The sequence below is a fragment of the Flavobacterium gyeonganense genome (assembly GCF_029625295.1).
Taxonomy (GTDB): Bacteria; Bacteroidota; Bacteroidia; order Flavobacteriales; family Flavobacteriaceae; genus Flavobacterium; species Flavobacterium gyeonganense.
The window spans coordinates 3,402,612-3,517,954 of the sequence record NZ_CP121112.1 but is presented as its reverse complement, the minus strand read 5'-3'; the positions used below and the strand labels follow the sequence as shown (position 1 = coordinate 3,517,954).

The 115,343-nt window shown below is 33.8% G+C and carries 94 protein-coding genes and 3 pseudogenes (2 of these 97 cut by a window edge); 37 read left to right on the top strand and 60 right to left on the bottom strand.

The annotated features are described in order from the left end of the window. From P5P89_RS15185 to P5P89_RS15125, 13 genes and pseudogenes are all read right to left on the bottom strand, one after another. Positions 1-65, bottom strand: partial view of a hypothetical protein gene (locus tag P5P89_RS15185; protein WP_278009096.1) — the 5' portion only. The gene continues 292 nt to the left of window position 1, outside the view; 65 of the gene's 357 nt are visible here — the first part of the coding sequence; the start codon lies at positions 63-65; the stop codon falls past the left edge of the window. A gap of 158 nt (positions 66-223) precedes the next feature. Further along, positions 224-637: a hypothetical protein gene (locus P5P89_RS15180; RefSeq protein WP_278009095.1), complete on the bottom strand. Its 414-nt coding sequence runs from the start codon at positions 635-637 to the stop codon at positions 224-226. 75 nt (positions 638-712) lie between these two features. Continuing rightward, positions 713-895 (bottom strand): hypothetical protein, encoded by a 183-nt coding sequence (locus P5P89_RS15175; RefSeq protein WP_278009094.1) that lies wholly within the window; start codon positions 893-895, stop codon positions 713-715. A 193-nt stretch (positions 896-1,088) separates the two neighbouring features. Next, positions 1,089-1,730 carry a hypothetical protein gene (locus P5P89_RS15170; RefSeq protein WP_278009093.1) on the bottom strand — a complete coding sequence of 214 codons (642 nt, stop codon included), beginning with the start codon at positions 1,728-1,730 and terminating at the stop codon, positions 1,089-1,091. 8 nt (positions 1,731-1,738) lie between these two features. Then, positions 1,739-8,404: an RHS repeat-associated core domain-containing protein gene (locus P5P89_RS15165; RefSeq protein ID WP_278009092.1), complete on the bottom strand. Its 6,666-nt coding sequence runs from the start codon at positions 8,402-8,404 to the stop codon at positions 1,739-1,741. A gap of 58 nt (positions 8,405-8,462) precedes the next feature. Beyond that, entirely contained in the window at positions 8,463-8,864 is a 402-nt protein-coding gene (locus P5P89_RS15160) for a T9SS type A sorting domain-containing protein (RefSeq protein WP_278009091.1), read from the bottom strand. A 27-nt stretch (positions 8,865-8,891) separates the two neighbouring features. Beyond that, the gene (locus P5P89_RS15155; RefSeq protein WP_278009090.1) at positions 8,892-9,860 is read right to left on the bottom strand and encodes a hypothetical protein; all 969 of its coding nucleotides are present in this window, start codon (positions 9,858-9,860) and stop codon (positions 8,892-8,894) included. Positions 9,861-9,929: 69 nt separating this feature from the next. Further along, positions 9,930-10,913: a hypothetical protein gene (locus P5P89_RS15150; protein WP_278009089.1), complete on the bottom strand. Its 984-nt coding sequence runs from the start codon at positions 10,911-10,913 to the stop codon at positions 9,930-9,932. Positions 10,914-11,141: 228 nt separating this feature from the next. Beyond that, complete coding sequence (locus P5P89_RS15145) at positions 11,142-12,419, bottom strand: O-antigen translocase (protein WP_278009088.1); 1,278 nt, start codon at positions 12,417-12,419, stop codon at positions 11,142-11,144. Between the two features lie 2 nt (positions 12,420-12,421). Beyond that, a pseudogene (locus P5P89_RS15140) lies at positions 12,422-13,520 on the bottom strand (DegT/DnrJ/EryC1/StrS family aminotransferase). Continuing rightward, on the bottom strand, positions 13,517-14,467 hold the full coding sequence (locus P5P89_RS15135; RefSeq protein ID WP_278009087.1) for a FemAB family protein: 951 nt from the start codon (positions 14,465-14,467) through the stop codon (positions 13,517-13,519). Before P5P89_RS15135 ends, P5P89_RS15140 begins: the two are co-directional and overlap by 4 nt. A gap of 8 nt (positions 14,468-14,475) precedes the next feature. Next, positions 14,476-15,078 carry a trimeric intracellular cation channel family protein gene (locus P5P89_RS15130; protein ID WP_278012025.1) on the bottom strand — a complete coding sequence of 201 codons (603 nt, stop codon included), beginning with the start codon at positions 15,076-15,078 and terminating at the stop codon, positions 14,476-14,478. Between the two features lie 90 nt (positions 15,079-15,168). Beyond that, positions 15,169-15,915, bottom strand: coding sequence for an RDD family protein (locus P5P89_RS15125; RefSeq protein ID WP_278009086.1), 747 nt, complete (start codon positions 15,913-15,915; stop codon positions 15,169-15,171). A gap of 20 nt (positions 15,916-15,935) precedes the next feature. Between P5P89_RS15125 and P5P89_RS15120 the strand changes: the two are divergent. The 13 genes and pseudogenes from P5P89_RS15120 to P5P89_RS15060 all read left to right on the top strand — a co-directional run bounded on the left by P5P89_RS15120 (position 15,936) and on the right by P5P89_RS15060 (position 30,346). Further along, a pseudogene (locus P5P89_RS15120) lies at positions 15,936-16,915 on the top strand (stage II sporulation protein M). Between the two features lie 60 nt (positions 16,916-16,975). Further along, positions 16,976-17,701 (top strand): DUF4129 domain-containing protein, encoded by a 726-nt coding sequence (locus P5P89_RS15115; protein WP_278009085.1) that lies wholly within the window; start codon positions 16,976-16,978, stop codon positions 17,699-17,701. Further along, a complete protein-coding gene (locus tag P5P89_RS15110; RefSeq protein ID WP_278009084.1) occupies positions 17,694-18,902 on the top strand; it encodes a DUF4350 domain-containing protein in 1,209 nt (402 codons plus the stop codon). The genes P5P89_RS15115 and P5P89_RS15110 overlap by 8 nt, the downstream gene beginning before the upstream one ends. 39 nt (positions 18,903-18,941) lie before the next feature. After that, complete coding sequence (locus P5P89_RS15105; protein WP_278009083.1) at positions 18,942-19,955, top strand: AAA family ATPase; 1,014 nt, start codon at positions 18,942-18,944, stop codon at positions 19,953-19,955. A 109-nt stretch (positions 19,956-20,064) separates the two neighbouring features. Then, positions 20,065-21,396, top strand: coding sequence for a DUF58 domain-containing protein (locus P5P89_RS15100; RefSeq protein ID WP_278009082.1), 1,332 nt, complete (start codon positions 20,065-20,067; stop codon positions 21,394-21,396). A gap of 125 nt (positions 21,397-21,521) precedes the next feature. After that, the gene (locus tag P5P89_RS15095; RefSeq protein WP_278009081.1) at positions 21,522-22,607 is read left to right on the top strand and encodes a phosphoglyceromutase; all 1,086 of its coding nucleotides are present in this window, start codon (positions 21,522-21,524) and stop codon (positions 22,605-22,607) included. A gap of 166 nt (positions 22,608-22,773) precedes the next feature. After that, the gene (locus P5P89_RS15090) at positions 22,774-23,562 is read left to right on the top strand and encodes a TrmH family RNA methyltransferase (protein WP_278009080.1); all 789 of its coding nucleotides are present in this window, start codon (positions 22,774-22,776) and stop codon (positions 23,560-23,562) included. Positions 23,563-23,827: 265 nt separating this feature from the next. Then, positions 23,828-26,047, top strand: coding sequence for a RelA/SpoT family protein (locus P5P89_RS15085; protein ID WP_278009079.1), 2,220 nt, complete (start codon positions 23,828-23,830; stop codon positions 26,045-26,047). A gap of 88 nt (positions 26,048-26,135) precedes the next feature. Beyond that, positions 26,136-26,600, top strand: a complete 465-nt coding sequence (locus tag P5P89_RS15080; protein ID WP_113677966.1) for a Fur family transcriptional regulator — start codon at positions 26,136-26,138, stop codon at positions 26,598-26,600. 92 nt (positions 26,601-26,692) lie between these two features. Next, complete coding sequence (locus tag P5P89_RS15075) at positions 26,693-27,964, top strand: adenylosuccinate synthase (RefSeq protein WP_278009078.1); 1,272 nt, start codon at positions 26,693-26,695, stop codon at positions 27,962-27,964. Positions 27,965-28,014: 50 nt separating this feature from the next. After that, positions 28,015-28,599 carry an NUDIX domain-containing protein gene (locus tag P5P89_RS15070; protein ID WP_278009077.1) on the top strand — a complete coding sequence of 195 codons (585 nt, stop codon included), beginning with the start codon at positions 28,015-28,017 and terminating at the stop codon, positions 28,597-28,599. A gap of 273 nt (positions 28,600-28,872) precedes the next feature. Continuing rightward, positions 28,873-29,760, top strand: a complete 888-nt coding sequence (locus P5P89_RS15065; protein ID WP_278009076.1) for a L,D-transpeptidase — start codon at positions 28,873-28,875, stop codon at positions 29,758-29,760. Between the two features lie 88 nt (positions 29,761-29,848). Further along, a complete protein-coding gene (locus P5P89_RS15060) occupies positions 29,849-30,346 on the top strand; it encodes a hypothetical protein (RefSeq protein WP_278009075.1) in 498 nt (165 codons plus the stop codon). A 58-nt stretch (positions 30,347-30,404) separates the two neighbouring features. Here the strand turns inward: P5P89_RS15060 and guaB are convergent, their stop codons facing one another. Together guaB and P5P89_RS15050 are read right to left on the bottom strand one after the other, a co-directional pair. Then, the gene (gene guaB / locus P5P89_RS15055; protein WP_269235130.1) at positions 30,405-31,877 is read right to left on the bottom strand and encodes an IMP dehydrogenase; all 1,473 of its coding nucleotides are present in this window, start codon (positions 31,875-31,877) and stop codon (positions 30,405-30,407) included. 387 nt (positions 31,878-32,264) lie between these two features. Continuing rightward, positions 32,265-33,131: a beta/alpha barrel domain-containing protein gene (locus P5P89_RS15050; RefSeq protein WP_278009074.1), complete on the bottom strand. Its 867-nt coding sequence runs from the start codon at positions 33,129-33,131 to the stop codon at positions 32,265-32,267. A 306-nt stretch (positions 33,132-33,437) separates the two neighbouring features. Between P5P89_RS15050 and P5P89_RS15045 the strand changes: the two genes are divergently transcribed. Both P5P89_RS15045 and P5P89_RS15040 read left to right on the top strand, forming a co-directional pair. Continuing rightward, positions 33,438-34,052 carry a hypothetical protein gene (locus P5P89_RS15045; RefSeq protein WP_278009073.1) on the top strand — a complete coding sequence of 205 codons (615 nt, stop codon included), beginning with the start codon at positions 33,438-33,440 and terminating at the stop codon, positions 34,050-34,052. Beyond that, positions 34,049-34,765, top strand: a complete 717-nt coding sequence (locus P5P89_RS15040; RefSeq protein WP_278009072.1) for a DUF3307 domain-containing protein — start codon at positions 34,049-34,051, stop codon at positions 34,763-34,765. Before P5P89_RS15045 ends, P5P89_RS15040 begins: the two co-directional genes overlap by 4 nt. Here P5P89_RS15040 and P5P89_RS15035 read toward each other — a convergent pair. Beyond that, positions 34,745-35,785 (bottom strand): quinone-dependent dihydroorotate dehydrogenase, encoded by a 1,041-nt coding sequence (locus P5P89_RS15035; protein WP_278009071.1) that lies wholly within the window; start codon positions 35,783-35,785, stop codon positions 34,745-34,747. The genes P5P89_RS15040 and P5P89_RS15035 overlap by 21 nt on opposite strands. Positions 35,786-35,976: 191 nt before the next feature. On the opposite strand from P5P89_RS15035, the gene P5P89_RS15030 reads away from it, so the two are divergent. The 3 genes from P5P89_RS15030 to P5P89_RS15020 all read left to right on the top strand — a co-directional run bounded on the left by P5P89_RS15030 (position 35,977) and on the right by P5P89_RS15020 (position 39,079). Beyond that, positions 35,977-37,110 carry a formylglycine-generating enzyme family protein gene (locus P5P89_RS15030; RefSeq protein WP_278009070.1) on the top strand — a complete coding sequence of 378 codons (1,134 nt, stop codon included), beginning with the start codon at positions 35,977-35,979 and terminating at the stop codon, positions 37,108-37,110. Between the two features lie 103 nt (positions 37,111-37,213). Then, entirely contained in the window at positions 37,214-38,491 is a 1,278-nt protein-coding gene (gene pepT / locus P5P89_RS15025; protein WP_278009069.1) for a peptidase T, read from the top strand. Then, a complete protein-coding gene (locus P5P89_RS15020) occupies positions 38,492-39,079 on the top strand; it encodes a YdeI/OmpD-associated family protein (protein WP_278009068.1) in 588 nt (195 codons plus the stop codon). Positions 39,080-39,418: 339 nt separating this feature from the next. Here the strand turns inward: P5P89_RS15020 and yajC are convergent, their stop codons facing one another. From yajC to P5P89_RS15005, 3 genes are all read right to left on the bottom strand, one after another. Continuing rightward, positions 39,419-39,700, bottom strand: a complete 282-nt coding sequence (gene yajC / locus P5P89_RS15015) for a preprotein translocase subunit YajC (protein ID WP_269235125.1) — start codon at positions 39,698-39,700, stop codon at positions 39,419-39,421. Positions 39,701-39,776: 76 nt separating this feature from the next. After that, positions 39,777-40,688 carry a transcription antitermination factor NusB gene (nusB, locus tag P5P89_RS15010; protein ID WP_278012024.1) on the bottom strand — a complete coding sequence of 304 codons (912 nt, stop codon included), beginning with the start codon at positions 40,686-40,688 and terminating at the stop codon, positions 39,777-39,779. A 257-nt stretch (positions 40,689-40,945) separates the two neighbouring features. After that, positions 40,946-42,052 (bottom strand): Glu/Leu/Phe/Val family dehydrogenase, encoded by a 1,107-nt coding sequence (locus tag P5P89_RS15005; RefSeq protein WP_278009067.1) that lies wholly within the window; start codon positions 42,050-42,052, stop codon positions 40,946-40,948. A gap of 201 nt (positions 42,053-42,253) precedes the next feature. On the opposite strand from P5P89_RS15005, the gene P5P89_RS15000 reads away from it, so the two are divergent. From P5P89_RS15000 to P5P89_RS14980, 5 genes are all read left to right on the top strand, one after another. Then, positions 42,254-44,032, top strand: coding sequence for an ABC transporter ATP-binding protein (locus tag P5P89_RS15000; protein ID WP_278009066.1), 1,779 nt, complete (start codon positions 42,254-42,256; stop codon positions 44,030-44,032). Positions 44,033-44,099: 67 nt separating this feature from the next. After that, positions 44,100-44,468: a PUR family DNA/RNA-binding protein gene (locus P5P89_RS14995; protein WP_163400033.1), complete on the top strand. Its 369-nt coding sequence runs from the start codon at positions 44,100-44,102 to the stop codon at positions 44,466-44,468. An 88-nt stretch (positions 44,469-44,556) separates the two neighbouring features. Beyond that, on the top strand, positions 44,557-46,821 hold the full coding sequence (locus tag P5P89_RS14990) for a glycoside hydrolase family 3 N-terminal domain-containing protein (RefSeq protein ID WP_278009065.1): 2,265 nt from the start codon (positions 44,557-44,559) through the stop codon (positions 46,819-46,821). A gap of 11 nt (positions 46,822-46,832) precedes the next feature. Continuing rightward, positions 46,833-47,663 (top strand): alpha/beta hydrolase, encoded by an 831-nt coding sequence (locus tag P5P89_RS14985; protein ID WP_278009064.1) that lies wholly within the window; start codon positions 46,833-46,835, stop codon positions 47,661-47,663. 22 nt (positions 47,664-47,685) lie between these two features. After that, a complete protein-coding gene (locus P5P89_RS14980) occupies positions 47,686-48,231 on the top strand; it encodes an RBBP9/YdeN family alpha/beta hydrolase (protein WP_278009063.1) in 546 nt (181 codons plus the stop codon). A gap of 118 nt (positions 48,232-48,349) precedes the next feature. On the opposite strand, the gene P5P89_RS14975 is transcribed toward P5P89_RS14980, so the two are convergent. Next, positions 48,350-48,685 (bottom strand): tRNA-binding protein, encoded by a 336-nt coding sequence (locus tag P5P89_RS14975; RefSeq protein ID WP_278009062.1) that lies wholly within the window; start codon positions 48,683-48,685, stop codon positions 48,350-48,352. Between the two features lie 126 nt (positions 48,686-48,811). Between P5P89_RS14975 and P5P89_RS14970 the strand changes: the two genes are divergently transcribed. The 3 genes from P5P89_RS14970 to P5P89_RS14960 all read left to right on the top strand — a co-directional run bounded on the left by P5P89_RS14970 (position 48,812) and on the right by P5P89_RS14960 (position 51,116). Continuing rightward, positions 48,812-49,705, top strand: a complete 894-nt coding sequence (locus tag P5P89_RS14970; protein WP_278009061.1) for an alpha/beta fold hydrolase — start codon at positions 48,812-48,814, stop codon at positions 49,703-49,705. A 116-nt stretch (positions 49,706-49,821) separates the two neighbouring features. Beyond that, positions 49,822-50,376: a thioredoxin family protein gene (locus tag P5P89_RS14965; protein WP_278009060.1), complete on the top strand. Its 555-nt coding sequence runs from the start codon at positions 49,822-49,824 to the stop codon at positions 50,374-50,376. Positions 50,377-50,720: 344 nt separating this feature from the next. Further along, positions 50,721-51,116 (top strand): GreA/GreB family elongation factor, encoded by a 396-nt coding sequence (locus P5P89_RS14960; protein WP_278009059.1) that lies wholly within the window; start codon positions 50,721-50,723, stop codon positions 51,114-51,116. 150 nt (positions 51,117-51,266) lie between these two features. Here the strand turns inward: P5P89_RS14960 and P5P89_RS14955 are convergent, their stop codons facing one another. From P5P89_RS14955 to P5P89_RS14940, 4 genes are all read right to left on the bottom strand, one after another. After that, positions 51,267-52,199, bottom strand: coding sequence for a peptidylprolyl isomerase (locus P5P89_RS14955; protein WP_278009058.1), 933 nt, complete (start codon positions 52,197-52,199; stop codon positions 51,267-51,269). Between the two features lie 59 nt (positions 52,200-52,258). Next, the gene (locus tag P5P89_RS14950) at positions 52,259-53,395 is read right to left on the bottom strand and encodes an MFS transporter (RefSeq protein WP_278009057.1); all 1,137 of its coding nucleotides are present in this window, start codon (positions 53,393-53,395) and stop codon (positions 52,259-52,261) included. 134 nt (positions 53,396-53,529) lie between these two features. Beyond that, positions 53,530-53,877 (bottom strand): cupin domain-containing protein, encoded by a 348-nt coding sequence (locus P5P89_RS14945; RefSeq protein ID WP_278009056.1) that lies wholly within the window; start codon positions 53,875-53,877, stop codon positions 53,530-53,532. 141 nt (positions 53,878-54,018) lie between these two features. After that, the gene (locus P5P89_RS14940; RefSeq protein WP_278009055.1) at positions 54,019-54,888 is read right to left on the bottom strand and encodes an archaemetzincin; all 870 of its coding nucleotides are present in this window, start codon (positions 54,886-54,888) and stop codon (positions 54,019-54,021) included. 207 nt (positions 54,889-55,095) lie between these two features. Here P5P89_RS14940 and rlmF point away from each other — a divergent pair, with 207 nt between their 5' ends. The 5 genes from rlmF to P5P89_RS14910 all read left to right on the top strand — a co-directional run bounded on the left by rlmF (position 55,096) and on the right by P5P89_RS14910 (position 62,918). Beyond that, positions 55,096-56,046 carry a 23S rRNA (adenine(1618)-N(6))-methyltransferase RlmF gene (gene rlmF, locus P5P89_RS14935; protein WP_278009054.1) on the top strand — a complete coding sequence of 317 codons (951 nt, stop codon included), beginning with the start codon at positions 55,096-55,098 and terminating at the stop codon, positions 56,044-56,046. Positions 56,047-56,522: 476 nt separating this feature from the next. Then, positions 56,523-57,380 (top strand): alpha/beta fold hydrolase, encoded by an 858-nt coding sequence (locus tag P5P89_RS14925; protein WP_278009053.1) that lies wholly within the window; start codon positions 56,523-56,525, stop codon positions 57,378-57,380. 67 nt (positions 57,381-57,447) lie between these two features. After that, a complete protein-coding gene (uvrB, locus tag P5P89_RS14920) occupies positions 57,448-59,439 on the top strand; it encodes an excinuclease ABC subunit UvrB (protein ID WP_278009052.1) in 1,992 nt (663 codons plus the stop codon). 69 nt (positions 59,440-59,508) lie between these two features. After that, on the top strand, positions 59,509-60,819 hold the full coding sequence (tilS, locus tag P5P89_RS14915) for a tRNA lysidine(34) synthetase TilS (RefSeq protein ID WP_278009051.1): 1,311 nt from the start codon (positions 59,509-59,511) through the stop codon (positions 60,817-60,819). Next, positions 60,819-62,918 (top strand): protein-disulfide reductase DsbD family protein, encoded by a 2,100-nt coding sequence (locus tag P5P89_RS14910; RefSeq protein WP_278009050.1) that lies wholly within the window; start codon positions 60,819-60,821, stop codon positions 62,916-62,918. Before tilS ends, P5P89_RS14910 begins: the two co-directional genes overlap by 1 nt. Positions 62,919-63,177: 259 nt before the next feature. On the opposite strand, the gene P5P89_RS14905 is transcribed toward P5P89_RS14910, so the two are convergent. From P5P89_RS14905 to P5P89_RS14895, 3 genes are all read right to left on the bottom strand, one after another. After that, positions 63,178-64,503: an ammonium transporter gene (locus tag P5P89_RS14905; RefSeq protein ID WP_223681175.1), complete on the bottom strand. Its 1,326-nt coding sequence runs from the start codon at positions 64,501-64,503 to the stop codon at positions 63,178-63,180. A gap of 339 nt (positions 64,504-64,842) precedes the next feature. After that, entirely contained in the window at positions 64,843-66,150 is a 1,308-nt protein-coding gene (locus tag P5P89_RS14900; protein WP_278009049.1) for an amidohydrolase family protein, read from the bottom strand. Positions 66,151-66,183: 33 nt separating this feature from the next. Next, a complete protein-coding gene (locus P5P89_RS14895) occupies positions 66,184-69,180 on the bottom strand; it encodes an amidohydrolase family protein (RefSeq protein ID WP_278009048.1) in 2,997 nt (998 codons plus the stop codon). A gap of 137 nt (positions 69,181-69,317) precedes the next feature. On the opposite strand from P5P89_RS14895, the gene P5P89_RS14890 reads away from it, so the two are divergent. Together P5P89_RS14890 and P5P89_RS14885 are read left to right on the top strand one after the other, a co-directional pair. Continuing rightward, positions 69,318-70,283, top strand: a complete 966-nt coding sequence (locus P5P89_RS14890; RefSeq protein ID WP_278009047.1) for a Gfo/Idh/MocA family protein — start codon at positions 69,318-69,320, stop codon at positions 70,281-70,283. Between the two features lie 97 nt (positions 70,284-70,380). Next, the gene (locus tag P5P89_RS14885; protein ID WP_278009046.1) at positions 70,381-71,916 is read left to right on the top strand and encodes a YifB family Mg chelatase-like AAA ATPase; all 1,536 of its coding nucleotides are present in this window, start codon (positions 70,381-70,383) and stop codon (positions 71,914-71,916) included. Between the two features lie 47 nt (positions 71,917-71,963). On the opposite strand, the gene P5P89_RS14880 is transcribed toward P5P89_RS14885, so the two are convergent. The 20 genes and pseudogenes from P5P89_RS14880 to P5P89_RS14785 all read right to left on the bottom strand — a co-directional run bounded on the left by P5P89_RS14880 (position 71,964) and on the right by P5P89_RS14785 (position 92,744). Further along, positions 71,964-73,232 carry an MFS transporter gene (locus P5P89_RS14880; protein WP_278009045.1) on the bottom strand — a complete coding sequence of 423 codons (1,269 nt, stop codon included), beginning with the start codon at positions 73,230-73,232 and terminating at the stop codon, positions 71,964-71,966. 7 nt (positions 73,233-73,239) lie between these two features. Then, positions 73,240-73,467: a hypothetical protein gene (locus tag P5P89_RS14875; RefSeq protein WP_278009044.1), complete on the bottom strand. Its 228-nt coding sequence runs from the start codon at positions 73,465-73,467 to the stop codon at positions 73,240-73,242. A gap of 33 nt (positions 73,468-73,500) precedes the next feature. After that, entirely contained in the window at positions 73,501-74,067 is a 567-nt protein-coding gene (locus tag P5P89_RS14870; protein ID WP_278009043.1) for a TetR/AcrR family transcriptional regulator, read from the bottom strand. A gap of 111 nt (positions 74,068-74,178) precedes the next feature. Continuing rightward, positions 74,179-75,075, bottom strand: a complete 897-nt coding sequence (locus P5P89_RS14865) for a helix-turn-helix domain-containing protein (protein ID WP_278009042.1) — start codon at positions 75,073-75,075, stop codon at positions 74,179-74,181. A 16-nt stretch (positions 75,076-75,091) separates the two neighbouring features. Further along, positions 75,092-76,105, bottom strand: coding sequence for an aldo/keto reductase (locus P5P89_RS14860; RefSeq protein WP_278009041.1), 1,014 nt, complete (start codon positions 76,103-76,105; stop codon positions 75,092-75,094). Between the two features lie 288 nt (positions 76,106-76,393). Continuing rightward, on the bottom strand, positions 76,394-78,616 hold the full coding sequence (locus P5P89_RS14855) for an NADP-dependent isocitrate dehydrogenase (protein WP_278009040.1): 2,223 nt from the start codon (positions 78,614-78,616) through the stop codon (positions 76,394-76,396). A 275-nt stretch (positions 78,617-78,891) separates the two neighbouring features. Next, on the bottom strand, positions 78,892-79,242 hold the full coding sequence (gene rplS, locus P5P89_RS14850) for a 50S ribosomal protein L19 (RefSeq protein ID WP_163396006.1): 351 nt from the start codon (positions 79,240-79,242) through the stop codon (positions 78,892-78,894). A gap of 175 nt (positions 79,243-79,417) precedes the next feature. Continuing rightward, complete coding sequence (gene trmD / locus P5P89_RS14845) at positions 79,418-80,092, bottom strand: tRNA (guanosine(37)-N1)-methyltransferase TrmD (protein WP_278009039.1); 675 nt, start codon at positions 80,090-80,092, stop codon at positions 79,418-79,420. Between the two features lie 90 nt (positions 80,093-80,182). Continuing rightward, positions 80,183-80,845: a thiamine diphosphokinase gene (locus tag P5P89_RS14840; RefSeq protein ID WP_278009038.1), complete on the bottom strand. Its 663-nt coding sequence runs from the start codon at positions 80,843-80,845 to the stop codon at positions 80,183-80,185. Positions 80,846-80,995: 150 nt separating this feature from the next. Next, positions 80,996-83,527, bottom strand: coding sequence for a T9SS type A sorting domain-containing protein (locus tag P5P89_RS14835; protein ID WP_278009037.1), 2,532 nt, complete (start codon positions 83,525-83,527; stop codon positions 80,996-80,998). 80 nt (positions 83,528-83,607) lie between these two features. Further along, complete coding sequence (locus tag P5P89_RS14830; protein WP_278009036.1) at positions 83,608-84,051, bottom strand: DUF1572 family protein; 444 nt, start codon at positions 84,049-84,051, stop codon at positions 83,608-83,610. 4 nt (positions 84,052-84,055) lie between these two features. Beyond that, positions 84,056-84,448, bottom strand: a complete 393-nt coding sequence (locus P5P89_RS14825; protein WP_340696485.1) for a GyrI-like domain-containing protein — start codon at positions 84,446-84,448, stop codon at positions 84,056-84,058. A 97-nt stretch (positions 84,449-84,545) separates the two neighbouring features. Next, a complete protein-coding gene (locus P5P89_RS14820; protein ID WP_278009035.1) occupies positions 84,546-85,361 on the bottom strand; it encodes a DUF4249 domain-containing protein in 816 nt (271 codons plus the stop codon). A 38-nt stretch (positions 85,362-85,399) separates the two neighbouring features. Beyond that, a complete protein-coding gene (locus P5P89_RS14815) occupies positions 85,400-87,778 on the bottom strand; it encodes a TonB-dependent receptor (protein WP_278009034.1) in 2,379 nt (792 codons plus the stop codon). Between the two features lie 352 nt (positions 87,779-88,130). Further along, entirely contained in the window at positions 88,131-89,312 is a 1,182-nt protein-coding gene (locus tag P5P89_RS14810) for a hypothetical protein (RefSeq protein WP_278009033.1), read from the bottom strand. Between the two features lie 292 nt (positions 89,313-89,604). Beyond that, positions 89,605-90,470, bottom strand: a pseudogene (locus P5P89_RS14805) (alpha/beta hydrolase). Between the two features lie 58 nt (positions 90,471-90,528). Beyond that, on the bottom strand, positions 90,529-91,047 hold the full coding sequence (locus tag P5P89_RS14800) for a hypothetical protein (RefSeq protein WP_278009032.1): 519 nt from the start codon (positions 91,045-91,047) through the stop codon (positions 90,529-90,531). A 47-nt stretch (positions 91,048-91,094) separates the two neighbouring features. After that, positions 91,095-91,565 (bottom strand): DUF1572 family protein, encoded by a 471-nt coding sequence (locus tag P5P89_RS14795; protein ID WP_278009031.1) that lies wholly within the window; start codon positions 91,563-91,565, stop codon positions 91,095-91,097. Positions 91,566-91,876: 311 nt separating this feature from the next. Further along, positions 91,877-92,254 (bottom strand): hypothetical protein, encoded by a 378-nt coding sequence (locus P5P89_RS14790; protein WP_278009030.1) that lies wholly within the window; start codon positions 92,252-92,254, stop codon positions 91,877-91,879. Positions 92,255-92,294: 40 nt separating this feature from the next. Next, a complete protein-coding gene (locus P5P89_RS14785; protein WP_223681227.1) occupies positions 92,295-92,744 on the bottom strand; it encodes a hypothetical protein in 450 nt (149 codons plus the stop codon). A gap of 289 nt (positions 92,745-93,033) precedes the next feature. Between P5P89_RS14785 and P5P89_RS14780 the strand changes: the two genes are divergently transcribed. Beyond that, entirely contained in the window at positions 93,034-93,213 is a 180-nt protein-coding gene (locus P5P89_RS14780; RefSeq protein ID WP_278009029.1) for a hypothetical protein, read from the top strand. A 241-nt stretch (positions 93,214-93,454) separates the two neighbouring features. Here the strand turns inward: P5P89_RS14780 and P5P89_RS14775 are convergent, their stop codons facing one another. The 9 genes from P5P89_RS14775 to gltB form a co-directional block, all read right to left on the bottom strand. Further along, positions 93,455-94,228: a phosphatase PAP2 family protein gene (locus P5P89_RS14775; RefSeq protein WP_278009028.1), complete on the bottom strand. Its 774-nt coding sequence runs from the start codon at positions 94,226-94,228 to the stop codon at positions 93,455-93,457. 598 nt (positions 94,229-94,826) lie between these two features. Beyond that, the gene (locus P5P89_RS14770; RefSeq protein WP_278009027.1) at positions 94,827-95,147 is read right to left on the bottom strand and encodes a hypothetical protein; all 321 of its coding nucleotides are present in this window, start codon (positions 95,145-95,147) and stop codon (positions 94,827-94,829) included. 115 nt (positions 95,148-95,262) lie between these two features. Continuing rightward, entirely contained in the window at positions 95,263-95,895 is a 633-nt protein-coding gene (locus tag P5P89_RS14765) for a response regulator (protein WP_278009026.1), read from the bottom strand. Next, entirely contained in the window at positions 95,892-97,547 is a 1,656-nt protein-coding gene (locus P5P89_RS14760) for a sensor histidine kinase (RefSeq protein ID WP_278009025.1), read from the bottom strand. The genes P5P89_RS14765 and P5P89_RS14760 overlap by 4 nt, the downstream gene beginning before the upstream one ends. Before the next feature lie 304 nt (positions 97,548-97,851). Next, the gene (locus P5P89_RS14755; RefSeq protein WP_278009024.1) at positions 97,852-99,627 is read right to left on the bottom strand and encodes a DUF6119 family protein; all 1,776 of its coding nucleotides are present in this window, start codon (positions 99,625-99,627) and stop codon (positions 97,852-97,854) included. 111 nt (positions 99,628-99,738) lie between these two features. Continuing rightward, on the bottom strand, positions 99,739-100,284 hold the full coding sequence (locus P5P89_RS14750) for a hypothetical protein (protein WP_278009023.1): 546 nt from the start codon (positions 100,282-100,284) through the stop codon (positions 99,739-99,741). A 458-nt stretch (positions 100,285-100,742) separates the two neighbouring features. Beyond that, positions 100,743-101,960, bottom strand: a complete 1,218-nt coding sequence (lysA, locus tag P5P89_RS14745; protein ID WP_278009022.1) for a diaminopimelate decarboxylase — start codon at positions 101,958-101,960, stop codon at positions 100,743-100,745. Between the two features lie 214 nt (positions 101,961-102,174). Next, positions 102,175-103,629: a glutamate synthase subunit beta gene (locus P5P89_RS14740; protein WP_278009021.1), complete on the bottom strand. Its 1,455-nt coding sequence runs from the start codon at positions 103,627-103,629 to the stop codon at positions 102,175-102,177. Positions 103,630-103,633: 4 nt separating this feature from the next. Beyond that, positions 103,634-108,148: a glutamate synthase large subunit gene (gltB, locus tag P5P89_RS14735; protein ID WP_278009020.1), complete on the bottom strand. Its 4,515-nt coding sequence runs from the start codon at positions 108,146-108,148 to the stop codon at positions 103,634-103,636. Between the two features lie 413 nt (positions 108,149-108,561). On the opposite strand from gltB, the gene sucC reads away from it, so the two are divergent. Further along, positions 108,562-109,755, top strand: a complete 1,194-nt coding sequence (gene sucC / locus P5P89_RS14730) for an ADP-forming succinate--CoA ligase subunit beta (RefSeq protein ID WP_031453708.1) — start codon at positions 108,562-108,564, stop codon at positions 109,753-109,755. 73 nt (positions 109,756-109,828) lie between these two features. On the opposite strand, the gene P5P89_RS14725 is transcribed toward sucC, so the two are convergent. Then, entirely contained in the window at positions 109,829-110,632 is an 804-nt protein-coding gene (locus P5P89_RS14725; RefSeq protein ID WP_278009019.1) for a DUF5694 domain-containing protein, read from the bottom strand. A 220-nt stretch (positions 110,633-110,852) separates the two neighbouring features. On the opposite strand from P5P89_RS14725, the gene P5P89_RS14720 reads away from it, so the two are divergent. Both P5P89_RS14720 and P5P89_RS14715 read left to right on the top strand, forming a co-directional pair. Next, positions 110,853-111,893 (top strand): sensor histidine kinase, encoded by a 1,041-nt coding sequence (locus P5P89_RS14720; protein WP_278009018.1) that lies wholly within the window; start codon positions 110,853-110,855, stop codon positions 111,891-111,893. Between the two features lie 2 nt (positions 111,894-111,895). Then, entirely contained in the window at positions 111,896-112,603 is a 708-nt protein-coding gene (locus P5P89_RS14715) for a LytR/AlgR family response regulator transcription factor (RefSeq protein WP_278009017.1), read from the top strand. Between the two features lie 72 nt (positions 112,604-112,675). Here the strand turns inward: P5P89_RS14715 and P5P89_RS14710 are convergent, their stop codons facing one another. The 3 genes from P5P89_RS14710 to P5P89_RS14700 all read right to left on the bottom strand — a co-directional run. Then, complete coding sequence (locus tag P5P89_RS14710) at positions 112,676-113,140, bottom strand: DUF1456 family protein (RefSeq protein WP_278009016.1); 465 nt, start codon at positions 113,138-113,140, stop codon at positions 112,676-112,678. Between the two features lie 94 nt (positions 113,141-113,234). Then, a complete protein-coding gene (locus P5P89_RS14705) occupies positions 113,235-114,245 on the bottom strand; it encodes a dipeptide epimerase (RefSeq protein ID WP_278009015.1) in 1,011 nt (336 codons plus the stop codon). A gap of 24 nt (positions 114,246-114,269) precedes the next feature. Further along, positions 114,270-115,343, bottom strand: partial view of an anthranilate synthase component I family protein gene (locus P5P89_RS14700; protein ID WP_278009014.1) — the 3' portion only. Its footprint extends 228 nt past the window's final position; the window shows 1,074 of its 1,302 coding nt (coding positions 229-1,302); its start codon lies beyond the right edge, outside the window — the gene reads right to left on this strand; it ends in the stop codon at positions 114,270-114,272.

Sequence of the window (115,343 nt, the reverse complement as noted above, 5' to 3'; positions counted from 1 at the left end):
ATTGAGTCTAATAAGCCAATTTTAATTTGCTTTTTTTTAGCAGGTTTATATAATTTTAAAATCATCTAACGAAACTGAAGAACTTGATATTTTGCTATCAAAAGACTCTATTGAATCTAATAAAACATTTATATTTTGAACTATTAATTCTTTTCCATTTTCTACCATTCCGTTTTGCTTTTTACAACTACAGAATAACAAGAAACCTATTATCCATAATATTTTAAAATTTCCAATCATATATTACTGATATTTTTGATGAATCTTTAATACTTAAAACTTGCCCAAAAACTCTCCCTTCAAACTCTCTTCCAGCTTCCATTCTATTAACCAAACTAGGTAAACCATTCCAATGTCTCATATAATGAACTAATTCATGTAAAACGGTCATGCCTGCGAAAAAAGATGTTCCATTAACGTTTTCTACTATTTTTAATGCTCTTGATCTATACCCAGCTGTATCTATACCGGATACTATATCTTGATTAATATGCACATTTTTAGGATCGATTTTAGAAAAAAACTGACCATATTCCTCTGTACCACCAACTTTTACTACACTCAAAAGCTTTCTTAATGATAACAATTTTAATATTTTTTCATTAGAATAACCACTATACAATGCCAAAGATTCCAAAACAGATAGATGATCTATTACATAAGATTTTAATTTTCTTAATGTTTTATATAGTCCAGGCCATTTTTTTCTATTTCACTTTTTAGCTGTATTGCCTGGCTTAATTTTTTCACCTGCATGATTTAATAAACTAACTGTAAGTCCAATAGCCGCACCTTCCCAAAAGTTACCGCCTTGCAAACTGCTGGTTACTCCTCCCGCTACAATCCCAAACAAGGCTTGCCCCGATATACTCTTACCAAATGAACCTGTCGCCATACCAAACCCTCCAGAAGCAATACTGCTAATAGCTGCTGTTATGAATGACTGTCCTGCATACCTCCATTTACTTCTTGAATAATACCCTAGATCAATACCTGTGGTATCATGAGCATAAGGCTAATCTTAGTTTGTGTAGGGTTAATGCAACGACAGAAAGTCTGCTAACAACCAAACGTGCATCATAAACTTGCTAATTTTCCAGTACCAAAGGAACTTTATTAGAATTTATCTCTTTATCATAAAGCTTATATCCCATTTGTTTCAAACTATCAAGTGTTTTTGAATTTAAAAATTTAACAGCTGATTCTTTTTCTTTATTTGGGTAATTAATTCCAATACTTAACTTTTCAGTTTTATAACTTTTCAATTCCCAATTACAATATTTTGAAATTTCTATATGTAAATTCATTGGCAATTTAATTTTTATACTTTCTCCAGATTTTAATAAAATTAAATCTTTTACTCCTATACTTTCTTTCTTTTTATTCCAAAGCTCGTAACTTTCCTCTAATTCGACATCTCTTTCGGCAATACAATTTTCTGAAATCCAATGTCTTTTCTCATTATTAAAATTATATCCAACTTTATAAATGAAAAAAAATCTATTCTGATCACTGGAAAGTTCATATTTCCATTTTTCACTTTCAGGTGAATTGATTATCGGCAAGTAATAATTTAATGTAGTTTTATTACTTATTTTCAAATTGATAAAAGAATTGTCAACTATAGACTTATCTGTTATTATAAATTCAATGTCTCTACTCATTTCTTTTTTTGAAGCACAAGAATGTAAAAGTAAAAACAAAAAAGAAGTTAGTATTATAGTTTTCATAATTATCTTTATTTAATTAGATTTAAATAATTATTGTACTTCTGACTGTTAAAGTTAGGAGACCCCATACTTTGTTCCCAACCATAAGCCTTAACTTCCGAATAAGCCCGACCTTTGATTAAACCGTATGTATTAATCCAATTAGCGTAACTTCCATTTACATAATCGGTAACATGATTTAACTCGTGACCGACTACACTACCTAACTGTCTTATAGAATTTAGAACACTATTTTTAATTAATATTTTACCTAAGGATCTTACTGTGTATTTACCTTCAGCACCTGATCGTTCAAACAAAGCTTTACCATCTGAATTACCATCAAGTGCAAGTCGTTTTTCAAAACTTGGAGACCCTGCGGATTTATACAAATCTGGAAAAACTTTCGATGCAAATTCAGCTATTTCTTCATTACTCCAATTTAAATATGGATCATCATCCAATATTTTTCCATAACCACCGTCTCTAATTGCTTTTTCTAACAATGTTTGCTCTTGAATATTTTTACTAATTTTATGCATTGCATGATTCAGCAAACCTACTGTAAGTCCAATAGCTGCACCTTCCCAAAAGTTCCCTCCTTGCAAATGGTTAGTAACTCCCCCAGCAACTGTACCAAATAATACTTGCCCAACACCGCTGCCTCCAAATGAACCCGTTGCCATACCAAACCCTCCTGAAGCAACACTGCTAATGGCTGCCGTTATAAATGACTGTCCAGCATCACCACCGCTCACCCCTTGTATAATACCCTGCGCTATACCATGCATCAAAGCCTGGGGTATAGTCAGCATAAGATCTATTTGTAATTGGGTCAGAGTGGGTGCTGCGGTACAAATTGCTGTACTTGCACTACCTATAACACTACCAATCCCAGCACTTACCATACCGCTTATAGCCCCTACCAAAATACTTTTGGTCAAACCACCCCAGGTTATAGCGGTACCATTGTAAAGTGATATACCTACATAGCTTACTCCCGCAATTACAGCTCCAATAATAGCAGCTGTGACCAAAGTAGCAGTCGTAATTACCTCATTACCATCGTAATCAACATACATTAACGGATTGTTTAATGCATAAGCATAGCGATTGTAATTTTGCGGATTACCGGGGTCTGAAATAAGTGCATCAGCTGATAGGAACGTGTGTAATACAGGATCATACAAACGGGCATTCATGTGAATGATTCCTACAGAGAAAAAGTGCTCATGTCCTGTATACCCTCTGTCTGTTAATAATTCAAAATCAACATTATTAAAGGTGCTTGGGCTTACTTCAACCTCATTTTTATATTGCTTTTTGATGAGTCCCCAGGCATCAAACTGTCTTCTTTCTTTGATGACACCTCCATTGCCTGAAATAGCCAAAATAGTACCCTGATAGTCCCTATGCAAATATAAATATTCCTGGGTAGCCTGTGCATAATTGCCGCCTGTTTTCGTATAAGTCTTTTCAAGTGCCACTGAGGCATCATAGGGCGATCCTGCAATGTAAGTGACAAACTGCAGGCTTTGATTTTGTTTTTCTATAAGCTCTACCGCAGATATCCCGGAGTAATATTTCGTTTTGGCTACTGTACCTGCCTCCGTGGTTACAACTGATTTACTTCGTGAATTGTCAAGGTTGTATTCAAAATCTACTTTGCCACGGTTAGCTTCTGTAATGTTCATAGGGTTTTTAAACATATCATAACTTACCGTTTGTGGGGAACGGTTGGTATAAAAAGCAAGCCCGGCACTGTTAAGTGTCGCCGATTTTTTTCGGTAACGATTACCGGACTCATAATCGTAAGTTCCTACCTGAGCATTGTTTTTTATACGACCGTCTGTTTCATAAGAGGTGTTTACCGTGCCTGTAGGGTCTGTCCATGATACGAGCCTGTCACTATTATCGTAAATAAAACTTTCGTTCCAGCTTAGAACTCCTGTAATATTATTTTTTCGTGAGTTAAGGATTCCCCGGGTAGTATCAAACTCATATACCAAATTGAGTGCTGTTGTGTTTGTACCAATATGTTTGGCTGTTTCAAAATAGCCAAAATTATCGTACTTGTTTGTGATTTGCATACCATTTCCAAATGAAACTGTCAATGCCTGCATCTTCTCATTGGCCGTATTGAGTTTCCACAATACAGATTGCGTGCCGGCATCTTTATATTGCTCTATCATGCCATTGTAACTATTATACCCATATTCAATGGTATTGTTCCCATTGTTTATTGTATTGTCAGCAGTAAGATAAGAGTACGTATTTTCAGTCAACACTCTCCCGTACCCATCATAAGTAAACGTTTTTTTGTGTGTAAGATTATCAGGCGTTGTCTCTGTATTACTAAGAATCTGATAATATGGACTATAAGTAAAATCATAAGTGAAACCTTTGCTGTTAATCGTACCGGTTTCGCTAGTTACAAATCCTTTTGAATCATAACTGTAATTATTTTCCTGATTGGTATTCTGACCTACAGTCGTTTTCTTAATTAACTTTCCGGTTGGACAATATTCAAAAGTTATCGTTCCTGTTGGGGTGGTTTCGGTAAGTATTTCACCGAAATTGTTGTACGTTTTGGAATAAGCAATATTGCTTACTGAGGGATCGCGCATATATATCTGCCTGCCCCAACCATCATATTTCATAGTTATGGTATGGTTGCCGTAAATGGTTTCTTTCAGATTTCCACTAGCATAATAAGTATATTTTAATGTTTCACCATTATCCGTTTGCTCTATTTTGTTACCATTGGCGTCATTAGTGGTTGTAACTGTTTTTGTACCGTCTGAAGTTGTTGCTGAAAGCCCATCGTAAGAAATACTAATTTGCTTGTTGGTGTAGAGCAACTGTGTTGTTGGCCTGCTCAAATAATCATAGGTAATGGTATTGACTTTTGAAAAATTCGCGGTTGCCAAAGTTGGGGAACTGTCCAGATAAGGTTCGGACTCTTTTACCTTTCTGCCCAGAAAATCGTATTCGACTGATTTAGATACAAAAGTGTTTGCTGCAAATCCAAGTTTAGTTGTTTTAACTTCACGTCCATAAACATCATAAAAGATGCGACTAAAATCGCCTGGTGTATTACTTGTAGTAGTAACACTATAACCACCTGTAAAACGTACATATACAAAAGACTGTATTTTTGCAGTTGCTGAAGCCCCTGTGATAGTATTACGAGTTAGCTTACCCCAGTTATCAAATTCTGAAACAGTTTCTACGTTCAGATAATTTTTGCTTTTTATTTGTTGGCCCAGCTTATTATATTCAAAAGTAGTTTCATACCCTTCGTTATCTGTCTTCTTAACTACAAAACGCCCGTTAGCATCATATACATCTGTGACCTTACGGCTTGTAACTCCCGCAGCAGAAATGGTTTTCTGAGTGACATTTCCAAATCCATCATATACATAATCTGTATTGACATAATCTGTATTATGCCCTTTCTTTTGTGTTTGTTTTACCAAATTAGGGACTGCAGGGTCATAGTTGTATTTTTCTTCAGAGGTAAAAACATCACCGTAGGCACTTACTGATTCATTTTTTTGAATCAGTTTTCCTATGCAGTAATTAATTCCCGCAGCATTTGGATTATTGGAATAGGTATTTGTAACTGATGTGGTTGCAACGCCATTATTTTCGACGCTTTTCGTGATATTTTCAAACTCATCATACTCAAATGAAGTATCAGAAAAGGTTCCTGATATTAAATCTTTAGTAGAAGTTTTTGAAATGCGTAATGCAGATACCTTATTTGCTTTATCCACTTTTGTGTAATTGTAATCCTTTCGACTTAAATAGTCTTCAATTGTAGCATTGTCTGTTTGTGGGATGCTTTGTGTGAGTACTGTTTTAAAAACACCGTTAGTGCCAGTAGCTTTGAAACCCGGTTTAAGAGTAATTGAGTTAACCGCTATAGCAGTCATGGCATTGTTAAGAGCAGTATTTAAAGTTAGATCACCTGGGTTTGTATAATTTGTGCCCTCAATATTTTTGTTCGAAAGCGAGAAGGATTTTGATGTAAATTCTCTTATTACCGCACCATTTAACTGTGGAGATGTAACAGCTATTGACCAAATTTTATCCGTATTTTGGTCATTATACCAGCTACTACGTGCTACTTTTTTAAATCCAAGTACGCCTAACCCCTGTGAATGTGTAACTAAACCAAAATATTTAAACTGTTGTATTTTGCTTTGATTGTTGGCCGTTTCCGTTAATTTATCAACCACCCGCATAGTAGGCACTGTAATCAATTCTGCAAAAGGATAAATTTCGGAATTGGAAGAATAATAAGTATCATCTGCAGTGCCAAGACCTGTACCAGGTACTAATTTTTGATACGATATATCTTTAACTATAGCACCACCTGCTTCAGTAACCTTTATAAGTGTAGCTTCCTTTGATAAATCTTTATTAAAATTGCCTTTCCATACTTGTTTGCCCTGCATGAATACAAAATTGCTGTAAGCAGTATAGTTTCTATAATTCCCAATTAGTAAATCTATAGGAGTTTCATAACCATAATTTGAGTTAACAGATATTTCAATAGCTGTTTCAAATACAGGTTTTGCAGTTAGACTTCCTATGTTTTTTCTAACTATAAAACGACCTCTTCCATCTCTGTCACACCCACTAATTCCTATCCTCACACATAATGTTTCATATTCCTGAATGATAAAATCACTTTTGCCATCTTTATCTAAATCTGCTGCACGATAACTTCTATTTACTCTCTTATTGGCTGTTGGCGCACCCTCCCAATATGGATCATATAATTCAAAGTTAGAATAATACGTATTGATAAAAGAACTCCCTGTCGATTGTGACAAATTCCAGTCTGATGATCCATCCGAAATTGGCATCATAATATCGGTCTTACCATCACCATTGAAGTCTCCGAAAACAATCTGATAATCCTTATTATAATATGCAAATGTCCCTTCTGCTAGAATTTCTATTTGTGTCCAGGGAGCAACAGCGAGTTGTTTAAATCCAATAACTTTATACGTTTTATCCTCGTTTGTAATTAAAAGATCTGATTTACCGTCACCATTGAAATCAATTACATTTATTTTACTTTTATAGTGCGCTAAATAATTCCTTAATGGAATTTCCATATCCAAATTCACAAAACCTCTTGTTCCAGGTGCTGTAGGTGCTTTTTCATTTAAATCAAATAAAAAATAGTTGGTTGTACCTGGACAACTCATAGTCTCAGTACAACCAATACCATTAGCATTTGGAGTGAAATTAACAGAACAAGTTCTTCCTTGACTAAGGAGCACTTCTGAGACACCATCTCCATTAAAATCGCCTTCAGCAATAAATTTACCCGGAATAGGTGTGTAAGAACCTGGTAAAAAACAAGGATCTGTACCAAAGCCTCCGTTAGGAACGTTACCATTGAAATAAATAGGTGCTCTATAACTATTTTGAAAATTTTTAGTCTGTTTTAAAATAATTTTTTTAGTTAGAGGGTCATAATCATAAATATTAAAAGAAAAAGAATCAGAACCTCTTCCAGAATAATAAGTTACTATTGACTGAAATTGATTTAATTTATTATTGGACACGGTATTTGCTGTAAAATAATTTTTACCAAGACTAAAAGGAATACCAGTCCAGGTACTATTGTTATCAATAGGGTTCAAATATACTTTGCTATCGGTCACGAAATCCTGTTCGCCATTGCCGTCAAAATCTCCACTTAATTTTACATTTGCTAAATCATTATCTGTAACTCCTTCGTATTTTACTATTGGTGCAAAACCATCAGCTGTTGTCTCATAATTAAAAACTATAGGATTTGCATTTTCATTAGCCCCATTACTTTCAACAATGTTTTTTACACGTTGGTAATTTCCAGAAATTGTTTCGTGATTTAAAGTATATTTTCTAAATAATTGACCTCCGGTAGACACACTTACATCACTTAATATTTTGTTTACTTCTACTTTTAGGTCATCAAAATTCAGATAGGAGTATTCAGCTCTTAACCTTTCTTTATAAGTAAAAACTATTTTATTTTCATAACCTGACGCGACATTTATATTATTACCCCAGCTAATTGTTTTGATACGCTGCGTATTGTTTTCAATTTCATAAGTATAATCTATATAATTGCCCTGAGGATCAATCCAACGATTGATCATCCAATTCATTAATCCTCTCGAGTCTGTTGTACCTCCATAGTATGCTTTAGATCCATCAACAAATGTGATTGTAAAACTTTGAGGCGATACAAATAATAGGGAAAGCTGACCGCTTGATTCAATTTTTAAATTAGTATAGTTTTCTGTTTGATAAGAGGTTCCATCTGCACCATAGGCACCTGTTTTTTCTATTAATCGTTGTCCATCTAAAGCATACCGATCTAAATTATCGAAATCAACGGGGTCAATTAAGCCATCAAGATCTATTCTTGAGGCTACACGGCTTATAGATGATATTCCAACGATATTCCAACCCATCCCTGCCAGTCCTTGCACACTCGATCCATTATAAGTTAATGCCACTTGTGGTGCCACATCTTTTATACCCGGAGGTAACGCTATGGGTACTTTATATGTTGGTGTTCCCGAATTAGAAATTTGTAATTCGCCTTTAGTGTCGGGTGTAAAATTTTGTGAAAAAGAAAAATGTGTAGCTAAAAGAAAAATGAAAAAGTAAAATTGTTTCATATTACAGTTTATTGCTTGATAATTTTAAATGATTTTGGGGTACCTGATTTGTAGTTGACTAAAATAACATACACCCCTGACGGATATGACTGAAACAAAATATTCTGGGTATTTGATTTTTAGTTCCCTGGAACGTTTTTAAAACCTGCCCAGTAAGTGAGAAAAGCTGAATTGAAGTGACATAATTGTCATCTGTTAACTCCCATTTTAAATACAGTTCTTCTTTTACCGGATTGGGATAGTAGGAAATCATGTCCTCTCCTTCGATTTTTTCAAGGTCTTCTTCCACAATGGCTTCTATTTCCTTTACTTGTTTGCCTGTTTCTGGCGGGCAGTTGACACACAATATCCTGCTAATTTGATTGCCGGCGTTATCGTAACTAAATTTAATCTTCGTTTGGTTTTGGGCATTGGACAATAGGGAAAACGCCAACACCAATAGTGTAGTATAATATTTCATTAAACTGATTCTTTTAAAGTGATAAGCTTATTTTTTTGGGGCAGCTAGCAACAGCTTCATCTGAGATTTTAGCTCTTCTATTTCTTTATTCTGCTGAATTAAATAAAGTGTAAGTTCTTCGATTTTTTCCTGCTGAATTTTTGCCATTTCTCCAAGTTCCAAGCCTTTTTCAGTAATTTCTTTGGCAGATGGTACATTAGGCAAATGACCATTTTGAGCGATGTACTCCTCTACTTTTGTAAGTGGTTTCAAATCATAGTTTTTTGCAAAAACATAATCAGCCCAGGTGTTGTAAACTTTTACTTCTTCTGCCCTTACTTTTCCTTTTACTGAAAGTTTGTAGGTATCTGAACCGTCTATGAAGTTTGAAGTACCTATGCCTAAATTTGTGTCGACATATACAGCTCCTTCAAATTTTGAATTACCATTTTTTACCATAAGCTTATAGGGTACTGGCCATGCTTGTGTACCTCCAACAGTAAAATAGGATTCAGGTTTATTTAATGTTAAAAATGCCGATTCTTCATTTTCATACACTTCAAGAACTATTTTTTGTGCCCTATCACATAGTCGAAAATTACTATCTCCATTGGTTCTCGCATTATGCCTTAATCTGTTATTACCATTACGATCCACTATTGCTAGCAATGTTTGAGCCTTAGGAAAAATATTAGAAGGTGGTGCATCGAAAAAAGTTAATAATCTCTCACTACTCGTTGTTGTTGAATTTTCTCGCAGTGTTCCAATATTTAATAATATACTTTTTTCCCAAACATCATCGCTATTTAAAAAAGTATAAGTAGTATTAATGGCAGGAAATCCTGCAATTTCAAGTTTGGCCTTTGGGTTATTTACACCAATACCTACATTCGTATTTGTAGTTGAACTATTAGGCAATATACTTGCCGCTCCTCCTGCACCAGTACTAATTTGTGCATGTAAAGTTGTGTTGAAAAAAAGTATTCCAAAAAGTAGTATTGTAATTTTATTTTTCATTGCCTGATTTGATTATTTTAGGGATAAGTTTTCTAAGTTTAAAATCATTTTTTAGAAGCCAATAAAGCTTTAACCTGAGCTTTTAATTCTTCCATTTCTTTGTTCTGTTGTATTAAATACAGCTTTTTGTTCTTCAAGTTGCTTATTCTGCTGAATTAAATACAATGTAAGTTCTTCGATTTTTTCCTGCTGGATTTTTGCCATTTCTCCCAGTTCCAGCCCTTTTTCGGTAATTTCTTTTGCAGAGGGTACATTTGGTAAATGACCATTTTGAGTGATGTACTCCTCTACTTTTGCAAGTGGTTTCAAATCGTAGTTGTTTGCAAAAACATAATCAGCCCAGGTGTTGTAGACTTTTACTTCTTCTGCCCTTACTTTTCCTTTTACAGAAAGTCTATAAGTATCCGGGCCGTCTGTAAAGTTTGAAGTTCCGATGCCCAAATTTGTATCCACATATACGGTTCCTTCAAATTTTGAATTACCATTTTTTACCATCAATCTATACGGTATCGGCCAGGCTTGTGTGCCACCAATTGTCAAATATGAATCAGGCTTCGGCAAAGTTAAAATTCCTGCCTCATCATTTTCATACACTTCAAATACAAGTTTTTGAGCTCTATCGCTAAGTGTGAAATTGCTCCAACTATTTGCCCTTGCCGTATGTCTTAATCGATTAGCATCATTTCTATCTTCTATAGCTAACATAGTTTGAGCATTAGGATAAATATTAGACGGAGGGACATCATAAAAAGTTAATAATCGGGCTTTACCTACCGGACTAGAATTTTCCCTCAAGGTTCCTATATTCAATAAAAGGCTTTTAGAAAAAGAATCTCCTGCATTTAAAAAAGTATATGTAGTATTAACAGCTGGAAATCCGGCAATTTCTAATCTACCTGAAGGTTCAGTAGTTCCTATTCCTACATTCGTATTTGTAGTTGTACTATTAGGCAGTACACTTGTTGCCCCACCAGATCCGGTACTAATTTGTGCATGAAGAGTTGTATTTAAAAAAAGAATTCCAAAAAAAAGTAGTGTAAATTTATTTTTCATTTTGTCTGAATTTATTTATTTTAAAGCAGTGCAATATTAATAAATAAAGAAGGAATTATTCTTAATAAAAAAATCTAAAATTGAAAAATATTTTTTTGTTTAAAAAAGAATAAAAAATTATTATAAATATAATTTTAGAAGAAAAAAAATGACTATTGACTTACAAAATGATGCGATTGTTTAATATTCTATACACCCACATCTATCACAAATGATAATTCTAAGAACCTATCCAAACAAACTTTTCCTAAAATAAAAAGCTAAACCCAACAGGTAAATAAAATTATCTAAAGCCTGAGCCATAACGATTCCCTGTATACCGAATACTACAACAAAATAATGACTCAAAAAATACAAAACAGTAAGTGAAGCTATTTCTGAAAGAATAAAAGCTTTAGTCATTTTTTTTGCAAAAAACTGAAATCCTAAAACCCATGCTGCAGATTTTAGAATATCGCCCGTTAATTGCCAAAAAAACAAAGTCGTAACCGGCAAAAAATCAGGAGTAAAGAGGAATTTTACAATAAAAAACCGGGCAAAATAAATAACGGTTACTGCAAGTACAAATAGTGGTAAAATATTTTTATAAAAAGTCAGGAAAATACTTTGTGTCTCTTTGTTATTTTTGGCTATTGACAATTTCGGAAAAAAATACACACTTAAAATTGTCGTAATAAACATCATATAATAAGTTGAAATCCTGGTCATCGTTTCCCAAAAACCGGCTTGCTCCAATCCAACCACATCAATTACATTTTTTCGAATGACCAAATAAACCAATGGTCCTAACACAGAGGAGACCAAAGCCATAAGGGAATATGATGATAATTTTTTTATAGTATCAAAATCAAAATTGCGAAATTTAATTATTGATGAAAGACTAAGCTCTTTGCTGATGAAGTAAAACGTAACAAAAAACAATAATGAAGGTGAAATTACTATCGAAAGCAAAGCTCCCAGGGTTTTATAATTCCAAATCATATAAACTGAAACCAACAAACCTATTGCATTCCCTGTGATGTTTATCCAAATTACTTCCTTAAACTTTCCCAGGCCATTAATAACTGAAAGCAAAAAAACCGAAATTGCATACCAGGGTAACACTAAAGCTATCGCTTTAAAAATTATTTGATAATCAAAATTATTTCCAAAAATTTGTCTGTTCCAAAACCCTGCTAAGAAGAACAAAATAAAGCTTGAAACAACAGCAACAAATAATAAGCTGATAAATGCCGTCGCAATTATTTTTTGAAGTTGTGATTTATCATTTTTGTGTTCTGCTACATATTTTACAACCCCATTTTGAAAGCCAAGAGTCGTAATACTTTCTAACGATGATGAAAAATTTCGAAGATTGCCGACCAAAGCCATTCCGCTGGGACCAACAAAAACAGCCAGTAATTTTGAGGTAATCAATCCTATCCCAATTTTCAATAATACACTCAGACTGTTTAAAGAGGTAATTTTAAACAGATCTGTTTCTATTATTTTTTTTATAGGGTTCAATTTTAATATTGATTTAAAATTTCAACAACAAAACTTACCTCATCATTTGTCAAAGCAGGACTCATTGGTAAACTCAAAACCTCATTATGTATTTTTTCAGTAATGGGAAAAAATAAATCATTCCAGTGTAAAAATGCTTTTTGTTTGTGTGGCGGAATCGGGTAGTGAATCATGGTCTGAATTCCGTTTTCTAACAAATAATTTTGCAATTCATTCCTGTTTTCAGTTCGGATAACAAACAAATGGAAGACGTGATTGTGAGAGAAATCCCAAAATGGCAAAATTATTTTATTATTTTTAATTTCGGTTAAATAACGTCTGGCAACTTCACGTCGTTTTTGATTATCTTCATTTAAATTAGGCAATTTCAGATTTAAAAATGCTGCCTGTAATTCATCTAATCGTGAATTCACGCCTACAAACTCGTTATGGTATTTTTTTGACAACCATAATTTCGAAGAGAAAAAAGCACTTTTGCCAACTCAGGATCATTTGTAGTAATTGCGCCTCCATCTCCTAAAGCACCTAAATTTTTTCCCGGGTAAAAACTATACGCTACGCTAGACTGCTTGTTTTTGATTGCTGATTTTTGATTGCTGATTGCCCCGTGTGCCTGAGCCGCATCTTCAATAACGACTAAATTATTTTGAACGGCAATTGCATGAATTTGATTCATTTCTGCCAATTGCCCATAGAGATGAACCACTAAAATAGCTTTTGTTTTTGAAGTAATTTTTTCTAAAATTAAATCCGGGTTGATATTGTACGTTTCTAATTTAGGTTCAATTAAAACCGGAATCAACCCTGCTTCTAAAATGGCTAAAATACTGGCAACAAAAGTATTTGCCGGAACAATAACCTCATCTCCTTTTTGAAGTTTGCCTAATTGAATATAACCTTTAAAAATAAGAACCAAAGCATCGAATCCGTTACCAACACCTATACAATATTTTGAATTACAATATTCGGCGAAAGCATTTTCAAATGTTTCTGTTTCTTTTCCTAAAATATACCAGCTATTTTCCAAAACTGATTTCAGTTTTTCCTGAAAATCACTTTCGTAAGACTCATTTATTTTTTTAGGTCTAGAAATTTTATCATTTAATACTCATTTTATAAAAATCCTGGTTAAAGACTGAACACCCTAACTCTTCTTTCTGTTTTAAAAGTCCAGCATTATAGCCTTTTTCGTTATTATCTACTACAATTCCCATGTCAAAAAAACATTTTCCTTCACTTTTATATTTTTCAATTAAATTAATGAATAAAAAATCCAGCGCTCTTACTTCTTCTCCTTTTTTTGTTGTAGCCCCATATTGCGACTTCACAATCTTTTCTGTCTCAAAGACAGTAATTCCGGCAATAATTTCACTTTCATTATAAATTGAAAATTGTCTAATATTTTCAGGAAAACTTTTCTTCAATAACGTAATTTCTTCTTTTGTATGAACAGGCCTTGCATTATGTTTTTCTGCTAATCTTGGCTCTAAAACTTTCTCCCAAAAAGGATACAGATTTTGTTCTTCAATAATTTTCAAATGAAGATTTTCGATTCTTCTGAAATGTTTCAATTTACTTTTGGATATTTCTAATGGAATTGTCAAATTCACTGCCAGATTCATTTCCTTTTTCTCTAACAAAGCGCCTTTCTTAATTAAAAAGAAATCTATTTCCTCATTCCCTTTCGAAAAATAAAAACCTGGAACTGGTTTATAGTAAAAAGTATCAATTGCATTTTTTTTTATAAAAAATAAAATTTCATCTAAAATCAATTCTACTTTTTCTGCTTTGAATTTAGAAGAAAACACTAACCCACCATAAGTCAGTCCCTGATGTGAATACAGCATTTTTTCTGATATATTAGCCGGCAAAACAGCAACGAGTTTTTCTCCTTCAAAAACCATTAGGGAATAATCCTCAAAACGATCTTTGTGATATTCCATAAAATCCCGATGAAAAAGAAACGTGGCATTTTTGGCCTGAGCAATAAAGTCATTCCATATTTTATAATCGTTTTCGGTATATTTTTTTACGGTATATTTATTCAATTTCTTTTTTATTTATGATCGAATGCCGGTAAATACCATTTGAATTTTACAGCTAGTAACCGAACCGAAATTATAACAACTGAAGTCGTTAAATATAAAATATCATTATCTAAATCTAAACTTCGCAATGCAAAAAATACAATTCCACCAAAAATACAAATCGTGGCATAAATTTCCCTTCTGAAAATGGTTGGGATTTCAGTACATAAAATATCCCGAATTACTCCGCCAAAACAAGCGGTCATTGTTCCTAATGCAATACAAATGACCGGATGCAGGCCAATTGTAATGCCTTTTTCAAGTCCGATTAAGGTAAAAACTCCCAAGCCGATGGTGTCAAATAAAAATAGTGAGGTACGGAGTTTGTCAAATTTTTTCCTGAAAAGAATTGCCAAAATAAACCCTAAAATAATTACATACACATATTTTAAATCCAGCATCCAGGTCACAGGAGTTCTTCCTATTAAAACATCACGAAGCGTTCCGCCACCGACTGCCGTAACAAAGGCAATGATAAAAACACCAAACGGATCCAGTTTTTTATGCATGGCCGTTAAAGCTCCTGACATTGCAAACGCCATTGTACCAATAATGTCTAAAAGGTTGAACATCATTATAAAGTTCTAAGATTTTGATTAGTTAAGTTTTAAAGATTATTTTTTTTTTAATTTGACATTGTCTCTGTCATTGATATTGTAATTTTACATATTCTGAGTATAGAAATTATAATCTTTCAAAACAGTACGGATAAAACCTGTGGGATCTCCAATGGACTGATTTTTGATTCCGGTGACATTTTCAATTTTATGAACTAATTTATAAATAATCTCATAATCATTTTTGGCTTCAGCCCTTAAAAATGTTTCCTTTATGATACGCATATCATTGTCTGACAATTTAATAACGAGAGGATAGGTTGGCACATAGGTTTCTTCTATTTCTTCTAAAATGGTATGGCTGATATTAATTTTATTTTTCAGGGTAATTACTGAAGTCCCTGCAACCATATCGCCAAGCCTCTGCCCTTTTTTACTTGAAACTACAGTAATGAGAGCTATAATTCCGTTAAAAATCGAAATATCTATCAATCTAAAAAACCATCTCATCAAATAGTCCCCAAATCCTGCCTGATATCCGTCAATTTTAACCACTTTTATTTTGTTCAGTTTTTTTCCTATCGTTTGTCCTTCAAAAATGCTTTCAAGAGTAAGCGAATAAATCATAACCGGGAAATAAAATCCTAAAAGAATTGTCCCCACAGACCACTGATCTAAATTTTTAAATAAAAGATCCAGATTGAGCCAATTGAAAAAAATCAGGTAAACCACTATCCCATAGGCTATTTTGATCACCAAATCGATAAAATAAGAACCAATTCGCTCGCCTGCAGAAGCGGCGATAAAATTTATTTTGACATTTTGTGTTGTGTTTATAGATAATTCTGACATATTTTATATTTTAGCCCTCAATGAGAGAAGTTGCATTCATAAAACAAAATAAAGAAAAATGGCTGGAATTTGAACTGGCTATTTTTGGTAAAGCTAAAAAAAATCCTGATGAGTTAGCTAATTTGTACATTCAAATGATGAATGACCTGTCGTATGCACAAACGTATTATCCAAAAAGTAAAACAGTAATTTACTTAAATCATCTGGCATCACAGATTTATCAAAAGATTTACAAAACCAAACGAGCTGAAAAAAACAGATTTTTTGAATTTTTTAAAACCGAAGTCCCTCTTCTGGTTTACGATTACAGGAGGTATTTGCTCTATGCATTTGTCCTGTTTTTTGCAACCGTTGCCATTGGTGTGATTTCGGCCAGATATGACCATGATTTTGTCCGTTTAATTTTAGGTGATGGTTATGTAAACATGACTTTGGACAACATCAAAAAGGGAAATCCAATGGCGGTTTACGGCTCAGGAAGCAACTGGGGAAGTTTTGTTGGAATTACCATGAACAACCTTTATGTAGGAGCCAGATGCTATATTTGGGGACTTTTTGGCGGAATTGGCACTTTTTATATTTCCTCTCAAAACGGCATTATGCTGGGCGCATTTCAATACTTTTTTTCGAACAAAATGTATTCTGGAAAAGTGTCCGCGGAATCTGGATTCATGGTGCTATGGAAATTTTTGCCATTGTAATTGAAACTGCTGCCGGATTCATCTTAGGAGCTTCTATTTTATTTCCTAAAACTTTTTCGAGAACAAATTCATTTAAAATAGGCTTTAAAAACAGTTTCAAAATCTTTCTAAGTACATTTCCTTTTACCATAAGTGCCGGATTTCTGGAAGGTTTTATTACACGATATTCTATTGATATGCCCAATTGGCTTAGCAGTTTTATTATCCTTTTTACATTGGGTATCATCTCTTTTTATTATTTGGTTTATCCTTTTATTGTTCACAAAAAAACACGACAGCTATCAGCCAAATTGAATTAACGATTTCCAATAATGAATAGAATTTTACTTCTTTTATCTTTTCTCTTTTGCTTCAATAACATGAGTGCGCAGGATACTTTGGTTAAAACTGAGCCTCCAAAAGTCGCGTCAGTAAAATATGCTGAGTCTGATATTTATGTCGATTCAGATACTATAGAGGCTAAAACATTTCCGAAAAATTTCAAAAAAAAATATACCGACAGTGATTTTGTTTACGAACAAAAAACACCTGAAAAAAATTGGTGGGATCATTTTAAAGAATGGCTTGCAGACGTCCTTAATGAAATTTTTACTTTTAAAAACCCGCAGGCATCACTTAATTTTGTAGCAATTTTACTTAAAATACTGGCCGTACTAATTGTGGTTTTTGTAATTTATCTGATTGTAAAGGCTCTGATCGGAAAGGAAGGAAAATGGATTTTCAGTAAGGAAGCGAAACAAAAAGTAGTTCATTACTCCGATATTGAAAAAAATATCCACCTTCTGGATTTCGAAAAACTCATTAAGGAATCTATTGAAAAAGGAGAAAAAAGAATTGCCATTCGATACTATTACTTATGGTTGTTAAAAGTAATGGCCAAAAATCGTTACATCGAATGGGATATTGAAAAAACCAATTCCGATTATTTAAACGAAATCAAAAACCCTGCTCATAAAGACGAATTCACCTATTTGTCATACGTGTATAACTATATTTGGTATGGCGAATTTGAAATTAACGAAAGAATGTTCGAAAAAGCAGAAAACCGTTTTAAAAATGCAATAAAAACCTTTAACCATGGGTAAATCGATTAAAATTTATATCGCTATTCTGGTTTTGGTTTTTGCCTTAATTTTAATAGCAGGTGGCAATTCTCCTAAAAAAATTGACTGGACTCCGACTTATTCTGTGAATGATAAAACTCCACTTGGATTGTATGTTTTCGATAAAGAAATTGACGGTCTTTTAAAAAAACAAAAGATTGAAAGAGTTTCCGCTTTAACCCCTTATGAGTTCCTCGATTCAAAATATGTTCCGGATACCGTTGTGGGCACGTATAAAATAAAGGGCACTTTTTTTAACATTACAGAATTTGCTGCCATTGATGATCAGTCAATGACGGAGCTTTTTTATTTTGTGTCACATGGAAACAATGCTTTTCTGAGCATGAAAACGTTCCCACAGCCACTTTTAGACAGCTTAAAAATTGACTTCAGAACCGATTTTCAATATTCTGACAGCACCTCAATTTGGCTTGCTAATAAAAATTTAGGGAACAAAAAGTTTCATTTAACTGAAGGCATGGGTTCATACTATTTTTCAAAAATTGATACTTTACAAACCACTGTTTTAGGTTATCAGGCGAATAAGGAAAATCAAAAAAGAATCAATTTCATTAAAGTACCGTATGTAAATGGGTACTTCTATTTACACACTCAGCCAGCCGCTTTTTCTAATTTCCATTTATTAAAAGACGATCATTATCAATATGCTCAAAGTGTCCTTTCTTACGTACCGCAAGGCGATATTTTTTGGTATACAAAAGGGCAAAACAGCGAATCAATCTCAGGTTCTCCGCTTCGTTATATTTTAAGTCAGCCTGCTTTAAAATGGGCTTTATACTTATCTTTAATCGGAATATTGATATTTATCCTTTTTAATGCCAAACGAAAACAAAGGATAGTCCCGATACTAAAACCATTACCTAATTTAACAGTTGATTTTACCAAAACCATCGGAAATTTATATTATCAGGAAGGTGATCATGATAATATTATTGATAAAAAAATCATTTATTTTCTGGAAAGGATCCGTAATGAATATTTGATGGACACATCTAAATTAGATGATGATTTCGTCAAAAAACTGCATCATAAGTCCGGAAAAAATGAAAATGACATCAGAGAACTTGTATTTTTAATCAACGAACACCGAAAAAGTTACCACGGAAGCCTTGAAGAAGATTTAATCCGGATCAATAATGCTATAGAGAAAGTTTTACATTAATATTTTAACTGAAATTCATCAAAAGAAAACATACCAAACATGGACGATATCAATACAACAGAAACAGAAATCACAAACGAAAATGTGAATTTTGAAACAAGGCTTAACTTAGCACCACTTTTAGACCACGTTAACAGTATCAAAAAAGAAATTGAAACCGTAATTGTTGGCCAGCACAAAATGATCGATCAATTACTGGTTGCTATTTTATCGAACGGACACGTTTTACTGGAAGGCGTTCCGGGAGTTGCCAAAACTATTACAGCCAAATTATTATCGAAAACACTTAATATTGGCTTTAGCCGAATTCAGTTTACACCAGATTTAATGCCTTCTGATATTTTAGGAACTTCGATTTTTAATTTGAAAAGCTCAGAATTTGAATTCAAGCAAGGGCCTATTTTTTCTAATCTGATTTTAATTGACGAGATCAATCGTGCACCTGCCAAAACGCAGGCAGCTCTTTTTGAGGTTATGGAAGAACGCCAGATAACTATTGACGGTTCTGCTTACCAGCTTGAAGCTCCTTTTTTGGTTATTGCTACACAAAATCCAATTGAACAGGAAGGTACTTACCGTTTGCCTGAAGCACAATTGGACCGTTTTTTATTCAAAATTTCGGTTGATTACCCAAAATTAGACGAAGAGATCGTGATTATTCAGAGAGAACATCTTTTGCAGGATCACGGAAAATTAGAGGCTATTAAAACTATTCTTTCTGCGGAAGAGATAAAACGATATCAGGCCCTGATAAAACAAATAAGAGTGGAACAGAATTTACTGGAGTACATTGCCCGAATTGTGGTAAACACAAGGGAAAATGCCTTTTTATATTTAGGAGCTTCGCCTCGTGCATCAATCGCTATTTTAAATGCTTCGAAAGGCTTTGCTGCTATTCGTGGACGAGATTTTGTAACTCCTGAAGATATTAAGGAAGCAGCAGTTCCTGTATTACAGCACCGTGTAATTGTTAGTCCGGAGCGCGAAATGGAAGGAATTACAAGTGCTGAAATCATCAAACAGATCATTGAAACAGTTGAAATTCCAAGGTAATTTGATTCGTACAATGTATTCAAAACCTTTTGATATCGTGAAGACCAGCATTTAAAAGATTTTGCAAACTTCGCATAACATGAAATTTTAAACCTGAAACAATAAAAAAGTGAAATTTATAAAAAGCCTATACCTTAACAACTTCTTTTTCTATGTCCTTTTAGGTATCATAGGACTATTCGTGTGTGCTTTTATTTTTCCGATAACATACAACGGAGTCTGGTTTCTTGTTTTGGTTTTAATCACTTTTCTGATGCTTGATGTTTTGCTTTTGTATGTAGCCCGAACCGGAATTGAAGCTTCAAGGGAAATGCCTGAAAAGCTTTCGAATGGTGACTTGAATCCTGTAAATATTTCGGTCCAAAACCATTACACTTTCCCAATTTCAATTAAAATCATTGATGAAATTCCGTTTCAGTTTCAGGTACGCGATTTCAAAATTGAAAGAACTGTTAAAGCAACTGCTCAGGATAAAGTTTCATACGATTTGCGTCCAACAGAACGAGGTGAATATTATTTTGGAAATTTAAACATTTACGTTTCATCTCCTTTGAAACTCATTTCCAGAAGATTTACTTTCGACAAAGATAAAATGGTTCCCACATATCCATCGTATATTCAATTAAGAAAGTATGATTTATTGGCTTTTTCGAATAACCTTTTCCAATACGGAATCAAGAAAATCCGTCGCATTGGACATACAATGGAGTTTGAGCAAATCAAAGAATATGTTCAGGGCGATGATCTTAGAACTTTAAACTGGAAAGCTACTGCAAAGAAAAACGCATTGATGGTCAACCAGTTTCAGGACGAAAAATCACAGTCGGTTTATCTCGCGATTGATAAAGGCCGTGTAATGCAAATGCCTTTTAACGGATTGAGTTTACTGGATTATGCTATTAATTCGACTTTGGTATTAGCTAATGTGATTCTGAAAAAGCAGGATAAAGCAGGGATTTTTGCTTTCTCTAAAAAGGTAGAAAACAGGGTTTTTGCTGAAAAAAGGGGGTCGCAGATGCAAAAAATACTGGAAACCTTATACAACATCAAAACCGATTTTTTTGAAAGTGATTACAGCCGTTTATATGTAGATGTAAAGAAAAACATCAATCAGCGCAGTCTGATTATTTTATACACCAATTTTGAAACTATGGACGGACTAAACCGCCAATTACCATATTTAAAAGGAATTGCAAAAAATCATTTATTGGTCGTTGTTTTCTTCAGTAATACAGAACTGAACGAAATCATCAATAAAAAAACCGATACCATCCAGGAAGTGTATGACAAAGTAATTGCAGAAAAATTCATGTTTGAAAAACGTCTGATTGCTAATGAACTGAAAAAATACGGAATCCATTCGGTTCTGACACAGCCTGAGAATCTGACTTTGGATGCCATTAATAAATATTTGGAGATTAAGTCGAGAGGGATTTTGTAGAGTTTATGAAATGTGTTACGAAAATGTAAAATGAGCATTATCAATAAATCAAGTTCATGATTAAAATTTAATAATCCTCAAAAATCTTTGAACCTTTGCGATGAACTTTGTAATTCAAAAAAGACATGAAAAAACTAGTTTCAATCGTATTAGTTTTCAGCAGTATTTTTGCTAATGCCCAAAAAACAGAAAATATCATAATCATAACGACAGACGGTTTTAGATGGCAGGAAGTTTTTAAAGGAGTGGATTCAGAAATTGCCAATGACAAAAAATTCAACCAAGGAGATAGTACCTACATTTATAAAAAGTATGCTGATTCAGACTTCAAAGAATCCCGAAAAAAAATAATGCCTTTTTTCTGGTCAGAAATTATTTCAAAAGGACAAATTTACGGCAATCGTGATTTAAAAAACAAAGTTGATGTAGCTAATCCATATTGGTTTAGTTATCCTGGATACAGTGAAATTATGACTGGAAATGTGGATCTTGAGGTAAACTCAAACAGCTACAAACCAAATCCGAATGTCAATGTATTAGAATTCCTGAACAAACAATCCAAATTAAAAGGAAAAATAGTGGCTTATGGCGCATGGGATGCTTTTGATAGAATTCTTAATGAAGAAAGAAGTGGTTTTGAGGTAATTTCTGCTTTTGATAAAGTTGGAGGTAGTAAGCCAACATCTTCACAAAAATTGTTAAATCAAATTCGGGACAATTCGTTTAAGCCGTTTCATCAAGATGAATGTATGGATGTCTTTACGCATTATCAAGCCATGGATGAACTTAAAACCAAGAAACCAAAAGTACTTTACATTGCCTATGGAGAAACAGATGAATGGGCGCATCATGGCGACTATCGCTCGTACCTTGACGCTGCAAATCAAGTAGACAAATGGATTCAGGAAATATGGACTTTTGTACAAAATGATTCACAATACAAAAATAAAACGACCCTGTTCATAACGGTCGATCATGGTCGTGGTGATACAATAAAAAAGCAATGGACAGACCACGGTTCTGAAATTTCGGGTGCATCAGAAATTTGGTTTGCTGCGATGGGGCCAGAAATTGATGCAAAAGGCGAAATGAAAACCGATTCACAATTTTACCAAAAACAATTCGCACAAACCATTGCTAAAATTATGGGATATACTTTCACAGCTGATCATCCTGTTACGAATGAAATTAAAGAAGTTTTTGAAAAATAATTGATTTCAATGAACAATAAAAATCCCTTGGTTAGATTATAATTCATAAAAATTTTAGCAGAACTTATACCATACCCTTTAAATTCATTTTAAGCACCGCAAAACTTTGCATCTTTCAAAAAAAATCTCTGTACCTTTGAACCTCGCAACTTTGAGTCTTAAAATAATGAAACAAATCACATCAGTCCAGAATCCGTTTATAAAATCGCTTGTTTTATTGCAGGAAAAAGCAAAAGCCCGCAAACAAACCGGCACATTTTTGATTGAAGGATTGCGTGAGATTTCATTAGCTCAAAAAGGAGGTTACGAAATAGAAACTGTTTTATTTTTACATGAATTGGTTACTGAAAATGAAATCTCTAAATTGGTAAAAGCACCTGTTCAGTTAATCGAAATCAATAAAGAAGTGTATCAGAAACTAGCGTATCGCGATACGACAGAAGGAATTTTGGCTGTAGCCAAAACCAAATCACTCCAATTATCAGATTTAAAGTTATCCGAAAACCCATTGATCCTGGTAGCCGAAGCTCCTGAAAAACCCGGAAATATTGGTGCTCTTTTGCGTACTGCCGATGCCGCCAGGCTGGATGCTGTTTTGATTGCCAATCCAAAAAGTGATTTATACAATCCGAATATCGTTCGCTCCAGTGTTGGCTGCTTATTTACCAATCAGATTGCAACTGGAACGACTGCAGAAATTATTACTTTTTTGAAGGAGAAAAAAATTGATTTTTACTGCGCTACATTACAAAATTCAACCTCCTATCATACACAGAATTTCACTACTCCAACCGCCTTGGTTGTCGGTACAGAAGCAACAGGACTAACTCAGGAATGGCGTGACGCTGCAACACAAAACATAATTATCCCGATGCAGGGCGAAATTGACAGCATGAATGTTTCCGTAGCTGCCGCTATTTTGATTTTTGAAGCTAAAAGACAAAGAGGTTTTTAGGTTGTGCCTGAAATTTAAGATTACATTGTATTACCTTATAAAAACCAATTCCCTAGCCCCGATAGCAATAAAAATCCTTTTTTGGCGGGGTTCGCCAAAAAAGATTGTAATGAATAGCGGGAATAGCTCCTTATAATTTCAAAACAATTAGACTTTATCGCAAAAAGAGCGTTAAATTTCAACAATCTTAAATCCTAAATCAGCAATCCATTCCCTTGCGTATATTTAAACAAATTCATATTTTTAAGGATTGAACCATGCCGCTATGACAGAAATAGATATTGAAAAAGAAAACAAAGCAATTGCACAAGAGTACAAAGAATTACTTCGAATCAGTTACCAGACTTTAACACCTACCGATAAAAAACTCATTCGGAAAGCTTTTGATGTTGCCGTTGATGCCCATAAAGAACAAAGGCGTAAATCCGGAGAAGCGTATATCTTTCATCCTATTGCAGTTGCGAAAATTGTAGCTTCCGAAATTGGTCTGGGAGCCACCTCTATTGCTGCGGCTTTATTGCACGATGTTGTCGAAGACACTCCAATTACTGTTGAAGATATTGAACGTTTATTTAATCCAAAAGTAGCGCAATTAGTCGAAGGACTAACGAAGATTTCTATGGTTCAAAAGGATCTGAATGCATCAATGCAGGCAGAGAATTTCCGCAAAATGATTTTGACACTAAACGACGATGTACGCGTTATCCTGATCAAATTGGCGGATCGTTTGCACAACATGCAGACCATGGATTCAATGGTGGAGTACAAACAAACCAAAATTGCTTCTGAAACTTTATACATTTATGCCCCTCTAGCCCATCGTTTAGGACTTTATAATATAAAAACCAAACTTGAAGATTTAGGCTTAAAATATACAGAACCTGCTGTTTATGAAGACATCGTAAGCAAAATAAGGGAAACCAAAGAAGAACAGGATGCCTACATCAAAGACATTTCGGATGTTTTGAAAAAATCACTTGATGCGGAAAATGTTGACTATATTATAAAAGGACGTCCAAAATCTATTTATTCGATTCGTCGAAAAATGCGTGCCCAAAATGTAAGCTTTGATGAAGTTTACGACAAATTTGCGTTACGAATTGTGTATAAATGTGATTCTCATGAAGAAAAGTTTATTGCATGGAAAATCTATTCCATCGTAACAGATCATTACAGACCAAGTCCTAGTCGTTTAAGAGACTGGATTTCATCTCCTAAATCAACTGGTTACGAAGCATTACACATAACTGTTATGGGACCTAAAGGACGTTGGGTTGAAGTACAGGTGCGAAGCGAAAGAATGGATGAAATTGCCGAAAAAGGATATGCCGCACATTACAAATACAAAAACGGTGCATCTGAAGAAAGCGGCCTTGACACCTGGCTGAATTTACTTCGCGAAGCTTTAGAAAATCCTGAAACAAATGCAGTTGATTTTGTGGAAGATTTTAAAATGAATCTCTATTCACAGGAAATCTTCGTTTTTACGCCAAAAGGAGAAATCAAATCATTGCCAAAAGGCGCAACTTCGCTTGATTTTGCTTTTAGTATTCACTCTGAAATCGGAATTAAAACCAGAGGAACCCGTGTAAACGGACGTTTGGTTCCCTTAAATCACGAATTAAAAAGTGGGGATCAGGTTGAAGTCATTACTTCTGCCAATCAAAAACCAACGGTAAACTGGCTTGATTATGTAACGACTTCGCGCGCAAAAAACAAAATCAAAAATGTCCTTAACGAGAACACCAAAAAAATTGCAGAAGAAGGAAAAGAATTACTTACCAGAAAATTAAGACATTTAAAAGTTACGCTTAATGAACAGGTTACAAATGAATTAGTCAACTTTTTCAAATTAAAAACAAGTTTAGATTTATTTTATCGAGTTGGAATTGGTGCTATCGAAAACCAGCAGTTAAAAGATTACGCAGCCCAAAAGAGTAATACTTTTATCAATTTCTTCAAAAATAAAATCAAAAGAACTAAAGATACAGCTGCAGAGGATATTCACAAACCGGTCATCAGCAGTAATTACGACATGCTGGTTTTTGGAACTGAGCATGACAAGCTCGACTATAAATTATCACAATGCTGTAACCCAATTCCGGGTGATGATGTTTTTGGATTTGTTACTATAAACGAAGGAATCAAAGTGCATAAAAAAGATTGTCCAAATGCCATTGGAATGCAGTCCAACTACGCTTACCGCATTATGAGCGCCAAATGGATTGACTCTTCTCAGGAAGAATTTAAAGCCATTATCAATATTACAGGAATGGATGTTTTGGGACTTACCAATCAGCTTACAAAAGTAATTTCTAACAACATGAGCGTAAATATTCAAAGTATTTCGCTTAGCACAGACGCCGGAATTTTTCATGGACAGGTGGCTGTAATTGTGAAAAACAACACCATCCTGAAAAAAATGATTAGTGCTATTAAAAAAATTGATGGTGTTGACAAAGTAACCAGAGAATACAGAACCTAACTTTTTAACGAGTCTATAGGGGTTTTATAACTAAACTTTAAACCCGAAACTTTTATTGATTAAAAATAAAAAATTATCTTTGCCGGATATGACACTCATTTCAACTGACAACACTAGAAATCAAGAAATTGTAAAAAATGTTTTTACAATGTATCTTGAACAAAAAGGGCATCGCAAAACTCCTGAGCGTTATGCTATACTTCAGGAAATTTATGACAGCGAGGAACATTTTGATATAGAAAACCTATACATCAAAATGAAAAACAAAAACTATCGTGTGAGCAGAGCTACATTATACAACACGATTGAGTTATTGTTAGACTGCGCATTGGTGAGAAAACATCAATTTGGGCAAAATCAGGCTTACTACGAAAAATCATATTTTGATAAACAGCATGATCATATTATCATGACTGATTCAGGAGAAGTAATTGAGTTTTGTGATCCAAGAATCCAGACCATCAAAAAAACAATCGAAGAAATATTTGATATTGAGATAACTAATCACTCGCTTTATTTCTACGGAAACAAAAAGCAGAGCTCAAATTCATAGTCTATTTAAGACTTTTCAAAAAACTAAAAAAGAAAAATTAACTACATAATCAGTAGGACAGTTTAGATTGTCCCAACGCAAATTAAAACAGAATGACCGTAGATTTATTACTAGGATTACAATGGGGAGACGAAGGTAAAGGAAAAATTGTTGACGTACTTACCTCAAATTATGATATTATTGCACGTTTTCAGGGAGGACCAAACGCAGGACATACATTAGAATTTGACGGAATTAAACACGTACTTAGAACCATTCCTTCAGGAATTTTCCATAAAGATTCAGTAAATATAATCGGAAATGGAGTTGTAATTGACCCTGTAGTTTTTCAAAAAGAAATCGAAGGTTTAGAAAAATTCAACCTTGACATTAAAAAGAAATTAATAATTTCAAGAAAAGCACATTTAATTTTACCAACACACCGCTTGCTTGATGCAGCTTCTGAAGCATCAAAAGGGAAAGCAAAAATTGGTTCTACTCTTAAAGGAATTGGACCAACTTACATGGACAAAACAGGCAGAAACGGTTTACGTGTTGGTGATATCGAATTAGAAGATTTCAAAGAACGTTACAGAGCTTTAGCAGACAAACATGAAGCAATGATTGCTTTTTATGATGTTGCTATTCAATATAATTTAGCTGAATTGGAAAAAGAATTCTTTGAAGCTATCGAAGAACTTAAAAAATTAGATTTCATAGACAGTGAAGAATACATGCACCAGGCTCAAAAAGCAGGAAAATCTATTCTTTGTGAAGGTGCTCAGGGATCTCTATTAGATGTTGATTTCGGAACTTACCCTTTCGTAACTTCATCCAATACAACTGCTGCCGGAGCTTGTACGGGTTTAGGAATTGCTCCTAACAAAATCAAAGAGGTTTACGGGATTTTCAAAGCTTATGTTACACGTGTAGGAAGCGGACCTTTCCCTACTGAACTTTTTGACGAAGTGGGCGCTACAATGGCAAGAGTTGGTAACGAATTTGGCTCTGTAACAGGAAGACAAAGACGTTGTGGATGGTTAGACTTAGTAGCTTTAAAATATGCTGTACAGGTAAATGGTGTTACTCAGTTAATGATGATGAAAGGTGACGTTCTCTCAGGATTCGAAACTTTAAAAGTTTGTACTGAATATAACTACAAAGGACAGAACATCTCTCACTTTCCATACAACATTGAACCAGAAAATGTGACTCCCGTTTATAAAGAATTTAAAGGCTGGAAACAAGATTTAACAGGATTGACAACTTACGATCAATTACCTATTGAGCTTAAAGAATATATTGAATTTATTGAAAAAGAAATCGAAGTGCCAATAAAAATTGTATCGGTTGGACCAGACAGAAAGCAAACAATAACAAAATAATACTTTTAAACGCTCTGATAATCAGGGCGTTTTTTTTGATATAAAAATTTATGAGAAAAAATCCTGAAATAGAAATAACAGAAACTAAATTATTATCCGATAACTGGTATGTATTAAACAAAGTTACTTTTAAATATAAAAAAGAAAATCAGCCTGTAGAATCACACATTCGTGAAGTATACGACCGAGGTAATGGGGCTGGAATATTGTTGTACAATTCATCTAAAAAAACAGTTATCCTGACAAGACAATTTCGATTACCAACTTATCTAAACGGAAATAAAACCGGAATGATGATAGAAGTCTGTGCAGGGCTTTTAGACAAAGAAAATGCAGAAAACGCTATTATTCGTGAAACGGAAGAAGAAACCGGATATCGTTTAAGCAAAGTGCAGAAAGTTATTGAAACGTATATGTCCCCTGGTTCTGTAACGGAAATTTTATATCTTTTTGTCGGTGAATATGATGAAAACATGAAGGTAAGCGAAGGAGGCGGACTAGATGCTGAACAGGAAAACATAGAAGTCTTAGAATTTACTTTTGACGAAGCCTATGCGATGATTGAGTCCGGAGAGATTACCGATGCCAAAACTATTATGCTACTGCAGTATGCTAAAATAAAAGAGTTGATTTAAGATTTTTTTATTTAGTTTTTAATAATTTCATCAAACGTAAACTAAATAAAATCATTTAAAAACTGGAAAACCTATACAAAAGCAGTCCTATTCATTTTATAATGATGAATAAGATTGCTTTTTTTTGATGTTTATAAACATCCAATCATAGACAGTGACTGACTAATACGCATTCTGAGTTCATAATGAAAATCCAATAAATAATCATAAAAATTCTATAACGTGAGCTGATGTTAAAAATAGAACTTTACCATAATCAAAAATACCAATATTATGAAGAAGTTATATTACTTGGCAAATGCATTACTTTTATTGATTTTAGCTTTAATGGTTTCTTGCAAAAAAAGCGATACTATTACAATAACTGAAAATAAAAAACCTAAAAAAACTGTTGAATACAAAAAACCGGAATCTACTGTTTTGTATCAGTTTACTAAATCTAAAGAATGGTTGAAAGCCAATGAAGCCGATAGTATTAAAATGAATATTATCTATGCTTTGAACAGAGCTGATAAAACAAACCTTAAAAAACTGGATTCACTTATCGTTCCTTCAGATTTCAGTGGTGATTTGGTTTATTACCTTCCATTTCCTTTACATGTGAATGCATTAGAAGGTGTTTCAAAAATCATTATTTTCTCTTATCCAACGCAAACTTTTGCAGCTTATGAAAATGGTGAATTAGTTCGCACAGGTCCAACTAATATGGGAAGAAAGGCAGACCAAACTCCAACAGGATTATTTTTCACGAATTGGAAAGCGGAAAAAACGACCAGTACTTTTAATGACGAATGGGAACTTAAATGGAATTTCAACATTGAAAACAAACTGGGAGTTGGTTTTCATCAATATGAATTGCCTGGATATCCTGCTTCACATTCCTGTTTGCGTTTATTAGAAAAAGACGCTAAATATCTTTATAAATTCGCAGATGAATGGATATTAAAAGACAAAGAGAACGTAAAAGTGAAAGGAACCCCTGTAATTGTTTTTGGAAGTTATGATTTTGACGGATCTAAACCATGGTTTCAGTTAACAACTGATCCTAAAGCGTTAAATATTTCTGAAGCTGAAATTGAAAAGCAGATAAAACCTTTTATTCAGCAAATTTTAGAAAATCAAACTTTAAGTGAAACAGAGAAAAATACAGCTTCACTATAGCGTTTTTAAAATACGTCTTTATTAATTTCTTATTTTCGTTTAACAATTTTCTTCTTAAACAGAATTTTAAAATTAAAATAAATATATAATGTCGAAAAAATTAATTCTATTATTCTTTCTATCCTGTCTTTTTGCAATGGGACAGAGTAAAAATTCAAAATTAGATTCTTATATCAGCCGAAAAGGAATTTATGAAATAAAATACAATCCCGAAAAATGGATTCGAACAGAGTCATCAGATTGGGATGTACAGTTTCATGACAAATACAATTTGGTGAATGTTTATTTTATCGAGTATGATTATTTCATTACAGATAAAAAACTAAAAAGTACAATTGAGGACGAATACAAAGAGTTTGGTAAAATCAAAAATCTTAAAATCACTAAAAAGAAGATAAATGATTTAATGGTAAATTACTTTGAATGTGAATTAGATTACAATGATACATTATATAAATACCAGGGGTTTGTTTATAACGGGAAAGGCGGTTCTATACAAATGCAGTTTGGAGCTCAGGCTGAAGCGATAGAACAAAATCAGAATATAATAGATGAACTAAATAATGGAATTTCAATCATTAAGTAAAGAGAAAAAGGCGTAAGAATTTGAAATCTCACGCCTTTTTTTATATCAAAAAACTAAATTATCTGGAATAATTTGGAGCTTCTTTTGTAATGGTTACGTTGTGTGGATGACTTTCATTAATCCCACTTGATGTGATTCTTACGAAGCGTCCTGTTTCCTGTAACGTTGGAATATCTTTTGATCCGCAATATCCCATTCCGGCACGAAGACCTCCAATGAACTGCAGCATGCTTTCGTTTAATTCTCCTTTGTAAGGAACACGACCTACAATTCCTTCCGGAACTAATTTTTTAACATCATCTTCAACATCCTGAAAATATCGGTCTTTAGAACCTGTCTGCATGGCTTCAACAGAGCCCATTCCGCGGTATGATTTGAATTTTCTTCCTTCGAAGATGATCGTTTCACCCGGTGATTCTTTTGTTCCTGCTAATAATGAACCTAACATTACGCAATCAGCACCGGCTGCGATAGCTTTAGGAATATCTCCTGTATAACGGATTCCACCATCCGCAATAACCGGAACTCCGGTTCCTTTGATAGCGGCAGCTACTTCAAGAACTGCTGAAAACTGCGGGAAACCAACACCTGCAACAATACGGGTTGTACAAATAGAACCAGGTCCAATTCCTACTTTTACACCATCAGCACCGTTTTCAACTAAATATTTAGCTGCTTCGGGAGTTGCGATGTTTCCAACAATAACATCTATTTGCGGGAATTTTGATTTTACTTCTTTTAATGTATTTACAACACCTTCAGTATGTCCATGAGCTGTATCAATTATGATTGCGTCTACACCAGCCGCAACTAATGCAGCTGCTCTTTCTACAGCATCACCGGTTACCCCGATAGCAGCGGCAACTCTCAAACGACCAAATGTATCTTTATTAGCAATTGGTTTTTGCGTCAGTTTTGTTATATCCCTAAAGGTAATTAAACCAACTAATTCGTTTTTAGCATTTACAACCGGCAATTTTTCGATTTTATGTCCCTGCAAAACAACTTCAGCCTGCTCCAATGAAGTTCCTTCAGCAACAGTAACAAGATTCGTACTTGTCATAACCTCTTCGATAGGTCTTGAGCTGTTTTTTTCGAAACGCAGGTCACGGTTGGTAACGATTCCTTTGAGGATTCTGTTTTCGTCAACGATTGGGATACCTCCAATTCCGAATTCTTTCATGGCAGCTTTTGCATCTGCAATTGTTGAATTCATTGGCAATGTTACCGGGTCTAAGATCATTCCTGCCTCAGCACGCTTCACTTTTCTAACCTTAGCAGCTTGCTGCTCAATGGTCATATTTTTATGTAAAACTCCAATTCCGCCCTCCTGCGCCATAGCGATTGCCATTGCACTTTCAGTTACTGTATCCATAGCAGCAGATACGATTGGAACGTTTAATGTGATATTTCTTGAAAATTTTGATTTGATACTCACTTCGCGTGGAAGCACATTAGAGTAGTTTGGTACTAATAGTACATCATCGTAAGTTAAACCTTCGCCGATGATCTTAGAGTTGTGTGCTATCATGTTGCAATTTCTAGTTGAATTGCGTGCAAATATAGTGAAAAAATTAGAAACTTGTTCATTAACTTATTCAGATTTTTTTTTGACTCTAAAAGAAATCGCTGTCCCGATACCTCAGCCCGGATCAAAATGAAAAGCCACGAAAGGTAAAAACACCATTTTTTCCTGGCTTTAAAAAGCGACCGGCGGAAGCTCTTTTAAAACCTTGGAAAAAAGTGTTTTTACCCGAGTGCTTGTAATGGAGAGCCGGAATAGCTGCTTAATACATTTGAAAAATCAATTGCAGTATCAATGACAATATCAATGGCAAAATTTAGTATCAAGTCCAAATTTTAAATTCCACAATTAAAAATTTAATCTTCTTATGTATTCTTGGCAATAAAATCATATTTAATGGAATTTACCGAATAGTTTTGAGGCTTCATTATAGGCACTTTCAAAACTTAAGGAATTTAAGCCAGTTATTTTTTTATTGGCTGTAAAATATGAAATGAGTTTTTCTGTAGGCATATTTCCGGTAAGTTGATCCGTTGCCATAGGACATCCCCCAAATCCCTGAATGGCACCGTCAAAACGCGTACAGCCGGCCTTGTGTGCAGCATCTATTTTTTCGAACCAGCTATTTGGAGTTGTATGTAAGTGCGCTCCGAACTCGATTTGAGGGTATTTCGGAATTAAATTCGAAAAAAGATAGGTTATTACCTCAGGCGTTGATGTCCCGACAGTATCAGAAAGCGATAATATTTTCACTCCCATTTCAGACAATTTTTCTGTCCATTCGCTCACAATCTCAACATTCCATGGATCTCCGTATGGATTTCCGAACCCCATGGAAAGATAAGTTACGACTTCTTTGTTTTTTTTGTCAGCGATTTCAAAGATTTCCTGCAGTGTAATTAAGGATTGGGCAATTGTTTTATGCGTATTTCGCATCTGAAAATTCTCTGAAATCGAAAAAGGAAATCCCAAATACTGAATAGCTTCATGTTCTGCAGCAGTTTCCGCCCCTTGTGTATTCGCTATAATGGCCAAAAGTTTACTTGTTGTCTGAGATAAATCCAGCTGTGACAAAACCTCTGCCGTGTCCTGCATTTGCGGAATCGCTTTGGAAGATACAAAACTTCCAAAATCTATCGTATCAAAACCTACTCTTAGCAAGGCCTGCAAATAAGAAACCTTATTTTTAGTAGGAATAAAAGTTTTGATACCCTGCATGGCATCACGTGGACATTCGATGATTTTGATTTCCTTATTCAAAGCTTATTCTTTTGTAAAGGCTAAGTTAGTTTGTTTTTTAAAGAAATAAAAATTAACTATTTCCTGATTTTTTTGAACCATACAAATGATAGTATCATAATAGTGTATCCATTTGAAATTACGCAATATTGTAATAATCGTCATTATTATCGAATATCGTAATATGTACGAACATTACCTAAATCTGTAATAACACCAGACATTACCCATATCTGTAATAAATAAAAATATTACCTAAAAACGTAATAATAAAGAATATTACTTATATTTATAATAGAAAGTTTATAATTTTAATTATATTTGATTATGACTAGTATAATTACAGGCGATATAATTGATTCTAGACAACAAGAATCAGAACATTGGGTAGAAGATTTAAAAAAAATCTTAGCTCCCCTTGGCGAAACACCAGGTCAATGGGAGGTTTACAGGGGAGATGAATTTCAGATCGAAGTAAAAAATCCTGAAGAAGCTTTATTAACTGCTATTTTAATAAAGGCCCATTTAAGAGCGATAAAATCTGATGCACGGATGAGTATTGGTTTTGGTGATAAAAGCCACGATGCCGAAAAAATATCCGAAAGTAATGGCTCCGCTTTTATTAATTCAGGAGAGCTTTTTGAAACTTTGAAAAAACAAAAAGTCACTTTGGCTATGCGAACCGGCATTGATGAAATAGATGAAAAGCTAAATCTAATGATACAACTGGCACTGACTTTTATGGACAGCTGGCTCGTACAATCGGCTGAATTTGTAGCTATCGCAATAGAAAACCCTACTTTATCACAGGAAGAATTAGGTCAAAAATTAGGCATTAATCAGGCCGCAGTAAGCAGAAGACAAAAACGTGCACAATTTGATTTGGTTATGAATTTAGACCGCTATTTTAGAAAACAAATAAAACAACTTACTGCATTATGATTTTGTTTATTAAACTGCTTTTGGCGCATTTGTTAGGCGATTTTATCTGGCAGCCGAATTCATGGGTAATACATAAGGAAGCCAATAAGCATAAAAGTATTTATTTATACCTGCATATTTTACTTCACGGATTTTTGGCTGCAATAGTAGTTGGAGAAATCAGTTTTATACCTTACGCTGTTTTGATTGCCATTACACATGGTATAGTAGATCTAATTAAACTGAACTTTCAGAAAAACAAAACCAAACGTACCTGGTTTGTTGTCGATCAAATTGCTCATCTATTAATTCTGATTGGTGTCGTACTACTTTATCAAAACTACAACTTAACTTTTACTGGGTTTAATAATAGATTCTGGATTCTGATAACCGGGATTATATTAGTAACTAAACCAACTTCCATTTTCATAAAAACCATTATTTCGATCTGGAGCCCAGAAAGTCAAAACAGTCATCAAGACAATTCGCTTGCCAATGCAGGCAATTACATTGGTATTTTAGAACGTCTATTTGTAGTTTGCTTTATTTTAACCGGACACTTCGAAGCCATTGGTTTTTTACTTGCCGCTAAATCTATTTTCAGGTTTGGAGATTTAAAAGAAGCTAAAGACAGAAAACTTACCGAATATGTGATGATTGGTACATTAATCAGTTTTGGAATCGCAATACTAATCGGTTTAATTATACAATCACTACTTTTGCAACTGTTGTAAAACTTTTTTATTGATTGCTTTTATTAACGCCGGACCTTCGTAAATAAATCCGGTATACAATTGTACTAAACTAGCTCCCGCATTCAGCTTTTCGATAGCATCATCTGCAGAATGAATTCCTCCAACTCCAATAATCGGGAATGCTTTGTTGCTTTTTTCAGAAAGAAATTGAATCACTTCTGTCGAACGTTTTGTTAATGGTTTTCCGGATAAACCACCTATTTCAGTTTGATTGGCAGATTTCAAACCTTCTCTTGAAATTGTTGTATTTGTCGCAATTACACCCGCAATCTGAGTTGTTTTTACAATATCAATAATATCCAATAATTGTTCATCTGTTAAGTCCGGAGCAATTTTTAAAAGAATTGGTTTTACTTTTTGAGTACTTGTTTTTTGCTTTTCAATATTTCTGTTTTGCAATGTCTGAAGCAAGGCTGTTAAAGGTTCTTTATCTTGCAAAGCCCTTAAGTTTGGAGTGTTTGGTGAACTTACATTCACTACAAAATAATCTACATGATCAAATAATGCATCAAAACAGATGATATAATCCTTAACAGCATCTTCATTATCGGTCACTTTATTTTTTCCGATGTTCCCTCCAATCAAAACTCCAGAATTCTTTTTCAGGCGTTCAACAGCTTCAAGAACTCCACCATTATTGAAACCCATTCGGTTGATAATTGCCTGGTCTTCTTTCAATCTGAATAAGCGTTTCTTTGGATTTCCTTCCTGACCAACCGGAGTAACAGTTCCGATTTCAATAAAACCAAAACCAAAATCTCCAAGTTCTTTATAAAGCTTAGCATCTTTATCAAATCCTGCGGCAAGTCCAACCGGATTTTTGAATTTAATTCCGAAAACTTCTCTTTCTAATCGGGCATCTTTTACTTCGTAAATTGATCTGATAATTGATGAAACTCCCGGAATTTTTGAAATGAATTTTACAAATGAAAAAGTAAAGTAATGAACTTCTTCGGGATCAAAACAAAAAAGTATCGGGCGGATTATCAATTTATACATAAAAGTCTGGTGTTATTTTTTGCATGCAAATTTAAATATTAAACTTTAAAAATGTGTATTTTTCTGAACACATATAATTTGTATTGTTTGATATTTAAAAAACAAATAAACATTAACTCTATAGAATATATAGGATTTTTTATTTATTTTTGGCAGGTTTTACAGATTATTCCAAGTTAAAAACAATTACAATGAAAAATAAACCCTTTTGGTTATTCAGCATAACTACAATCTGCGTTATTTCAATAGCATTTGGTTATACTAAATTAGCCTCCATACCCAAAAAAGAAGCTGTACAGGAATGCCATGAAACCCCACATACATCTGAAAATAAATTTAAACCCACTATTGAAAACAAAAACAGACCAACAGGAAAAGCTCCGAAAGGTATGGTATGGATTCCGGGTGGCGAGTTTTCAATGGGATCAAATGTTGAGGATGAAAGTTTATGCAGCATAAAAGGCGTTACAAAAGACGCTGCTCCTATTCATCGTGTGTATGTTGACGGCTATTATATGGATGAAACTGAAGTGACAAACGAAGAATTTGAAAAATTTGTAAAAGCCACCGGATATTTAACGGTGGCCGAACAAAAACCAACGAAAGCCGAATTTCCAACTGCAAACGAAGAAGACTTAATAACAGGCTCTGTTGTCTTTACTCCTACCTCATCCGCTGTAAATCTAAATAATTTTCTTCAATGGTGGCGTTATGAACCAGGGGCAGACTGGAAACATCCGGAAGGACCGCAAAGTACTATCAAAGGAAAAGAAAAATATCCCGTCGTGCATGTGGTTTATGAAGATGCTCAAGCTTACGCAAAATGGGCAGGAAAAAGACTTCCAACAGAAGCAGAATGGGAATTTGCTGCCCGTGGCGGAAAAACCGGAAATCTTTATGCATGGGGAAATAATTTAAAACCTAACGGAAAATTTCAGGCCAATATTTATCAGGGGCATTTCCCTATAAAAAACGGTGACACTGGTGAAGATGGCTTTAAAGGAATTGCCCCAACAAAACAATATGCTCCAAATACTTACGGATTATACGATATGGCAGGAAATGTATGGGAATGGGTTCATGACTGGTATAGTGTAGATTATTATAAATCATTGGCAGAAAGCGGCAAAACAACAAAAAACCCTCAGGGACCTGATGCTTATTATGATCCGAATGATACAGCTGAAATAAAAAGAGTACACCGGGGCGGTTCATTTTTATGTACAGATCAATATTGCACACGATACATGGTAGGAACAAGAGGAAAAGGCGAAATCAGATCTGCGGCTAATCATGTAGGTTTTAGATGCGTAAAAAGTAAATAAAAAAAGAGAGCAAAACAGAATCTTTTTTTTGTATTATAACAGATAGAGAAAGCTAAATTATTCCGCATAAAAAATAGCTATATTTGCTAAAAATAAAAAAGAAATGCAGCATATCATCGATCGTTTTATCAGTTATGTAACAATTGATACAGAATCAGACCCAAATTCACAAACAACACCGAGCACAGCGAAACAATGGAATCTGGCCAATAAATTAGTTGAAGAACTAAAAGTAATTGGACTTGAAGATGTCACTATTGACGACAAAGCGTATATTATGGCAACGCTTCCGAGCAATGTTGAGCATGAAGTACCAACTATTGGTTTTGTTTCTCACTTTGATACTTCACCGGATTTTAGCGGAGCGAATGTGAAGCCGCAAATCGTTGAGAATTATGACGGAAAAGATATTGTTCTGAATACTGAGAAAAACATTGTTTTATCTCCAGATTACTTTAAAGATTTATTACAATATAAAGGACAGACCATCATCACAACTGACGGAACAACTCTGCTAGGAGCTGATGATAAAGCCGGAATTACTGAAATCGTTTCAGCTATGGAATATTTAATTCAGCATCCGGAAATTAAACACGGGAAAATCAGAATTGGTTTTACGCCGGATGAAGAAATCGGTCGTGGAGCGCATCATTTTGATGTAGATAAATTCGGAGCACAATGGGCTTATACAATGGATGGAAGTCAGATTGGTGAATTGGAATATGAAAATTTTAATGCCGCCGGAGCCAAAATTACCTTCAAAGGAAAAAGTGTTCATCCGGGTTACGCGAAAGGAAAAATGATCAATTCGATGCTCATTGCAAATGATTTCATCAATGAACTTCCAAAAGGAGAAACACCCCAGGAGACTAAAGGTTATGAAGGTTTTTTCCATGTTCATCACATAAAAGGAAACATTGAAGAAACAGTTTTAGAGTTGATTATTCGTGATCACAATAAAAAGAAATTTGAAAAACGTAAAGAGTTAATTCAAAAAATTGCTAAAAAATTCAACAAAAAATTTGCTAAGCAATATGGAGAAGACATTGTAATTGCTGAAGTTAAAGATCAGTATTACAATATGAAGGAAAAAGTGCTTCCGGTAAAACATATTGTGGATATTGCAGAGAAAGCAATGCGAGAACTGAATATCAAACCAATCATCAAACCAATTCGCGGCGGTACAGACGGATCTCAATTGTCCTTTATGGGATTACCCTGCCCGAATATTTTTGCAGGTGGTCATAACTTTCACGGAAAATATGAATATGTTCCTGCAGAAAGTATTCAAAAGGCAACTGATGTTATTGTAAAAATTGCTGAATTAACAGCTACTCCGGGGATTTTTGACATAAAAGAAACCGCTAAAAAAAGAAGTTAATTGAAACCTTCATCTGACAAAAAACACGTTTGGGACAAAGTCAACAATTGGGAAGAAGAATTACTTTTTCTTAAATCAATTATTGATAAAACCGAATTGACTGAAACCATAAAATGGGGTGGCCCTATTTATGTTTATAACAAGAAGAATGTTATTGGCATTGGAGGTTTTAAAAACTATTTTGCAATTTGGTTCTTAAATGGTGTGTTTTTAAAAGATGAGAAAAAGAGATTGATCAATGCTCAGGAAAATAAAACAAAATCTATGCGTCAATGGCGTTTTACCTCAAAAGAAGAAGTAAACGAAAAAGAAGTTTTGGAATATATTTATGAAGCTATTGAAAATGAAAAGCAGGGAAAAATCATTCAACCTTCTAAGAAAGAAACTATTATTTCTGAGCTTTTAGAGGAAGAAATGGTTCTAAATCCAGCTTTAAAACAAGCTTTTCAAAAATTTACACGTTACAAACAATATGAGTTTTTGGAATATATTGAAAGTGCCAAACAGGAAAAAACTAAAATTTCAAGAATCGAAAAAGTGATTCCGATGATTTTGAGTAATGTGGGATTGAATGATAAATACAGGTAAGCTAAATTTCAATTTTTTAAATTTCAAATTTCAATGATTTTCTGAGCGAATTATACGTTAAAGAATCATTGAGGTTTTTCGCAAAGAAACGCAAACATTTGCCGTAGATACGCACTGCAGTGCATTTAAACAATCCTTTTCAAATTTTTGCCATACTAAGGAGGAAACATCTTTACAAAAAACTAAAAAGATAGGCGAATTACTTTACGGAGCTACTTGCGAAGATTCTTCGTCCCTCAAAATGACAAGATTGGATTAAAAGAAAAACCAAAAAAAATCCCAAATTCCAAAATTAAAAATGGAATTTGGGATTTAATATTTTTTGAAATTTTAAAAAACTTAAGCCTTTTTAGCATTCAAAGCAGCGCTCATTTCCATTGAGATTGCAGAACGCTCTAATTTCAATTTCCCAGACATTGTTTCGATTACAACAGTAGTTTCTGCTAATTCAGCAATTTTACCGTGGAAACCGCTTTTAGTTACTATTTTGTCACCTACTTTCAGGCTGCTTTCAAATTCTTTTTCGTTTTTTGCTCTTTTTTGTTGTGGTCTGATCATGAAGAAATAGATTACCACAAACATTAAAAGAAATGGCGCAAATTGAGTTAATTGTCCTCCCATAATTAATTTGTTTTTGATTTATATTTAAAATATTCTTTTTGGAATTTGTTATTGATTCTTTGAAATTTATGTAAAATTACATTAAACCTCTTCCAACCTTAACCATCTTTTTATTGGCGGTAAGTTCTTTTACAAGGTTATCCAAAATTCCGTTGATAAAAATACTGCTTTTTGGTGTAGAATACTCTTTCGCAATTTCTAAATATTCGTTAAGAGTTACTTTTACAGGAATTGAAGGGAATTTTAAAAATTCGCAAATTGCCATTTTCAGGATAATAGTATCGATTTCCGCAATTCTTTCGCTATCCCAGTTTGGTGTTTTATCATCGTATTCTTTTGCCAGAACTGATTCATTTAAAACCGTACGCCTGAACAAATCTTTCGCAAAATCTTTATCTTCAACGTCTTTGTACAACTTCGGAACCCTGAAATCATCCGGATCTTCTGTTTTAATTGCTTTTAACTGCTTTACGATATGTGTATTTACCACCGGAATATCATCAACCCATGTCAATTTATCATCTTCCAGATATTCATACAGTTTTTCATTCGGAACAATAACATTTTCGAACAAATCAATTACAAATTGCCTGTCTTCTTCAAACGTATTCACATTGTTGCTCATGTATTTTGCATACAAATCGCTGGCTTTAATATCATTCAAAAGCAAAATGATATAATCGTCGTTTAAAGACCAGTTGTTGATTTTACGATTTTCTAAAGCAATGCTAAGAGAATTGCTTTCTGCTAAAAGCTGAAAAATTTTGTTTTTGATAAATTTTTCGTTTGGATTACGTTCTGCAGCAGTTGCAAGATGTTTTTTGCTTGAAAGATGCAAAAAAACAGATTCTTTTTTACAAATTTCAATCAATGAAGAAAGCATTATTAAATATAAATCCTGAATGTTATCTATACTATAAAAAAGAAATTTTTCTTCTTTTTCCAGATTATCAGAACCGCTTTGATGCATTGCATAAATGGATTGCATAACTTTAATGCGTAAGTGTCTTCTATTTACCACCTTGTAAGAACTTTTAAAAATTAGTTTGCAAAAATATAACTTTTGAAGCGTATTTTAAAATTATATATTAAAAAACGTTTATTTCGAGAAAAGTATTGAGTGCTCCGTTTTTTACTGTCCAGTTATCTAAAACAAAAAGTCTCAATTTCAGTTTTTCTGAAATTGAGACTTTTTTAATTATAAATCTTTAAATATCAACTCAAGTACTTAACACTAACCACTAATTACTTAGATGCGTTCTCGATTTTTCTTTGATCAATACGGTTCTGAGCAATTGTAAGAGCCGCTTTATGAGTTGTGATCCCGTTTTTGGCTGCAAAATCGATAATTTCTAAGGTTGTATTGTAGATGTTTTCGGTCTTGCTCATGATTTCAGCTTTTCCATAATGCGCCAATTCTGCATAAACATTGATGATTCCACCAGCGTTGATTAAGAAATCCGGAGCATATAAAATACCTCTTTCCTGTAATCTTGCTCCGTGAACATTTTCATCTGCCAACTGGTTGTTTGCAGCACCCGCAATTACTTTTGCCTTAATTTTTTCTATCGTACCGTCATTGATTGTTGCTCCCATTGCACATGGCGCATAGATATCAACATCCGCAGTATATAAATCTTCGCCCGTATAAATTGAAGCATTGTATTTTGATGCTACCTGATATAATTTTTCTTCATTAATATCAGTAATCGTTACCTGCGCTCCTTCTTTAGTCAAATATTCAACCAAAGTTTCACCAACATGTCCGATTCCCTGAACCAAAACTTTTTTACCATCTAAAACATCAGAACCAAACTGACTTTTAGCAGCTGCTTTCATTCCTAAATAAACTCCGTAAGCTGTAACTGGCGAAGGATTTCCTGAGCCCCCTCTTTCTTCAGAGATTCCGGTAACATAAGGTGTAACATCCCTAACAGTATCCATGTCTTTTGTTTCCATTCCAACATCTTCCGCAGTAATATATCTTCCGCTTAGAGAGTGTACGAACTCACCAAACTTACGCATCAGCTCAGGTGTTTTCTGGGTTTTAGCATCACCAATAATAACCGCTTTACCACCACCAATATTTAGGCCGGTAATTGCAGATTTATAAGTCATACCTCTTGAAAGACGCAAAACATCGTTTAGAGCTTCCCATTCAGTAGCATAATTCCACATTCTTGTACCTCCTAAAGCTGGTCCCATAACCGAATTATGAATACCAATAATTGCTTTTAAACCTGTATCTTTGTCATTGCAAAATACAATTTGTTCGTGATCGTTAAAAGATAACTGACCAAAAACAGGATCCATTTTTTGAAGTTCCTTTCCAGTTGCGAAAGTTGCATCCATAGCTAGTGTTATTTAGTTAAAATTATGAATTCGTCAAAAAGACAACTCAAACATACGTAAAAAATACACATGTGCTAATTTTTAAACTTTAAATTAATAATTTTACAATACAATTGTTTTGATTAAATTTCAATTTATTATACTTTTAATTCATAATAATTCAAAATTTTAAATCAATCCAACATTACATTTCTTAAAAAAATGAAAGAATTAAGCTATTTAAACAAATATTTCATTAAGTACAAATACAGTTTTTCTTTTGGAATTTTAATCACTATAATCGCACAAATATTTTTCTTATTTACTCCAAAACTGGTTAGCCAATCTTTTGATACAATTGAAAAATTCCTGAAATTATCTGAAACTGATCGGCAATCTTCGATAATTATTGGATATTACAAACAGGATTTAATCCATAATGTTCTGTTAATCATAGGAAGTGCAATTGTTGCCGGATTTTTAACCTTTTTAATGCGTCAGACTTTAATTGTAATGTCGCGTCATATCGAATTTGATTTAAAAAATGAGGTTTTTAACCAATATCAAAAACTTTCTCAGAATTTCTACAAGCAAAACCGAACGGGAGATTTAATGAACCGTATTAGCGAAGACGTTTCAAAAGTCCGTATGTATGTTGGACCTGCAGTTATGTACACAATCAATACATTTATACGTTTTGCCATTGTTATTATATATATGTATAATGTGTCTCCTTTATTGACTTTATACACTATTCTCCCTTTACCGATTCTTTCCTACTGCATTTTTAAACTTAGTTCAGAAATCAATAAACGTAGTACTACTTTCCAGCAATATCTTTCAAAAGTTTCCAGTTTTACACAGGAAATATTTTCAGGAATCAGAGTTATCAAGGCTTATTCGTTGGAAAATCAGCATCAGAGCAACATGATCGCCTTGTCTGACGAAAGCAAAATTAAAAGTTTAAGTCTGGCGAGAGTTCAGTCGCTGTTTGGCCCCTTGATGATTGCCCTTATCGGAATCAGTAATCTGGTAGTAATCTATTTTGGAGGCATAATGTATATCAATGGAAGTATTCCAAATATAGGAACCATTGCCGAATTTATTTTATACGTCAATATGCTGACCTGGCCTGTTGCTTCTTTAGGCTGGGTTTCATCAATGGTTCAGGAGGCAGAAGCCTCTCAAAAACGTTTAAATGAATTTTTAAAAATTGAACCTGAAATCAAAAACACCAATCCTGACTCATCAGAAATCCAAGGTTCAATTGCTTTTGAAAATGTTAGTTTCACTTATGAGGACACCAATATTGAAGCTTTAAAAAATGTAACATTCACCGTTAAAAAGGGAGAAACACTGGCTATTTTAGGAAAAACTGGTTCCGGAAAATCAACTATATTATCTTTAATTTCGCGTTTGTACGATGTTACCGAAGGAAAAATCACAATTGACGGTAATGAAATCAGTACTTTGAATTTGAATGACTTAAGAAACAATATCGGAATTGTACCTCAGGATGCCTTTCTATTTTCGGATACTATCAAAAATAATATCAAATTTGGCAACCAGAATGCAACAGATGAACAAGTAATTGAGGCTGCAAAAAATGCAGTGGTACACGATAACATTATTGCTTTCAATAAACAATACGATACTATTTTAGGAGAAAGAGGTATCACGCTTTCCGGTGGACAAAAACAGCGTGTTTCAATTGCCCGCGCAATTATTAAAGACCCTGCCATTTTGCTTTTTGACGACTGTCTTTCAGCAGTTGACACAGAAACCGAAGAAACAATTCTGAACAATTTATTTGAAATCTGCAAAAACAAAACAACCATAATTGTAAGTCATCGTGTTTCTTCTGCAAAAAACGCTGACAAAATTATTATTTTAGAAGATGGGCAAATCATACAACAAGGTTCTCATAATCAATTAATAAATCAGGAAGGCTATTATTCAGCGTTATATTTAAAACAACTTTCGGAAAAAGAATTACTTTAAATGTTGCGTAATAGATAATTTTTTATGATTTTTGAGTACTATTAATTCCAAAATGATAGAACGTATTATGAGAGAAAACGACATGTTAGAAAAAGAAGAGATTTTTTCTAAAGTATTACGAGCAGGAAGAAGAACTTATTTCTTTGATGTGAGAGCTACAAAAGCTGACGATTATTATATCACGATTACTGAAAGCAAAAAATTTACTGAAGAGGATGGTTCTTTTCATTTTAAAAAACACAAAATTTATCTGTACAAAGAAGATTTTAGCTCATTTGCTGAAATTTTAGATGAAATGACTTCTTATGTCCTGAACCACAAAGGAGAAGAAGTAATATCTGAAAGACATCAAAAAGATTTTAAAAAAGAATATAGTTCTGATAAAACGGAAGGGCAAAGATCAAGCTTTACAGATATCGACTTTGACGATATTTAATTCCACATAACTTTTCGAAAAGTACGAGTCCAATATGTTCAGCATTTTGGACTTTTTTTATATATTTAAGTTTTTAAAACTACTAGCTTTGAAAACATTAACCACAAGATTACTTTATTGTTTATTATTTACTCTATTAATAAGTTCAATATCTTACAGCCAAAAATCAGATTTAAATGTTGAAAAAAAGATAGATAAGGTCGTAAAAAGCATGACTTTGGAACAAAAAATCGGTCAGGCATGTCTAAAAGGAACTTCCAGCCGAAGCAAAGGATTGTCTGAGGAACTTAAAAAAGAAGTCCGAATGGGATTGGTTGGAGCCATTTTAAACCTTACAGATCCTGATCTCGTTCTTCAAATACAAAAAATTGCAATAGAAGAAAGTCCAACACACATTCCGCTATTGTTTGGCAGGGATGTCATTCACGGATACAAAACTATTTTCCCCATTCCTTTAGGATTAGCTGCATCGTGGGATATGGAATTGGTTGAAAAAACATCAAAAATTGCAGCTAATGAATCCTATTCAAGATGCATCAACTGGACATACGCCCCAATGGTTGATATTGCCAGGGATGCCCGTTGGGGAAGAATTGCAGAATCCCCAGGCGAGGACCCTTTATTGGCATCCAGATTAGGAACTGCTTACATCAAAGGATTTCAGGGAAATGATCCTTCTGTTCCCGGTCAAATTTTAGCCTGTGCCAAACATTTTGCAGCCTATGGTGCCGCAGAAGGAGGAAGAGACTACAACACGGTCAGCATGGCTGAATCTTTACTTCGAAATGTGTATCTAAAACCTTTTGAAGCAGCAGCAAAATCCGGCGCAGCAACTTTCATGACTTCATTTAATGATCTTAACGGAATTCCGGCTTCAGGAAACCGTTTTTTACTCCAGAAAATTTTACGCGAAGAATGGAAATACGATGGTTTTGTGGTCAGCGACTGGAATTCGGTTACTGAAATGATTCCACATGGTTACGCCGCTGATGAAAAAGACGCTGCTCTTAAATCTGCATCTGCCGGATTAGACATGGAAATGACCAGTTTATCGTATGCAAATCATTTAAAAACGCTGATTGCCGAAAAGAAAATTTCTGAAAAGCAATTAGACGAAATGGTACGCAATATCTTGAGAATAAAATTCAGAGCCGGAGTTTTTGATAATCCGTATTTTAAAGACCGTGAAAAATTCTCCTTATTAAATGCAGATGCTTTACAAACTGCCAGAACAGCTGCAAGTAAAAGCTGTGTTTTATTAAAAAACGAAAATCAGATTTTGCCTTTAAAGCCAAATCAAAAAATAGCCGTAATTGGCCCATTAGCAGATGCTCCAAGAGAACAATTAGGGACCTGGGTTTTTGACGGCAACAAAGGAGATTCTCAAACGCCTCTTAAAGCTTTACAAAATAGTTTTGGAGAAAATAATGTATTTTATGCTTCCGGACTTTCACATAGCCGTTCCTTATCTGAAGAAGGATTTGCATTGGCAGTTGAAGCAGGTAAGAAATCAGATGTTATTTTGTTTTTTGCCGGAGAAGAAGCCATTCTTTCTGGAGAAGCACATTCAAGAGCAAATATTAATCTGCCGGGTTTACAAGAAAAACTAATAGCCGAATTACAAAAAACAGGAAAACCAATAGTATTAATCATAATGGCAGGAAGACCAATAACTTTAGGAGCTGTTTTACCAAAAGCAAACGCATTGATTATGGCCTGGCATCCCGGAACTATGGCTGGCCCGGCAATTTCTGATATAGTATTGGGAGAGGTAAATCCATCTGGAAAACTTCCTGTAACCTGGCCAAAAGAGGTTGGTCAGATTCCGATTTATTACAATCATCCTAACACAGGAAGACCTGCAGATCCAAAAACTTTTGTGGTTATTCAGGATATTCCAGTCGAAGCCTGGCAAAGTTCTTTAGGAAACAATTCGCATTATCTTGATGCAGGTTATGAGCCTCAGTTTCCTTTTGGATTTGGATTGAGTTATACCACTTTCTCCTACGACAATTTAAAAATTGAGAAAGCTGTCCTTAAAAATAATAACAGTGGAAAATTAAACGTTTCTGCTGTTATTACAAATACAGGAAACCTTACAGGGACAGAAACTGTTCAATTATACGTTCGTGATATTACAGGAAGTATAGTCAGACCTGTCAGGGAGCTTAAAGATTTTATACAAATCGAATTAAAACCGCAGGAATCTAAAACGATAAACTTTTCAATTCCTGTTTCAGACTTTGCCTTTTATAATGATAAAATGGAACTAAAAACAGAGCCGGGTGATTTTAAAATCTGGATTGCTTCGAATGCTGAAAATGGTCTGGAAGGTGATTTTAAAATTGAATAAATAATTTATATATGAAAAAAATAGCGTTTTTACTTAGTTTCTTTATTGTTGGACTTTCGTCTTTTGCCCAAAAATTAGAATATGAGCTAAAAGAAAACATTCAGTATTATAATGCAGCCACCAATAAATCTGATTCTTATATTAATGAAAGATGTGTTTTAGACATCTATTATCCAAAAAACTCCAAGGGATTTGCTACGATAGTCTGGTTTCACGGAGGCGGATTAACCGGTGGCACCAAAGAAATCCCTGAAGCATTAAAAAACAAAGGCTTTGCTATTATTGGGGTTAATTACAGATTATCTCCAAAAGTAAAAGCAGCAAAATGTATTGAAGATGCAGCTGCAGCTATAGCCTGGGCTTTTAATAATATGGCAGCCTACGGAGGTGACACTTCCTCAATTTTTGTTTCAGGACATTCTGCCGGCGCTTACCTGGCATTGATGACTGGCCTGGATAAAAAATGGCTTCAAAAAGAAAATCTTGATGCCAATAAAATAGCTGGATTAATTCCGTTTAGCAGCCAATGCATTACACATTTTGAAATTAGACGAGAAAACGGAATCCCTGAAAAACAGCCCACAATTGATCCTTTTGCTCCTTTATATCATGTTCGTGCAGATGCACCTCCTGTTTTGTTAATTACCGGAGATCGCGAATTAGAAATGCTGGGACGCTATGAAGAAAACGCTTATATGGAACGTATGATGAAACTTGTTGGTCATAAACAAATAAAACTTTTTGAACTGGATGGATACGGTCATGGCATGACTGAACCTGGTTTCCCATTACTTGTAAACGAAGTAAACAGAATTTTAAAAGAAAGACAACCCAAAAAATAATCATTTAAATAAATCCACGGCAATGGAGACACAACTATTAATTTTACCGGGACTTGGAAATTCCGGTGAAAAACACTGGCAGACCTTTTGGCATAAAAAATTTAAAAATTCAATACGTCTGAACCAGGATAACTGGGATGAACCGGTTCTGGAAGAATGGACTTCACGATTAAACGAAGAAGTCTCAAAACTGGAAAGTCCAACCATTTTAGTTGCTCATAGTCTCGCTGTTTCTTTGGTTCTGCATTGGGCAAAAACTAATTCTAATAAAAATATAATCGGGGCTTTATTAGTAGCTCCTGCCGATGTTGATTCACCGGAGCATACACCCGATGTTATTCGAAATTTTTCACCAATGCCTCTTTATAAATTACCATTTCCATCTATTGTAATTGCCAGTGAAAATGATCCTTATGCTTCTTTTGAAAGAAAAAAATACTTTGCCGAAAAATGGGGAAGTGATTTTGTAAACGTTGGTCAGCAAGGACACATCAACTCTGATTCTGATTTAAAATACTGGGAAGAAGGACAATTAATTTTGCAGCAATTGATTGAAAAAATTAGATAAAAGTGGTCAGTAATCGGAATTTTAGTATTCAGCTTAAAAACCAACCTTATTTGTGGAAATTTTAAACTGAATACTAAAAAAACTGATTACTGTATACTACGATTTTGAATACTGACCTTTATCCTATTCGCAAACCATTTTCTATTTTAAAATCGGGAGCCAGTAAAATTACGTCTCCCTCCTCTCCTACAGCGCCTAGTACCAGGCATTCACTCATAAATTTTCCTATTTGCTTTTTAGGAAAGTTTACAACAGCGACAACTTGGCGATGGAGTAAATCTTCTTTTTGATACCGTTTTGTAATTTGTGCCGATGATTTCCTGACACCGATTTCAGTTCCAAAATCAATCGTAAGCTGATAGGCTGGTTTTCTCGCTTCAGGAAAATCATTTATCTCGATTATGGTTCCAACACGCATGTCGGTTCTTTCAAATTCGTTCCAGGTTAAATGCATTTTATTTCTTAGTTTATTTGCAAACCTATTAATTTTGTAATTAAATGATACTAATTCTATAACCCTTTTTTTAGCTATGGTTTTAATTTTACAAATCAAATTATTAGCCAATTAAAAAATACAGAAATGGAAAATAGTCTAACGCACGCCAATACATCTCTTAGAGATTCAGAATTTGATATTCAACTCCAAAACACAGATAAATACATTGAAACTGCCCAAAATGTTAAGCTATATGTGAAAGATTACGGAAAAGGAAAACCGGTAATTTTGATTCATGGGTGGCCACTTTCTAATGAAATGTGGGAATATCAAATTGAGTTTTTAGTTCAGAATAACTTTAGGGTAATCGCATACGATCGCCGTGGTTTTGGTAAATCATCACAGCCTTGGGATGGCTATGATTACGATACTCTCGCAGATGATTTAAGCGCAATTATTGATCAGCTTCAATTAGAAAATGTCACACTTGTAGGTTTTTCTATGGGAGGTGGTGAGGTAGTACGCTATTTTAGCCGACATGGTGGAAAAGACGTTAGAAAAGCAGCCTTAATTTCATCAATTATTCCTTTTTTAGCCAAAACTGAAGATAATCCGGAAGGACGACCAAAAGAAAAAGGGGAAGCAACCGCAGCCGCAATCAGAGAAGACAGAATAGGATTTCTGGAGAATTTTGGAAAAACTTTTTTTGGTGTTAATATTATCAATAAACCTTTGAGTACGCCTTTACTGGAATATTACAGAAATCTATGCTCTGTAGCTTCTCCAAGAGCAACGTTAAAATGTGCGGAATCTTTATCAAATACAGACTTCAGAGATGAACTGCATACCATAAAAGTTCCTACCCTGATTATTCATGGAGATGATGATAAAAATGTTCCAATTGAAGTTAGCTCACAAAAAACTGCTGAAGCAATAACTAACAGCACTTTTATAGTTTATGAAGGAGCACCACACGGATTATTTTACACTGAAAAAGACCGGCTAAACGAAGACTTGCTCAACTTCTTAAATGCATAATTTTTAAACTGATATCCAAAGAACTTTATTAAAAAATTCTTTGGATATTTTTTTACAGTTATAGAGTTTCTTTTAAAGAATTTAAAGTTATTTTTGAAGAACTAATTCTTTAGAAAATGGCACGAACTCCTTCAAATATGATTCCTCTTGGAACTATTGCTCCTAACTTCAATCTCAAAGATACCAATTCAAATAATGAATATTCTTTTGAAGATTTAAAAGGATCAAAAGGTACACTTGTTATTTTTATTTGCAATCATTGTCCTTTTGTTCTTCACGTAATTAATGAAGTTGTCATGATTGCTAATGATTATCGTGTTCAGGGGATTGGCATCATTGCTATTTCAAGTAATGATATTGAGAAATACCCAGAGGATTCACCTGAAATTATGACTCAGTTTGCTTTTGAAAACAAAATAGACTTTCCCTATTTATTTGATGAAACCCAAGAAGTGGCAAAAGCTTATGATGCTGCCTGTACGCCCGATTTTTATTTATTTGACAATCAAGACCGTTTGTTTTACAGAGGTCAGTTAGACGACTCAAGACCCGGAAACGGAATTCCGCTAAGCGGAAGCGATTTAAGGAGTGCGATTGATGCTTTGATTTACAATAGAAGCTTAAACGAAACCCAAAAACCAAGTATCGGCTGTAACATCAAATGGAAATAGCTGTTTTCTAATTCATTTTCCTTATCTTTACTACTCTATTAAATTTTGTGATTGTGAGTATTATAGTATTTATAGCATCTGTCTTATTGTTTTCTTTTGAGAGAAAACCAATTGCTGCTATACTTATTTCACACAGCAAGGCCTTTATTATTTAGGCCTCCGTCTATTTCATTTTCTTCTTTCAGACGGAGGATTTTTACCAATTTATTTTTCTATTGAGAGATTTTCATCTTACAAATAAAGAGAAATTCAATAAAACAATATATTAAGTTTCAGTTAGCACATTATTGCAAACTGTGATTTAACATAGTCAATTATTTTATCAATACTTAACATTAAATACTATGAAACCAACACCCATTTTCTGTAAAAAAGAGTATCAGTTCTTACGAGAGTTGATATTAAAAAGTAAAAATGATTCAAATGCAAAAGAAGCCGGACTGCTTTCACAAGAATTAGACCGTGCTATTATCAGTGAAGAAAGCATTCTTGACAATTCGATTATCCGAATCAATTCGCATGTAACGATTGAAGATGTTAAATCAAATAAACAAATGAAAATTCAAATTGTTTTACCTTCTTTAGCAAATGTACAAGAAAGAAAAATATCAATTTTAGCCCCTTTAAGCGTTGCTATAATTGGTTTTAAACAAAACGATAAGGTAGATTGGGAATTACCTTCCGGAATAAAAACATTAAAAATAATTGAAGTAAACAATACCATTGTGTCCCATTCTTAATTTGCAAACACCTCATTTATGAAGGTGTTTTTTTATAACTATCTCCTCACTAATTACTATGGTTTTGAATGATATAATTCCTTATAAAAGAAATAAAAAATCCCATCCGGAAAACCGAATGGGACATTATTAAGATAATAGAATGTGTCCTTATTTTACATCCATTAATTCTACGTCAAAAATAAGAGTCGCATGCGGAGGAATAACACCGCCTGCACCGCCTGGACCATAAGCCAAATCAGATGGAATTACAAAACGCGCTTTGTCTCCAACCTGTAATAAAGCAATACCTTCGTCCCATCCTTCGATAACCTGCCCAACTCCTAGTTTGAATTCGATTGGTTTTTTTCTTGGGTATGAAGAATCAAAAACTTTTCCGTTTTCCAAAGATCCTTCGTAGTGTACAGAAACTGTTTTCCCTGCCTCTGCTTTTTTACCTTCACCTTTTTGAATCATTTTATAACGTAAACCACTTTCTGTTTTATCAAAACCTGCAGCTAATTGCTCCATTTTTGCTTCAGATTCTGCTTTTAAAGCTGCCTCACGCTTTAGACGAGCTCCTTTTAAACCAACAAAAGCTTCAATAGCATTCCATTTTTGAGCTTCTTCACCAACTCTGATAATTTCTAATGTTTCAAGAGCATCGCCCTGATTAACAGCATCTACGACATCCTGACCTTCGATAACGTGTCCAAAAACAGTATGTTTGTTGTCTAACCATGAAGTTGGAACGTGCGTAATGTAAAACTGAGAACCATTACTTGCAGGTCCTGAATTTGCCATTGCCAAAACGCCTGGACGATCGTGTTTTAAACTTGGGTGAAATTCATCATCAAATTTATATCCCGGATCACCAGTTCCTGTACCTTTTGGACAACCGCCCTGAATCATAAAATCAGGAATAACTCTGTGAAAAGTTAAACCGTCATAGAATTTTTGTCCCTGAGGTTTCACTTTATTTTCCATATTTCCTTCTGCAAGAGCGACAAAATTCCCTACAGTTCCCGGTGTTAAATCGTGTGTCAGTTTTACTAAAATCGAACCTTTACTAGTGTTGAATTTAGCGTATATTCCGTTTTCCATTGTTGTTATTTTTTAATTGAACGCAAATTTACAAATTAATTTTATATCAATTTGTCTTTCTATTTTTTAGATTTTGATTTATAAGTGAGTCCGTAAACGGTTAATGCCAATATTGACAAGCCAATACATCCGATAGTTACAACGTGCCATCCGCCTAGTTTCCATAATAACAATCCATAAGCTGATCCCGCAGCTGTTCCTAAAAAGCTAAAGGACATAAAAACCGTATTTAATCTGTTTCTGGCTTCAGGGAGCAACGAATAAACCCGGGTTTGATTTGAAATATGAACACCCTGGATTCCAATGTCAATAAACACGATTCCAATTGCAATTCCGATAACGCTTTCTATAGAAAAATAAAAAACCAAAAAACTGATTAGTATCAGCAAACATCCATAACCGACTGCTACTCTTGAACCTCCTTTGTCACCCATTTTTCCAACTAATGGCGCAGCCAAAGCTCCGGAAGCCCCAACAATTCCGAATAAACCAATTGTTGCACTATTAAAATGAAACGGTTCTCCCGAAAGCAATAAAACCATGGTAGTCCAAAAAGCACCAAACTGCGCAAAACTGAAAACGTTGATTAACGTCGCTTCACGCAATACAGGCTGAGTTTTTATAAGTGTAAAAAGAGACTGAATTAATTGACCGTAAGATCCCTGAAACTGGGGTTTATTGACAGGAAACTTATTCTGAATCACAAAAAAGATCAAAAGGCAAATTCCGGCAGCAATAAAAAACATCGATCTCCATCCTAAAACCTGACCGATGAACCCGCTTAATGTTCGCGAAAGCAAAATTCCGACTAAAAGTCCGCTCATAATAGTTCCGACGACTTTTCCTCTTTCTTCAGGCGCGCTTAAAGAAGCTGCCAAAGGCAAAATAAGCTGGGGTACTATTGAAGTGATCCCGATAAGCAGTGAAGCAATTTGTAATATCAGAAAACTTTTTGCCGTGGCTGCAATTAACAATGCAATTACAGAAGCAAAAGTGGTTATTAAGATTTGTTTTTTCCGTTCTATTTTATCTCCCAACGGAACCATAAAAAACAAGCCTATAGCATATCCTGCCTGCGTTAGGTAGGTTATTGTCCCTGCATTTGCTTCAGGAATTTTAAATTCATTGGCTATTAAAACAATTAAAGGCTGGCAGTAATACAGATTTGCAACTATGAGTCCAGTGCAGGCTGCCATAAACAAGACGTTCGTTTTGGATAAATTCATTTTGCAAAAATACCAATCTAATTTTTATCCAAACTTTAAAAAATGTATAATTTTTCGAATGTTCAGACTAATCAGATTGGTGTTTTAAAAATCGTATTGATTTATTATTTCATGAAGTCTTCACGCATTGGACTAAAAACATCAGTCAGCATTCCTTCTTCTAAACACAAAACACCATGAATTGCATGAGGCGGAATGTAAAAGCTATCTCCTTCTTTCAGCGTTTTTGTAATCCCGTTAATGGTAACATCAAATTTACCTTTTGCCACATAAGTAACCTGTGTATGGTAATGTTCATGCAAAGCACCAATAGCGCCTTTTTCGAAATGTACATTTACCAGCATAACGCGATTATCAAAAGCTAAAATTTTACGTTTTACACCTTCTCCAACCACTTCCCATTGAATTTCCTCTCCAAAAAGAAACTCTTTACTTGCAACAGAATTTTCCATATTATTTATTCATTTTATGGTGCAAAAATAAAACATTTCAATCATTCAGGTTAAATCGATTCTTTTGAATGATCGTAAAAGCTTTAACTGAAATAAAAATTTGAAATAAAATCGTTTATTATTTGTTAGTGCAAAAGTATTTTACTCAATAACGGCAATATCTTTCTTTATGAATTGAAGCTCCTTTACCAAATTATTTTTTTCAAAATATTTTTTTAGTTCTGTGAGTCTTTTTTTGTTGTCGTATTTTATACCTGAATTTAATTTTCTCTGACAAACAGAACATAATCTTGCAGAATTTTTGTCTGTTTCGCTCATACTATTGGTTCCATTCATTACACAATCTGCAAAAATGCAATGATGCAAACCAAACATATGACCAATTTCATGAGAACTTATTTTAAGAAGTCTGGACAAACACAAATTAAAATTTTCCTGGGTAAGTTTTCCGTCCTGTAATCTGTAAATAGAGCTTACCCCTACTTTATCACGATAAGAGGCCAGTCCAAAAACGAAATTCCATTCCGGTTTAGGATACAAATCAACTTCGGTCAATCCCATAAGCGCAATTCTTTTTAAAGGCTTGTCTTTTTTCAAAACATTATCCAAAATGTACCCTGCCAAAAACTGCTGGTTATTTTCGTATCCAATTCTCTGTGCAGATTCAGGAATTACATCATTTGAAACTGTTTCCAAAATTTTTGTTTTTAACTGAAAATAAATTTCCAGATATTCCCTTAACAGTTCTATTTGTTTGTTTTGCAAAGAATTAAAATTTCCAATAGGCCTTATATAAATAATATTGGATGCACTGGTTGGAACAATATGTTTTGAATTCATGAATTGCTCAAAAGTCTGTCCTTTTTCTTTATGAGAATAAAGCCAATCGCCTTCAACCGGTTTTGTTAATTCAACATCATTTTTTTTGATCTGATGGAAATATTCATTCCCATCCTGTTTAATACATGTAGTACAGAAAATTATGATTATAAAAAGTGCTGTTTTTTTCATTTAGATTTGGATTGGTGAACCAAAAGTAAATAATCGAACTCTGAAAACCGTAATTATTTATAGAATTTTTCTTGTTTAATAGATAGTTATTCTGATTTTTTGTATTCTTTATTGCACAATACCCAAACTTCAGTCACAATATATCTAATGATTCCATCAAACATTCTTTAAAAAAGGAATGACTATCTTTGCACTCAAAATCGCAAAATGAAAGCAGCAGACAATTCTGAGAAAAATAATTTACATCTTCGAAATCTACATCGTTCACGATATGATTTTGAGCTTCTTATTTCAAATTGTCCTGAACTAAAACCTTTTGTCTCTATCAACAAATATGCAATTGAAACAATTGATTTCAGCAACCCCATTGCGGTAAAAACGCTTAATAGAGCTTTGCTGCAAACCTATTATGAGATTCAAAATTGGGATATTCCTAAAAATTATCTTTGTCCGCCCATTCCGGGAAGAGCTGATTATATTCATTATTTAGCTGATTTACTTAGTGAATCCAATAATGGAAATATTCCTGTAGGATCTTCAGTTTCAGGTCTGGATATTGGAACAGGAGCCAATTGTATTTATCCCATTTTAGGAAGCGCAATTTACGACTGGAGTTTTGTTGCGACCGATATTGATAAAAAAGCAATCGAAAACTGCAGTAAAATTATAGAAGCGAATCCGAAATTGATTGAAGCAATCAGTTTACAACAGCAAACAGAATCACGTTTTATTTTTAAAAACATTATTACACCCGAAGACCGTTTTACTTTTACGATGTGTAATCCGCCTTTTCATGCTTCTGCAGAAGAAGCTAATAAAAGTACTTTAAGAAAAATATCAAGTCTAAATCTGAAAGATAAAAAAAATGCTAAGCCTGTTCTAAACTTTGGAGGTCAGCATGCTGAGTTATGGTGCAACGGAGGCGAAATTAGTTTTATAACTCAAATGATTTACGAAAGTGTAAAATATATTTCGCAATGTTTATGGTTTACAACCCTGGTTTCTAAAAAAGAGAATCTTTCAGCTATTTACAAAACCTTAAAAAAAGTAAATGCTTTAGAAATCAGAACTATTGATATGGCTCAGGGACAAAAAAACAGCCGAATTGTGGCCTGGAGTTTTCTGAAACCTACAGATCAGGAAAAGTGGTTTATTTAAAACACTGATTTTCAAATCCAATCCTTGATTTTACAATTTGCTTTTGCTAAATTTAACCTAACTATTTAGTATCAAATCTATGGCTGAATATATAGGTTATCTTGCATCAGTTTTTATAGTCGGCTTTTCTTTTGCTTAAAAATCTCAGAACAATCAGGTTGATTAATCTTTTTGGCTGTATCTGCTTTGTGATTTACGGCATTTTTTTTAAAGATTTCAGAGATTTTAATCAATGGTTTTTACCGGTAATTATTCCAAACGCCATTTTAGCTTTTGTTCAGATATAACCTTATAGTCAAAAAATCATAAAGCTTATAATTATGATATTTTGAAACAAAATTCTGGAATACATTCAATATTGATTATTGTACTTTTATATTAAATTCAATATATTATGACAAGAGTACTACTTAAATTTATTCTTTTGGTTATGCTTTTTGGCTGTGCTTCATCTAAAAAAGCAAAATTTGAAGACTATGTCTTCCACACCAAAAAAAGAAAAACAAAGCTATCTAAACTCCTACGACAAAGCTTTAAAACTTTGGAATATTCCCTATACTGAAGAAAATATTAAAACCAGATTTGGAAATGCACATGTAATAATTGCAGGCCCTAAAAACGGAAAAGATTTGGTATTGTTACACGGAATGGACGCCAGCTCAACAATGTGGTATCCAAACATTAAGGCTTTGGCAAAAAACCATCGAATATATGCCATCGATTTTCTGATGGAACCCGGAAAATCTAATCTGACTGCCAATCCTCTTTCTAAAGAAGAAATCGTTGTGTGGTATAATGAAATTTTTGCACATTATAAGTTAAAGAAATTTGATATTGTAGGAGCTTCACGTGGTGGCTGGATTGCAACATTACTGGCTGTTCAAAAAGAAAATGCTATTGATAAAATAGTTTTGTTAAGTCCGGCTCAAACTTTTAAATTCATTGATAAAATGGGCAAAACATCCTCGGCATTAATGCTAAAACTTTTTCCAAGCGAAAAAAAATTCGGAAAAACACTAGAGACTTTTTCAACCCATCCAGAAAAAATTGGTCCTGCTTACAAAAGACAATTTTATTTAGCCAATAAATACGCCAAATCAAATTCAAGCATGCTAAAGATGACTCCTTTTTCTAATGATGAACTAAAATCCATTAAAAATCCCGTTTTGGTACTGATTGGCGACAAAGATGTAATCAATTCAGCAGAAAGTCTGGAAAAAGCAAAGGATTTTTTGCCAAACGGCAAGACAAAAATAATCAAAGATGCAGGACATTTTTTGAGCATTGATCAGACTAAAATTGTTAATGATGCCATGATTGAATTTTTAGAATAAGAAGAACTTAACATTTAATAGCGTTCAAACTTGTATCTTTACAAAACTAATTTTTTCATAGTTCGAAATGAATTTTCAGGTATCCTCAGAATATAGTCCAAAAGGAGATCAGCCTCAGGCAATCCAAAAACTTTCACAAGGCATTGTTGATGGCGAAAAATATCAAACTTTATTAGGTGTAACGGGGTCAGGTAAAACATTTACAATGGCCAATGTCATTCAGGAAGTACAAAAACCTACCCTGGTTTTGGCGCATAACAAAACTTTGGCAGCACAGTTATATTCAGAGTTTAAACAGTTTTTTCCAAACAACGCCGTAGAATATTTCGTTTCCTACTACGATTATTATCAACCGGAAGCCTTTATGCCCGTAACCGGAGTATTTATTGAAAAAGATTTGTCTATCAATGAAGAACTGGAGAAAATGCGTTTAAGCACAACTTCTTCCTTGCTTTCCGGACGCAGGGATATTTTAGTAGTTGCTTCTGTTTCCTGTCTTTATGGTATTGGAAACCCTGTAGAATTTAAGAAAAATGTAATTGAAGTTTCAAGAGATCAGGTTATTTCGAGAACTAAATTACTGCACAGTCTTGTACAAAGTTTATATGCCCGAACAGAAGCCGATTTTAATCCCGGAACTTTCCGGATTAAGGGAGATATTGTAGAAGTATATCCAAGTTATGCTGATGATGCGTATCGAATTCACTTTTTTGGAGATGAAATTGAAGAAATTGAATCGTTTGATGTAAAAACATCACAGGTTATCGAAAAATTTAAAAGACTGACTATTTATCCGGCCAATATGTTTGTGACTTCCCCGGACGTTCTTCAGGGAGCAATCTGGCAGATACAGCAGGATTTGGTAAAACAAGTTGATTATTTTAAAGAGATAGGCAAACATCTGGAAGCGAAACGCCTGGAAGAAAGAACCAATTTCGATCTTGAAATGATTCGCGAATTAGGTTATTGCTCCGGAATTGAGAATTATTCCCGCTATCTTGACGGAAGAGAAGCCGGCACAAGGCCTTTCTGTCTGCTGGATTATTTTCCGAGTGATTATTTAATGGTAATTGACGAAAGTCACGTAACGGTTTCACAGGTTCACGCCATGTACGGAGGCGACAGGAGCCGAAAAGAAAATCTTGTTGAATATGGTTTTCGTTTGCCTGCCGCAATGGACAACCGCCCTTTAAAATTTGAAGAATTCGAGGCCTTACAAAATCAGGTGGTGTATGTTTCTGCAACTCCAGCCGATTACGAATTGCAAAAATCTGACGGTATTTATGTAGAACAGATTATCCGGCCTACCGGATTACTGGATCCGATCATTGAAGTGCGGCCAAGTCTGAATCAGATTGATGATTTAATTGAAGAAATTCAGGTGCGCTGCGAATTGGACGAAAGGGTTCTCGTAACTACCTTAACCAAAAGAATGGCCGAAGAATTAGCCAAATATCTGACTAAAGTAAATGTACGCTGCCGCTATATTCACTCCGAAGTTGATACCCTTGAACGAATCGAGATAATGCAGGATCTCCGAAAAGGAATTTTTGATGTATTGATTGGAGTAAACCTGCTTCGTGAAGGGCTCGATTTACCGGAAGTTTCATTAGTAGCTATTTTAGATGCCGATAAAGAAGGTTTTTTAAGAAACCACAGATCTTTGACCCAGACTATTGGACGTGCGGCCAGAAATATAAATGGAAAAGCGATTATGTATGCTGATAAAATAACAGCCAGTATGCAAAAAACGATTGATGAAACCAATTACCGCAGAACCAAACAAATTAATTTCAATACAGAAAACGGTATAACTCCACAAGCCTTAAACAAAAAAATAGATTCAGCCTTTACTAAAAATCCTTTAGTCGAATATGAACTTGGGCATAACCTGCAAGCAGCAGCAGAACCCGAAGCAGCTTATTTATCAAAACCTGAATTAGAGAAAATGATTAGAGAAAAGCGCAAATCCATGGAAAAAGCGGCAAAAGATCTGGATTTTTTACAGGCTGCAAAACTACGTGACGATATTAAAAAGTTACAGGAGCAACTTTCTTAGAATGCTTCTTATTTTTTTCAAAAGCCTTAATTTTGCAGTTCTTAAAATATTCATCTTTTAATTTTTCTGATGCCTACAAATTTTGAAAATCATATTTCGGCAAGATTTCCGTTTCTGGAAAATAAAAAACTGTTTCTTGCTGTCAGTGGAGGACTTGACAGTATGGTTTTACTGCATTTGTTTCAGCAATTAAGTTATGAAATTGCGGTATTGCATTGTAATTTCCAGCTCCGCGGACTGGAAAGTTTAGGCGATCAGGATTTCATTCGAAATTACTGTAAAGAAAACAATATTTCCATTTTTACAACCCAGTTTGATACCGAAGCTTTTGCAAAAGATTACAAACTTTCTACCCAAATAGCAGCCAGAGAGTTGCGATATAATTGGTTTTACGAACTTTTGGAAACCCATAGTTTCGATTATATTCTGACAGCACATCATGCAGATGACAATCTGGAAACCTTTATTATCAACCTCAGCCGCGGCACAGGATTGAACGGTTTGGTAGGTATTCCGGAACAAAATGATAAAATCATTCGTCCGCTTTTGCCTTTTTCAAGAGAAGAAATCCTAAAATATGCGAAAGAAAATAATATCCAATGGCGGGAAGACAGCAGCAATGCATCTGATAAATACCTTCGTAATAAAATTCGTCATGATTTAATTCCTGTTTTAAAGCAAATCAATCCTAATTTTCTGAAAGCTTTCCAGAAAACACAATCCTATTTGCAGGAATCTAATGAAATGGCCGAAGATGCTTCGATTATGATTTATCAGCAGGTAGCAAAAGAGGCAGGAGAAGAAATTCATTTCGATTTAAATCAGCTTAAAAAATTACCTAATTACAGATCGTATTTGTATGAATGGCTTAATGAATTTGGATTTCTGGCATGGAATGATATTTATGATTTAGTAGACGGACAATCCGGAAAACAGGTGTTTTCGGCTGAATTTAGATTGCTAAAAAACAGGGAAACTTTGATTTTGAGTCCGATTGCAGAAGTATCAGAAAAACAAGAGTTTGAAATTAATGAGAACGATCACGAAGTTAATTTTCCCTTAAATTTAAAGCTTTGTAACGTTAGTCACATAACTATAGAATCAAATAAGATTATATTTGTGGATGCTGAAAAAATCCAGTTCCCATTAATTTTGCGTAAATGGAAAGAAGGTGATTCTTTTCAGCCTTTTGGAATGAACGGAAAATCAAAAAAAATCAGTAAACTTTTTAAGGATGAAAAGTTATCGCTGATTGAAAAAGAGAACTCCTGGCTTTTATGTTCAAAAGACCAGATAGTATGGGTCGTCGGAATCAGGCAGGATGAAAGATTTAAAATAGAAAAAACCACAAAAAAAATACTTAAAATAGAACTGCAATAATGAACTTTAATCAATCCCGTCAGACTGTAACATCACGAAATTTCCTGAGTACATCCATTTTATTCTTACTATTTTTCTTTTTCGCTTTTGCAAACAGTAATGCCCAAATCATAGAACCGGTAAAATGGACTTCTAAAATCGAAAAGAAATCAGAAACTAATTTTGTTTTAATTTTTGACGGAATTATAGAGAAAGACTGGCACATGTATTCGCAGTTTACACCAGAAGGAGGCCCATTGGCTTTAGAAATTTCCTTTAAAAATCAAAAAGGAAATTACAATTTAGTTGGCAAAGCTAAAGAAGGAAAAACAAAGACATCCTTTAACGATGTTTTTGAAGTAAACGAAACTTATTTTGAAGGAAAGGCACATATTGAGCAGGAAATTCAGATTACAAATCCTAATTTAAAAACTGTAGAAGTTGAATTTGATTTTCAGGTTTGTAAAGAAGTATGCATCAATTCGAATAAAAAATTCTCAATTGCTATTCCGGCAACCTTTAAAACGGAAACAATTCCTGCTGTAACTGAAGCTCAAAAAGATGAAACCAAAAGAGAAGGTTTAGCGGTTGATACAGTAGAAAAAGTAGCAGATTCTAAAGTAATTAAGTTAGAAAAAATAGATAATGCAACAGCAAAAGTTGTAGATGATTTACAAAAGCCTGCTCCGGCAAGAAGTTTATGGTCTATCTTTTTTATTGCTTTTATATCAGGATTCGCAGCCTTACTGACTCCTTGTGTATTTCCAATGATACCAATGACGGTAAGTTTTTTTACAAAACAAAGCAAAAGCAGGGCAAAAGGAATTCGTAATGCTATTATTTACGGACTTTCCATCATTGCTATTTATGTGATTTTAGGCTTAATTGTAACAAAGATATTTGGAGCAGATGCTTTGAATGCTTTATCAACAGATGTTTGGTTTAACCTGATTTTCTTCGTGATATTGGTGATTTTTGCGACTTCTTTTTTAGGAGCTTTCGAAATTATGCTTCCTAATTCATGGGCAAACAAAGCAGATCAGCAGGCAGATAAGGGCGGTATAATTGGTATATTATTTATGGCCTTAGCTTTGGCTATTGTTTCATTTTCATGTACAGGACCAATTGTCGGAACCTTACTAGTCGAAGCAGCTTCAAATGGAGGAATCGCTCCGGTTGTTGGAATGCTGGGATTCTCATCTGCATTAGCACTTCCGTTTATGCTATTTGCGATGTTTCCGGGATGGCTAAATTCATTACCAAAATCAGGAGGCTGGTTAAATACAGTAAAAGTTGTTCTTGGATTTTTAGAATTAGCTTTAGCTTTTAAATTTTTATCAAATGCCGATTTGGTTTTACAATTGCATTTTCTGGAAAGAGAAGTTTTTATAGCTATTTGGGTTGCCATTTTTGGAGCACTGACATTATACTTATTCGGAAAAATCACATTGCCTCATGATAGCCCTTTGCATCATATTTCTGTTGGAAGATTATACTTAGGATTGATTACGCTAATGTTTACACTTTATTTAATTCCGGGACTTTGGGGAGCTCCTTTGAAATTAATCAGCGCTTTTCCTCCACCTCCAACCTATAGTGAAAGTCCGTTTGGCGTAGGTGGTTCAGGAAACGGTAATAGTACAGTTTCATCTGAAAAAAATCTGCCAAAAGGGGCAGAATCAGGACCACACGGAATTATGGTTTTTCATGATTATGAAGATGGCCTTGCGTATGCAAAATCAATCAATAAACCAATTATGCTTGATTTTACAGGATATGCCTGTGTAAATTGCAGAAAGATGGAAAACAATGTCTGGTCTGATGAAAGAATTTTACCCATCTTGAAAAATGAGGTGGTTTTAATTTCTTTATATGTGGATGATAAAAGAGAATTACCGGGAGACAAACAATTTGTAACCGCTTCTGGTGACAAAATTGAAACGGTTGGAGATAAATGGACCGAGTTTATGATTTCAAAATACAAAACTAATACTCAGCCTTTATATGTTATAACTGATCTTAAAGGAAATAATCTGAACAGCTCAAAACCTACAATTAGCTATGTTGATGTTGAAGAATATTTGGTTTGGTTAAAAGAAGGGATTTCAAACTTTAAATAATTAGGTTATCATTACTCTTGTTTGTTTAGAGATGTCCTAAAAAACTGAGTGTCATAATCTAGCCCCGATAAAGGCGATATCCTTGTGGAGTTTACGGAACAAGATAAAGCCGAAAGCGGGAATATTGTCCTAAAATAACGAATTGTAGTGCTTCTTATATTACTTATATAAAAACAATGTTGGATTAATTCAAAAATAAAATGCCCTCTAAAACTTTAAAGCTTAGAGGGCATTTTTTATATAAATACTGAATAATTTCTTATAGGTACTCTCCGTGTTGAGAGATATCTAATCCTAATTCTTCTTTTTCTTCAGTAACTCTTAGAGGAGTAATTTTGTTAACGATGAAGAATAATGCATATGAAGCTGCAAAAGCAAATATAGAAACCAATACTAATGCTTTTAACTGAGTTAGAAATAAAGTAGCATCACCAAAAATCAGACCTTGATGATCTCCTACTACTGAATTAACTGTATTTGATGCAAATACTCCTGTTAACAGCATTCCTACCATTCCACCAACACCGTGGCAAGCGAAAACGTCAAGAGCATCATCAATTTTTCCTTTAGGGAATTTACTAACAACGATATTACTAATTACAGCAGCGATGATACCAATTGCTAAAGCATGAGGGATAGAGACAAAACCTGCAGCAGGCGTAATAGCTACCAACCCTACAACAGCACCGATACAAGCACCCATAGCAGATAATTTGTGACCTAATATTTTATCAAGGAATACCCATGCCATTGCCGCAGAAGCAGCCGCAACTGTTGTAGTTCCTAAAGCCTGAGCAGCAAGACTACCAGCTCCAACAGCAGAACCTGCATTGAAACCAAACCATCCAAACCATAATAAACCTGTACCTAATAATACATAAGTAATTCTTGCAGGGTTTACTTTTTGAACTTTACGTTTTCCTAAGAACATAGCTCCTGCTAATGCAGCCCATCCAGCACTCATGTGTACCACTGTTCCTCCAGCAAAATCTAAAACTCCCCACCCGAAGAATAGTCCATCAGGATGCCATGTCATGTGACATAATGGAGCGTAAATTAATAATATGAATAAAACCATGAATAATAAGTAAGCCCAGAAGCGTACACGCTCAGCAAAAGCTCCTGTTATTAACGCAGGTGTAATAATAGCAAATTTAGCCTGAAATAATGCGAAAAGAATAAAAGGGATTGTTGGAGCCAACTCCCAGGCAGTATTAGCACTGACCCCCTGAAAGAATATATTTGAAGTAGGATCTCCTATGAATCCGCCTATTGATGGACCAAAACATAATCCAAAAGCAATAACTACCCATAAAATAGTAACAATTACCATTGCCATAAAACTTTGCAGCATGGTACTAATTACGTTTTTCTTACCAACCATACCTCCGTAGAAGAAACCTAAACCTGGCGTCATTAATAATACAAAAGCAGTTGCAACAACCATCCATGCGGTATCCCCTGTGTCCATTTTCAATTCAACAACGTGAGCACCCAATGTCTTTGATTCGGTAACAAATGAAATAGAAAAAATGGACAGTAACAAAATTGTGATAAGAATCACACTTAAAATAATTTTTCGCATCGTTATTTAGTTTTAAAATTTTTGATAAAAGTATAAAATCATTTAATACCCCCATAAAAAATACCCCATTATGCTTAATTTTTGTTAATTTTTCAATTTACCCCCCTTTAGTTTTGTTCATTTTGGTTAAAAATGACTTAAAATTTACAAATCATCAATCCAGAATATGATAAAAATGCATTTTAAATGTATTTTATAAGAAAAAACACGAGAATAATTTTTGTTTTAAGTTAATTACGACATTATTTATTGCTTTTTCTAAAAAACATTAAATAATTAATGAAAAAAGGCATCAACTGCTGGATTCAGATGATGCCTTTTCTTGGTAATAGTATTTGGTTATTTCTGGCCGTACTTTTCTTTGTACTTTTTATTAAGCTGAGTCTGGTGTGTTTCAAGGCTTATTGCTCTTCCCTGAATAAAAGCATGAGTAAGTTGGTTGGTTCTCATATCAAGAGCATCACCTTCTGAAATAAACAATGTAGCATCTTTTCCTGTTTCTAAAGAGCCACAGAAGGCATCGATACCTAATAACTGAGCTGTATTAAAGGTTATTAATTGTAAAGCTTTTTCTTTATCAAGCCCATAAGCAGCACAGGTCCCTGCTAAAAAAGGCAAGTTACGGGTATTCATTCGTTCATTATCACCACTGTTCTCAAGTCCAACCAAAATTCCTTTATCTGTTAGAATCTTAGCCATTTTAAAAGGAGCCCTGACATCCTGATCATCACTTGCAGGCATATCATGTACACGTCTTAAAAGTATCCCGATATTATTTTTTTGCAATAGATCAGCAGCTTTGTAAGCCTCAAAACCACCCACTATAACGATTCTTTTTATTCCGTTGCTCTTAGCTAACTGAATCGCGTCCGTAATTTGTTTTTCTTCATCAGCATGAATGAATAAGGTTTGTGTTCCATCAAAAAGTCCTTTTGTTGATTCAAAAATCACATTTCTTTGTTTTGAAGTTTCTCCTAAATAAGCTTTTGAATTAATTAGAAAGCTATTTACTTCGTTAATCTGTGTTGCATAATCCTTATTAGGCTCAATTATACCAGGTTCAAACCAGCTTCCTGTTCTTCTAAATCCTGAAGGGAAGTTTAAATGTATTCCGTCATTTTCTTTTACAAGGGCATCTTTCCACGTCCAGGCATCCAGCTGAACAATTGAAGATGTTCCGGAAATTCTTCCTCCACGAGGCACTATCTGAGCAATTAAAATTCCGTTTGGACGAACAGTTTCGGTTACTTTTGAAGTTGAATTATAAGCTACAATACTCCTTACGTTTGGATTGATGTTCCCAATTTCCTCCTGGTCATCGGATGATTTTACCGCATCAATTTCAACAAGTCCTAAAGTAGAGTTAGGCGCAATAAAGCCAGGATAGACATGCTTTCCTGCAGCATCAATAGTGCTGTCATAAGCATTATCAGCAAGTCTTATAGTTGTGGCATCAGCTACTAATACGAGCTTACCATCTTTAAAACCTATAGCACTTTTTTCAATTATTTTTCCGTTTCCAAGATGTGCCGTCGCATTTAGGATCAGAATTGATTTCGTCTGCTTTGGCGCCGGAATCTGCTGAGATTTGGTTTGTATTGTCATCCCAAAAACCAACAACAATATATATATGTTTTTAGTTATCATAATTGTCATATTTATGTAAAAATCTTTAGCCCCTTAGTATTGTTCTAAGGTGTCGCAGTGATATTCTTTTTTCTCTTTTTTTGTTGGTTCCTGCGTGCTCATTCCCTTGTTTTTTTCCTGAAGCATCTGACCGATTAACAGATTTCTTTCCTTTGTAATGGCTTCCTGTTTTTCAAGTTCTTTTTCTATGTCAAAATAAACAACACCATCTATAATCGTTTTTTCCGCTTTGGCATAAACAGATAAAGGATTGTCGCTCCAAAGCACTACATCTGCATCTTTACCAATTTTAATACTTCCAACTTTGTCATCAATATGTAATAATTTGGCTGGATTCAAGGTTACAAATTTCCATGCTTCTTCTTCTGAAATGTTGCCGTATTTCACAGCTTTTGCTGCTTCCTGATTTAATCTTCGGGACATTTCTGCATCATCTGAATTGTAAGCTACAACCAAACCTTCGTTATGCATAATAGGCCCGTTGAAAGGGATAGCATCATTTACTTCAAATTTATAAGCCCACCAGTCTGAAAAGGTTGAGGCTCCAACGCCATGCTCTTTCATCTTGTCAGCAACTTTATATCCTTCCAGAATGTGTGTAAAAGTGTTTACATTAAAATTGAATTTATCTGCAACATTCATCAGCATCAATATCTCCGATTCTACATAAGAATGACAGGTAATGAAGCGTTTTTTGTTCAGAATTTCGGCCAGTGTCTGTAGTTCAAGGTCTACTCTTGGTACTTTTTCTTTTTTAGGATTAGCATTGAATTTTTTCCAGCTTTCGTCATATTCTTTGGCACGTTGAAAATAGTCTGTAAAAACCTGTTCAACTCCCATTCTGGTCTGAGGATAACGGGTTGGATTAACGATTCCCCAATTGGACTGTTTTACATTTTCACCTAAAGCAAATTTGATGAATTTAGGCTGATTTTTATACAGCATTTCATCTGGTGATAATCCCCATTTCCATTTTACAATAGCAGAGCGCCCTCCGATTGGATTGGCAGAACCATGTAATAATTGCGAAATAGTAACACCTCCCGCTAAATCCCTGTAAATATTAATGTCCTCAGAATTTACGACGTCCTCTATAGTAACTTCCGCAGTCGAATTATGACCACTTTCGTTAACTCCTTTTGAAATGGCGATATGTGAATGTTCATCAATAATCCCGCTGGTAAGGTGTTTGCCTTTTGCATCAATAATTGTTGCTGAAGCATCTGAAAGATTTTTACCTATGGAAACAATTTTTCCGTTTTTTATCAACACATCGGTTTGGGTTAAAATTCCGTCTTTTTCATTTGTCCAGACTGTTGCATTTTTAAAAAGTAAAGTTTGTGGGATTAACTTTTGGGAATTCCCAAAAGCAATATTCGGAAAAGTCGTTGGCATAATTGGGTTTGGCTTTTCAGGTTTCACAGTATCTTTTACTGCTACAAACGGAGAAGTTTTTACAGCTGTCCAGTTTACCTGAGTACCATTGTACAATTCACCTTTTCCTGAAAGAGTATTAGTATTTTCTACTAATCCTGTTAAACGGGTAAAATTAGATTTTATAGTATCATTGGATTTAATCAAAAGTGAAATCCAGTTTTTTGAAACAGAAAAAGTGTTCTTTAGTTTTTTATTATCCGCTGTCGTTATTTCAGATTTTGGCGCTTCGACGGTTCCGTCAATTTTCCACTTTAAAGTTTCATTTCCAATAGTAAGGTTATAATTGCCACGAATATCTTTTGCATTGATATCATTTATAACATATTTGTTTCCCTGAACCCAATTCTCGTATAAAATTGTTTTTTCATCAAATATTTCGCCAGAAGTAATTACAAAATTGGCAAAACTTCCTGTTTTCAAACTTCCAATTTCGTTACTCTTTCCTAAAATTGCTGCCGGAATTGTAGTTAGTGCTTCCAGCGCTTTTGTTCTATCAAAACCATATTTGATTGATTTTAGAAGGTTAATTCTAAAATCTTCCATTTTTTTCAATTTATCTGTTGTAAGAGCGAAAATGATTCCGTTATCTGAAAGTACTTTCGGATTGGCAGGTGCCTGATTCCAGAAACGCATATCGGCAAGTTCTATCTGATTGGATAAATATGGATTTGAAACATCATAAGCTTCAGGAAAATAAATTGGAATAATGAATCTTGAATTGGTGTTTTTAATCTCTTCAATTCTTTCAAATTCATTCCCGCTTCCCTTTAAAATATAGTTTAAACTAAATTCCTTTGCAATTTTAGAAGCTCTTAAACTATTTAATTTGTCCTCTGAATTAAAAATCTGTATCAGTTTTTCATTTGCAGCCAGAGCTTCCAATGATAAATCTTTCGTATCTGAATTTCCTTTTTTGTACCAATCCAAATCAAAATACATCTGGCGAAGAAGCGCCATCGATCCCATTAAAGAACTAGGATAAGCCTGATTTGTTAAAGCACTTCTGCTAAACGAAAAATGATTGGTTATTTTGTTCGAAATAATTTGACTCTTACCATCAGTATTATTCAAAGCAACTAAAAGCCCTGTTCCCTGTGCAACCCCGTCATGAATATGCGTCCCTACAACACCAAATCCTGCTTTTAAAAATTCCTCGGCTTTTGGCTGATCATATTTGAATGTCTCATATCCATTTAGATGAGACAATATACTTTCATTCCAGTAGTACCCTGTTTTTTTGGTATCATAAATATTATCTTCTCTGCCAGGAGTTAAATTTCGCTTTGGTTTTTCAATTCCAAAACTGGTATAAATATCAATAAACGAAGGGTAAATTATTTTGCCTTCAAGACTAATCACAATCGCATTTTTTGGAATCTTTATATTATTTCCAACATTGACTACTTTGCCATTTTGAACAATTAAGGTTCCATTTTCGATTTTCTGGTTAGGTGTGATATATATCACGGCATTCGTAAAAACTGTATAATTGTTGTTTTTGTTTTGAATACTTTCATTAACAGGAAAGTATTCCTGAGCCCATGTTTTTGTTACAAAAAAAACCAGAAAGAGCAGTAAGAATATTTTTTTCATTTACAAGTATATATTTGTTATAAAAATATAAAATATATATAATCCTACAACTTTTATTTTTCCTACTTAATATAAATCTTATCTTTAATCCAATAACTCTTAGGTTCTAGTAATATGGCCTGTTTAGATAGATAAAAATGAATAAAATAAAATGGGGAATAATTGGACTAGGAAACATTGCAGGCCAATTTGCTGCTGATTTACAATTAATAAATGAAGCTGAACTAGTTGCCGTAGCTTCAAGAGACATCGGTAAGGCCGGCGAATTTGCCAAAAAGCATGATTGCGATACATTTTATGGATCATATAATGACCTGTTTTTAGACGACAACGTTGATATTGTTTATATAGCAACACCTCACGATTCACATGCCGAATTATCAATCCGCGCAATGGAAAACGGCAAACATGTATTATGCGAAAAGCCTTTGTCTTTATCCTACCAAGATGCGGTACAAATGACTGATGCCTCAAAAAAGTACAATAAATTTTTCATGGAAGCTTTTTGGACGCGATTTATTCCATCCATTCAGGAACTTTTGTCAAAAGTAAAAAATGGCGAAATAGGATCAGTTAAATACCTTAAAGCTGATTTTGCTTATTATAATAAAGAATTAGGAACTAGGCTGACAGACAAAAAATTAGGTGGCGGTGCACTTTATGACATCGGCGTGTATCCCCTATTTCTGTCTTATATCATACTCGGAATTCCGGAAGAAATTATAGCAAAATCAATTTTTCATACAACAGGAGTCGATTTGCAGACTACTATGATTTTACAATATGAGTCGGCTCAGTCTGTTTTACACGCAGGTTTGGTTTCTGCTTCTGACATGAAAGCCACAATAAGCGGCACTCAGGGAAGAATTGACATTAATTCACCATGGTTCATGACAGAAGGGTATTCTATTATTAAAGACGAGCAGGAAGAAAAATTTAGTGTACTTAATATCGGAAAAGGTTTTGCGCATGAAGCTATAGAATGCCATACCTGTATTAAGAATAATCAAATTGAAAGTAAGCTCTGGTCGCATCAAAATTGTTTGGATCTAAGCAAAATTGTCGAAGAAGTAAAAAATCAGATTGGTTTAGAATTTTATTAAATTTAAAGAAAAAAACACATATTGTAATACTTTGTTTATTAAAATATTTACTTATTTTGCTTAAAAATAAAAAAATATTTACAAAAAATAAACAAGTATGCTCATTAAAGTTTTTGGAAGCGCAGTTTTTGGAGTTGAAGCTACTACTATAACGGTAGAAGTCAATATGGACAAAGGAATTGGTTATCATTTGGTAGGCTTGCCTGACAATGCAATAAAAGAAAGCAGTTATCGCATAGCTGCAGCTCTTAAAAATAATGGCTATACTATGCCAGGCAAAAAGATTACCATAAATATGGCACCTGCCGATTTGCGCAAAGAAGGTTCTGCTTATGATTTAACTTTAGCTATTGGAATTTTAGTAGCTTCAGACCAGATAAAGGCTGCAGAAATTGATCGCTATATCATCATGGGCGAGCTTTCACTGGATGGAAGTTTACAATCTATAAATGGCGCATTGTCTATAGCCATTAAAGCAAAAGAAGAAGGTTATAAAGGTTTTTTTCTTCCAAAGCAAAATGTAAAAGAAGCTGCTATTGTCGCAGGGCTTGATGTTTACGGAGTAGAAAATGTTCAGGAAGTTATTGATTTCTTTGAAGGAAAAGGAACTTTAGAACCTACAATTATTGATACCCGCGCAGAATTCTACAAAACCTTAGATTTTCCTGAGTTTGATTTTTCAGATGTTAGAGGCCAGGAAAGTATTAAACGCTGTATGGAAATTGCAGCTGCCGGAGGACATAATATCATTCTGATTGGACCTCCGGGAGCAGGAAAAACGATGTTGGCGAAACGTCTGCCAAGTATTTTACCTCCAATGACTTTGAGGGAAGCGTTAGAAACGACAAAAATTCATAGCGTTGCTGGTAAATTAAAAGAAGTTGGATTAATGAACCAAAGACCATTTCGCAGTCCGCATCATACTATTTCGAATGTAGCACTGGTTGGCGGGGGAAGTTATCCTCAGCCGGGAGAAATCTCAATGGCGCATAACGGAGTCTTATTTCTGGATGAATTGCCGGAATTTAAAAGAGATGTATTGGAGGTAATGCGTCAGCCTTTAGAAGACAGGGAAGTTACGATTTCAAGAGCAAAATTTACAGTAACCTATCCCTCTTCTTTTATGCTCGTGGCAAGTATGAATCCAAGTCCAAGTGGTTTTTTTAACGATCCATCAATACCCAATACTTCTTCCCCACATGAAATGCAGCGTTACATGAGTAAAATTTCCGGACCTTTATTAGACCGGATCGATATTCATATAGAAGTAACACCAGTACCTTTCGAGAAATTATCAGATGATAATAAAGCAGAGAGCAGTGCTTCCATTAGACAAAGAGTGACTTCTGCACGTGAAGTACAGTCTGTCCGCTTTGAAGAATTGGCAAATATTCATTATAATGCACAAATGAGCAGTAAATTAATTAGGGAGTATTGCGTCCTTGACGAGCAATCAAAAGAATTATTGAAAACCGCCATGGAGCGGCTGAATCTTTCAGCAAGGGCTTACGACCGCATTTTGAAAGTTGCAAGAACCATTGCCGATTTAGATGCTGCTCCTCAAATAGCTTCATCGCATATTGCTGAAGCAATTCAGTATCGAAGTCTCGATCGTGATGGGTGGTTGGGATAAAAAAAGACAGCTTTAAAAAGCTGTCTTGCATATAATCATTTTTGAATCTACATTTCCTGAATTACCGGAATATTTTGTATACTTTCTTTAGCATTCTTTTTTACAAGCTTACTAACACGGTACAAAAGAAATATCGTGACAAATGAGATTGCAATAATTATGTATCCTAAAGTATCATAATGTTCAAGCAGACTAAACTTATCCCTTTGCACTACAATAGTTCCGGCAAAAGCGGCAGCTATTCCCCCCGCAATTTGCTGCAAAGAGGAGTTGATACTCATAAAAGCACCTCTGTCCTGCATGCCTGGAATAGAAGTAACTAAAGCTGTCGATGGGACCATACGGCTCATTACGCCCATCATCATAAGTACATTAAAAATTATAACCAGCCAAAGTGGGGTTTCACCAAGATTGGTATATAACCCAACAATTACGATTGTCCAAACAGAAGCGTAAACAAATATCCTGAATTTATCTATTTTATCACTCAATTTTCCTATTATCGGCATTATAACCAAAGTAGACAAACCTGCAACCATAAATACAATAGGCAATTCGTCCTGAGTGATTTTTAAATTGTTTATGGCAAAAGCACTTCCAAAAGGCATCATCATAAACCCACCTATCGAAAGCAGGGCTGTAGCTGCAAATCCAATTCTATATTCTTTACTACGGATTGTGTGTATTAAATGCATAAAAGCAGATTTATCCTGCTTAAGATTAAGATGCTCATCAATTGGTTTTAACTTAACAGCAATCAATACTGCTATTATTACTGCCATTCCGGCTACCCATAAAAAAGGAGCGTGCCAGCCCCATGCATTGGCAAGATACAATCCTATAGGTATGCCCAGAATCTGACTTGCTCCAAATCCCATTTGAAGAAATCCCATGACACGACCACGCTGCTGTAAAGCAAATAAATCTGCTACGATAGCCATAGAAATTGAGCCTATTACACCTCCAAACAAACCTGTAACAATTCTGGCTGCTACTAATAAAGGATAAGAATTAACTAAACCGCATAAAATTGTCCCGCCAATAAAGCCAAGATAAAAGAATAATAATAATTTTTTTCGATCGAATTTATCTGCAAAACCTGCCGTTAAAAGCCCCGAAATTCCTGCACTGAAAGCGTATGCTGAAACCACTAAACCGAAACGTGTCGTTTTTAAATCAAGAGATTTCATAAGTATATCTCCTAATGGCGACATTACCATGAAATCCAGAATTACTGTAAACTGAGTAATTGCCAGTATAAAAACTGCAAATTTCTGATAAGCCGTAAAAGGTATTACCTGATTTTCTTCCTTCATTTCTAATTTATTCTAATGGTATGCAATTGAAATTGTGGTTGTTTAGAATATTGACAATTTGCCGCTCTGATAATGTTTCGCTCACAACACGCAAAACACAATCAATATCTTCCAGATCAATATTCCACTCCTGAATCTCTGAATTTTCATCTAACGCAAAACTTATTTTTTGCCTGTCGTTTTCTGTTTTTATATTGGTTGCGAATACCAATATGTTGTTTAGAATATCTTCCATAGTATTTAATTTATGGTGTCAGTGCTTTTAATACTAATTCAAATGCCTCATCCATTTTTTCCTGAGTGAGTTTAAAAGGCGTATCTCCAAAACTTTTACCTTCATTTTCAAATCGAAGTAAGGCATATAAAGGTCCGTAAGCAACACTCCAGAACACCTCAATGGAAATCGGCAAAAGTTCTTTTTTTCTAAAGCATTTTCAATAAAACTCCACATCGTTTTTTTAAAATTTGCAAGGCTTTCTTCTAAAATATCATCCCTATAACTGGAATGGCTTAAGGCTTCCCAACAAGCAACTTTCAACGGATTTTTTAATGCAAATCTTGCCCTGTTTTCCCACTGCTTTCTTAAACCTTCCCTAAAAGACATAGTAGGGGAAAAATCTTTTACCATTTCACAGAAAAAAGTCTGCCCAATTTCCGACCCTATTTTTTTGATCAAATCTTCTTTGTCAGAATAGTAAATATAAAGTGTTGCTACAGAAACACCGCTTTCTTTTGCCAGTCTATTCATTCCAAAACCTTCAACACCATATTTGACAAGCATCTCAATAGCCTTCTGTTTGACTATTTCTTCCTTATTAACATCTCTTGTCCGCATTATTATAATTTTATTTAAAACAAATATATTAAATATAAATGAATGTTCGCTTATTTATAAAAAATAATCCATTTAAAATGGATTATTTTAAAAATGAAAAGAGATAAATGTTTAATTAAACGACTGTCTAAATTCTAACGGAGACAATTTTGTTTTCTTCTTGAATAAAGTACTGAATGATTGCGAATGTTCAAATCCAAGTTGATAAGCAATTTCGCTTATCGAAAGTTCAGTTATCGAAAGTTTCTCTTTCGCTTTGCTGATGAGCTTTTCATGTATATGTTGCTGTGTGTTTTGTCCGGTTTGGATTCTCAAAAGGTCACTCAGATAATTAGGAGAGATATTCATCGCTTCAGCAATTTGGTGAACGGTTAAAAGTCCTTTTACAGATGATGAATTTTCAAAATAATCATTCAGATACGTTTCAAATTTGGTCAGAAGCTGATGACTTCCACTTTTTCGGGTAATGAATTGTCTTTCGTAAAAACGTTTGGAATAGTTTAACAACAATTCAATCTGAGACAAAATAATTTCCTGAGTATGCTGGTCGATATGCTGACATTCTTTATCTATTTTTTGAAGTATTTCAAGGAGATTATTTTCTTCATCTTCGGATAAATGCAAAGCTTCATTCACGGCATATGAGAAAAATCCGTATGAAGAAATAGTATTTACCAAAGAGTGTTTCAGTAAAAATTCTTCATGAAAAATCAATAAATAGCCAGCGGAATCACATTGCATATTTTGCAGGTCAAGATACTGAACCTGATTTGGTGCTGTAAAACTCAAAACACCTTTATCGTAGTCATAATGCTTTTGTCCGTACCTTATTTTTACTTTTGCGTTTCTTTTCAGTGCTACACAGTAAAACCTGTTTACAAAGCCTTTCCAAATCTCATCTTCAAGAAAAATACTTTCAGACAAATTAATAACACTCACCAAAGGATGTTTCGGCTCAGGAAGCGACAGTAATCGATGAAATTGTGAAATGGAGGCAATTGTATTCATCACTGTAAATTTAAAATTAATAATCTAAAAGTCCCATACTGAATTCATCATAAGGCGCACCGGTATCAGTTCCTAAAGGTACGATGTTTTCCAGTTTTTGTAATCCAGATTCGCTCAATACGATTTTACTTGCTTCTATATTTTGTTCAACATATTTTCTGCGTTTCGTTCCTGGAATTGGCACTATTCCTTTGCTGATAATCCACGCCAAAGCTAATTGAGAAGAGGTGATGTTTTTTTCTCTAGCTAATTTTTCTACCGCTTCTACGAGTTCAATGTTTTTATAGAAGTACTTTTCCTGGAAACGCGGAATTCCTCTTCGAAAATCATTTTCGGGCAAATCATCGATTGTGCGGATTTGCCCGGACAAAAACCCTCTTCCTAAAGGTGAATAAGCGACAAAACCAATTCCCAGCTCATTCAAAGTTTTGATAACACCTTTTTCCTCAACCGTTCTTTCAAACAAAGAATATTCACTCTGAACAGCTGTTATAGGATGAACAGCGTGAGCTCTTTTTACTGTTTCCGACGAGACTTCGGATAATCCGATGTAACGAATTTTCCCCTCTTTTACCAGGTCGGACATCGCTTCAACAGTTTCTTCAATAGGTGTGTTTTTATCGAGACGATGCATAAAATAAAGATCAATGTAATCCGTTTTTAGATTTTTAAGGGAACGTTCTACTGATTTTTTTACATAATCTTTCTTTCCATTTATTTTCCACGTTACCTGCTCCTTATCATCAATTTCCCAACCGAATTTTGTAGCGATAGTATATTGGTCACGATTTCCTTCGATGGCTTTTGCAATGAGTTGCTCATTTTTAAAAGGACCATACAAATCGGCCGTATCGAGGAAATTTCCACCCAATTCCAAAGAGCGATGAATAGTTGCGATGGCTTCTTTCTCATCGGTTTTACCATACATATCTGCATCTCCAAAACCTGTCATTCCCATGCAACCTAAACCTACATTCGGGATGATTAAACCCTGACTTCCTAATTTTACCTGATTCAAATTCTTATTCATAATATTGATTTTAATAGTACAAAGTTGAAGAGAAATCAGGAATCTCATGTATGTAAAATAATGAATATTGTATGCAAATTACGGATAGGTAATCTGTAATTTAATTAAACGATTGCCTAAATTCGATAGGAGATATTTCAGTTTTGCTTTTGAATAATTTACTAAATGAAAAGAACCTTAACTAGAAATCATTAGCTGTAGCTAATTCATTTTTGTTTTTAATTAAGACAAAAAAAAGACAACCATTTCTGATTGTCTTTTTCTAATATATAAATAAGATTGCTTTAATTATGCAATTTTAGCAATAATAGCATTGAAAGTTTCGCTAGGGCGCATCGCTTTACTAACTAATTCAGGTGTTGGCTGATAATACCCCCCAATATTCTGAGCCTTGCCTTGAGCACCAATTAATTCAGCATCAATTTTAGTTTCATTAGCTTCAAATTCAGCCGCAATTGGAGTAAAGATTGCTTTTAATTCAGCATCTTTATCTTGAGCCGCTAATGCCTGAGCCCAGTAGAAAGCAAGGTAAAAGTGAGAACCACGGTTGTCAATCTGACCTACTTTACGAGCAGGAGACTTATCATTTGCCAGGAATTTATCATTAGCCTGATCTAAAGTTTCAGATAAAACGATAGCTTTAGAATTGTTTAAAGTTTGTCCTAAATGCTCTAATGAAGCACCAAGCGCTAAAAATTCCCCTAATGAATCCCAACGTAAGTATCCTTCTTCTGTAAATTGCTCAACGTGTTTTGGAGCAGAACCTCCGGCACCAGTTTCGAACAATCCACCGCCGTTCATTAAAGGAACAATAGATAACATTTTTGCAGAAGTTCCTAATTCTAAAATTGGGAATAAATCTGTTAAGTAATCACGAAGAACATTTCCTGTTACAGAAATTGTATCTAAACCTTTGATGATTCTTTCTAAAGTAAATTCAGTAGCAGCAACAGGGTTTAAAATACGGATATCTAAATTTGTAGTATCGTAATCTTTAAGGTATTTTTGAACTTTTATGATCAATTCTCTGTCGTGTGCTCTGTTTTCGTCTAACCAGAAAACAGCAGGAGTATCAGATAAACGAGCTCTGTTTACCGCTAGTTTAACCCAGTCCTGAATCGGCGCATCTTTCGCCTGACACATTCTAAAAATATCGTTTGTTTCAACGTTTTGTTCCATTAAAACATTTCCATTTTTATCAACAACACGAACAACTCCATCTGCAGCAATTTGAAAAGTTTTGTCGTGAGAACCATATTCTTCCGCTTTTTGAGCCATTAAACCTACGTTAGGAACACTTCCCATTGTTTTTGGATCAAAAGCCCCGTGTTTTTTACAGAAATCAATTGTAGCTGTATAAACTCCTGCATAACAACGATCCGGAATAACAGCGATTGTATCTTGTGATTTTCCTTCTTTATTCCACATTTGTCCAGAAGTACGGATCATTGCTGGCATAGAAGCATCAACAATTACGTCTGACGGAACGTGTAAGTTTGTAATTCCTTTATCAGAATTAACCATTGCCAAAGCTGGTCCGTTTTCAATTGCCTGATTAATTGCAGCCTCAACCTCAGCCTGTTCAGGTCTTCCTGCAATTTTAGCGTAGATGTCACCTAAACCGTTTCTTGTGTCAACGTTTAATTCAGCAAATAAAGAAGCGTATTTTTTAAAAAGATCAGCAAAATAAACTTCAACGATAGCGCCAAAGATAATTGGATCTGAAACTTTCATCATTGTAGCTTTTAAGTGTACAGAAAGCAAAACACCTTCTTTTTTAGCTTCAGCAATAGCTTCAGCAGCAAAAGCTTTTAATTTACTTACACTTAAAACAGAACTGTCGATAATTTCGCCCGCTTTTAGTGGAGTACTTGCTTTAAGGACAGTAGCGGTACCGTCTTTAGCTACGAATTCAATTTTTACATCATTAGCTTCAGTAACAGTAACAGATTTTTCACTTCCGTAGAAATCACCGCCTGACATAGAAGCAACCTTAGTTTTTGAGTCAGCAGACCAGGCACCCATAGAGTGTGGGTTTGCTTTTGCAAAGTTTTTAACCGCTCTTGGCGCTCTACGGTCAGAGTTTCCTTCACGTAAAACCGGGTTAACAGCAGAACCTAATACTTTTGCATATTTAGCTTTAATTTCTTTTTCAGTATCATTTTGAGGATCTTCAGGATAATTTGGTACGTTGTATCCGTGAGATTGTAATTCAGCAATAGCAGCTTTTAATTGTGGTACAGATGCTGAAATGTTTGGCAATTTGATAATGTTAGCTTCTGGTTGAGTTGCTAACTGACCCAATTCTGCCAATGCATCTCCTGTTTTTTGAGCATCGGTCAATGATTCAGGAAAATTAGATAAAATTCTTCCTGCCAAAGAAATGTCCCTGGTTTCAATTGCTATACCGGCTGTAGAAGTAAAAGCCTGAACAATAGGCAATAAAGAATAAGTCGCTAATAATGGCGCCTCATCAGTTAAGGTGTAAAAAATTTTTGAATTCTGTGTCATTTTTTTTTTTATGATTGGTATTGCCGAAATCAGCAATTTCAAAGTATAGTTGGCTCAAAATGAGCGGAGCAAATATAGTAAAAACACTGCGAAAACGGTGTAGTTTTGAGCAGAAATCCTGAAATTAACAGATTACTATTTCGCAGACTTTAAATTATTAAATCAATGATTTTTACAATAAAAAATTATGTTTTTGGTATTTCAAAAAATAGCCCTAAAAAAAAACTCGTTTCAGATTGCCTGAAACGAGTTTTTTATAACAAAGAGATAAATGATTATCTTCTTTTATCTTTAATCTTAGCTTTTTTACCAGTAAGATCTCTGAAGTAGAAAATTCTTGCTCTACGTACAGCACCTTTCTTGTTGATTTCAATTTTTTGTAAAGCTGGCAGGTTTACAGGGAAGATACGCTCAACACCAACTGATCCAGACATTTTACGAATAGTAAAAGTTTCTGTGTTACCAGAACCTCTTCTTTGAATAACAACTCCTTTAAAAAACTGAGTTCTTGTTTTTTCACCCTCTTTAATTTCGTAGAAAACTGTGATAGTATCTCCAGCTCCGAAGTCAGGGAAATCTTTTTTAGCAACGAATTCGTTTTGAACGAATTTTAATAAATCTGCCATGATAATTTAAATTATGGTTTTTATAATAAAGCAACATACACGGATTTCGCCAGAGGTTGGTCTAATTCGGGTGCAAATGTAGATAAAAAAAATAAAATTCCAAACAAAACAAACTCCAAATTCCATTTTTCAACTAACTGATTAATTGGGATTTGGAATTTTAAAAATTCCGAATTTATTCCAGCAAATCCGGACGTCTGTTTTTTGTATGTTCATATGCCATGTCTTCGCGCCATTTATCAATTTTGGCAGCATGACCGCTGGTTAAAACTTCCGGCACTTTCCAGCCTTTATAATCTGCAGGCCTTGTGTATATAGGACCAGAAAGCAGATTATCCTGAAAACTATCAGTCAATGCCGAAGTTTCGTCACTTAAAACCCCAGGTATCAATCTGATTAATGCATCTGATAACACTAAAGCACCTAATTCACCCCCAGATAAAACATAATCACCAATTGAAATCTCTTTGGTAATAAAATGATCGCGAACACGCTGGTCTACACCTTTATAATGTCCGCATAAAATAATAATATTCTCATACATCGACATGGTATTAGCCATTTTCTGATTCAGTGTTTCTCCATCCGGAGACATATAAATGATTTCGTCGTATTCGCGCTGGCTTTTCAAGTGTGTAATGCAGTCATCAATAGGCTGAACGGTCATTACCATTCCTGCTCCTCCTCCAAAAGGATAATCATCAACACTTTTTTGTTTATTGGTAGTATAATCGCGTAAATTATGAAAATGAACTTCGACCAGACCTTTATCAATGGCACGTTTCATAATCGAAGCCTCAAAAGGGCTTTTTAATAATTCCGGCAAAATCGTAATAATATCAATTCGCATTTTATTTATTCAATAGTTCTGAGCGACAAAGATACAAAGTAAATAGGTTTGTCAAATTCAAACGACAATGTCAATTTCAAAATTCAATACCTAATCCATACATTCCATCAGTAATAAATCACCGTTTTTGTGGGTAATCGTAACAATCCCGTCTTTTGCAACTGAATTGCTGCTGCCTGTTCTGTAACCCATTGTGAGTGTATCCTCCTGTAATTCATATTTTAGATTGTTCGAAAAAATACCATTTACAACTCCAATCGGGATAAGGGAAATTGGTGTTTGTTCAGTGTACCATTTTTCGAATTTATTGGGCAGTAGAAATATTTTGGAATGATCGTCGAGAATAACAATTTTAAGTAAATCGCGGTAGCGGACGATATTGGTAAGATTTGTAATGGTGTGGTCTGCACGTTTTCCGGTGGCCCAGACCACATTTACTGCTGGGATTTTTCTATCGATCAGGTAATCAAAAGCTTTCTCTAAATCGGTCTTGTTTTGGTCAGGTGTATGAACAATTTCTATTGGAAATTGTGAAGTTTTATAGATTTCAGGATCAAAACCACGATCGAAATCTCCCAAAAGCACATCTACTTTTATACCTAAATCTACAACACGTTCAATGGCAGAATCGAGTACAATAACAAGTGGCGACCATTCAAGCAGCTGCCCTAATAACTCAGAGCTGCAAGAGGCTCCGTTTGCAATAATTAATGCCGGCTCCTGATCGTCGCGTACTATATGATGTGATGACATGAGATTTTTATATGTGCAAATGTACGAAAGATATTTTGCAGAGTATATGTTGTGATTTAAAGAATCTGTTTTTGAACATAAGACTATCACAAAAAAAGCCCTCAAATAGTGTCTAACTTTTTGAAGGCTTTTTAAAAAGATATTGTTTATTTAATTTTTTAAAAATTTGTGTGTTGTCGTTCCTTTCGTTGAGTTTATGCGAACAAAGTAAACACCATTATCTAAACTTGAAACATCAATCGTTGAAAATGTTTTTTTGTTTTTTAAATCTAATAATGATTGCCCAAGAAAGTTGTAAACCTGTATCGATGTTATAGATTCATTTTCATTTGATGTAATGTTTAAAACATCTTTAACCGGATTAGGGTGTAAGATAAAATTATCATTATTAGTGCCATATGAAAAATCCGGTGTGTTTAATGTGCCTTTATAAGCTAGTAAGCGAACAGAACCATTAGACCAGGTGCTTTTATATTTAGTGAAATTTCCTGTAACTAAAAGGCTTCCGTCTTTTTGGAATTTAATAGCATTGATATTTGCATTAAAAGCCTCTCCCGAATCAAATGTATTATCTATTTTCCCATTGCTTTCTAGCCTTTGAAAGTCATTTTTGGCATATTCATTAACCCCTCTGTTTAGAGTAGTAAACAATATAATTTTATTATCTGGCTGAATCACTAATCCTTTAGTGTACATAGGTAAACTAGAAGCAAAATAGTTAATAAATGAATTATCAATTGAACCATCAGTATTTAAACGTTTTAATACAGATTGTTTGCCTTCCTGATTTAATTCAAAACTACCTCCAACTATAATTTTCCCATCAGATTGCACACCCAAAGAATATACAAAGCCTCCTAGCAAAGCCTCATCAGCATGAAATGTAGTATCAAATGTTCCGTCAACGTTGAATCTGGCAAGACGATTTGTTTTTGTTTGATTATAGAAACTAAAATTTCCTCCTAAAATTATTTTACCATCAGGCTGAAGTGCTCCGGTGTAACAAACATTATCAATTCCTGATGTATCAGCAAAGGTATTGTCTTTGGAACCGTCAGGATTTAATCTTATAATTTTTTGCTGTGAATTAGAAATAACTAAAATTTTTCCATCAGGCTGTAGTAATAATGTCCTTACATCTCCAACAACTGTTTTAACAAAAGAATTATCAATCGTGAAGTCATCATTATACCTTATTAAACCTGAGTCATTACCTGTACCGATTTTAAAAACAATAATTTTACCATCAGGCTGAACAATTCCTTTTTTAAAATAATTTTGTTCATTTTGTGTAGTTGAAAATAAGTTGCTTTTCAGGTTATTGTTAAAAATTAAATTTCCTTTTTTATTTAACAATTTTATTCCGTCATGATATTTTGTATTGAATGTATTATTACTATATCCCAAAACAACAATATCACCGTTTGGCTTTTCTAAAATATCATTTCCGGCATAGAAAGTATTTAGTTGTTGTGTATTAACTTCAGAAGTAGTTAAATCTATTTTAATAAATTTATTAAAAGTTGAAAGTCCGCCCGGAAAGTTTATGGTATTTAGTGAAGAAACAAGTAATTCATTATTAGGGTAGAGGAAAATTTTATTTGATACCGAATTAACATCTAGTTTTATTGAAGCTGTATTATCAATTGTACCATCTGAATTGATAAGCGTTAAGTTATGTGTTAATATTTTATTATTAGGAAGAAGAATAAAATCTTTGACAGTTGCCATTGGAAATCCTGGTACAACATATTCAAATGAAGTATCTTTTGTTCCATCGCTATTAAATCTCATAAAACCTCTTGTATCTAAAGACTTAAACGAAGTAAAACAAGCTCCAAATAATATTTTCCCGTCAGACTGTAATACTAATTTACAATTATTCATACCAGTATAACCAACAGTATTAGAAGAACATATCCTTCCAAAACCTTCTATAGCAGTAAAGCTTTGATCTGCTGTCCCATCAGAATTTAAGCGATCAATTTTATAACTGTTTTCATTATTATAAGTATTTTTATATACTCTTAAGATCTTTCCATCAGGTTGTAATTCAATTTTAAATATTTCGTAAGGATAACTAGACTGAAATGTTTTGTCAACAGAACCATCCGAATTTAAACGCAATGCGTTTCGTCCATAAAAATTTCCATGAACGCTTCCCTCAAATTTACCTGCAATTAATATCTTGCCATTTGGCTGTAGTCTTACCAAGTCTATTTGTGTAATGGTAAAAACATTAAGTCCTCTATCGGTAAAGTTAAATGTATTGTCAATTGTCCCATCCTGATTCAATCGAACTATCTTATTTACGTTAGTACCATTGTAAGATTTAAAAAGGCCAACTACGATTATTTTCCCATCAGGTTGGATTACAATATTATTCACAGTAGAATCAAATCCAGAACCAGTTTTAAAAGAATCATCAATACTTAAATCTTTGTTCAATCTTATAATGTTTTTGCCAATGGTTTCCTGTTTATTATTATATAACTTGTATGTATATTTATCTCCAACTATTACAACCTTTCCATCACTTTGCAAGCCAAACTCGCTATTTAATAAATTGAAAACGGGAATATAGTCCTTGCATTCGAAATCGGGGTCAATATCTGAGGATATCTGGGCATTACTAAGTACTGAAATAAAAGAAAATAATAGAAATAAGTAGTGTTTTTTCATAAAGTTATTTTTGTGTCAAAATATTTGTTAATATTAATATTATTTTTTTTTATTTGCTAATTATTATTCATCAATTAATTTTAGCTAAACAACCGTCGATGGTAATTGATTTGTCCTAAATGATATGCCAAATGCGTAGAAAGATGCACAAGAAAAAAGCCCGATTTCATTTCTTTTTCGAAAACAATTTGCGGATATATAGCTTCTAAATCTGTCTCCTTTAAAATATCCAGAGTGTGGTTTACCATCAAAATTGTTTCTTCAATTCTAGTTATTAATTCATCTTTTCGAACATCTTTTGACGAAAATTCTAAAGGGCGATTACGAACATAACCTGTGTTTCCGAGGACAGCACCTATGTAAGTATTAAGATTTCCAATTAAATGCAGACAAAGATTTCCTGCAGAATTAGTAATGTTTTTATCAATAACCCAAAGCTGGCTCTCGGTTTGATATGCTTCAATTTCGTCTTTTAATTTGTTGAGATCGCGGTTAAAAAGCGATCGTAAAATTTCTATCAGCATGATATTAAACTTTATTTTTTACAGGAATCCAGATTTCTTCTTCTGAATCCACATCATCTTTTTTGTAATTTTCAGTCATTACAGCAAAATGTGGGCGGTCGTCAACAAAGTATTTCGAATCCGGAAGCCATTCTGTAAAAATAAAACGATAGGATTTCTCTGCTTCTGTCGATGGCCCTTTGTGAATAAAAACCGCATACAATCCATCAGGAACCAACAAGCTTTCCATACCTGCCGGAATTTCATTTAAATCAGACACTTCAACAGCTGCCCATTTTTCAAAAGTATTTTTAGGATTGAAATTATTAAAATATCCTTCAGGAAAAACTTCAAGTGAATATAAATTAGAGTCTATAGGATTCCTGATTTTTTTCTCTCCGGCATGAAACTGCCCCATAACTGGAATGTTTTATTTTCGACGAAAGACATTGTAATGTGTTTGCCTATTAGTTTTTTCCCGGTTAGGGTTTCGATTCTCGAATTCATATCATTAATTATTTTACAGTATATTTTCTTGAAACAGTTTCACTTAGCGAAAAATAACCCAGCGGATAATTACTTTTATCGGTTGTGTTAATAATATTGCCTTTTACTGTTGCCGGAGGAGTCTGGAAAGGACCACCTACATTATTGCCTGCAAGACTTACTAATATATTCATATAATTATAGTATTGCTTTGAAATTCCATAATGCGTTATTTCGACTTCGTCTCCTGTTTTTAAATCTTCGTCATCAGAAACGCTAAAAAATTCGTTGCCCTGATAAAACTCGTCTTTATCAGCATAATACGTAGAGGTAATTTTATTTGAATAGGTATATTTATATAAATAATAATTGTCTACATCTGCCGGATCATTATAAAAAGCCCTTACAACAATACCGGCGAGTGGGCCTGCGTCATATTGCGTGATATTGTTTATTGGAGTTATCGATTTTAGCGTTTCACTCGCCGTATAGGTATTTCCATTAGTAATTATAGTCAGTGAATAATTTTCGCCAATTACCGGTTTAAAATTATTGCACACATACCTGCCTGTATTTGGCACTTCTGTAAAATTAAATTGCTGGCTAGTACTATTTTTAACATAAACCACTGCACCTGTAACTATTGGAATCTCATCTTCAAAATAACCTGTTGTAGTTGTTAGTTTTATTGTTTGCTGTGCACCGGATGTTCCTTTTCTCCAATTAATGGCCGCTTCTACTACTAATTTGGGTTTGGCAGTTTCTAAATCAACATGAACGACTTCTTCACATCCTGTAAACAATAATAATATAAAAAATACCACTGATAAAATTACTTTTTTCATGTTTTCTGTTTTATTTCTTTTTAGGGAAATTGATTTTTTTAGAACTTAAAATTATAACTTATTGCCGGTACAATACCAAAAATAGAGGTTCTTACTGCTTCGTTATAACCGGTGTCAGTATTTTGACGGAAATTTATAGAGGCTGCATTTTGTCTATTGTACAAATTGTATATACTAAAAACCCATTCACCTTTCCATCTTCTGTTTTCATTTTTTTCAAGAGATAATGTTGCTGAAATATCTAAATGATGATATGCAGGAAGACGATTTTCATTTCGCAATCCATAACCAGGAACAGTTATACCTAAATATTCATACTGACTATTTGGATAGGAAACCGGCTGACCAGACTGTAAAATAAAATTAGCTCCAAATGACCATCTGCCATTTAAAGTATAAGCTGAAGTAATAGCCAAATTGTGTAGTTTATCATAAGCTGAATTATACCATTCCCCGTTATTAATTCCTGTTTCTTCAGGTGTCCTGCCGGGAGTTTGCTGCTCTGATTTTGAAAGTGTATAAGAAATCCAACCATTAAATTTGCCTTCATTTTTTTTAAACATGATTTCTAATCCATAGGCACGCATCTGTCCATTCAAAATTACCTGCTCAATCGCGTCGTTTGCAATCAGATCAGCACCATCAATATAATCGAGCCTGTTTTTAACTTTTTTATAATAAATCTCCGTTTCTAATGAGTAAGTCCCGTTATTAAAATTCCTAAAATATCCCAAAGCAACCTGGTCTGCAATTTGAGGTTTGATATAATTATCGCTGGGTGTCCACACATCAAGAGGTGTGGGAGACGACGTATTAGAAATTAACTGAAGATATTGTGCCATTCTGTTGTAACTGGCTTTTATCGACTGATTATCTTTTAATTGATACGAAATTGAAAATCTTGGCTCAAAATTATTATAACTTTGAATGATTTCATTTTTACTGTAATGTTTAGTGCCTATTGGTGTTCCTTTTTCGTAAATCTCCATATCCGGATTGAACACAACCGCATTATTATTTTCATACAAATTAATTGTAGAAGTCCCCAAACGATAAAACTGACTGAATCTCAATCCGTAATAAACTGTCATTTTTTTTGAAAGTTTATTTTCTGCATCAATATAAGGTGCAAGTGAAAGCGCATATTTTCTATCTAATTGTTTAGGATTAATAGTGAATTCATTACTTAATGGACTTATTTTCCCTGGATTAAAATCATAATAAATTCCATTTATACCATAACTTAATTTGAACTTATCTGATATGTAATGTTCAAAATCATATTTAACAGTATAATTTTTAATTCCGGAATCCCATTTGAATCCTATAAAATTTAAATCAAGTCCGTAGTAATAATCACTATAGATTAAAGATAAATTTGCAAATAATTGATCTGAATACAAATGACTCCAACGTAAATTCAAAGTAGAATTTCCATAAGTATTCATGAAAATTTTGTTTAGCTTAAAAACGTCCCGGCCAAAATAACCCGATAAAAACAAACTGTTATTCTCATTTAGTTTATAACTTAACTTGGTATTAAGATCATAAAAATAAGCTGCATTGTCTTTTTGTTCTTCTGATAATTTTAGAAATAAGTGGGCATACGAAGTTCTTCCTGCTACTAAAAATGAACCTTTATTTTTTACTATTGGACCTTCAGCAAAAATTCTACTGGAAACCAGACCTATCCCGCCGCTTAGATGAAATTCTTTGCTGTTTCCGTCTTTCTGATAGATATCTAAAACCGAAGATACCCTTCCTCCGTAACGTGCTGGAATCCCTCCTTTATACAATTTCAAATTCTTAACGGCATCCGGATTAAAAACGGAGAAAAAACCAAAAACATGTGAAGAATTAAATATGGTTGCTTCATCTAATAAAATTAAATTCTGATCAGCGCCTCCTCCCCTTACATTAAAACCTGAAGCCCCTTCACCAGCATTTGTAACTCCTGGCAAAAGTAAAATAGACTTTAAGACATCGACTTCACCAAAAACCACAGGCATTTTCTTGATAGAAAAAATGGATAGTTTATTAACACTCATTTCAGGTGATTTAATATTACTCTTATATCTAACTTCCTTGATTACAACTTCCTTAAGTTCTTCGTTATTTTCTTTTAAGAATAAATTATCTTTTACATCTTCTTTTAAAATCATTGCCTTTTCTACTTCCTGATATCCTAAATGTTTTATTTTTAATTGATATTCTCCAGGAGGAAGTGTAAGGGAATAAAACCCATACTTGTTTGTGTAGGTTTCAATATTCAATTCCGGAATATGGATATGTACACCTATCAGAGATTCATTATTCCCAAAATCTGTGACAGTTCCGCTTAACGTAAATTTTTCTTGGGAAAATGAAATAAAAGTGATAAGAAAAACAACTAATGTGTAGATTTTTTTTGTAATCATATCTGATCAAATATACCTTAGCTAACGTTTTGGCAACCGTAATTGTTGCGTAAACGTTTTTAAGAATGAGTTAAGACAAATCTTTTTCAATTGTAGTTAAAGATAAATTTAAGAATTTATTTTGTTTGCCTCAAAAAATTTAAATTTGTATTCATTTGCTTTTTTAACATTATTCTTCTTTTGTATTGTGTGACAACATTTATTATTTTTCAGTCTATAAAAAAATCTCTACAGCTAAATTAACTCCAGAGATTTTAAGATAAATTACTACAACATTAAGATTAAGATGTTTACTTTTTGAAATAAAAATTATATCTGGACCTCTATTTTAATAGTAAAAAGTTTTTTGTTTTTATCTGAATTTGTTTCGGACAATAATATTCTTGAATTTAGCTTTTAGGTCTTCGCCTGTATCAAAAACCATTTGTTCATTGTCTGGAAATGGGACTGCACGTTTATTAAAATATCCTAGGTATTTTTCATCACACGCACTTTTATCTCCGTTATATGTTGAATAAACATTTTCAAAAACATATTCACTCGCCACTGGAAATGATTGCAATAAACTATTGCTTTTTAAATCTACATAATCCACTTTTGCTGTTACCTGACATGCTTTGTACTGTCTGAATTCGAAAATTTTGATTTTTACCTTTTTAAAATTATCAACTTTTATGATACGGCCTAAACTATCCTTAACCGCATTACCCCTACTGTCCAGAAGTGTTTTAACGCCATCCTTAATTTCTTTTTCATTAACAAATTCCTTTTCTTTTATTTGTTCGGGCGAAATGTGGATTTCCCTAAAATTTAAAATCAGGCTATAATCATAATGCGTATTTTTTTGTTTAACGCTATGGTACACAGTCCATTTATCGTTTAATCCGTAAGTATTAAAATCCAGTAAGTCGTCTTGTAACTGCTTCGGAATAATCATATTGGTTTCGTTCACAGCATAAACATTTACAAAATCAGTTCCTTTAAACTGGGCCTCATTAATCAGTTTTTTGGCATTTTTATAATTTGGATTAATGCTTTCTATATAACTTAAATCATCATACGCTTTTCTTGCGTCTAGTTTATTAGGAGACTTTAAAAGAACTTGCGCGTTTTCGTATAAAAATTTAGATAAGGCATTTTTACTGTTTACAATATGATCAGAATAATTATCAAAAACAAATTGAGCATTTTTTCCCTGTTTCAATAACTGAAGCGGTAATATTGGCCTGATTTTTTCCTGACGATTATTTAGCTGCAAATAAGTGTTGTAGATAAGCTCCAGATTAGCAGGATTTTTTTCTTTTTCCATCATTTCCAGATTTCTCAAATCCCGCTCTTTAGCTTTAGCAAATGCTTCTTCCAGCAAATACACATAATCCTGTTTTCCTTTCGAATCTTTGTTCGTTTTTAATGCCTCAACAGCACGGTTTATAGCAGCGTCATAATTACCGTCACTAATAAGAGATTGGGTTGTTTTTACACCACAGGAAAAAGCCAGGAATAATATAGAAACGAATAAAGTAATTTTTTGCATAAAGGTATCGTTTTGAAGATGTAAATATATCTTTTTTAGCTTTTCAACAACCATGCCTTTTCATATTTATTTTGAGAAGCATATGTATTTACCTTAATCACAAACAGTCCCGCTCTACCCTAAATCTTTTCCAGCGAACCCCGCTGTAAAAGGATACCGGATCGATCGGGGCTAAATTAGAAATCTTGTTTTTCAAAAGATTAAAAAACTCATCTTTTTTTAAACAACAATCATTTATAAAAAATCCCGCTTCAATAAAGCAGAATTTCATAGATTTAAGCATCCTGAAAATTTATTTTTTATCAACAGGAAAAAAGAATTTGAAAGAATTTGAAACAGCAGGATGTAAAATGGTTCCATGGTTTTCCTGAGGCAAATAATCAAAAAACACTTTGACATTTTTACTTTTTGATGCTTTTATTTTTTCAGCTAATATATTCGCGTCAACTTCCATAACTCTCGGAATTTTAGTTGGCGTAAGACCTTCTTTTCCAACGGCGATATAAACTTCTGTTTGTTGTTTAAAACTCTCCTTCAGCATTTCAGAATCTAAATTGAGTAAAGAACCATCATTCCACCATAAACTTGGACTTACGATCACATATTTATTAAAAAGTGATGGCTTTTTCAATAAAATTTCTGTTTCTAAAAGTCCGCCTAAAGACTGGCCAATAATTGTTTTAGAATCGTTGGTTTTATATTTTTTTCAATAAATGGCTGTAATTCTTTTTCAATAAAAGCAATAAATTTATCTGAATGGCCTGAAGTCGGAAAACGTTTTTTATCTGTTTCAATACTTGTTGAAAATGTAAAATCCCTTCTTCTGTCAACTGTAGCAATACCTACCACAATGGACTTTGGAACCTGATTAATCCACTCAAAGCTATTAAACTGTACCAGACCTGCAATATGAATAAAATCTTCATCGGCAGAGCCGTCGAGCAAATAGATGACAGGATATTTTGTTGCGTCTTCCTGCTTGTATCCTTCCGGCAGATAAATATTTAAAACTCTTTTTTCGTTTAATTCTTCTGACTGGATTTCATCAATAACACCTAAAATAAAAGGCTTGACAGCTTCACTTGGTTGTGACTTGCCTTTTTGGCTGAAACTTATTGTAGTAAATGCTAATAGGATAAGGATAAAAAATTTATTCATTTTGATTTTGAAATTTTATTTACATTTTTTTATTTGCCTCTTATTTTTCAAAATTTCATTATCGAATAAGTTTAGCCTGTAAAATTTCTTCCATATCTTTTACACTTTTTCTGCTTTCTCCTTTAAAACCAAAAACAATCATTATTGTTCCAAAAAACAACATGAAATAAGGTATAAACATAAAAAAACCTGCTTCAGAAGTAAAACCTTTATCAAAAATTAAGGTATAAGTAACACCGAGACAAGCTAAAAAAACACCGCCCAGCCAAATAATCATAAAAACTTTTACAATATCTGTAAGATTCATTTTTACATGGATTTTAGAACCACTTAAATGATCTTGAACAGATCCTTTTATAACCGGCAAAAAAGAATTTCGATAATTGATTGCCCTTTTTATTTCAAAACTATTATTGTAAACTTTACCAATATAAGGTTTACTGTAAGAATAATTATTGGCTCCAAAACCAAAAGATTTTTCTGCTTCAATTTCATTCTGAACCCTTTTTATGAGTTCTTCTTTTGTCAGATTTGAATGGTAAACTAATTCTTCAAGAGGTAGATATTTTCTAAACATATAAGATATTTTTTAAACGAAAATATGAATTAAAATCATTCTTTTTTCTAATCATTGATCAACAGCTTTTTCAGCAATACAATCTGCCCCAAATGGTAATAGCTATGCTCAATCATACATTCAATATTTCTTTTGTAAGTACCATATTTTTCATCAACAAATACCTGATCCAGTGTGTCATTCGATATTTGTTCAGCCAAAAAAATAAACTCATCAGTATCAGCCCAAAATTTATTTAGAAATGTTTCCCATTCTTGCTGGGAATGAATTGGAGCGAAATCAAAACTGAATTTGTCTTTTATATCCAGTGTTCCGCCTTTAAAAACATTATTTATTCCTTTGATATAATAGTGGATATGCTGCGCAAGAACTGCGATTGTATTTAAGTTTTGAACTGATGCAACGGCAACTTTCCAATCCAGGTTTTCCAGTTGATCTTTGTAATTGGTATTCGCCACCCAGGTGCCGTTTAAAATAACTTCCTTAAATCGATTTGCTATTTCTGATGTGTCTTTCATAATTCAAAATAGTTTAATTTTAAGCAGCTTTACTCCTGTTTAATCCATTTGTATTTACAGTCATTTAGATAAATAATACTTCCTCCACAACCCTATTCAGAATATATAAAAATTCTATCATTTGGCAGCTTTACTTTGTCCTCATCTTTATTTCTACATCGACCAGGATTTCTCCTTATCACTTGCATTATTGTGGTAAACTTCATTTTTTGATGCTTTTTTCAATATTCCGTACAGTCAATTTCATCAAAATCCCTGATTCAAAACATTATTTCCCATTTCAGATAATCAATCTTCCTGCTTTTTGAGTTTTAGTTTTTTTGGGCGAAGCGTTTCCTAATTTTAACCTGATACAAAATCTCCCAAAAAACAATAGAAACAACAGCATTAGTCATTATTGCTGTTTTAATACCATAAGGATCATTCACAGAAAACAAATTTAAATCTGAAGTTTTTAAAGCCAGAAATAAGGCCAGAAAGGCTATAGCAACAGAAAATAGTATATTTAATAAAGGTTTCCACTTTATAACCAGAAAAGCATAAATAGTATTAAAAAGAGTAAAACCACAGCCTAAGGTCATATAAAGATCTGTTTTTAATTTCGATTGAATCGAAAGAAAAAATCCCATTACAATAAGATATAAAACAAATAGAACTGAATAAATTAGGATTCTGATATGTACTTTCATTTCATTTTTTATAAAGTTTTTTTTAATGTAAAAATACAACTTACTGTAAAATAGTTTCAATTTTAGCTTCTGATTTTTCTCTGACAGGACTGTCCGGATGAAAACTCCAAACTATGAGAAACTTTCCTTTAACAATATACTCTTCAGGATGTTCATCTGTAGGTTGCCCGCCTTTTCCCCACAGCAATCCCTGCAAAAAACGCTCACCTTTAAATACGTGCTCAAATTCGAAATACATAATTGATCCGCTATCTGGTCTGCTTTTAAAACTTTGCATCGCTTTACTCTTTACTTTTCCAACAATATTGCTATAGGTCTCAATATCGTTATAAAAAGTACAGGCCTGAACAGAAACACAATTGTTACCATCACTCAGGGTGTAGCCTTTCGGAATTTCTTTTGGTTTCAGTTTTAATTCAGCAATAGTCTGGCTGAATAAACTGAAAGAAAGTAAGAAGAATGCAACCGACATAGAAATAGTGATTTTCATAAGATTTTTTTTAGGTTTAGATTTGGGATTTATACCATACAATATTTCCGAAAACCATTTTAACGGAGATTAATTATATCAGGCTAAAATAATTTTTTTATTTAAGTTAATTGAATTAAATTGGCAAACAGAATAAAAAAAATTACGGGATAAGATGGCTTTGGTCTTATGTACCTGTAAAACTTATTTCTTCAAAAAAAAACCACAACAACCTAAATACAATATATCCTTAAAACCAAACAACATTTTTTTACGTAACTAGCTATATACTAACTTAATACTTAAAACCATGGCTAATAAATCTAACCTAAAAAGAAGAAGTGAATTTGAATTATTTCAAAACAATGAAGAAGGAGATCAAAGAAAAAACAGAGAAGTAGTGCTGGCAACAATTGGCTTAATTATTATTTCATTTTGTTTACTGCTTATAGTTTGGAGTCATGTATTTTCGATACGTGATTTTGTATAAGCTTATTATTTCTGTAATTAATTAATACTTTTTACTATTCTGACAACCTTTGCCTAATAAAATTTCGCTGATATCCAACCCATTTTTTTATAGAATTCTTCAGCGAATTGCATCAGGGATAGAGGCGGTATCCTTTTGTGCAGTGAAACGAAGCAAAAGATATAGCCGAAAGCCCGACCCGGAGGGAGATTCCCGGAATATTTTGCTTCTCCGGATAAATTTGGTAATAACTTAAGAAGTTTTAAAAAGTTCCGATAAAATGGAATCCCACCATAGAATTTGAAATTTGAGGGATTAGTTGTTTATGCATTCTGATTTTCTTAGGATCATAGTTAAAAGCTTTGGCGTCATTTTTTGCCCTTTGCCTGCGACTGCTAATCACTATAGAACGTCCAATTATTGTACCTACCAATCCACCTACTAATAAGTCTGAAACCCAGTGTTCATGGCTTTTTATGTCTGAAAGAAATACTGCAGTTACAAATGTATAAGGTATCCAGTAGTTGTCATATTCCATTTGAAATACTTTGGCAACAGCAAAATAAGAGGTCGCATGAAAAGAAGGAAATGAAGTACCGCTGCCACCATGACCAAAGTGAATATTATCGTAGTTTCCAAAATCCCACGGATTTTTTGTAAATGGTTCTACGGCTGGTGTATCATCATTTATTTTTCTTTGAGGCCTGTTTCTTGAGGTGACTGTTTTTAATACGATTTGAGTAATAACATAAGAATAAGCTAATGATTTTACCGCATTTAGAGCAACAACCTGTCCTTTCTCATTGTTAATGATTAATGAGCCCGCATATAGACCAATTATTGGATAAACGATGTAAGAGTCGGTTCCGATTACATGAGGTATTGTGCTTTTAATTTCCGGTAAACTATAATCAATATTGGGCTCTATCTTATCGTGCAAAAAACCGGTAGTATGCTTATCAACAGCTATTAAGCCTACAATTCCAGCCGTATAAAGCGCTGTTCTTTTCCAGTCACTTGATATAGTATGTCCCATTGCAGAAAAATCCCCCGGAACACTTAAAAAACTGTCCGCAATAACTGAACCTGCTACCTTGAATCTATTGTCTTTTTTTATTTTTAGACTGTCAGTCTTTTTTTTGTCTTTAAAGTGTCTTCCTGTGCAAAGCACTGAATCGATAGCAGGCTAAAAAAGATTATATTGAAAAATTTCATGCTGATAGTTTTAAATTAAATTCAATGGCTCATATCCAGGATGTAAAATTTAAAGTAAACCCAGATACATGAAGTATTTGAATTACAAACAGCCTGAATTTCAAATTTAATAAAAAAAATGTAAGAATTTTAATAGGATATAAAATATTTTAATTGTAAATTAATCAATATCAGATATTTACAAAAAAATAAAAAGCTATGAATTTGAAAGTAAATTTGAATTTATACCAACACCTTGATTGACTATAAATTGTTAAAACCATGGCTTAGGATAATGGTCATAGTAAACTTGCCACAAGAAAATAAAAAAGGCTATCCAAAAATTACTTTTGGACAGCCTAATTCACTTTATAATCTCAATTGAATCAAATATTACACAGTGGCAAACATCTGGATTATCTCATTCAGTTAGTGATTCATTACCAATTTTTACTCCATGGCCCAAAGTTTTTATACGCTGGTCCTGTTAATTTTTGTCTTTCTGAATTGCCTATTTTAACTTCAGCCAGATTTTCTTTTGGAGTTTCTCTCACCGGTTGATCGTTTTTATATGCAGGCCCCTGAAGTGATGTTTTATTATTCTCGGCATATATTTTAGTTGGCACTGTTTCGTGTTCCCAAACTTTATAATTTTTAAATGCCGGACCTTTTAAATCACTTTGTTTCACATTCGGTTTCTCCTGTGCAAATGCACCAAAAGAAATAAATAAAACTCCTAATATTAATGCTATATTTTTCATAACTATTACCGTTTATTGTTTTTTATAAATTTACAATTGGTAACAGCCTTTTAGGATTATGGGAATCTACCCAATTTGCATCCGTATAAATACGGATAAAAAGCTTCTAACTTTGTTATATTAAATTCATTTTTGCTGCTTTTTTAATAAGTTCTGCAGTATTTTTTACTTCTAGCTTTTTTAAAATATTAGCACGATGGGTTTCTATGGTCCGTGAACTTACAAATAGCTGAGCCGCAATTTCTTTTGTCGTCAGCCCTTTAGAAATTAACCCTAAAACTTCGGTTTCTTTATTAGACAAAATATCTTCACTGATGCTTTGTGTTGACATAAAGTTGATCATTTTTTCAGAGATTTCAGCACTAAAATATTTTTTCCCAAGGCTAACGCTTCTTATGGCAAGAATTAATTCAGATTCATCTGTATTTTTTAACAGGTAGCCGTAAGCCCCCATTTTAGCACATTTTGCGATATAATTTCCATCATTGTGCATCGAAATTACAATAGGTTTTATAGTAGAAGCCGTGTTATTTAGTTCCTTTAAAACCTGAAAACCGTCCATATTGGGCATAGTAATGTCTAACAATACAATATCAGCTTCAAAGTTAGTATTGATTAGTTCCATAAATTGAATACCATCACCAACACTTTTAACAATTTTTATATCATCATGCTTTCTGAGGAGCTCAGCAAGTCCGTTACGAAAAAGCTCATGATCGTCTGCTATTATTAATTTGATTTCGTTCATAATTCTATAGGTAACTCGATTTCAAAGGTTGTATTTCCTGGAGCTGCATTGATTACAATTGTACCATTGCAAATTTCTACACGTTCTTTGATGTTAATAATTCCTAAGCCTAATTTAACAGTATTTATGTCAAACCCGATTCCATCATCAAAATAAAAAAGAGAAATAAATTCATCAAATTCTGAAAGTGTAATCCGGATACTTCTTGCATCAGCGTGTTTTAATGTATTGTTAATCAGCTCTTGTGTTATTCTAAAAAGATTAATTGCCTGATGGTTGGTAATATTAGAATTGTCCTGTTGGGTTAAATCCTCATATTCAATAGTCACATTTGTCGATTTTTTCAGGCTTTCGATAAAGTTGGTTAAAGTAACTCCAACCCCAAAATCATCGATTGAAGCAGGCATTAAGGCATTTGACATGAGTCTGATTTCAGAAATAGTTTCATCTACTATCTTTTTCATTTCTGCTTTCTTCTGTTCATTTTTAACCCTGTTTTCAATGTAGTATTTTAAAGACGTTAAATAAGGCCCTACACCATCGTGGAGCTCACGCGAAAGCCTGCGCCTTTCATCTTCCAGACCGTTTACCAGCATTCGTTTTGATTGTATTCTGGTATTTTCATCATTATTTCTGAACTCTATCAGCTTATCCCTCATCGCCAAAAGGCTTTTCCCTAACAGATCATTTGGACTTTTAGGCTTAAAATCAGTATGGAGATTCATTTTTCCAATATCATCAGAGAATTTCACGGCACCCTGCAAAGAGGCTTTTAAATTGGCCAGCGCATCAAACATTTCCTTTATTTCCTTAGAATTTTTTATAAATTCATTGGTCTGGTTATAGTCACCTTCTGCCATAATCCGGAGACTTTTTTGCATGTTCTTAATGGGGTTGGTAATAAATCTTGTCAAAAAAAGAGAAAGCATAACAGCCAGTAAAAAAATACCAAGAGTCAGCCCTACAAGTCTTTGCCTTAATTCCTTTAGGGGAAGTGTCACCTCATCAACATCTATTTCAGACAGAATAACCATTTTTAAATTCTGAACTACTATCGGACTGTACACACTATATACCTCAATGCCTCTGTAATCCTCAAACACACCCCTGCCATTTATACCTTTAAATGCATTGATCACACCTTTTGTTTTAACCAATATGGTGTAAGGCGTTTTATTGGGATAAAAACGGGATTGCGAACGCATTCTAAAATCGCTGCCCACCAGATACGATTCTCCACTATCCCCCATTCCGGTTCGTTCAAGGAGAATTTGTTTAATTTTACTGTAGTCTAAAACTTTAATACTTGTGCCTTTTTTAGAGTTTGAGACAAAGCCTATGGTTGTTTTTTTAGCAACATGATACTTGGTAAAATCGTAAATTCCGTTACTTTTTTTAATACTTTCCGGAAGCTTTAAAACGCTAGTGTCAATGTTTTGCCCATACAATTCGGAAGATTCAAATCGCTCCCATTCTGATTTTAGTAAATGTTCGATCTGGTTTTGCTTGAGTGTTTTGATAGAATTTAGCTGCAGCAAAATACGATCGTTCAAAACATTAGAAAACTGCTGGTAGGATGAAAAAGATAACAGAGCAATTACCAACGCGATTAAACTATTAATTATGATCAGTATTAATGTTTTGATGTTCATTAAATCTATTTTAAAGATAAAGCCGGATTAGTATCTGTAAATATACTTCGTTTACTGCTTTAAAAGAAACTTTGAAGCAATAGTTCTGCTAATCTATATGTGATTCTTTAGATTTAATTAAATATGTTATCAGCTTAACAAGACATTCGAGTTAAAAGTCAGGAGACTTTTTACACTTTTATGATTGCAATATTATTTTAAAATTACGTAAAGTCAGAAAAAGACTTTTGCGTAGCGGGGGATTTCACTATTTGGGCATGGATTGAAAATTCGCGCTATCGGAAACCAAACTGTTGCCAGCAGTTTATATTTTTGAAATATCCATTACTTTTATTCCAAATCTTCTAAAGCCGCGCATTTCACGTACTGTTTGCACTAAAGAATATTTAGCAATATTAGATTCACTTAATTGAATCTTGTCAACGGGTTTGTTTCCAATGTATGAATAGTTATTATATGCCATAACAAATTCGATAGCTATTTGGTCATTAAGTATCTTCTCATATAAGTCTTGTGCATCAATATTTTTATTGTGTTTTTTGTTATACTTCTCCAAAGTTTTCACAAAATAACTGCTTCCAACGTTATTAAATAAATCGTTATTCAATCTTTTTGCAGACAAAACAACTTGAATATAAAGATTTCGCATCTGCGTAGTAAAGCCATTTTTCACATGCACGAAATACAAAGTATCATTTTGATAAATTAAAATATCGCATAGTTCAATATTATCCTTAAGTAATAATTTATCCAAAACAAAATAATTATTTTTTTTATGGCTTATATTGTATGTGTCTTCATCCCATCCATCCTCCCATTTGTTTAGTAGGTTTTCAGATAATTCATTTTGTGAATATATTGAAATTGCATCTTGATTTACACGTTCAAGAAATTTATTATCGAGAAAATACCAATTTCCATCAACTCTAAAATATTTTTTGCCCTGATGAATTCTTTCGCAAACAATATGAGAATAAAAATTTCCAAATGTTGATTCCTTTTTTCCCACTATACCTATTATATTTAAATCAAATATTTTAGTTATTATCTCACTTCTGTTTAAAATATTTTCAACGCTTTTAAATATATGTTGAGTGCATTCAAAATATAGATCCTCTTTTTCTTTTACAATTTTGTCATTTTTACTCCATGTCTTTTTAAATCTTACTTTGAATTCATTACTTTCAAAGAATTTATCCAGGTTTTTTGGATGTATTACTTCAATAATTCCTTCTCGAAGTTTATGCAATTGTTGTGGAGAGTTATGCAATATTACATCATCTGCTATTTTTTCTTTTAGACCATTATCTAAATCTTGTAATAGCTGTGGATCATCAATCTTTGAAAAGAGCGTGAGTTGAGTATAATTTGTTTTATCAGAACGAATCTTGTGAATATCTTTAATTAAGCTTTTCAGCTCTTCAAAATCTATTTTCTTTTTTAAAGAGAAGTAAGACCCTATTTCCATTATAGCTTTTGCATTATCTAAATGGTATTTTTTGAATATACCTTTCTTTAATTCTTTTCTAACAACTACTTTTATTTTTTTAGGAATTTCAGAATATTCTAATGACTCACTTATCCTTTGATCGTAAGAAAATGTGTTGTCTTTTTGAGCAATATTGCTAGCAACTCCTCTTGTGCCAACTTTCAAAATAATATCTTCTTCTGGCTTTGCAAAGTGTTGGTATAAATCAATCCCAAAATTATTATCCATAAATGTTTGAATAACGTTAAATCCACTTCCGCCAACTGTGCAATATATATTTGATTTATATACCATAAATAAAACATAAGAGAACTCAACTATCTCAAAGTTTTGATTTTTTGCTAGCTCGTCAGGAAGAAATAATTTCCAATATTTTTGGTCTTTTGGTTGGTTATAGCAATATGTGTAAAACTCAAATTTATTTTCGGTAAAATTGTTCAAAGTTGGTTTGGCAATATTCAAATCTGTTTGTTGTGCATGTAAACCCCGCTTATGGTTATCTTTTATGAATTCAATAATTTCTTTGTTTGATTTCTTTTTTAACAAGAAGTTATTTTTGTCGATAAGAAAGATTTTAAGATTGAATTTCATTTGTTAAATTTTATGATATGTCAAAAGCTGGTCTTTTCTCCAAAAATGAATCCATAAGTAGTCATTTGTTGGCTATATGCTATAAAAAACAGAATTTGCTTTGTACTACAATTATTTAATTTTCTTTAATACAGTCAATAATTTAGGAATTTTATCAACTTGTGTTTCAGTCCAAAAAGTATAATTTAAAATTTTGTCATTATCATAACTATTTAATTTTATACTAATTCTTCTGGTTCTTTCATTAACAAAATAGTACATAGTCATTTCTTTTGCCTTAAAAATAAATTCTGAGGATTTGTCTTTTAGCTTTAAATCAAGGTTTGGAATAACATTGTCTTCTACAAAATTTATAAATTCTTCAATTTCATCGATTCCAATCCATGCAGTCTTATATGTATCAGGATTTTTAATATACATATCTACTTGTAAAGCATTTACTTTGGTTTCTGCTTTTAAATCAATAACCTCTATAGGATAAAAATTTACCACTTCACCAATTCCGGATTTGAATTCTGCTGTAGTATTCCAATCTTTATTAATTCTGGTAAATTGCGCCTTATCTATAAATTGTCTTGTTGAAGATTCTACATTTTCTTTTTGAGAGTATGAAATAATATAAAACAGGATTAATACAATGGTTAATGTTTTTTTCATAATGTTGTTGTTCTTAGTTTATTTGAAATTCAATAATTCAACAAATGTTTCATTTTTATCATTACAAACTTTACGGAAATCCATAATCTATTAAACTTCATTTCCAACAAGTGTAATAATAATTAAAAATCTAACACCAAGTATTTATACGTGTTTTTCGAAATTAATTACAAATGACCTTATAAAAAAAACAGCGTGAGGGATAGAGGCGGCATCCTTTTATGAAGCGAAGCGGAATAAAAGATATAGCCGAAAGCCCGACCCGAAGGGACACGTCCAGAAAGAAAAAGTTTCAGGTTTAAAGTTTCAAGTTATACTTTGTGGAGTTTCTTGCGAAGATTGCTGTGCCAGTTCGCTATCGCTCGTGTCCTCCTTCGTCGGAATGACAATAATGGGCAAAAAAATCCCGCTTCATAAGAAACGGGATTTTCAACATTGATATTCTCTTTTTTTTATTTTTAAACTGTTGCTTCTACTGGCAACGGAATTTGATTTTTAAGCAAATCTTCAAAAGTTTCGGCTTGGCGAATCAGGATTCCCTGACCGTTCATCCATAAAACCTCAGCCGGTTTGTATCTTGAATTGTAGTTGGATGACATTGAGAAGCAGTAAGCTCCTGCGTTTCTGAACGCTAAAATGTCACCTTCGGTAATTTCAGGGATTCTGCGGTTGTTTGCAAAAGTATCAGTTTCGCAAATATATCCTACCACAGAGTAAAAACGCTCTTTTCCTTTCGGGTTTGAGATGTTTTCGATATGGTGTGAAGATCCGTAAAACATTGGACGGATTAAATGATTGAAACCACTGTCGATTCCGGCAAAAACTGTTGAAGTGGTTTGTTTTACTACGTTTACTTTTGCCAAGAAGAAACCTGCTTCGCTCACAAGGAATTTCCCCGGTTCGAAAATCAACGTTAAATCTTTACCGTATTCTGTACAGAAAGCGTTGAATCTTTTAGATAATTTTTTACCTAGCTCTTCGATGTCTGTTTCGATATCGTCTTTTTTGTATGGCACTTTGAATCCGCTTCCGAAATCTAAAAACTCCAGGTTTTTGAAATTTTTAGCGGTGTCGAACAAGATTTCAGCAGCATACAGGAATACTTCGATATCTAAAATATCAGATCCCGTGTGCATGTGAATACCTACGATATTCATTTTGGTGTTCTCTACAATTCGCAATAAATGCGGCAACTGGTGCACAGAGATTCCGAATTTACTATCGATATGCCCAACAGAAATATTAGCATTTCCACCCGCCATTACGTGTGGATTGATACGAATACAAACTGGAATTTGAGGATATTTTGTTCCGAATTGCTCTAAAATTGATAAATTATCAATATTAATTTGTACACCCATTGCGGCCACTTCTTCGATTTCTTCAAGAGAAACGCCGTTTGGTGTAAAGAAAATTTTGTCAGGGTCATAGCCAGCATGAAGTCCTAATAAAACTTCCTGAATCGATACAGTATCTAAACCAGACCCCATGTTCTTTAATAACTGAAGAATCGCAATGTTAGACAATGCCTTCATGGCATAATTAACTCTTAATTTCTCCACCTTAGAGAAAGCTTTAGTTAACCTGTTGTACTGAGATTGGATTTTTTCAGCATCGTAAACATACAATGGACTTCCAAATTGGTCTGCTAACTGCAGTAAATCTTTTGCTTGCATTTTTAAACTTATTTTGAGCAAATTTATTACTCTTTTATCTACCAGCAAATAATTTACAGAAAAATAACAAATTATAACAAATTGTTTGTTTTTTAAACTATCTGTGAAATTTATTTAGATTTAAAACATTTTGAGAATTTGTAAAAAATAAACATTAAAAAAGCAAAACGGCCATCAATATTGACAGCCGTTTAAAAATTTTATTGCATAATTATTACACTCCAGGTAAATCTCCACCTTCTTTAGTAGGCAAATCAGATTTGCCCATTAAGTAAATATCCACCTGACGAGCAGCTTCCCTTCCTTCAGAGATAGCCCAGACAATCAATGACTGTCCTCTTCTCATATCTCCTGCTGTGAATATATTAGGTACATTTGTCTGATAATTATTTGCTTTATAGTTGCTTCTGAAATCAACTTCCAGTCCTAGTTGCTCACTTAACGTTTTTTCAGGTCCTGTAAATCCAAGTGCCAATAAAGCTAAGTCGCAAGGCCAAACTTGTTCAGAACCTTCTACTTCAAGTAATTCAGGACGCTGGCCCGGAACCATTTTCCATTCTACTTTTACTGTTTTCAAAGCGATTAATTTACCACTTTCGTCTTTGATAAATTCTTTCGTATTGATTAGCCAGTCTCTTTCACAACCTTCTTTATGTGAAGTAGATGTTTTTAACTGCAATGGCCAGTAAGGCCAAGGAGTTGAGGCACTTCTGCCAACCGGCGGTTTTGGCATAATCTCAAAATTCGTTACCGATTTTGCCCCCTGACGGTTTGATGTTCCAACACAGTCAGAACCTGTATCACCACCACCAATTACGATTACATCTTTTCCGGTAGCCAATACCTGATTTTCAATTTTTTCCCCAAAAACTACTTTAGTCTGCTGCGTTAAGAAATCCATTGCCTGAACCACACCGTCAGCATCAGCTCCAGGAGTTGGCAAACCTCTTCTCTCTGTAGCGCCTCCGCAAAGTACGATTGAATCGAATGCTTTTAAATCTTCAATTGAATAGTTTACACCAACATTTGTGTTTACTTTAAAGGTAATTCCTTCTGCCTCTAAAATAGCGATACGTCTGTCGATAATTCCTTTTTCTAATTTGAAATTTGGAATTCCGTAACGTAATAAACCTCCAATAGCATTGTCTCTTTCGAAAACAGTAACAGTATGACCTGCTCTGTTTAATTGCTGAGCTGCTGCTAAACCAGCAGGACCTGATCCTACCACCGCAACTGTTTTACCAGTTCTTACTTTTGGCGGTTGTGGCTTAATCCATCCTTCTCTGAAAGCACGCTCTACGATATTTTTCTCTATATTTTCGATAGAAATTGGCTCTTCAATCAGTCCTAACACACATGCTTTTTCGCATGGCGCCGGACATAAACGTCCTGTAAATTCAGGAAAGTTATTGGTTGAATGCAATATCCATGAGGCTTTTTGCCATTCTTCCTGGTACACCATGTGATTAAAATCGGGAATCAAATTCCCAAGAGGGCAACCACTGTGACAAAAAGGTATACCACAATCCATGCAACGAGAACCCTGAGTAGTAATTTCAGCTTCACTCAAAGGAATTGTAAATTCATTATAATTCGTTACACGTTCTTTAACTTCTATATATGATTCGTCTTGTCTTTCGAATTCTTTAAAACCTGTTACTTTTCCCATTGTATTATGCTGTTAATTCTTCTACCATTTGTTCTTCTGTTTCCAGACGTTTCAACGCTTTTTTGTACTCTGTAGGCATCACTTTTACAAAATTGTCTAAGCTTCCGGCCCAATCGTTTAATAATGCTGTACCTCTTGTACTGTTCGTGTACTGAACGTGTCTTTCGATCAAATTTCTTAAGTCGTCAGCATCATCGCCTTCAACCGTTTCAAATTCGATTGTTTCCGTATTACACAATCCGTTTTTAAATTTGTGTTCAGGATCATAGACATAAGCGATACCACCGCTCATACCTGCTGCAAAGTTACGTCCTGTGTTACCAAGTACTACAACTTTACCTCCGGTCATGTACTCACAACCATGATCTCCAACACCTTCCACTACAGCAATCGCTCCAGAATTACGTACTGCAAATCGCTCTCCGGCTATACCGTTAATATAAGCCTCTCCTTCGATTGCACCAAATAAACAAACGTTTCCAACAATGATATTATTCTCAGCTACAAAAGTTGCTTTTGCAGGCTTTTTGATGATTAATTTAGCTCCGGATAAACCTTTACCTAAATAATCGTTTGTATTTCCTTCTACAGTAAATGTTAGTCCATGAGCACTAAAAGCCCCTAAACTCTGACCTGCAGAACCTGTAAAATTAACATTTAAGGTATCCTCAGGTAATCCAAGGTGACCGTATATTTTAGAAATCTCATTACTTACAATAGCACCAACAGAACGATTAATGTTGTTAATTGGATAAGCTAAAGTCATTTTTTCTTTTCTGTACAAAGCACGGTGAGAATCTCTAAGGATTTGGAAATCCAGTACATTTTCTAAACCATGATCTTGCTTTTCCGTATTACGGATCGGCATTTTCTTGTAAGCATCTGGTCTGTGTAAGATTGAAGATAAATCTAATCCTTTCGCTTTATAATGCTCAATAGCTTTGTTTGAATTGATTTTATCTGTCTGACCTACCATTTCAGCTAACGTTCTGAAACCTAACTGAGCCATAATACCTCTTAATTCTTCTGCAACATAGTAGAAGAAATTAATAACGTGCTCCGGAGTTCCTTTGAAATTTTTACGCAACTCTTTATCCTGAGTAGCAATTCCGACAGGACAAGTATTCAGGTGACATTTACGCATCATAATACAACCCGAAGCTACAAGAGGAGCAGTTGCAAAACCAAATTCTTCAGCTCCTAATAAAGCAGCGATAGCTACGTCACGTCCTGTTTTTAACTGACCGTCACATTCTACAACAATTCTGCTTCTTAAGTTGTTTAACACTAAAGTCTGCTGTGCTTCTGCTAATCCAAGTTCCCACGGAAGACCTGCGTGTTTTAATGATGTTAAAGGAGAAGCTCCTGTTCCTCCGTCATAACCTGCAATCAAAACAACGTCTGCTTTTGCTTTAGCAACACCGGCAGCAATTGTACCAACACCCACTTCAGAAACCAGTTTCACATTGATACGGGCTTCTCTGTTTGCATTTTTCAAGTCGAAGATTAATTGTGCCAAATCTTCAATAGAGTAAATATCGTGGTGTGGCGGGGGAGAAATCAATCCTACGAAAGGAGTTGAGTTTCGTGCTTCTGCAATCCATGGCAATACTTTTTCTCCAGGCAACTGACCACCTTCTCCAGGTTTAGCACCCTGAGCCATTTTAATCTGTATTTCTTTTGCATTTGTCAAATAGTGAGAAGTAACTCCAAAACGTCCGGAAGCAACCTGTTTGATAGCCGAATTACGGCTGTCACCATTGATATCCGGCTGGAAACGCTTTCTGTCTTCCCCACCTTCTCCTGAATTGGATTTTCCTCCAATACGATTCATTGCAATCGCTAAATTTTCGTGTGCTTCTCTTGAAATCGATCCGTAAGACATTGCACCCGTTTTAAAGCGTTTTACAATTTCTGTCCAAGGCTCTACTTCTTCTAATGGAATTGGATTTAAATTATCAAATTCAAATAATCCACGAATGGTCATTAGACTCTTAGCCTGATCGTTGATTGTATTTGAATACACATCATAACTATCCTGATCACTCAATCGAACTGCCTGCTGTAATTTTGCAATCGTAGTAGGATTAAACAAGTGTCTTTCTCCGTTACGTCTCCATCTGTATTCTCCTCCAATATTTAAACCTAATCTGCTTGAAATTAGTTTATCAGGATAAGCATATTTGTATCTTTCTGTAATTTCTTTTTCAATTTCGTATAAACCAATACCTTCAATTCTTGAAGTGGTATATGGGAAATATTTCTCAACAAATTTAGAATTGAATCCAACAATTTCAAAAATCTGAGAACCTCTGTACGAATGTAAAGTTGAGATTCCGATTTTATTCATAATCTTCAAAATTCCTGAACCAATTGCTTTATTGAAATTATCAACCGCTTTTTGTTCTGAAATTCCGGTAATAAATCCTTCCTTAACCTGAACACGGATAATTTCATTTACCATATAAGGATTGATCGCACTAGCACCGTATCCAAATAATGTAGCAAAATGATGCGGCTCACGAGGCTCTGCAGATTCCATGATAATATCAAAATAAGAACGCTTACGCAAACGGTTCATCTGATGATTTACATATGAACAAGCCAATAAAGCCGGGATTGGAGCAAACTCTTTATTCACTCCTCTGTCAGAAAGAATAATAATATTAGTTCCTCTTTCTACCGCTTTTGTAATTTGCACAATAATAGCATCCAAAGCATTTTCCAAACCGTTCATACCCTCAGCTTTAGGATATAAAATTTTAAAAGTTTCTGCTTTGAAGTTATCTATAGAAATAGTTCTGATTTTTTCTAAGTCACCGTTAGAAATGACCGGATTCTGAATTCTTAATTTACGGCATTGCTTACTTGTAATATCAAAAATATTACGATCCTGACCTAAGTTCAAAGCAATATCAGTCACAATTTCTTCACGAATACCATCCAAAGGCGGATTCGTTACCTGAGCGAATAATTGTTTGAAGTAATTAGGAATCAACTGTGGTCTGTCTGATAATACCGCAAGAGGCGTATCAATTCCCATTGAACCCAATGCTTCTTTACCTGTTTGAGCCATAGGAGTAATTACATCCTGAATATCTTCTAAAGTATAATTAAAAAGACGCTCTCTTGTAGGCAGATCACTAGTTTCAACTGGGCAAACATCTGATGTTTCAGGAACATCTCTTAAGTGTAATCTGTATTGGTTTAACCATTCCTGATAAGGTCTTTCAGAAACAATTTTACTTTTAATTTCTTCGTCATTGATTATACGCCCTTCATTCATATCCACAAGGAACATTTTTCCTGGCTCTAATCTACCATGACTTTCAACGTCTTCTGCTGGTACTTCAACAACTCCAATTTCAGAAGCCATTATTAATTTACCGCTTTTTGTAACTGTATATCTTGAAGGTCTTAATCCGTTACGATCTAACAATGCCCCTACATAATCCCCATCTGAAAACGGCACAGAGGCAGGACCATCCCATGGCTCCATAATACAAGCATTGTACTCATAGAATGCTTTTCTTTCAGGAGACATTGTTTTGTGTTTTTCCCATGCCTCAGGAATCATCATCATCATTACTTCAGGTAATGATCTTCCGGTATGTGTTAACAATTCCACCACCATATCCATAGAAGCTGAATCTGATTTTCCTGGTAAAATGATTGGGAATAATTTATCGATTTGTGGTCCGAAAACCTCGCTTTTCATAATTTCCTCACGAACACGCATTCTGCTCACGTTACCACGCAAAGTATTGATCTCACCATTTTGGCACATGTATCTAAATGGCTGGGCCAATTCCCAGGTAGGCATCGTATTAGTAGAAAAACGCTGGTGAACTAAAGCCAAACGTGTTACTAAATCCGTTTGTTGTAAATCAGTATAATATGGACCAATATCTTCAGGCATAATAATACCTTTATATATTATAGTCGTTGTAGATAAACTTGGAAGATAAAAATACGAGCTTTGTGATATCTTAGAATGTCTGATGCTATGCTCAGTAATCTTACGCGCTGCATATAATTTTGCTTTAAAAACAGCATCTTCAATAGCTTCGTTTTTTCCAATAAAGATTTGTTCAATAGTTGGCTCTGATGCTAAAGCGATTTCACCTAGTTGAGAAGAGTCAACCGGTACTTCTCTCCATCCTAAAACAGAAAGTCCCTGTGCTTTAATTTCTTTTTCAAAAACCTCTTTACAAAAATCGTATTGATTTTTAATTTTTGGTAAAAATACCATTCCAACAGCATACTCACGTGCAGCAGGCAATTCAAAATCACATATCCTCTTGAAATAATCATGAGGAATATCAATTAAAAGTCCAGCTCCATCCCCTGTTTTTCCATCAGCACTCACTCCACCTCTGTGTTCCAGCTTAACTAGAATCTCAAGAGCGTCATGAATAATTTGGTTTGTCTTTTCTCCTTTAAGATTGCAGATAAAACCAGCTCCGCAGTTTTCATGCTCGAATTCTGGCAAATAAAGGCCTTGTTCTTTTAGTTTCATTCTTGATATTTTTTTTACAAAAATAAAGATTTCATTAAATATAATGTACCAAAATTATACTTTGCCTTATATTTTTATAGGAATATTAGAAAAAGGGTTCTTAAATGATAATAATATTATAGAACCCATTGTGAATTGCCAAAATCACAATTCGTTTTAAATTATATTAAGAAAAATCAACAATTAGCTCTTAAAATACGTTGCTTTTATGTTAATTCTAAAACGATATAGCGGTTTAGAATTAACAATAAAGATATTTTAGCTTAATCTTTTTTTGACTTTAATTAAATTAATTTAACAAAGTGGGATTGGTTTATTATTAATTAAAAAAGATTTTAGTTTTTAGTTCAATTTTGCTACTTTTGTCGCACTTTTATTCTGAAATAAATTCAGAACCAGACAAATTCTATATTATGAACATACACGAATATCAAGGAAAAGAAATTCTAGCGAGTTACGGAGTACGCATTCAACGCGGAATTGTAGCTAACAATGCGGTTGAAGCTGTTGCTGCTGCAAAACAATTAACTGCTGAAACCGGAACAGGATGGCATGTAATTAAAGCACAAATTCACGCGGGTGGACGTGGAAAAGGTGGTGGAGTTAAGCTAGCTAAAAATTTACAACAAGTTGAAGAAATTGCAGGACAAATTATCGGAATGCAATTAATTACTCCTCAAACTTCTGCTGAGGGTAAAAAAGTAAACAAAGTTTTAGTAGCTGAAGATGTTTACTATCCTGGTGAAAGTGAAACTTCTGAATTTTATGTTTCTGTTTTATTAAATAGAGCTACAGGTCGCAATATGATCATGTATTCTACTGAAGGTGGAATGGATATCGAAGAAGTTGCTGAACACACGCCACACTTAATTTTTACTGAAGAAGTAGATCCTTCTGTTGGATTACAAGGTTTTCAGGCAAGAAGAATTGCTTTCAATTTAGGTCTTTCTGGAAATGCTTTTAAAGAAATGGTGAAATTCATCGATGCATTATACAATGCTTACATTGGTTCTGATGCTTCTATGTTCGAAATCAACCCAGTTCTTAAAACATCTGATAATAAAATTATGGCTGTTGATGCTAAAGTAAATATCGATGATAATGCTTTATACAGACAACCAAAATATGCTGAAATGCGTGATATTCGTGAGGAGAATCCAATCGAAGTTGAAGCTAAAGAAGTTGGTCTAAACTATGTTGACCTTGACGGTACTGTAGGATGTATGGTAAACGGAGCTGGTCTTGCTATGGCTACTATGGACTTAATTAAATATGCTGGTTTCGAGCCTGCTAACTTCCTTGACGTAGGAGGAACTGCTGATGCTAAGCGTGTTGAAACAGCTTTCCGTATCATCTTGAAAGACCCAAACGTAAAAGCGATTTTAATTAACATCTTTGGAGGAATCGTTCGTTGTGACCGTGTTGCTCAGGGTGTTGTTGACGCTTACAAAAACATGGGAGATGCTATCAATGTGCCAATCATTGTTCGTTTGCAAGGAACTAACGCTGAAATTGCAAAAGAATTAATTGACAACTCTGGTATGCCAATCTTATCTGCAGTCCAATTTCAGGAAGCTGCTGACCAGGTTAAAGCTGCTTTATCTTAATCAAATAAGAAATTAGTTATATAAAAAAATCCTAAGCTTGACTTAGGATTTTTTGTTTTTAGTTGTCTTGTTATTATTTTAAAACAGTTGCCAGTTCCACAATTTCAAATTCAGGATTATGTTCCACAAATTCCCTAATCATTGCTGTATGTCCGGCTCCTAATAAAACCATTATTTTATCATCTTGACTTTCAGTAAGTTTTTGAATTAAAGCATACATATACAAATTCCTTCTATACCATTCAGAAACTAAAAAGGCTCCAACAAAATTATCTTTCTTTCCACCTTTAATAGCGGTTTGAAGATACCAGCCAATATTGCCTTCAATTGATGCTTTTGTATTTGTATCCAAAAGCAATTCAGTCAAAGAATACTTCGTAATCTTTTTATTGTGATCTGTTTGATAATACTTCATTGTTTCTTCATTCTTCCTGATTAAATCCAATTGATTGGCTTCTTTCATTCCTTTTACCAAACTCTCATACGGAAAATCAGCATTGTTGTAATCAATTCCATAAAGTTTTTTATGCCCAAGTTTCTTAGCCGATCTTAAGGCCAATTGAACTATCTCATCTGCATCTTTGTGCAGTAAACTATCCGTATTTTTATTGTAGAATTTATCCAGATTGTCTTGTTTTTCATAATTCCATTCAATAAAAATTTTATCCGGACCAAACTTCTTAATCTTATTAGTTATGTTTTCCAATTCTTTCTGGCTCTTGTCTGACATTACATTAAAGGTATTTACTTTGGCAACATCAAGTCCCGGATTCTCAAAATGGAAAGTTCCTAGTAATAATATTTGCTTCTTCTTTGATTGAGCAGAAACAGTGTTGAATACAATTGTCAAAACTAATAATAAAGCGATTTTTTTCATGATGATTTGTTTTAAATTTATCACAAATGTACATTTGCTTTTCGGCTAAATTTTTAGTTTTTGATGAACACCAAATTCCAAATCACTAACATTGGAAATTTGGTATTGAAAATTTTCATGTATTGTTTTTGACAGTTCATCCCGAAAAATAATCGTTTTATATAAATATCGTATTCATGTAAACTCATAGTTGTATTTTTGAAGGAATAATAAAATCATTATGAAGCTAAAAATTCCTTTCTATTATCATATCATACTTTTCCTGGGACTATTTATCACTTTCTATCTTTGGGATATTGGAGTAAATAATCGCGAAATGGATTTTGTTTTCAGCACTATGTATTTCTCATTTAATGTGACTTTTATTCTGTCAATTTTTATCGTTTATATTCTTAATTTTTATACTTTTTGTGATTGGTTTTTTAATAACAAGAAAATAGTATTCTACCTATTGAGTATTCCTGTTTCATTATTGATTTTTGCGGGAATTCGTTATTTTTTACAGGAAGTTATCGTTTTTGAACTTACAGGAATTCATAATTATGCTGAAAAAACAAGAGAAGTAACGTATTATATCCGTGACAATTTCTTCTTTGGTTTACCAGCTATTATTTTAAGTGCTTTAAGCTATTTATTTTGGCAATTTCAGAATACATACAAACTAAATCAACAATTGATTTTAGAGAATAAAAAAGCCGAATTACAAATGCTGAAATCTCAGGTAAGTCCACATTTTTTGTTTAATACTCTGAATTCATTTTATAGCCAGCTGATTTTGAAAGAGGATCAAATGGCTTCGGATATCTTGGTCTTGTCCGATTTGCTTCGTTACGTCATTACAGAAACAGATAAAGAAGAGGTTTTACTCTCTAAAGAAATTCAGTTTATAGAAAATTATATTCATTTACAGAAGAAAAGATTTGAAGATCAGCTCTATTTAAATTTTGAGATTGAAGGAAATTACACGACCGAAAAAATTATTCCGGCTGCCTTAATACATTTCGTCGAAAATGTTTTTAAACATGGAAAACTTAATAATTGTGATGAAAAAGCAATTATTTCAATCAAAATAAAAGACGATTTCTTAGCAATTTCTACCTTTAATTACAATGTTGGAGGCGAAAATTATTCTTCGACCGGAATTGGTTTTGAGAATCTTACCAAACGTTTGGAATATGCATACAAAGATCAATTTATACTTGAGAAAACGTCAGAAAACAATACCTTTAAAACGTATTTAAAAATTCCTTTAAACAACTAATCATGAAACTTAAATGTATCATTGTGGATGATGAACCACCGGCAACCCGTATCTTAAAAAGCTATGTTGAGAAAGTTTCCTTTCTTGAAGAAGTGGGCATTTTTAATGATTCCTTAAAAGCTTTGGAGTTTTTAAATTCAAATAAAGTCGATGTTATTTTTTTGGATATCCAAATGCCGCAATTAACAGGTTTGCAGATTTCCAGAATTATTTCTAAAGATATCAAAGTCATTTTTACAACGGCATATCCTGACTTTGCCTTAGAAGGTTTCGAATTAAATGCTACTGATTATTTATTGAAACCCATTGCTTTTGAACGCTTTTATCAGGCTGCCACCAAATTGATTGAAGAGCCAAAAAAAGAATCAGAAACAATTAATAATTCATCTGATTTTATTTTTGTAAAAACTGATGGCAAAAATAAATTTCAGAAATTGCTTTTAGAGGAAATTTTGTATGTAGAAAGTCTTCAGAATTATGTTTGTATTCATACTAAAAAACAGCAAATTATCACACATTCTTCTTTAAAAAACATAATCGAATCATTGCCGGAAAGAAATTTCATTCAGATACATAAATCCTATGTTATCGCTTTAAAACAAATCGAATCTACAGACAGTTTTTCTGTTTTTATTAATGGAAAAGAATTGCCGATTGGTGCTACGTTCAAAGATGCTTTCTTTTATAGAATCGACCAGAATAAGATATAAAAAAACCATTCTTAGCGAATGGTTTTTTGAATGTAAAATCGAAGATGCATTGTATAAAACACATCTGAATTTTTATTTCTTATTCTTACCGTTTTTGTAAACTACTTTTTCTACAACAGATGGTTTTCCATTTCCTTTTGGAAATTCTTTCTTTTTAGTTTTTTTAGCTGCCGAACCAGACTTTGAGGGACTTTGATCTCCTCTTCCTCTTTCGCTGTCTTTTGGCGCAGCTTTAAACTCAGGTCTTTCTTTCGTATTATCTTTCTTCGGAATTTCAGCTTTATGCTTCGCCAAAACATCATTTGGATTCTTTGGATTTTCTTTCGTTCCTCTTAAATGAATAACTAGTCCGTTTAGAAAGTTACGCAAAACCTGATCGCCGCATTCCATATAGTTAGGATGATCTTCTGCTCTGAAAAAAGCACCTAATTCTGATTTTGTAATTCTAAAATCTACTAATTCTAAAATTTCAACTATTTGATCATCACGGAGCATTAAAGCCACGCGAAGTTTTTTTAAGATATCGTTGTTTGTCATTTTTTGTTTTGTTTCGGGTTTGAGGTTTCAAGTGTTATTTGTTCTTCCTCAGCATCGTTTATTTTGCAAAGGTACACTATTTTAAAAGGAAATATTAGAATAAAATCACTCCTGTTCCTGCTCTGTCCGGATAATAAGTTTTCCCGTTTTTTATTGTTACACCGTCCGCAATATCTTCTGCTAATAATAATGAGCCATCCATGTCAACATAATCTAATTCCGGCAACAAATGCGCTATTGCTGAAATTCCGACAGTAGATTCTGTCATACAGCCCACCATTGTTTTTAGTCCCCGTTTTTTAGATTCGGCAATCATTCTTCTTCCCGGAGTAATTCCTCCGCATTTCATCAATTTTATGTTTACACCATGAAAATGATTGTGACATTTGGCGATATCTTCTTCTGCAATACAATTTTCATCGGCTATAACAGGCAAAACAGCATTTTCAAAAACTTCTTTATGCCCATACCAATCATCCGCTTTCAAGGGCTGTTCAATAAATTCAACACCTAAGTTTTTCAGAATAATTGCATTTTTCAGGGTTTCATCAACAGTCCAGGCGCAATTGGCATCAACCCTAAAAATGGCATTGGTGTGTTTTCGCAATTCGGTTACAATTTCAATATCCTCAGGAGTTCCTAACTTTATTTTATAAATCGGCCATGGAAATCCTTTCATCTTCAAGACCATGTTTTCAATAGTGTCTATCCCAATGGTATAATTCGTTAATGGATTATGGCTAATATCATAATTCCATAATTCATATAACTTTTTACCCTTTTTTCGTGCATACAAATCATTATAGGCATTATCCAGGGCACATAACGCAAAAGGATTGTCTTTTAAAAACGGATTTATTTTCAACCAAAATTCTTCTGGAGTTTCATCATGCGATTCTTCTACAATAGCACGGATTTTTTCAATATCCTGCTGCAAAATTTCTATAGTAATGTTGTAATACGGATTCGAAGTAGCTTCACCATATCCTGAAAATCCATCATCCTGTAATTCTACTATTAGTGAAGGCTGAAAATCGATAGATTTCCTTGAAATTCTAAAAGTGTGTTTTAGCTTTAGATTATAAGTTCTTAAGATTAATTTCATACACAAACACTTTTACAATTTATTTTAAACCGGCTTCGACGATTTTAATACTTCAGACATGGCATTCGCCTTTAGCAAACATTCTTCATATTCTTTTTCAGGAACAGACTGAGCCGTAATAGCACTTCCAACAGAAAACGAAACATATTTATTTTCCTGATTATATAAAATACTTCTAATTACAACATTAAAATCAAAATCGCCTTCTGGAGTAAAATAACCTACTGCACCGCTATACAAACCTCGTTTGGTTTCTTCCAGATTTTCAATAATTTTCATGACCGAAATTTTTGGAGCTCCCGTCATACTACCCATTGGAAAAGTTGTTTTTAAAACATCCACGGCAGAATATTGAGGATCTAATTTTGAAGTTACTGTAGAAATCATTTGATGTACCTGCAAGAAGGAATAAATTTTGCAGAGTTCCTTAACTTCTACTGAACCTTTTTGTGCTGTGTGCGATAAATCATTTCGAACCAAATCGGTTATCATGATATTTTCAGCACGTTCTTTTCCATCGTTTTCAAGATTTTGTTTTGATTCTTCATCCTGAATCAAATCTGAAAATCGTTTTGAGGTGCCTTTTATCGGCTGTGAAATAATGGTATCCCCCGTTTTTTTAAGATAACGTTCCGGAGAAGCAGAAAGCAAAAACTGTTTATTGTTTTTAAAGAAAACCGAAAAAGGCGCTTTTGAAATCTCATTCAGTTTTTGAAATTTTTCCAATGGATTGATAATAGCATTTTCGGCAAAAAATTCCATACAAAAATTAGCTTCGTACATATCACCTGCGTGAATGTGTTCCAGCATTTTTATTACTTTTTGAAGATATAATTCTTTTGAAATTCGTTGTTGCACTTGTACTCTGTCCAACGTTTCGAAAGAATCATTTTTACTTTTAATAATTTCCTCAAAATCCTCTTCAACCTCATCGTCACAAAGCAACAAATAGCTGATTTCAAGTTGATTCCCTTTCAATAAAAAAATTTTTTTTGGCTGATAGAAAAATAAATCCGGGAAATTCAATCCGTCAAAATTGGATGATTTTAAAGATTCTGTATCATTTTTAAGATCATAAGACAAATAACCAAAAAGCCA

Coding starts and splice junctions, on each gene's coding strand:
- P5P89_RS14900 (WP_278009049.1), bottom strand. CDS start 66,150: ATGATAACTAAAAACATATATATATTGTTGTTGGTTTTTGGGATGACA.
- P5P89_RS14765 (WP_278009026.1), bottom strand. CDS start 95,895: ATGAACGAAATCAAATTAATAATAGCAGACGATCATGAGCTTTTTCGT.
- nusB (WP_278012024.1), bottom strand. CDS start 40,688: ATGCAATCCATTTATGCAATGCATCAAAGCGGTTCTGATAATCTGGAA.
- P5P89_RS14855 (WP_278009040.1), bottom strand. CDS start 78,616: ATGACACAGAATTCAAAAATTTTTTACACCTTAACTGATGAGGCGCCA.
- P5P89_RS14720 (WP_278009018.1), top strand. CDS start 110,853: ATGAAGCTAAAAATTCCTTTCTATTATCATATCATACTTTTCCTGGGA.
- gltB (WP_278009020.1), bottom strand. CDS start 108,148: ATGAAACTAAAAGAACAAGGCCTTTATTTGCCAGAATTCGAGCATGAA.
- P5P89_RS14865 (WP_278009042.1), bottom strand. CDS start 75,075: ATGAATACAATTGCCTCCATTTCACAATTTCATCGATTACTGTCGCTT.
- P5P89_RS14715 (WP_278009017.1), top strand. CDS start 111,896: ATGAAACTTAAATGTATCATTGTGGATGATGAACCACCGGCAACCCGT.
- P5P89_RS14890 (WP_278009047.1), top strand. CDS start 69,318: ATGAATAAAATAAAATGGGGAATAATTGGACTAGGAAACATTGCAGGC.
- P5P89_RS14820 (WP_278009035.1), bottom strand. CDS start 85,361: ATGAAAAAAGTAATTTTATCAGTGGTATTTTTTATATTATTATTGTTT.
- P5P89_RS14830 (WP_278009036.1), bottom strand. CDS start 84,051: ATGCTGATAGAAATTTTACGATCGCTTTTTAACCGCGATCTCAACAAA.
- P5P89_RS14995 (WP_163400033.1), top strand. CDS start 44,100: ATGAGAGAAAACGACATGTTAGAAAAAGAAGAGATTTTTTCTAAAGTA.
- P5P89_RS15095 (WP_278009081.1), top strand. CDS start 21,522: ATGAAAAAACTAGTTTCAATCGTATTAGTTTTCAGCAGTATTTTTGCT.
- P5P89_RS15175 (WP_278009094.1), bottom strand. CDS start 895: ATGGCGACAGGTTCATTTGGTAAGAGTATATCGGGGCAAGCCTTGTTT.
- P5P89_RS14880 (WP_278009045.1), bottom strand. CDS start 73,232: ATGAAGGAAGAAAATCAGGTAATACCTTTTACGGCTTATCAGAAATTT.
- P5P89_RS14960 (WP_278009059.1), top strand. CDS start 50,721: ATGAAACCAACACCCATTTTCTGTAAAAAAGAGTATCAGTTCTTACGA.
- sucC (WP_031453708.1), top strand. CDS start 108,562: ATGAACATACACGAATATCAAGGAAAAGAAATTCTAGCGAGTTACGGA.
- P5P89_RS14905 (WP_223681175.1), bottom strand. CDS start 64,503: ATGCGAAAAATTATTTTAAGTGTGATTCTTATCACAATTTTGTTACTG.
- P5P89_RS14790 (WP_278009030.1), bottom strand. CDS start 92,254: ATGAAAGTACATATCAGAATCCTAATTTATTCAGTTCTATTTGTTTTA.
- P5P89_RS15065 (WP_278009076.1), top strand. CDS start 28,873: ATGAAGAAGTTATATTACTTGGCAAATGCATTACTTTTATTGATTTTA.
- P5P89_RS14870 (WP_278009043.1), bottom strand. CDS start 74,067: ATGCGGACAAGAGATGTTAATAAGGAAGAAATAGTCAAACAGAAGGCT.
- P5P89_RS14755 (WP_278009024.1), bottom strand. CDS start 99,627: ATGAAATTCAATCTTAAAATCTTTCTTATCGACAAAAATAACTTCTTG.
- P5P89_RS15030 (WP_278009070.1), top strand. CDS start 35,977: ATGAAAAATAAACCCTTTTGGTTATTCAGCATAACTACAATCTGCGTT.
- P5P89_RS14860 (WP_278009041.1), bottom strand. CDS start 76,105: ATGAATAAGAATTTGAATCAGGTAAAATTAGGAAGTCAGGGTTTAATC.
- P5P89_RS15170 (WP_278009093.1), bottom strand. CDS start 1,730: ATGAAAACTATAATACTAACTTCTTTTTTGTTTTTACTTTTACATTCT.
- P5P89_RS14760 (WP_278009025.1), bottom strand. CDS start 97,547: ATGAACATCAAAACATTAATACTGATCATAATTAATAGTTTAATCGCG.
- P5P89_RS15070 (WP_278009077.1), top strand. CDS start 28,015: ATGAGAAAAAATCCTGAAATAGAAATAACAGAAACTAAATTATTATCC.
- P5P89_RS14750 (WP_278009023.1), bottom strand. CDS start 100,284: ATGAAAAAAACATTAACCATTGTATTAATCCTGTTTTATATTATTTCA.
- P5P89_RS15005 (WP_278009067.1), bottom strand. CDS start 42,052: ATGGATGCAACTTTCGCAACTGGAAAGGAACTTCAAAAAATGGATCCT.
- P5P89_RS15165 (WP_278009092.1), bottom strand. CDS start 8,404: ATGAAACAATTTTACTTTTTCATTTTTCTTTTAGCTACACATTTTTCT.
- P5P89_RS15105 (WP_278009083.1), top strand. CDS start 18,942: ATGGACGATATCAATACAACAGAAACAGAAATCACAAACGAAAATGTG.
- P5P89_RS14835 (WP_278009037.1), bottom strand. CDS start 83,527: ATGAAAAAACACTACTTATTTCTATTATTTTCTTTTATTTCAGTACTT.
- P5P89_RS14875 (WP_278009044.1), bottom strand. CDS start 73,467: ATGGAAGATATTCTAAACAACATATTGGTATTCGCAACCAATATAAAA.
- guaB (WP_269235130.1), bottom strand. CDS start 31,877: ATGATAGCACACAACTCTAAGATCATCGGCGAAGGTTTAACTTACGAT.
- P5P89_RS14975 (WP_278009062.1), bottom strand. CDS start 48,685: ATGCATTTAACCTGGAACGAATTTGAAAGAACCGACATGCGTGTTGGA.
- P5P89_RS15040 (WP_278009072.1), top strand. CDS start 34,049: ATGATTTTGTTTATTAAACTGCTTTTGGCGCATTTGTTAGGCGATTTT.
- P5P89_RS15045 (WP_278009073.1), top strand. CDS start 33,438: ATGACTAGTATAATTACAGGCGATATAATTGATTCTAGACAACAAGAA.
- P5P89_RS14825 (WP_340696485.1), bottom strand. CDS start 84,448: ATGGGGCAGTTTCATGCCGGAGAGAAAAAAATCAGGAATCCTATAGAC.
- P5P89_RS14815 (WP_278009034.1), bottom strand. CDS start 87,778: ATGATTACAAAAAAAATCTACACATTAGTTGTTTTTCTTATCACTTTT.
- P5P89_RS14710 (WP_278009016.1), bottom strand. CDS start 113,140: ATGACAAACAACGATATCTTAAAAAAACTTCGCGTGGCTTTAATGCTC.
- P5P89_RS14800 (WP_278009032.1), bottom strand. CDS start 91,047: ATGTTTAGAAAATATCTACCTCTTGAAGAATTAGTTTACCATTCAAAT.
- P5P89_RS15085 (WP_278009079.1), top strand. CDS start 23,828: ATGACAGAAATAGATATTGAAAAAGAAAACAAAGCAATTGCACAAGAG.
- yajC (WP_269235125.1), bottom strand. CDS start 39,700: ATGGGAGGACAATTAACTCAATTTGCGCCATTTCTTTTAATGTTTGTG.
- P5P89_RS15035 (WP_278009071.1), bottom strand. CDS start 35,785: ATGTATAAATTGATAATCCGCCCGATACTTTTTTGTTTTGATCCCGAA.
- rplS (WP_163396006.1), bottom strand. CDS start 79,242: ATGGCAGATTTATTAAAATTCGTTCAAAACGAATTCGTTGCTAAAAAA.
- P5P89_RS15060 (WP_278009075.1), top strand. CDS start 29,849: ATGTCGAAAAAATTAATTCTATTATTCTTTCTATCCTGTCTTTTTGCA.
- tilS (WP_278009051.1), top strand. CDS start 59,509: ATGCCTACAAATTTTGAAAATCATATTTCGGCAAGATTTCCGTTTCTG.
- P5P89_RS15110 (WP_278009084.1), top strand. CDS start 17,694: ATGGGTAAATCGATTAAAATTTATATCGCTATTCTGGTTTTGGTTTTT.
- P5P89_RS15130 (WP_278012025.1), bottom strand. CDS start 15,078: ATGTTCAACCTTTTAGACATTATTGGTACAATGGCGTTTGCAATGTCA.
- P5P89_RS14780 (WP_278009029.1), top strand. CDS start 93,034: ATGGCTAATAAATCTAACCTAAAAAGAAGAAGTGAATTTGAATTATTT.
- P5P89_RS14980 (WP_278009063.1), top strand. CDS start 47,686: ATGGAGACACAACTATTAATTTTACCGGGACTTGGAAATTCCGGTGAA.
- P5P89_RS14775 (WP_278009028.1), bottom strand. CDS start 94,228: ATGGGACATACTATATCAAGTGACTGGAAAAGAACAGCGCTTTATACG.
- pepT (WP_278009069.1), top strand. CDS start 37,214: ATGCAGCATATCATCGATCGTTTTATCAGTTATGTAACAATTGATACA.
- rlmF (WP_278009054.1), top strand. CDS start 55,096: ATGAAAGCAGCAGACAATTCTGAGAAAAATAATTTACATCTTCGAAAT.
- trmD (WP_278009039.1), bottom strand. CDS start 80,092: ATGCGAATTGATATTATTACGATTTTGCCGGAATTATTAAAAAGCCCT.
- P5P89_RS14740 (WP_278009021.1), bottom strand. CDS start 103,629: ATGGGAAAAGTAACAGGTTTTAAAGAATTCGAAAGACAAGACGAATCA.
- P5P89_RS14770 (WP_278009027.1), bottom strand. CDS start 95,147: ATGAAAAATATAGCATTAATATTAGGAGTTTTATTTATTTCTTTTGGT.
- P5P89_RS15090 (WP_278009080.1), top strand. CDS start 22,774: ATGAAACAAATCACATCAGTCCAGAATCCGTTTATAAAATCGCTTGTT.
- P5P89_RS14725 (WP_278009019.1), bottom strand. CDS start 110,632: ATGAAAAAAATCGCTTTATTATTAGTTTTGACAATTGTATTCAACACT.
- P5P89_RS15125 (WP_278009086.1), bottom strand. CDS start 15,915: ATGTCAGAATTATCTATAAACACAACACAAAATGTCAAAATAAATTTT.
- P5P89_RS15160 (WP_278009091.1), bottom strand. CDS start 8,864: ATGAAATATTATACTACACTATTGGTGTTGGCGTTTTCCCTATTGTCC.
- P5P89_RS15155 (WP_278009090.1), bottom strand. CDS start 9,860: ATGAAAAATAAAATTACAATACTACTTTTTGGAATACTTTTTTTCAAC.
- P5P89_RS14885 (WP_278009046.1), top strand. CDS start 70,381: ATGCTCATTAAAGTTTTTGGAAGCGCAGTTTTTGGAGTTGAAGCTACT.
- P5P89_RS14970 (WP_278009061.1), top strand. CDS start 48,812: ATGGAAAATAGTCTAACGCACGCCAATACATCTCTTAGAGATTCAGAA.
- P5P89_RS15075 (WP_278009078.1), top strand. CDS start 26,693: ATGACCGTAGATTTATTACTAGGATTACAATGGGGAGACGAAGGTAAA.
- P5P89_RS14965 (WP_278009060.1), top strand. CDS start 49,822: ATGGCACGAACTCCTTCAAATATGATTCCTCTTGGAACTATTGCTCCT.
- P5P89_RS14955 (WP_278009058.1), bottom strand. CDS start 52,199: ATGGAAAACGGAATATACGCTAAATTCAACACTAGTAAAGGTTCGATT.
- P5P89_RS14895 (WP_278009048.1), bottom strand. CDS start 69,180: ATGAAAAAAATATTCTTACTGCTCTTTCTGGTTTTTTTTGTAACAAAA.
- P5P89_RS14705 (WP_278009015.1), bottom strand. CDS start 114,245: ATGAAATTAATCTTAAGAACTTATAATCTAAAGCTAAAACACACTTTT.
- P5P89_RS14810 (WP_278009033.1), bottom strand. CDS start 89,312: ATGCAAAAAATTACTTTATTCGTTTCTATATTATTCCTGGCTTTTTCC.
- P5P89_RS14785 (WP_223681227.1), bottom strand. CDS start 92,744: ATGAAAATCACTATTTCTATGTCGGTTGCATTCTTCTTACTTTCTTTC.
- P5P89_RS15150 (WP_278009089.1), bottom strand. CDS start 10,913: ATGAAAAATAAATTTACACTACTTTTTTTTGGAATTCTTTTTTTAAAT.
- P5P89_RS15080 (WP_113677966.1), top strand. CDS start 26,136: ATGACACTCATTTCAACTGACAACACTAGAAATCAAGAAATTGTAAAA.
- P5P89_RS14950 (WP_278009057.1), bottom strand. CDS start 53,395: ATGGCAGCCTGCACTGGACTCATAGTTGCAAATCTGTATTACTGCCAG.
- P5P89_RS14795 (WP_278009031.1), bottom strand. CDS start 91,565: ATGAAAGACACATCAGAAATAGCAAATCGATTTAAGGAAGTTATTTTA.
- P5P89_RS14985 (WP_278009064.1), top strand. CDS start 46,833: ATGAAAAAAATAGCGTTTTTACTTAGTTTCTTTATTGTTGGACTTTCG.
- P5P89_RS14840 (WP_278009038.1), bottom strand. CDS start 80,845: ATGTCATCACATCATATAGTACGCGACGATCAGGAGCCGGCATTAATT.
- P5P89_RS14910 (WP_278009050.1), top strand. CDS start 60,819: ATGAACTTTAATCAATCCCGTCAGACTGTAACATCACGAAATTTCCTG.
- P5P89_RS14940 (WP_278009055.1), bottom strand. CDS start 54,888: ATGAAAAAAACAGCACTTTTTATAATCATAATTTTCTGTACTACATGT.
- P5P89_RS15000 (WP_278009066.1), top strand. CDS start 42,254: ATGAAAGAATTAAGCTATTTAAACAAATATTTCATTAAGTACAAATAC.
- P5P89_RS15115 (WP_278009085.1), top strand. CDS start 16,976: ATGAGTGCGCAGGATACTTTGGTTAAAACTGAGCCTCCAAAAGTCGCG.
- P5P89_RS14925 (WP_278009053.1), top strand. CDS start 56,523: ATGTCTTCCACACCAAAAAAAGAAAAACAAAGCTATCTAAACTCCTAC.
- uvrB (WP_278009052.1), top strand. CDS start 57,448: ATGAATTTTCAGGTATCCTCAGAATATAGTCCAAAAGGAGATCAGCCT.
- P5P89_RS14945 (WP_278009056.1), bottom strand. CDS start 53,877: ATGGAAAATTCTGTTGCAAGTAAAGAGTTTCTTTTTGGAGAGGAAATT.
- lysA (WP_278009022.1), bottom strand. CDS start 101,960: ATGCAAGCAAAAGATTTACTGCAGTTAGCAGACCAATTTGGAAGTCCA.